The sequence below is a fragment of the Streptomyces cadmiisoli genome, from assembly GCF_003261055.1.
Taxonomy (GTDB): domain Bacteria; phylum Actinomycetota; class Actinomycetes; order Streptomycetales; family Streptomycetaceae; genus Streptomyces; species Streptomyces cadmiisoli.
The window spans coordinates 1,436,672-1,552,014 of sequence record NZ_CP030073.1; the positions used below are offsets into that span (position 1 = coordinate 1,436,672).

Genomic DNA, 115,343 nt, shown 5'->3' on the forward strand with positions numbered 1-115,343 from the left:
GGGCTCAGCGGCCCACGGTGACCTCCTCCGCCGCGCGCCGCAGCGCGGGCCAGCCGCGGCCGCGCGGCACACCGAGGTTGCGGGCGCGGGCGAGCGGCCGCCAGAAGCCGGCGCCGAGCAGGTCCTCGGGGCGGACGGCGTTCGCCCGCTCCAGGATCGTCTCGGGCACCTTCTGCGGGTCGGGCACGTCGTACTCCGCGACGATCTCCTCGTACTTGTCGCGCAGCACCGTGCTCGTGGGGTCGGCGCCGAGGACGACGAGCTGCCCGGTCGGCCGGGTGTCGACGAGGATCGTCAGCAGGTCGGGGCGGTACCGGGCGAGGATCTCCGACAGCTTGTAGACGTCGCCGGTCCAGGCGGTGGTGTGGCGGTCCCGGGCGGCCTCGTCGACGCTGCGCGGCAGCATGTCGTCGAAGACGATCACGCCGGCCCAGTCGGAGTGCCGCTCGATGTTGATGAAGTCGCGCAGCGCGTACTCGAACAGGTGCATGCCGTCGATGAAGGACAGGTCGAGGGTGGTGCGGCGCCAGTGGCCGATCGGGCTGCGGCCGCGGGCGAGGTTGCGCAGCGGGTGCCGGCCGCCCTTGAGGTGGGCGAGGGGGTTGTCGCGGGCGAAGAAGTCGTCGCTGGTGGCCCGGACCAGGTGGACGTCGCAGCGGATCTCGGTGACGACCTTGAACGCGGGGTCGACCGCGATGCTGGGAACCCGGGACAGTCGCAGGCTGCGGCCGTCGTTGACGCCGATCTCCAGGTAGTTGCGGTTCGCGGTGACCTTGTGCAGTTCCCTGAGGAACTCATGGCGTTTCACGACGGGGCTCCTTTTCGGACTGCTTGCGGATGATCAGGGGCAGTGCCTCGTGCAGGGCGGCGCGCCAGTCGCGCGGCGGCGGCAGACCGGCCTCCCGCCAGCGGCCGTGTCCGAGCGCGCTGTAGGCGGGCCGGGGCGCGGGGCGGGTGAACGCCGCGCTGGTGGTGGGCCGTACCCGGGCCCGGTCGGCGCCGACCGCGCCGAACACCTCGCGGGCCAGGTCGCACCAGGTGGCCTCGCCGGAGTTGGTGGCGTGGAAGACGCCGTGCAGGCCGGGGCCGATCCGGGGGCCGAGGTCGGCGATCCGGCCGGCGACGTCCCCGCTCCAGGTGGGCTGTCCGCGCTGGTCGTCGACGACGTCGACAGTGTCGCGGCGGGCCTCCAGATCGAGCATGGTCCCTACGAAGTTGCGGCCGTGCACCCCGTACAACCAGGCGGTGCGGACGATCGCGCTCGCCTCCGGGAGCCCGGCGAGAACGGCCCGCTCACCGGCGAGCTTGGTGCGGCCGTAGGCGGTGCGCGGCGCGGGTGGCAGGTCCTCCGGGTAGGGCGTGGTGCGGGCGTGGCCGGAGAAGACGTAGTCGGTGGAGACGTGCACCAGGCGCGCGGCGTGGGCGGCACACGCGCGGGCGAGCAGCCGCGGCCCCTCGGCGTTGACCGTGCGCGCCCGTTCCTCGTCGGTCTCGGCGTCGTCGACGGCGGTGTACGCGGCGCAGTTGACGACGAGGCCGGGGCGGTGCTCGGCGAACGCCGCCGTGACCTCGTCGGCCCGGGTGACGTCCAGCCGGGCCCGGTCCAGTGCCACCACGTCGGCGCCGCGCCGGCGGAGGGTGTCGACGACGTCGTGGCCGAGCATTCCGCCCGCGCCGGTCACCAGCCACCTCATACGGGCCCGCCCTCGCCGCGCCGCTTGAGCGGTTCCCACCAGGCGCGGTTGTCCCGGTACCAGGCGACCGTCGCGTCCAGTCCGGTGGTGAAGTCGTGGCGCGGGCGGTAGCCGAGTTCGGTGCGGGCCTTGGACCAGTCGACGGAGTAGCGCAGGTCGTGGCCCTTGCGGTCCTCGACGTGCTCGACCCGTTCCCAGGTCGCCCCGCACGCCTGGAGCAGCAGCGCGGTGAGCTCCTTGTTGCTGAGTTCGGTGCCGCCGCCGATGTTGTAGACCTCACCGGGCCGGCCGCCGGTGCGCACCAGCTCGATGCCGTGGCAGTGGTCCTCGACGTGCAGCCAGTCGCGCACGTTGCGGCCCTCGCCGTACAGCGGGACGGTCAGGCCGTCGAGGAGGTTGGTGACGAACAGCGGGACGACCTTCTCCGGGAACTGGCGGGGGCCGTAGTTGTTGGAGCAGCGGGTGACGCGCACGTCGAGGCCGTGGGTGCGGTGGTAGGCGAGGGCGAGCAGGTCGGAGGAGGCCTTGGAGGCGGAGTAGGGGGAACTGGGCCGCAGCGGGTGCTCCTCGGGCCAGGAGCCGGTCTCGATGGAGCCGTAGACCTCGTCGGTGGAGACGTGCACGAACGGTCCGACGCCGTGCCGCAGGGCCGCGTCCAGCAGGGTCTGGGTGCCGAGCACGTTGGTGCGCACGAACTCGGCCGCGCCGTCGATGGACCGGTCGACATGGGACTCCGCCGCGAGGTGCACGACCTGGTCGGCACGGGCCATCAGCCGGTCGACCACGGCGGCGTCGCAGATGTCGCCGTGCACGAACTCCAGTCGTGGGTGACCGTGCGGCAGGTTGTCCCGGGAGCCGGCGTAGGTGAGCTTGTCCAGCACGGTGATGTGGGGCGGGTCGGCGGTGTCCGGGCGCAGCAGCGCACGGACGTACGCGGAACCGATGAACCCGGCGGCGCCGGTGACGAGGAGGTTCATGTATGGATCTGCACCTTGCTGTGGTCGCCGAGGACGAGCCGGTGGGCGCTGGGCACGCTGGGCGCCGTCGTCACCCGGACGTGCCGGCCGATCAGTGAGTGCTCGATGCGGCCGACTCCCTCGATGGAGGAGTCCCGCAGCAGGATGGAGAACTCCACTTCGCTGTCCACGATGCGGCAGTTCTCGGCGATGGAGGTGAACGGTCCGACGTAGGAGTCGCGGACCTCGGTGCCGGATCCGATGACGACGGGGCCGACGACGCGGGAGTTGACGACGCGTGCGCCCTCCTCCACCACGACCCGTCCGACGGTCTCCGAACCGGCGTCGACCTCGCCGTCGATGCGGCGTTCGACGCCCTCCAGGACCGTCCGGTTCACCTCCAGCATGTCGGCGACGTTCCCGGTGTCCTTCCAGTAGCCGCCGATGACCGTGGAGCGCACCTCGGCTTCGGCGTCGATCAGGTGCTGGATGGCGTGGGTGATCTCCAACTCGCCCCGCCAGGAGGGCCGGACGGCCCGCACCGCCTCGTGGATCACCGGTGTGAAGAGGTACACCCCGACGAGTGCCAGGTCGCTCTTGGGCCGCTCCGGCTTCTCCTCCAGGCCGATCACCTGCCCGGACGGGCCGAGTTCGGCGACGCCGAAGGCGCGGGGGTCGGAGACATGGGTCAGCAGGATCTGCGCGGCGGGACGGGTGCGGCGGAACTCCTCGACCAGGTCGGTGATGCCGCCGACGATGAAGTTGTCCCCGAGGTACATCACGAAGTCGTCCTCCCCCAGGTAGTCGCGCGCGATCAGCACCGCGTGGGCGAGACCGAGCGGGCGCTCCTGGGGGATGTACGTGATGTCCAGGCCGAACTTCGAACCGTCGCCGACCGCTTCCCTGATCTCCTCGGCGGTGTCCCCGACGACGACTCCGACGTCCGTGATCCCGGCCGCGGCGATGGATTCCAGGCCGTAGAAGAGGACGGCCTTGTTGGCGACCGGCACGAGCTGTTTGGCCGAGGTGTGCGTGATCGGCCTCAGTCGTGTCCCGGCGCCACCGGACAGCACGAGTGCCTTCATCTGCTTCACCATAGCCGCGATGGCCCGGTTCTGAGCCGCACGTGTCCTGCCCGGCCGTTGCCGGAGTCCGGCGGCAGGGTTACGGCCGGGTGGCGGCCCGGGCTCGAGGTGCCCGCGTCAGGCACACGCGCAGCGGAGCCCGGCGAGCGCCCCGGACGCGTCGCGCGGCCCTCGCCCGGTCCTGTTCCGGTCCTCTTTCGGTTCTCGTCCCGTCCTGGTCCCTCAGTCCTCGCAGCGCGCTGTCAGTCCTCGCCCCGCACTATGTTCCATTCCTGCCCGATGTGGGGTGCCCGGGGGCAGTCGGGCCCCTCGACGGCCGGCAGGCAGGTGCGCGGGGTCGTCTTGCCGCGCAGGCGGCGGGCCCTGGACCAGCCGGTCTCCGGGCGGCGGACGACGGGTTTGTCACCGGTGGACGTGGGCGTGATCACGACGCGTCCTCTTCTTCCATCTGCGTGGTTTATGCCAGTTTGGCGGACAATGGCCCCCCTTCCCAGGGGCGGACACGGGCAAACGCCGGTCCGCGTCCTGAGACGCGGACCGCTGCCGGACGGACCCTCTCAGCCGCCGTTCCAGCGCGGGCGGCGCTGGTCGTCGCCGCGCACACCGCCGGTGGGCCGCAGCCCGTGCGGGGTGAGCCGTTCGCCCGGCGCCACCTCGCGGGGTTCGCGCCGCTCCCGGGTCTCACCGACCGGGCCGGACGCGGGCGGCCTCGGCTGCTCGCCGGGCAGCGGACGACGGGGCTCGCGCCGACGCGCCCCGCTCCCCAGCTGAACCGCCAGGATCAGAGCCCCGACGATGACCAGGCCTCCCACCAGGATCGCGATCACACCGAACGCGGAACTGACTGCGGCTGCTTCATGCACGGTGGAGTTCATCGCCCTCGGGTACCCCGACTCCGCGCGCACGTGCATCGGCACTTCGCGAACCTCGCGCCGTCGGCCCGGCCGCCGTCCGGCCGCGCGGCCCGGCCGGGGCGTCAGCCGTCGAGCGCGATCTCGCTCCAGACCTGTTTGCCGCCGCTGACCGGCACGGTGCCCCACGACGCCGACATCGCGTCCACCAGCAGCAGGCCTCGTCCGCCCGTGGCCTCCCAGCCGATGCTGGTCGGTCTGACGGGGGTGCGCGGCGAGCCGTCCGTCACGGCGACCCGCACCCGGCCGTTGAACAGCGTGAGGTCGAGGCGGACCTGGCCGTCGGTGTGCACCAGCGCGTTGGTGACGAGTTCGGAGACGACCAGCAGGACGGCGTCCGCGGCCTCGGTCGCGTCCCAGGCACGCAGCGTCCGCCGGGTGAAGCGGCGGGCGTGCCGGACGGCCTCCGGGAGCCGCCACACGGACCAGCTCTCACGCCGCGGCCGTACGGCCATGCCGTCGTACCGCATGAGCAGCAGCGCCACGTCGTCGCCGCGGTGCGCGCTGCCGAGCAGGGCGTCCGCGACCAGGCCCAGGTGCGTGGGGTCGGCGGCGCCCAGCTCGGCGGCGAACCGGGCCAGGCCCTCGTCGATGTCCGAGTCGGCGGACTCGACCAGACCGTCCGTGGTCAGCGCGACCAGCGTGCCCGGAGGCAGCCGCAGCGGGCTCATCGGGAAGTCGGCCTGCGCCGCCACGCCCAGCGGCGGACCGCCCTCGGCCTCGGCGATCACGGTGCTGCCGTCGGGATGACGCAGCACGGGCGGCACGTGCCCGGCGCGCACGCACCACGCGAAGCCCTCCTCCATGTCGACGTCGACATAGACGCAGGTCGCGAAGAGGTCGGTCTCCAGACCGGCGAGGAGGCGGTTGGCGTGCGAGACGACCACGTCCGGCGGGTGGCCCTCCAGGGCGTAGGCCCGCAGCGCCGTGCGCATCTGGCCCATCAAAGTGGCGGCGGCCGCGCTGTGGCCCTGGACGTCGCCGATGACCAGGGCGACGTGGTTGTCCGGCAGCGGGATGACGTCGTACCAGTCGCCGCCGACCTCCAGACCGGCGGTGGCGGGCAGGTAACGGGCGACGGCGACCGCGCCGGGCAGCTCGGGCAGGCGGCGCGGCAGCAGCTGGCGCTGCAGCATGCCCACCAGCTCGTGCTCGGCGTCGAAGGCCTGGGCGCGCATCAGGGCCTGCCCGGCCAGGCCCGCGGCGGCGGTGAGCAGCGCGCGTTCGTCGGCGCCGAAGTCGTGCGGGGTGTCCCAGCCGATCAGACAGGCGCCGGCCATACGGTTGCCGGCGGGCAGCGGCAGGACGGCCAGCCCGCCGGGGCCGACCTCCGCGAGCGCGGGTTCCAGGGCCGTGCCCGCGGGCCAGATCTGCGCGCGGCCCTCCCGCAGGGCGGCGGCGAGCGTGGGCATGGCGCGCACGGGCGCGTCCGGCCATTCGGTGCGCCACTCCAGTCGCCACAGCTCGGGCCAGGCCTCCGGCTCGGGCGGGTCGAGGACGGTGACGATCAGCCGCTCGTGCTCCAGCTCGGCCAGCGCGATCCGGTCGGCCCGCAGCGGTCTGCGCAGGGCGGCGACCACGGCCTGGCTGACGTCGCGGACGGTGCCCGCGGTGGCCAGGGCGGCGGCCAGCCGCTGGATGCGGGCCACATCGGTGACCTCGGAACGCAGTTTGGCGGCGTCCGACACGGTGCCGACGAGCCGGGCCGGCCTCCCCTCTTTGCCGGGCACCAGCCGGCCGCGCAGTCGCAGCCAGGCCGGCGGACCGCTGGGCTGGAGGACCCGGAACTCCAGCTCGCGGTCGCCGATGGACATGTGGTCGGCCTCCACCACGGACATCAGCGACGGCAGGTCCTCGGGGACGGTGAGGCCCAGCAGCGTCTCGACCCTGCCGTCGAACTCGTCCCGGGTCAGGCCGAACAGGTCCAGGATGTCGCCGCCGACCTCGACCCGTCCGCTGTCCATGGCCAGGCTGAAGGCCCCCGGCTGGAGCTCGCCGGCCTCGGCGGGTTCGGCCGCCTCGGGGACCGCCACCGCGTCGGCGATCAGCTCGAGGCATTTGCGGTCCTCGGTGTCGAACCCGGCGGGCCGCTCGCTCACGGCGAGCAGGCAGCCCGCGTCCGCCCCGCGGCGCACGGGCAGCGCGGCCAGGAAGAAGTCCCGGGAGGTGCTGCGCCGGGCCTCCGCGCGGCCGGCCAGCTCCCCGGGGCCGAGCCACACCGGCCGCCCGGTCCGGCGGGCCTCGGCCACCGGGGACCGCCCGGCCACGGGGTAGCCGTCGCGCAGCCCGTACACGGCCCTCGGCACACCGGCCGAATCGGCCAGGCACAGCAGGTCGGCGTCGTCGCCGGGCGTGTAGAGAGCGGCCAGGCTCGCCCGGGCGAAGACCAGCGCGAGTTCCAGGACACGCCGTCCCTGCTCGGCGGAGTCATGATCGGCCATGACCGCGTTCAGGGCGTCCTCGGCACGCAGCACTCTCGCTCTGCGTCCCGCGCCGCCCTCACTGACCACGTCCGTATTACAGCGCTTGCGCGGCCTCCGCGCAGCCCCCATGACCCGAGCGCGATCGAAACCGCCCCGGTGCGAGTGCCGCTCGCCGTGCGCCGTGCGCCCGCACGAGGGAGATTTGAGCGCAGGAACCCGTCCCGCGACGCCGGGAGGAGATGGTCGCCGTGTCCGACGTCCGCACGCCCGGACCGGGGCCGGCGGCCCCCGCGGATCCCGCGGGTCCTCCCCTGCTGTCCCTGGCGCTGGCCACGATGATGGACGGCGTCGACGCGCACGCCGGCGCGGTGTACCTGCTCGCCGACGAGGCGCCGGTGCTGGAGATGGCGGTCATGGCGGGACTGCCGCGGACGTTCGCCGCGCCCTGGGAGCGGGTGGCGCTCAGCGCGCAGCTCCCGGTCGCCGAGGCGGTGCGCGAGCGCCGGCTGGTCCTGGTGGACGGCGAGCAGGAGATGGCGTGCCGCTATCCGCGCGTCGCGGTCGTCCTGCCGTACCCCTTCGCCCTGGCCGCGCTGCCGGTGGCCACCGGCTCCACCGTGTACGGGGCGGTGTTCCTGACCTGGCCCGGCTCCGGGGCGCACGAGCTGACCGACCGGGAGCGGGAGCATCTGGCGGCGGCCTGCGAACGGCTCGCGGGACAGCTGGCCCGGGCCGCCGCCGAAGGCAGACGGGTCCTGCCCGAACCCGGACCGCTCCCGGGGCCGCTCGCCGACGGCGCGGCTCCCGCGTCCGGCCCGGACGAGGCTGCCCGGATGGTGTCGCGGCTCCCGTACGGGCTGTGCTCCCTGGACCTGCACGGGCGGTTCGCCTACGCCAACACGGCGGCCGCCGAGCTGATCGGGGTCCCGGTGAGCCGGATGCTCGGCACCCAGCTGTGGGCCGTGGTGCCCTGGCTCAACGACCCGGTGTACGAGGACCGTTACCGGGCAGCGCTGATCAGCCGGCGTGTCACCTCGTTCGTGGCGCTGCGACCGCCCGGTGAGTGGCTGTCGTTCCGTCTGTATCCGAGCCCGACCGGGCTCAGCGTCCGGATCAGCAGGGCGCGGGCCGTGTCGGAGATGCGCCGTGCGGCGGCGCGGGACGAGAGCGCCCCGGCCCGTCTGGTGACCATCTCGCAGGTGCTGAGTCTCGCGGGCGCGCTGACCCAGGCGGTGGGCGTGCGGGACGTGGTGCGGCTGGTCGCCGAGGAGATCGCCCCGTCGGTGGGCAGCCGGGCGCTGGTGGTGCTCGGTTCCCGGGCGGGCCGGCTGCACGTGCTGGGGCACAGCGGGTACGTCGATCCGCACATCGTGGAGCGGTTCGACGGGATGCCGCTGACGGAGCCGACGCCGGGTGCGCACGCCCTCAACAGCGGGGTGCCCGCGTTCTTCGAGTCCCGCGAGGAGCTGGAGCGGCTCTACCCGATCCGGCACGCGACCCCGGACGGGTTCGCGGCCTGGGCGTACCTTCCGCTGATCGCCTCCGGACGGCCGGTGGGCACCGTGGTGCTGGCCTACGACGAGCGGCGCAGTTTCCCGGCGGACGAGCGTGCGGTGCTGACGAGCCTCGGCGGGCTGATCGCCCTGGCGCTGGAGCGGGCCCTGCTCTACGACGCCAAGCACCAGCTGGCGCACGGGCTTCAGGCCGCCCTGCTGCCGCCGTCACTGCCCCGGCTGGACGGGATCGACACGGCCGCACGGTATCTGCCGTCCACCCGGGGCATGGACATCGGCGGCGACTTCTACAACGTCGTGCCGGTCGGGGCGCAGGCGGCGGCGGTGATCGGGGACGTGCAGGGGCACAACGTGACCGCCGCCGGGCTGATGGGGCAGATCCGTACCGGTGTCCGCGCGTACACGGCGGTCGGCCAGTCACCGCAGGAGGTGATGTGCAGCACCAACCGGCTGCTCATCGACCTCGGGGCCGACCTGTTCGCCAGCTGTCTGTATCTGAGGCTCGATCCGGGGCGGGGGCGGGCGGTGATGGCCCGTGCCGGGCATCCGCCTCCGCTGCTGCGGCGGCCGGACGGCCGGGTGCGGGTGCTCGACCTCGCGGGCGGACCGCTGCTGGGGATCCAGGACTCGGCGACGTATCCGACGACCGAGGTGGATCTGTCGCCCGGCTCGGTGCTCGTCCTGTACACCGACGGGCTGGTCGAGTCCCCCGGTGTGGACATCGAGGAGTCGCTCGCCGACCTCGGGCAGCGGCTCGGCAGGGCCGGGGACCTGCCGCTGGACGAGCTGGCCGACGTGCTCATGGGGCAGGAGGCGGGCGCGCAGGAGCGGATCGACGACGTGGCTCTGCTGCTCCTGCGGGCGCGCGGGGATCGCTGAGGACCGCGCGCGCCGGGCGGTCCGGCCCCTCCGCCGAAGGGCCGGACCGCCTCGTGGGGCGAGCGCGCCGGCTCGTCAGTGGGTCTCGGTCAGGCCGGAGCCGTCGTCCGCTCCGGCGCCCGACTGGTAGCCGGCACCCGCGTCCTCACCGGCACCCGCGCCCTCACCGCCGACTTCCTCGCCCGCACCGGCACCCTCACCACCGGCCTCCTCGCCTGCACCGGCACCCTCGCCGCCGGCCTCCTCGCCACCGGCCGCGTCGCCCGCGCCCAGCGTCGCGCCGACCGCCTCCAGCGCCGTCGTGACCGGCTGGAAGAACGTCTCGCCGCCCACGGTGCAGTCGCCGCTGCCGCCCGAGGTCAGGCCGAGCGCGAGCCCGTCCTGGGTGAACATCGAGCCGCCGCTGTCGCCCGGTTCGGCGCAGACGTCGGTCTGGATCAGCCCGGTGACGGTGCCCTCCGGGTAGTTGACGGTGGCGTCGAGACCGGTGACCGTGCCGTCGGCCAGGCCCGTGGTGCTGCCCATCCGGAACACCCCCTGGCCGACCGTCGCCTCGGCGGCCTGGACGATCTGCACGACCTGCCCGCCGCCCACGTCGACGTCGCTCGGCGCCTCGGTCGCCGGGTCGTCGTACTTCACCAGTGCGAAGTCGCCCTCGCCCGGGAACACGGCCTGGTCGACGGTGGCGATCGGAGCCCCGTTCTGGGCGTCCGACCACTCGGCGACCGCGACCCCGCAGTGGCCGGCGGTCAGGAAGGCCGGACTGCCGTCCCCCGCGGTGACGTTGAAGCCGAGCGAGCAGCGCGAGCCGCCGCCGAATATCGCGTCGCCGCCCGAGGCGAAGGTCTTGAAGGTGCCGGCCGACTTCTGGATGGTCGCCATGCCCGAGCCGAGGCGCCGCACCGTCGACTCCAGCGTGTCCCACCGCTCGCCGGTGACCGTGCTGTCGGCGGTCACCCGGATCTTGTTGGTCCTGGGGTCGACGGCCCAGGCGGTGCCCGGGATGGTCGCCTGCGTCTTCAGGGTCCGCGCGGCGGACTCCAGTTCGGCCGTGCTGTTGTCGACCTGGCGCACCTCGGCGCCGGCCCTCTTGGCCTGCACGACGAGCTGGTTGTCGTCTCCGACCACGTTGACGACGAGCTGCTGGTCGTCCCGGTCGTAGTAGGAGCCGGCGAAGGCGTCGCCGAGCAGTCCGGCGAGCCGGCCGGCGAGGTCCGAGGCGTCGCCCGCCTTCAGGGTCCTCGGGGCGGCGGTGGTGCCCTCGGCGCCGTCCTGGGACGCGTTGGCGTTCGGCAGCAGGATCGCCGCCGCTCCGAGCGCCGCCGCACCGCCCACCGCGATCGCGGCCTTGCGCTTCGGAATTCGCTTGTGACTCAAGCTTCTCGACCTCCTGAAGGACGGGGTCTGTGCCGCCGTCTCGGCGGCTGTTGGGGGGCGCCTGGATGGCCACAGGTACGCACGGGGTGCGCGGGACGTTCAATTCCGGTTCGCGACGGCCCGAAGTGCCGCGGTGAATCGGCCATGACCCGCGCGCGGACCGCGGGCGCCGGGAAGAATCCCCCGTATGACGATGACCTCGGCCGAAGCCGACAAGATCCTCACCGCCAACTTCGCCCCCTGGGTCCTGGAACTCGGGCTGTCCGTCGAGGAGTTGGGGGACGCGCGGGCCGTCCTGCGGCTGCCCTGGTCGCAGCGGCTGGCCCGGGAGGGCGGCGCGCTGTCCGGGCAGGCCCTGATGGCCGCGGCCGACACCACGACGGTGATCGCCGTCTCGGTGGCGCGGGGCGCCTTCGTACCGATGACGACGGTTCAGCAGTCGACGACCTTCCAGCGCGCCGTGACGGATTCGGATGTCCTGATCGAGGCGGTACTCACCAAGCTGGGCCGCCGGATGGCGTTCGCCGACATCTCCATGACCGCCGAGCGGACGGGGGAACTCGCGGCGCACGCGAGCACCGTCTACGCCCTACTGGGCTGACACGGTCCGTGGCCGATCAGCGACGGTCCGTTTCGGACAGCGTGCGGAATCCTTGCTTCAGGGAATCTGCACATCCAATACTCAACGAAGTCACGGGGAGCGGCGTATCTGCACAACCGCGCGCCCCCCGGCGCGTCTTTGGGACCGGAGTGCCGGATTCACTGTCCGGGCCGCAAGGGGCGCGGACGAGCCGATGCCGTGACGCATGTGAAGAACATGCCGACAAGGCGTGCGCGCGCCTGCACGGATCGCGGCCCGTGGGGCTCAAGTGACCTGGTGGGGCGCTTGATTGATTGGATGCCCGCGGTCGCCGCGTGCTTTGATCCATCGCACCGCGGGGGCCGCGGAGGGCACTCCGGCCAGGGGCGCCCGGCGCCGCCCGCGGTCGCGGCCGTCCATCTGTCCCCAGAGGGGCCGCTCCCCCTTGTGAGATATCCATACGAAGGGAAGTTCCATCATGAACTCCACCCCCCAGGTTGAGACCGTCGAGATCTCCGACGCCGAGCTGGACAACGTTTCCGGCGGTCTGTCCGTGAACGCCCTCGGCACCGTCACCGGCCTGGTGGACGGCATCGCCCCGGTTTCCGGCCTGGTCGACACCGCCGTCGGCACCGTCGAGGGTGCCACCGGTCTGAACACCGCCCCGGTCACGGCCCTGGTCGCCGGTCTCTGATCGCATCGCAGTGCCGCTGAGTCCCGGAGTCGCACCCAGGCTCCGGGACTCTTCGGATGTCGTCACGCAGTCCACCCGGTGAGGGAAAACACGTGCAGTTCCGCCAGCAGGCCCTCGCCAGGCTCCAGTCGCCGGAGGAGCTCGACCTCCCGGTGCGCCTCGCCCGCCCGCAGGGCTGGCTGGTGCTGTCCGTGACGGTGGTCGTGATGGCCGCCGCGTCCGTATGGGCCGTGACCGGCTCGGTGTCCTCCACCGTGAGCGCGCCGGCCATCCTCACGCACGGCGAGGGCAGTTACCTGCTGCAGAGCCCGGTCGCCGGTCAGGTCACCGCGATCCTCGCCGAGGAGGGCGAGCGGCTGCCCGCCGACTCCCCCGTGCTGAAGGTCCGCACCGCCGACGGCGAGACGGAGGTCCGCACCATCGCCGCGGGCCGGCTCAGCGCGCTGGCCGCGTCCATCGGCCAGATCATCTCCACCGGAGCGAACGTCGCCGCCGTGGAGAAGGTCGCCGACCCGGACGACCCGCTGTACGCCACGGTGTACGTGCCCGCGGAGAACGCCGCCACGATCCCCGCGGACGCCGCCGTGGACCTCACCGTGCAGACGGTCCCCACCCAGGAGTACGGCGTCCTGCGCGGCCGGGTGAAGTCGGTGGACCGCTCACCGCAGTCCGCGCAGCAGATCGCCGCGTTCCTCGGGGACAGCCAGCTGGGCGAGCAGTTCACCGAGGACGGCCGCCCGGTGGCGGTGCTGGTGCGGCTCGACAGGTCGTCCCGCACGAAAAGCGGCTACCGGTGGTCGTCCGCGGACGGACCGCCGTACGCCCTCACGTCCATGACCACGGCCACCGGCTCGATCCGCCTGGCCGATCAGCGTCCCGTCGATTGGCTGCTGCCGTGAGCACCGCACAGGAGACCCGGGGCAGACGCCGCGCCGCCCCGCCCAGGCGTCAGATCCCCAAGAGCCGCGGCAGGGCCGTGCGCACCCCCACCGTGCTCCAGATGGAGGCCGTCGAGTGCGGCGCCGCCTCCCTGGCGATGGTGCTCGGCCACTACGGCAAGCACGTCCCGCTGGAGGAACTGCGCATCGCCTGCGGCGTCTCCCGCGACGGCTCGCGCGCCAGCAACCTGCTCAAGGCGGCCCGCAGCTACGGCCTCACCGCCAAGGGCATGCAGATGGACCTGGCCGCCCTCGCCGAGGTGTCGGCGCCGGCCGTGCTGTTCTGGGAGTTCAACCACTACGTCGTCTACGACGGCGTGGGCCGTCGCTTCGGCCGCCGGGGCGTGTTCGTCAACGACCCCGCCAAGGGCCGCCGTTTCGTGCCCTTCGAGGACTTCGACGGCAGCTTCACCGGTGTCGTGCTGACCATGGAGCCCGGCGACGACTTCACCCGGGGAGGCCGCCGGCCCGGTGTCTGGCGCGCCATGCCGGCCCGGCTGCGCGGCACCGCCGGGACGATGCCCGCCGCGGTCCTGGCGAGCCTGCTGCTCGTGGTGGTCGGGGCGGCGGTGCCGGCGCTCAGCCGGACCTACATCGACATGTTCCTGATCGGCGGGCAGACCTCCCTGCTGGACGTGCTGTTCGCGTCGATGGGCACCTGTGTGCTGCTCACCCTGGTGCTGACCTGGCTGCAACAGGCCAATCTGCACCACGGCCGGATCATCTCCTCGACCCTGTCCAGCGCCCGCTTCCTTCGGCATCTGCTGCGGCTGCCGGTCACCTTCTTCTCCCAGCGCAGCCCCGCCGACCTGGTGCAGCGCCTCCAGTCGAACGACGCGGTGGCCGAGACGCTGGCCCGCGACCTCGCCGCGGCCGGCGTCGACGCGGTGGTCGTGGTGCTCTACGCCGTGCTCCTGTACACCTACGACCCGCAACTGACGTTCGTCGGTGTCGGCGTGGCCCTGCTGAACATCGTCGCCATGCGGGTCGTCATCCGGTTGCGCGCGACGCGTACGGCCAAGCTGCGCGCCGACAACGCCCGGCTGACCAACACGGCCTACACCGGCCTCCAGCTGATCGAGACGATGAAGGCCACCGGCGGCGAGGACGGCTACTTCCGCAAGTGGGCCGGCCAGCACGCCACCACGCTGGAGGAGCAGCAGGCGCTCGGGGTGCCGAGCGCCTGGCTGGGAGTGGTCGCCCCGACCCTGGCGACGCTGAACAGCGCGCTGATCCTGTGGATCGGCGGCATGCGGGCGATCGAGGGCCATATCTCGGTCGGGCTGCTGGTGGCCTTCCAGGCGCTGGTGACCCGCTTCACCGCTCCGCTGACCCGGCTCAACGGCGTGGCGGGCCGCATCCAGGACTTCGCGGCCGACGTGGCCCGGCTGAAGGACGTGGAGAACTTCCGCACCGACCCCCTGTACGACCGGCCCGGCGGCGACTCCACGCGCCGGCTGCACGGCCACGTCGAGCTGGAGAACATCACCTTCGGCTACAGCCCGCTCGACAAGCCCCTGCTGTCCGGTTTCGACCTGACCGTGGGACCGGGCCGCCAGGTGGCGCTGGTGGGCGGTTCGGGCAGCGGCAAGTCGACCGTCTCCCGGCTGATCTCGGGCCTGTACACGCCGTGGGAGGGCGTGATCCGGATCGACGGGCAGCGTCTGGAGGACATCCCGCGCGGGGCGCTGGCCGCCTCCGTCTCCTTCGTCGACCAGGACGTGTTCCTGTTCGAGGGTTCGGTGCGCGACAACGTGGCGCTGTGGGACCCGTCGGTCCCGGACGAGGCGGTGGTCCAGGCGCTGCGCGACGCGGCCCTGTACGACGTGGTGATGCGCCGGCCCGGCGGCATCCGCAGCAGGGTCGAGCAGGACGGCCGCAACTTCTCCGGCGGTCAGCGCCAGCGGCTGGAGATCGCGCGGGCCCTGGTCCGCCGCCCCAGCATCCTCGTCCTCGACGAGGTGACCAGCGCGCTCGACGCCGAGACCGAACTGGTGGTCATGGACAACCTGCGCCGCCGCGGCTGCGCGTGTGTGGTGATCGCGCACCGGCTGAGCACCGTGCGGGACAGCGACGAGATCGTCGTGCTCCAGCACGGCACGATCGTGGAGCGCGGCCGGCACGACGAACTGGTGGCACGGGGCGGGGCGTACGCGGCCCTGGTCAGGGAGCGATGAGATGACGTCCGTTCCGTCCGCCGCGGGCGACGACTACGTCCTCGGCGCGCTCGGCTCCCTCGGTACCCGGGTCGACTGCGCCGGACTGGGCCGCCTGGACCTGGAGGGCCCGCAGGTGCTGTGGCTGGTCGCGGGCGGCGCGCTGGACCTGTTCGCCGTGGACGCCGCCGAGCAGGGCCACTGGCACCACCTCGGCCGTCTGGAGGCCGGCTCGCTGCTGCTCGGCCCGGTCGCCGGACCGCAGCACACCCTCGTCGCACGCCCCGTGCGGGACTGCGTAGTGCACCGCATCGGCCTGCGCGAGCTGTACCAGCCCGCGGTGACCCAGACCTGGTCGTACGACGAGTACGGCAACCCGCAGTACGTACCGCCGACGTCGAGTCCGCTGGAGTACGCCCTCGCCCTCGGCGTCGGCCGCGGTCTGTCCGTCCTCTTCCAGGCTCCGACGGCCGGCGAACGCGCCGTGGAGATGAGCGACGACGACGTCTTCTGGATGCAGGTGCCGCCCGGCAGCGTGCAGTACGGCTCCCTGTACGGCGCGGAGGCGGCGGCCGACCTGCTGATGGACCCGGCGGTCTGGCAGAGCATGGTCGACCAGCAGTACCGGCTGCTGACCACGCTGGACCGCTGGATCGAGCAGTTGGAGCGCACCCACGAGACCCGGACGGCCGCCGGTATCAAGGCCGGTGAGCAGGTGCGGGCGCAGGCGGACCGGACACTGCTCGCGTCGATCGGCAGGTCCTCGGCGAAGCGCACCACGGCCGCCGACGCGGACGCCACCCACGCCGCCTGCAGACTCGTCGCGAGCGCGGCCGGCATCGTCCTCGCCGATCCCGGGCACGGCGGCACCGAGAGCGACCGTCTGGACCCCGTCGAACGCATCGCCCTCGCCTCGCGCGTGCGCGCCCGGGCGGTCCGCCTGGACGGCGCGTGGTGGCGCGACAACGTCGGTCCGCTGGTCGGCCACCGGGCCCTGTCGGGTGCGCCGGTGGCGCTGCTGTGGCGGCGCGGCGGCTATGTGGCGGTGCATCCGGCGACCGGGCGCGAGACCCCGATCGAGAAGGCCAACGCCGCGGAGTTCGAGCCGCGCGCGGTGATGTTCTACCGTCCGCTGCCGGAACGCCCCCTCGGTCCGCTCGGCCTGCTGCGCTTCTGTCTGCGGGGCACCCGCGGCGACATGACCGGCCTGCTGCTCAGCGGTCTGGTGACGGTGGCGATCGGCGCGCTGGTGCCGATCGCCACGGGCAAGGTGCTCGGCGAGTTCGTGCCCGAGGCGCGGGCGGGGCTCATCACGCAGGTGTGTCTGGCGGTGATGGTCGCCGGTGTCGTCGCGGCGGCCTTCATGCTGCTCCAGAACATGACGATCCTGCGCCTGGAGGGCCGGATCGAGGCCACCCTCCAACCGGCCGTGTGGGACCGGCTGCTGCGGCTGCCGACGAAGTTCTTCACCGGGCGTTCCACCGGTGAGCTGGCCAGTGCCGCCATGGGCATCAGCGCCATCCGCCGGCTGCTCGCGGGCGTCGGGCCGACCGTCGCGCAGTCGGTCACCGTCGGCGCGATGAACCTCGGGCTGCTGCTCTGGTACAGCGTCCCGATGGCGCTGGCCGCGTTCGGCATGCTGGTCGTCATCGCCGGGGTCTTCCTGGGCCTCGGGCTGTGGCAGGTGCGGTGGCAGCGACGGCTGACGGTGCTCACCAACAAGCTGAACAACCAGGCGTTCCAGACCCTGCGCGGTCTGCCCAAGCTGCGCGTGGCGGCAGCCGAGAACTACGCCTACGCCGCCTGGGCGGGCGAGTTCGCGCGCAGCCGTGAGCTCCAGCAGCGGCTCGGCCGCGTCAAGAACCTGACCACCGTGCTCGGCGCCGTCTACCTGCCGCTGTGCTCCCTGCTGATGTTCATGCTGCTCGCCGGGCCGGCGCGGGGCTCGATGTCGGCGGCGGAGTTCCTGGCCTTCAACACCTCGGTGACCATGCTGCTCACCTCGGTCACCCAGATCACCGGCGCGTTCGTTTCGCTGGTGGCCGCGCTGCCGCTGTACGAGGAGATCAAGCCGGTGCTGCGGGCCGCACCGGAGGTGCGCAACGCCAGCACCCGGCCGGGAACGCTGACCGGGGCCCTGGAGGCACGCCGGCTGTCGTTCCGCTACTCCGACGACGGACCGCTCGTCCTGGACGATGTGTCGTTCGAGGTGCGGCCCGGCGAGTTCGTGGCGGTGGTCGGGCCGAGCGGCTGCGGCAAGTCGACGCTGCTGCGCCTGCTCATCGGCTTCGACAAGCCGGTCTCCGGCAGCGTCCTGTACGACGGTCAGGACCTGGCGGCGCTCGACCAGTCGGCCGTCCGGCGCCAGTGCGGGGTGGTGCTCCAGCACGCGCAGCCGTTCACCGGTTCGATCCTGGACGTCATCTGCGGCACCGAGCCGTACACGCCGGAGGAGGCGATGGCGGCGGCCGAGATGGCGGGGCTGGCGGAGGACATCCAGCGGATGCCGATGGGGCTGCACACGATCGTCGCGGGCAACGGGGCGGTCTCCGGTGGCCAGCGGCAACGGCTGATGATCGCCCAGGCGCTGATCCGCCGGCCGCGCATCCTCTTCTTCGACGAGGCGACCAGCGCCCTCGACAACGAGACCCAGCGCAAGGTCATCGAGAGCACCAAGGCCCTCAACGCCACCCGCGTCGTCATCGCCCACCGGCTGTCGACGGTGCTCGACGCGGACCGTGTCGTCGTGATGGAGGACGGCAAGGTCGCCCAGCAGGGGCCGCCGGCCCAGCTGCTGGCGGACACGGGCGGCCGTCTGCACGAGCTGGTGCGGCGCCAGTTGGCCTGACGGGCCGTACGGGTGGTCCCCCGCCGCCGGTGGCCAGCCGGGACCGCCCGGACACCCCCCGGTCCGTCAGGGCCGGCCCGGAATCGGGGCACCCGACGGCACGCCCGCGTCGATGTAGCCCTGGTAGTAGCCCTTCCAGGGCGCGGTGGCCCCCGCGTGGGGTCCCTCGAAGCGCTCGCCGCGCGCTTTGGCGTCGAGGGCGGACAGGCACACCTCCCAGCCGGCGCCGTTGCGGGCTGCGGTGTTCTCCTCACCGAGCACGTTGGTGAGGGTGAAACGGGTGTGGCGCTCGTCGACCGGTTCCAGGTCGAAGCGCAGTTCGTCGCCCGCCCAGTCGAAGGACAGGTGCCGGGGCGGGTCGACGGCGATGACCCGGCCGGTGGTGTCCGCGAGGCCCGGGTCGCCGCTGAACGTGACCGTGCCGCCGGGACGGAGGTCGATCTCGGCGCGGGCGGGGAACCACTCGGCCAGTTCGTCGGGATCGGTGACGAAGTGCCAGACCCGGTCGATCGGATGGGCGTAGGTGCGGCTGAAGCGGACGGCGGGGCGGCCGTCGTCCAGGGTCAGGTAGGTGCCGGTGAGGTCGGCGGGCATGGTGGATCAGTCCTTCGGCGGGGGTGGGGAGTGGCTGTCGTCCGCGGTCTCGTCCAGGCGGCGTCCCAGTGCGTCGAGGCTCCGGTTCCAGAGTCCGCGATAGGGGTCCAGCCAGGCGTCGAGTTCGGCGATGGGCCCCGGGTCGAGGGCGTAGACGCGGCGTTGCGCGTCCTGCCGGACCCGTACGAGACCGGCTTCACGCAGCACCTTGAGGTGCTTGGACGTGCTCGGCTGGCTCAGACCGCAGGCCTGGACGATCTCCCCGACGGGCCGCGGCCGCTCCAGGAGCAGCGCGACGATGGCCCGTCGGTGCGGGTCGGCCAGGGCGGTCCAGAGCGAGACATCGGACATGGCTCCCATATTCCATGACGGTTATATTCCTGTCAAAGAATACAAGGGCCGCGCGAGCCTCGATCCGGGGTGCGGAAGGGCGGCGGCCGCTCCCGTCGCATTGGAGCACAGGGAGCGCATCGGCGGCGGAGCCCGTTGCCCGGGACCGTAAACCGGGTACGCGCCCACCCATGCGAATCAGCGTGTTGGATGTCGGATCACGTACGGTCCGACTGGTCGTTGCGGACGCGGAGGGCGGGGTGCCGCTGCCGGTCCGTACCGCCAAGTGGCGTCTGCGACTGTCCGAGCAGGTCAAGCCGGGGGACCCGGTCCCGCAGGAGTCGGTGCGGCAGCTGGCCGAGGCGGTCGCCGACGCGGCCCGCACCGCGGCCGGTTGGGGGGCGGCGGGCCCGCTGGCCTTCGCGACCGCCGTGGTGCGCAGCGCCCCGAACCGACTGGAGGTGCTGCGGACCGTCCGGGCGCGGACCGGAGTGCACCTGTGCACCCTGCCGGGAGAGATGGAGGCCGAACTGACATTCCTCGGAGCACGGCGCTGGATGGGCTGGCGGTCGGGCCCGCTGGCCGTGCTGGACATCGGCGGCGGCTCGTTCGAAGTGGCCTTCGGCCGGGGCCGGCTGCCGGACTTCGCGGCCTCGCTCCCGCTCGGCGCGGGGCGGCTGACCCACGAGTTCCTCAGGGGCGAGGACCCGCCGTCGCCCGAGCAGATGCGGGCACTGCGGCGCGCCGTCCGCCATCAACTGCGCGACGTCGCGGCGCGGATCCGCTGGGAGGGCCCGCGCACCGCGGTGGCCACCTCCCGTACGTTCCAGCAGCTCGGGCGGCTGTGCGGAGCCGCGCCCGGCCGGCACGGCCCGTTCGTGGACCGCCGGTTGCACCGCGCCGACCTGCGGGCGGCGGTGACGCGACTGGCGTCCCTGTCCGCCGCGGAGCGGGCGCTGCTGCCGGGCATCTCCGCGCCGCGCGCGGAGCAGAGTCTGGCCGGCGCGGTGATCGGACACACGGCCATGAAGCTGATCGGGCTGCGGTCGGTCACCGTCTGCCCGTGGGCGATCCGGGAGGGCATCCTGCTGCGGCACATGGAGGACGGCGCAGCCTGGTGGGCCGAGGTCTGCCGACTCGACGAGGAGCCGCTGCCGCCGGACCCGGTGCCGCTGTGCGTCGCGGCCGCCGCCTTCTGAGCCCTTCCGCTTCCGGCACTTCGGCCGACGCGCTCCCCCGGGGAGACTCCTCGGGGAGCGATCCCCGAGGCCGGCGGGCGGCCCCACTCCGCCCGCCGACCCCTGGGGCGAGACCGCAGGGGATCCCGCGACGACGGCCCGCCACTCCCCAGCTGCGGGCCGTTCCACTTCACGGGGGCCACGCGATCCCGGTCTCTCAGAACGCGAAGACGCTCGTCCCGTACGAGTTCTTCACGCACTCGTTGCTGAAGGTGCGCTCATAGTCGACGTACTCGCCCTGCCAGACGCCGCTCACCCGGACGACCACGGGGTCGTACTGGCGGGTGCACCACACACCGGTCCTGCTCTCGATGGCCTCCAGGTTCCCGTTCGCGCCCCGCAGTTCGAGGCAGGCTCCGACGGCGTCCGGGTGCGTGCCGGACGGCGTCGGGGCGCAGCTCAAGGTCACGGCGCGCTCGGGGGTGACGCCGGCGGCGCTCTCCCCGTGGCCGATGGTGAACACCAGCGCCGACGGGGCGTACAGCGAGGCCGGGGTGGTCGCGGGGGCAGCTTGCGCGGTTCCGATCAGAGGTCCGCAGACGGCGGTGGCCGTCAGTCCGAGAGTCGCTGCCCAACGCGCGGGGTTCCGCATTGTGTGCATCCTTCCGTGCGAGTGATGAGATGCCGGACCGGCTCGGTCGGTGCCGGATCGGCGAGCGCGAGTCTGCCGAGTCCGCCGCCGAAACTCACCTCCACCCCACACGTTTCAGTAACCTTGCGTGTTCAATCAGTGGCGTGAAGTCACGGAATTCGAACGTTCCAACGGCCGATCCGCGCGGTTCGTGATCGTCCGGACTGCCGTATGGCCGGTTTACCCAGGCTGTTTAATCGGCCTGAAACATTCCGGATCAGCGTTCCGGCGACTCCTCGCCGTCCCCTTGCGTTCATGAAGCATCGGAGTAACGGTGATTACATGATTACGTCGGAGCGGCAACAGGAACTGCGCGGCTGGTTCGCCGGCCGACTGCCGGACGACCTCTTCGAGGAGGTGACCGAGGTGACGGTCGACCGCGAGGAGATCACCGTGATCGGCCGTATCGGCGCACCCCGGCTCGCCGAGGACGCCCCGGCCGCCGAACGGGACGCGGCCCTGCGCTCCCGGATCGAGGAGTTCCGGGAACGCACCCGGGAGGAGCGGATCGCCGCGGCCCGCGACGCCGAGCACCGGTTCGGCCGCAAGGTGTCGTGGGGCGTGGAGTGCGGCGGGCGGCGCGCGCTGTTCACCCACGTCGCCGCCCCCGTCATGACCCGGCTGCGGCAGCCCGAGCGCCAGGTGCTCGACACCCTCATCGCGGGCGGCGTCGCCCGCAGCCGCAGCGACGCCCTGGCCTGGTGCGTGCGCCTGGTCCAGCGGCACACCGACGACTGGCTCACCGAACTGCGGGACTCCCTCGAACACGTCCAGCGCGTACGGGCGCAGGGCCCCGACGCCGACACGCGGGAGGACACCGCGGCACCCGACGCGTGACCGTCCCCCGGTGGCCGGATCCGCCGTTGCGCACGACGTGGGAGACGTGCCCGCCCGACGGCGAGGAACCGACGGGCACCGCGCGGGAGTTGCCCGGGAGAGAGCGCCGAGAACCGGTCCGGACGGCAGCGGAACCCCGGCCGTCGTTCTCCCGACAGGACGAACCGGCCGCGATCCTGCACCGATCCGTCGTCCGCGACTGATCCACAAGGCTGGACGGACGGGCCCTTACTCGCCAGTATCGACGGGACGAACGCGGCTCGACGGCGAGAGGCGGGAACCGGGCGATGGCCAGGCACTGGGCTGACTTCCAGTACGAGATCTATCTGAACGGGATGACGGGAGCCGTGCCGCGGCTGCCCACCGATCTGACGCGGCTGGAGGAGCTCACCGAGCGGCGTCTCGGGCCCGGCCCGGTCGGCTACGTCGCGGGGAGCGCCGGGGACGGCAGCACCGCGCGCGCCAACCGGGCGGCCCTGGGCCGGCGTCGGATAGTGCCGCGCATGCTCCGCGACGTGCACGAGCGGGACCTGTCGGTCGAGGTGCTGGGCCGGCCGCTGCCGGCGCCCGTGGCGCTGGCGCCGGTCGGGGTGCTGTCGATCATGCATCCGGACGCCGAGCCGGCGGCCGCGCGGGCCGCCGCCGCGCAGGGCGTGCCCTATGTGCTGTCCTCGGCGTCCAGCACGCCCATGGAGCAGGTCGCGGAGGCGATGGGCGACGCCGAGCGCTGGTTCCAGCTGTACTGGGCCAAGGACCGGGAGGTGACGCGGAGCTTCCTCACCCGGGCGAAGACGGCCGGCTTCACCGTCCTGGTCGTCACCCTGGACACACCGCTGCTCGCCTGGCGTCCGCGGGATCTCGACCAGGCGTACCTGCCGTTCCTGCACGGTGTGGGCACGGCCAACTACTTCTCCGACCCCGCCTTCCGCGCCGGGCTCGCCAAACCGGTCCACGAGGATCCGAACGCGGCGGTGATGCACTTCGTCGGCATGTTCGCGGACCCCGGCAAGACCTGGCCGGACCTCGCCTTCCTGCGGGAGAACTGGGACGGCCCGATCGTCCTGAAGGGCGTCCTGCACCCGGACGACGCCCGGCTCGCCGCGGACGCCGGGATGGACGGGGTGGTGGTGTCCAACCACGGCGGACGCCAGGTGGCCGGTTCGGTCGCGGCCGCGGACGCGCTGCCGGGAGTCGTCGCGGCGGCCGGTGACCGGCTGACGGTGCTGTTCGACAGCGGGGTGCGCACCGGCGACGACATCTTCAAGGCGCTCGCGCTCGGCGCGCGGGCGGTCCTGGTGGGACGGCCCTACGCGTACGGTCTCGCGCTGGACGGGCAGGCCGGCGTGGAGCACGTGATCCGCTGTCTGCTCGCCGAACTGGACCTCACCCTCGCCCTGTCGGGGCACGCCACGCCCGGTACCGTCGGGCCGGCGGACCTCGTCGAGGAGTCCGCGTGACCGGCCCGAGGAACGTCCTCGCGGTGATCGCGCCCCACGTCGGCGGGCGCACGACGGGAGCCGGGCTGGCCCAGCTCTTTCCCGGCGACGTACGCGTCACCGTCGTCGAGAGCGCCGACGAGGATCCCGTCGCCCTGCGCTCAGCGCACGCGCTCATCACCGCCCTCGCCCCGGTCACCGCCGAACACCTCGCCGCGGCGCCTGAGTTGGCGCTGGTGCAGTGCGCCAGCCACGGCTTCGAGAACATCGACGTGGCGGCCGCCCGCGCCCGGAACGTGACCGTGTGCACCATCGGCTCCAGCGGCGCCGAGTCGCAGAACGTGGCCGAGCAGACCTTCGCGCTCATGCTCGCCCTCGCCAAGCGGCTGGTCCCCGCCCACAACGCCCTCACGAGCGGCGACTGGGCCCTGCCCCGGCTCCAGGGCTCGCTGACCGAACTCTCCGGCAAGATCATCGGCATCGTGGGGCTCGGCCGCATCGGGGCGGAGGTCGCCCGCCGCGCGGTCGCCTTCGACATGACCGTCCTGTACGCCGGACGACGCCCGGTGCCCGACGAGACGGCCGCCCTGCTCGGCGGCGCGCGTCATGTCCCGCTCGACGACCTGCTGCGCGCCGCGGACTACGTCACCCTGCACGCGCCCCTGACCGACGAGACCCGCCATCTGCTCGACGCCGAGCGGCTCGCGCTGCTCAGGCCGACCGCGTTCCTCGTCAACACGGCCCGCGGCGCCCTGGTCGACCAGGAGGCCCTCGCCGACGCGCTGGAGAAGGGGACGCTGGCCGGTGCCGGCGTGGACGTCTTCGACCCCGAGCCCCCGTCCGCGGCCCTGCGCCTGCTCAGGGCCCCGAACGTGGTGCTCTCCCCGCACGTCGGCGGTGTCACCCGGGAGACGCTGATCCGTATCGCCCTGGCCGCCGTGCAGAACGTGGTCGACTTCCTGGCCGGGCGGGCACCCCGGGACGTCGTCTAGTGCCGCGTCAGGCAACGTTCGCCCCGTCGAACGTTGCCTGACACGACGCTAGGAAGCGTCCGGCAGGCCCACCTGGCGCTGCGCCGGATCCGTGGCCCCGGCGACCGACCCGGATCCCGTTCCGGCCGGTGCCGGGTCTGTCAGCCAGCGCTGCGCGGCGGAGCCGTCACGGACCTTGACCACGACGTCGGAGCCGGCCTCGGCGGTGGTCGAGGCGAGCGCGAACTGTTCCTCCCAGCGGGGCAGCAGCTCACCGCGGACGGTGAGGTCGTAGCGCACGTCGTCGCCCCGGTCACCGTCCGCGGCGGCGCACGTGCCGACGATGACGACACCGGCGTCCGCGTGCGAGTCCAGGCACAGGTCGGGTTCGGCGGCGTTGCGCAGCAGTCCGTCGTTCCCGTACGACCACTGCTGGGTCAGTTCGGACGAGCACTCCGCCAACTGCGTGCCCGTCTCGCCGCGGAGGTCCAGGCACAGGTCGGCGGCGGCGTTGCGCAGCCTGGTCTGCCCGGGGACGGAGGGCAGCCGGGCGGTACCGGGCGCGGTCGCGGAAGCGGTGGGCTGCGCCTGTGTGCCGGTGCCGGGGGCCGCCGAGCCGCGATCGTCGTCGACGCCGGCGGAGGCCGTCGGGTCGCCGTCGCCGTCGTAGGACGACAGGCTGGTGGCGAGGACGGTGCCGAGCAGGGCGGCGGAGACGATGCCCACGCCGGTGCGCAGTGCCCGCGAGGAACGCCCCGCCAGGACGGGGAGCGGGATACGGGGCAGGGTGCGGTGGCGTGCCGCGCTCCGCGCCCGGCCCGAATGCCGGCCGGCGCCGCGGGTGCGCGGTCGGTGCGGGGACCGGCCGGGCCGCGACTCGACGTAGCGGCGGGCACCCCAGCCGAGCACCGCCTCGGCGAGCAGCACGTCCAACCCGCCCTCGAAATGCCCCAGTTGCTCGGCGGCGTCGCGGCAGTAGCGGCACTCGGCGAGATGCTGCTGGACATCCGGCAGCAGCGCTCCGCCGCGCCGGATGGGGACATCGAGGAGTCGGTTGTAGAAGCGGCAGTCCTTGGTCGGCGCGAGTTCCTGATGGGCCCGCACACAGCCTTCCCGGAATTTGTCCCGGGCCAGTTCGAGGGTTGCCGACGCGGTGTCGATGTCCATGCCGAGCAGTCCGGCGGGGAAGTCGAGCGGCTCCGCCTCGACCTCGGTGTGCCACAGCAGACAGCGCGCGGAGCCGGGAAGGGCGTGGAATGCGCGCTCGGCGAGCCTTCGGTTTTCCGGGGTCATGGACTTGGCCGCGCGCATACCGCGGCCTCCGGCGGGTTTCTGCAACTCCGGCAGGACGGCGGATATTCGTTCCTCCGTCGCCCACTGCCGGACCGTGTCCCGCACCGTCACCAGAAACACGGGGCGCAGCGCGACGCCCGGCTCGCCCAGGGTGAGCCGGTCGAAGACCTGGTGGAAGGCGGCCGAGGTGACCATGGCGGCCGTGTTGCCCGAGGAGGCGAGGCAGACCACCGCGTACGCGTGGGCCGACTGCCAGTGCCGGGTGATCAGCAGTGCGGTGGAATGGGCGACTTCGGCGTCGGGCACGCCTCTCATCCGAGCGGCCAGCGACTCGTCGGATTCACCGGGGGCCCCGCCGGAGGGCGGGTAAGGCGGTCGAGGCGGGTGGGGGGTGGGCACTGAGCGGATTCCTTCCCACGCAGGTGGTGCACGAGGGTTCTGATCGCCAAAAGGGGCCCGGTTGGTGCGTACCTCTTTGACGGGGTGCGGGGAGCGTGAATTCACCCTCGGCGCTTCGCAGCCGGGTTCACCGAAGTGCGAGTCGGTCCGGCCATTACTCCCCCCGCCGGAAGTTTCACCCTTGCACACCGCACTCGCGGCCAACAAGGCACTTGAGCAACATCAGCGGCACTGAAATAAAGTCAGAATCGCCGCGCAACTCACCGCGCCGACGTCGGCATTCGCCCTGTGCCGCGCCCCGCGGGAAAAAGGCGCACGCGCGGCGGCCCCGCGCACGCTCCCGGCGCTCCGCGCGGCGCGGCCGGCCGTCAGATCTGCCATGAGCGCAGCCGGTCCGCCGCGCCGTGGACATCGGTCGTGCCGTCGAGCAGATCGCGGGCCAGGTCCACCAGCGCCCCCTCGGGCGGATCGACGCCGACGCCGCTGACGGACATGTACGCCACGGCGGTCGCGCAGGCGAACCGGGCGTTCGCCTGCGGCAGCGGCCTGAGCAGCGCGAGGGTGTGCAGCAGGGCGGCGGCCCGCCAGGCGGGGTCGGAGATCGAGCCGAGGCGGGGCGGGTCGACGCGGTGCCGGGCGACGGCGGCGACGAGCGCGGAGAAGTCGTTGATCGCCGGCTGGTCCGGCAGGACTTCCTCATGGCGCTGGAGCAGCCAGGGCACGTCGACGTGCAGGACGGGTGCCATCGCTCAGGCGGCCCGTCCTTCGCCGTCCGCGGGTGGTTCGTCGTCGGGGAACGCGGCCGCGAACTCGTCGGCGTGGGCCGCGAAGAACCGGCGGAAGGCCTCGGCGCCCTCCTGGAGCGCCCGGTGACGGGCGATGTCGGCCGCGGCCGCCTCACGCACGAGGGCCTTCATCGACGTACCGCGCTCCTTGGCGATCTGCCGCAGGTCGTCCAGCTCACGATCACTGAACTCCACGTTGAGGGCTGGCATGGCATCACGGTACCGCGCGGGTACTTGCCCGTAAATATCCCCAGCTCAGGACTGATCGAGGTAGGTACCGGAGCGGACGGGGAACGCTCAGAACCCTGGAGAGCGATGTCACATTCGGCACCGTCGGTGTCATATTCGGACGCCCGTTGTCCGGGCGGGACGCGTGCCCGCCCGGACCGGCTCCCCCCGGTGGTCAGCGGGCCGGGGCCTCCAGCCTGCTGATCCGCACCGCGCCCCGGGCCTCGCCCGGGTACCGGCTGGTGAGGGTGAGCCGCAACCGGGAACCGCGGACCGGCTCGAAGGTGACGACGGTGGGCGTGTCGGAGGCGGTCGCCCACTCGACGGCGGCGCCCTCGACCGGCACGTACCGGCGGCCGTCCCATACCTCGGCCACGACCGCCGCGGGCAGGCTGTGCGCCGCGTCCGCGGTGAACCAGATCTCCGCCCGTTCGAAGGTCCTGGCCCTGCCCCAGTCGACGGACACCCAGTCCTCGGGCCGGGCCCCGTCGAAGGCGGGCAGCAGGGCGGTGGCCGCCTTGTGGAAGCCGTTGGACCAGCCGGTGGCCGGGTCGCCGTCGAGCACGGCGGCGGGCAGCGTGTCGGGACGGCCGGAGTAGCTCGCGTCGGCGTGCGGGTGGTCCGGGGGCGCCGGGTGGTCCGGGGCGAACTCCGGTGCGGGCGTGCCTGCCGCCGACCCGGCCGGCGTCGTGCGTACGCGTACCGTCCCGTTCCGCAGGCCCCGCACCCGCGCGGTCACCTCCAGCGTCGCGGGCTCGCTGCCCGCGCGGACGATCGCCAGCGCCTTGCCGTGGAAGGCGGTGCGGTTACGGGCCTGATAGCGCTCGGCGCTCTCCTGGCGGCCGTTGTCGAGCCCGGCGAGCCGGCCGCCGGTGACGTCGAAGTCGATGAGGTGCTCGGCGTCGGGCACCACGACACCGCGCGAGTCGACGATCTCCGCGGTCACGAAGACCAGTGAGCGCCCGTCGGCCGGCGCGGACCGGCGATCCGCGGTGAGGCGCACCGCGTGGGCGGCACCGGCCGTGCGCAGGACGTCGGTGGCGACCACCCGGCCGCCGGCGCGGGCCACGGCCTTCAGCTCGCCCGGCTCGAACGGCACCCGCCAGGTCAGGTGCAGTTTACCCGCGGAGCCGTTCGGACTGGTGTAACTGCCGGGGTACGGGCCGTCGGTGAAGGTCTTGTCGTCGCCGGTGGGCTCGGTGGTCTCCAGGTAGGTCCGGCCGTCGGTCGTCGTCTTGGTGTCGAACCGCCGTACACCGAGCGACGTCCCGTTGAGGTACAGCTCGACGGTGGCGGCATTGGAGTAGGCCCAGACCTCCACCGTCTCGCCCGCCGTGTGGTTCCAGGTCGTCGGCAGCAGATGGACCATGGGCTCGGTCGTCCACTGGCTCCTGAACAGGTGGTACATGTCCTTCGGGAACCCGGCCGTGTCGACCGCGCCGAAGAAGGACGCCTTGACCGGGAACACGTCGTAGGGCGTGGGTTCCCCGATGTAGTCGATGCCCGACCACAGGTACTGCCCGGCGAACCACTTCCGGTCGCGGTCCTTCTTGTGCCCGTACTCGCCGCTCATCGTCCAGGAGGCGAGGTTGTTGTCGTACGACGAGGTGGCGCGCCTGCCGGGGGTGTGGTTCTCGCCGGTGTTGAGGCGCTCGGGCTCCTGGTAGGTGCCGCGGGTGGAGGTCTCCGACGAGGACTCCGACTCGAAGAGGAACAGATGCGGGTAGGCCTCGTGCAGGGCGTCGACGGACTTGGCGGTGTTGTAGTTGAGTCCGAGCCCGTCGAGCTTGGCCAGCATGAGGTCGGCCGCCGACCCCTTGGCGGGCAGCCGGCGGTACTTGTCGGAGCCGATGACGATCGGGCGGGTGTCGTCGGCGGCCTTGAGCGCGGCGATGATCCGGTCGGCCATGGCGAGTCCGGCCGTGGACGTGGAGTCGGGGATCTCGTTGCCGATGGACCACATCACCACGGCGGGCGAGTTGCGTGCGGCGTGGACCATCTCGGTGGTGTCCGTCTCGCACCACTCGTCGAAGAAGCGCCCGTAGTCGTAGCGGTTCTTGCCGGTCCGCCAGCAGTCGAACGCCTCCACCTGGAGCACGACGCCCAGTTCCTCGCAGACCCGGATCACCTCCGGGGAGGGCGGGTTGTGGGAGGTGCGCAGGGCGTTGACCCCCATCGACTTCATGATCTCCAACTGCCGGCGGACGGCGTCCACCTGGGTCGCCGCGCCGAGCGCGCCCAGATCGTGGTGCAGGTCGACACCCCTGAGCTTGGTGTGGGTGCCGTTGAGGTGGAAGCCCTCGTCGGGGTCGCAGTGGAAGGTGCGGATGCCGAACGGGGTGTGATGGGTGTCCCTGGTCTCGCCGCCCACCCGCACCTCGGTGACCAGGTCGTAGCGGTGCTGCGGGGTCGCGAAGTCCCACAACCGGGGGCGGTCGACGGTCAGTTCGTGCGTGGCGCCGGCGCGGTCGGCGATCTCCACGGTGGACGAGGTGCGGGCGACGGTGCGGCCGTCGGGGTCGGTGATCCGGGAGACGATCTCGACCCGCTCCGCGGTGCCGGCCGCGTCGACCACGTCGGTGCGCACCCGCACCAGGGCGTGCCGTGCGGTGACTTCGGGGGTGGTGACGTACGTGCCCCAGCGGGCGACGTGCACGGGGTCGGTGACCACGAGCCGGGCCTCGCGGTGGATGCCGCTGCCCGAGTACCAGCGGCTGCTGGGCAGTTGGTTGCGCACCTCGACCGCGAGGACGTTCTCGGTGGTGCCGTCGGTGTGCAGCAGGTCGGTGAGGTCGAAGGCGAAACCCGTGTAGCCGTAGGGGTGCCGGCCGACCTCGTGGCCGTTGCAGTGGACGGACGAGTCCATGTAGACGCCGTCGAACTCCACCGAGACGCGCCGGCCGGCGTAGGCGGGCGGCAGGGTGAAGGCGAGCCGGTACCAGCCGAGGCCGCCGGGCAGGAAGCCGGTGCCGCTGGTGGTGCCGTGGTCGGTGGTGGGGGTCTGCTCGATGCTCCAGTCGTGGGGTACGGCGACCCGGCGCCAGGCCGAGTCGTCGTAGCCGGGGTCGGCGGCGTCGGCGTAGGCGCCGGTCGGGTCCGCGATGCCGCCCGGGTCGACCAGCGCGAAGCGCCAACCGTCGCGCAGGGGGACGGTGCGGCGGCCGGTGACCCGCTCGGCGGATCCTGCCGCCTGCGCGCCCGGGGCGGCCGCCAGTGCCCCGGCGGCGGGGGCTGCCGTACCGGCGATCAGAACCGATCTGCGTGTGACCGTCATGGCGGATCTCCCTCATCGGGGCCCAGAAGAACTCACAACTGATCGTGACCGAACAGATTCTGACGGCGGGCCACACGAGTTCGTCAAGGGGCGTGAGCGACCCGTGTGCCGCGAGCCCGGGATCGGCCGGATGTCTCCCTTGACCACCGCCCCCCAGCACACCCTCGCGGGCTCTCGCAGGCCCTCCCGGGGCCCTCGCGCGACCGGTCCGCCGATGAGCGTCACGCACTAGTCTGGAACGGAAGTGACCCGCTCGTTCACTTGGAGTGCGCGCGAGGAAGTGGCCAGGATGAGACCGGAGTATCCGTTCGACGACGCCGCCACGGCGCGGGCCGTCATCGCCGAGGACGGCACTCTGGTCGAGTGGAACGAGGGCGCGCGCCGGCTGCTGGGCTGGACCGCGGACGAGGTGATCGGCCGCCCCGTGACGAACCTGCTCGTCGACGGGGGTGAGGAGAGGCCGAGGGTGACGAAGGGGGTCCGCCGCAACGGCGTGGTGGCCCTGCGGCGCAGACGAGGCGGTCCGGTGTCCGTCTGGGTGCTCGCCCACCACCGGGACCCGCAGGACGGACGGCCGGCGCACTGGATCGTCCTCACCCCGATGGAGGACCGGCAGCCGCCGTCGCCGGACGATCCGCTGGGCCGGGTCGGGCTGACGCAGTCCCCGTGCGCCATCGCCGTCTACGACAGGCGACTGCGTCTGCGCAGACTGAATCCGGCCATGGCCGAGTTGTTCGGCGTCTCCGAGGAGCGGGTGCGCGGTCTGCGGCACTCGGAGATCGGCGGACGACCGCAGAGCGAAGAAGTGGAACGGCACATGCAGGCCGTGCTCGCCAGCGGCCGGGGGCACGACGTGCGGGCGTACGTGCCGCTCGGCGACGAGGGCTGGGGGCAGGCCTGGCTCGCCCGGGTGGCCCCGGTGACCGACGAGGCCGGCCTGGTGCAGGGCGTCTGCATGGCCGTCCACGACCTCACCGAGCAGTACGAGGCCCGGGAGCGCCTCCAACTGGTCAACGAGGCCAGCGTCCGTATCGGCACCACCCTCGACGTCACCCGGACGGCCCAGGAGCTCACGGACGTCTGCGTCCCCGCCCTGGCCGACTTCGTCAGCGTGGACCTGCTGGATCCGCCGTCGCCGGGCGGTGAGCCCCTCACCGTGCCGCCGGCCGCGCCGGTCGTCCTGCGCAGGGCGGCGCACCGGTCGGTCGATCCGGCCGGCCCCGGGGCCGTGGTGCAGCCGGGCCACCTGGACGTCTACCCCGTCACCTCGCCCCAGGCCGACTCGCTGGTGTCGGGCCGCACGACCGTCGCGTCGGTGCCCTCGGCCGGTCCGACCCCCTGGCTGAACCGGAACGAGCTCCGGGTGCAGCAGGTCAGGGAGTACGGCGTCCACTCCACGATGTCCGTGCCGATCCGCGCCCGCGGCACCACGCTGGGCGTCGCGGTCCTCACCCGTTTCCGCCGCACCGCCCCCTTCAGCACCGACGACCGGCTGCTGGCCGAGGAGATCACGGCACGCGCCGCCGTCTGCATCGACAACGCCCGCCGGTTCTCCCGCGAACGCGAGACCGCCCTCGCCCTGCAGCGCAGCCTGCTGCCGCAGTCACTGCCGAGCACGGCCGCCCTGGAGGTGTCCTCGCGCTACCTCCCGGCGGCCCGGGTCGGAGTGGGCGGCGACTGGTTCGACGTGATCCCGCTGTCCGGAATGCGGGTCGCCCTGGTCGTCGGGGACGTCGTCGGCCACGGCGTCCAGGCCTCGGCCACCATGGGCCGGCTGCGCACCGCCGTACGCACGCTCGCCGACATCGACCTGCCCCCGGACGAACTGCTCACCCACCTCGACGACCTGGTCCTGCGGCTGTCGGCGGAGACCGGCGGTGACCAGGACAGCGCCGGTGACGTCGGCGCGACGTGCCTGTACGCGGTGTACGACCCGGTGTCGCGGCACTGCACCCTGGCGCGGGCCGGCCATCCCGCGCCGATCATGCTGTCGCCGGGCCGCACGGCCCACGAGGTCGAGCTGCCCGCCGGTCCCCCGCTGGGCCTGGGCGGCCTGCCGTTCGAAGCGGCCGAACTGCGGCTGCCCGAGGGCACCGTGCTGGGCTTCTTCACGGACGGGCTGATCGAGAGCCACGACCAGGACACCGAATCCGGGCACCGCCTCCTGCGCGAGGCGATGTCGGGTCCGGCCGGGTCGCTGGACGAGACCTGCGACCGGATCCTGCGCACCCTGCTGCCGAGCGGGGGCGCCCGCGACGACGTGGCGCTGCTGCTGGCGCGCACCCGGGGGCTGCCGGCCTCGCAGGTCTCCACCTGGGACATCCCCGCCGATCCCGCGCTCATCGCCCCGCTGCGCAAACAGGTCGTCGACCGGCTCGACACCTGGGGGCTGGCGCCGGCCACCTTCACGACGGAGCTGGTGGTCAGCGAACTCGTCACCAACGCCATCCGCTACGGCTCGCACCCGATCCGGCTGCGCCTCATCCACGACGCGGCGACGCTGATCTGCGAGGTGTCCGACGCCAGCCACACCGCGCCGCACCTGCGCCGGGCGAAGACCTGGGACGAGGGTGGCCGGGGGCTGCTGCTGGTGGCCCAGCTCACCCAGCGGTGGGGCACCCGGCACACACCCGAGGGCAAGACGATCTGGGCGGAGATCGGGCTGCTGGACGAGCCGTGACGCATTCCGTGCCCCGGCGCGCATCGGCCGCCCGGGACCGGGCACAAACACTCCGTACGCACAGCACGGCGAATGTCCGGGAGTGCCGAGGACCATGACGCACGCATCCCCGTCCGCACACCCCTCCCCCGCCGGGCACCGGGCCCTGCTCCTCGCCGGTGGCCTGGTGGCGCTGAGCCTGCTGACCGGCTGCGGCGGCGCCGACGGCACGACGAGCGGCCGGCCGCAGCCCGGCACCGCCGCCCCGCCCGCGCAGGCACCGCGGCAGCCCGGCGCGGGCACCTCCGCCGCGGATCCGGCGGCATCCGGTCCGCCGAGCGACGCGAGCGCCTCCACCTCGCCCGAGGCGGCTCCCGGCACCCGCTGCCACACCTGGGAGCTGCGGGCGTCGGTGGGCCGCAACAACCCGGGCGCCGGGCAGCGCAACTTCCCGGTCGTCCTGACCAACGCCTCCTCCCGGGTCTGCACCCTGTACGGCCACCCGGGGGCCGCCTTCCTCGACGCGGCCGGCGAGCAGCTGGGGCCCGACCCCCGGCGCGTCCCCGACTCCCCCGTCACGGTCCGGCTGGCACCGGGTGAGAGCGCCTGGGCGGGGCTGTCGTACGCCAGTCCGGAGATCAGCGGCGCCCGCACCGCGGCGCCGGCCGCGCTGCTGGTGACCCCGCCCGACGAACGGGACCCGCTGACGGTGCGGTGGACCGGTGAGGAGGTGCCGGTCTCGGGCGGCGAGTCGGAGGTCTCCGTCACGGTGTTCCAGCCGGGTACCGGAGCCTGACCTCTCGTCCTCACCCGGCTCTTACCCTCGGCTGGTCTGCTGGACGGGCTCCGTCCGAACATCCGTGCACCGAGGAACCAGCCCTGAACACCGCGCTCGCCGAGACACTGTCCGTCCTCCTGCTCGCCGCCGTCCTCGTGTGGGCCGTGGCCCGCCCGGCGGGGCTGCCCGAAGCGCTGGCCGCCGTTCCCGCGGCGGGGCTGGTCGTCGCGGTCGGGGCGATCTCACCGGAGCGGGCCCTCGCCGAGACGGAACGGCTCGGGCCGGTGGTGGGCTTTCTCGCCGCGGTGCTGGTCCTCGCGCACCTCTGCGACGCCGAGGGCCTGTTCCGGGCGTGCGGCGCCTGGCTGGCCCGGCGCGCCTCCGGCCGGCCCGGACGGCTGCTGACCTCGGTGTTCGCACTGGCCTCCGTGGTCACGGCGGTGCTCAGTCTGGACGCGACGGTGGTGCTCCTGACGCCGGTGGTGCTCGCCACCGCCGCCCGGTCGGGCGTCCGGCCCCGGCCGCACCTGTACGCCTGTGCTCATCTGTCGAACACGGCGTCGCTGCTGCTGCCCGTCTCCAATCTCACCAATCTGCTGGCGTTCGCGGCGAGCGGGCTGAGCTTCGTCCGGTTCGGCGCTCTGATGGCGTTGCCGTGGCTGGTCGCGATCGGTGTGGAGTACCTGGTGTTCCGGCGCTTCTTCGCCGCCGACCTCGCGGCGGCACCCGTCGTGCCGGACGCCGTGGAAGCTCCCCGGCTTCCGGTGTTCGCGCTGGTCACGGTCGGCTGCACACTGGCCGGGTTCGTCGTGGCGTCGGCGCTCGGGGTGGATCCGGCGTGGGTCGCCGCGGCCGGTGCGCTGGTGCTGGCGGTGCGGGCCTTCGCCCGGCGCCAGGCGACCCCGCGCACGGTGGTGCGGGCCGCGGCACCCGGTTTCCTGGCGTTCGTGCTCGCGCTCGGCGTGATCGTCCGGGCGGTGGTGGACAACGGTCTCGCCGACGCGCTCGGCCTCGCGCTGCCCGACGGGACTTCGCTGCCGGCGCTCCTCGGTCTGGCGGCGCTGGCCGCCGTCCTCGCGAACCTCATCAACAACCTGCCCGCGGTGCTGGTCCTGCTGCCGCTGGCCGCCCCGGCCGGGCCCGGCGCGGTCCTCGCGGTGCTGCTCGGGGTGAACATCGGCCCCAATCTGACCTACGCGGGATCGCTGGCCACCCTGCTGTGGCGGCGCCTGATGCACGGCCACGGCCACCGCGTGGGCCTCGGCGACTTCACCCGTCTCGGACTCCTCACGGTGCCGTCCGCGCTGGCCGCGGCGGTGGTGGCGCTGTGGGTGTCGCTGCATGCGGTCGGGACCTGAGGGGTGACGGGGCCGGGGGTGGCCCCGTGGTGGCGCGGTGCGGTTCGGCGGTGCCGGGCGCCGGAGGCGTGCCGTGGCAGCCGGGTCCGGGCGGGAGCGCCGCGCCGGACGTGACGCAGCGGATCGGCGCGCCGTCCGGGTCACCGGTGCCGGGCGCGAAAGGCACCCGGCGGTGTGCCGTGGCGTTCGTGGAACACCCGGTTGAAGTGGAACGGACTGGCGAAGCCGGAGGCCGCGGCCACGCGTTCCACGGACAGGTCGGTGCTCTCCAGCAGCCGGGCCGCGTGCAGCAGCCGCGCCTCGCGCAGCTCCCGCATCGGCGACCGGCCCGCCTGCTCGGTGAACAGGTGGGCGAACCGGGAGGGTGAGAGGGCGACCGCGGCGGCCAGGGAACGCACCGTGTGCGGGGCGCCGGGGTCGGCGGCGATCAGCTCCTGGGCCCGGCGTACGCGCGCGTCCACACCCGGCGGCGGGGCCGGGGTGCGCGCGGCGGCGGCCGAGAGCAGGACGACCTCCTCCAGGGCGCAGAGCGCGAGCTCACGGGCGGCGGTGCCATGGGCCACGGCGACCCGGTCGTCCGCGGGGATGCTCACGGGCGGTGCCTCCGCGCCCGTCCAGCGGGCGTCGGCGAGCATGCGCCGGTACGCCGACTCGACCCGGCCGTGCAGCCCGGCGGGGACCGGACCGACCACGTACACGCCGTCCCCCGCACCGTACGTGCGCAGCCAGGACGACCAGCCCGGCCGCGCCCGGCAGTGCGCCCACCAGAACCGCCAGTTTCGCGCGCCGGGCGCCACGCCGTAGCTCTGGCGGACCCCGGGGGCGAGCGCCACCAGCTGCCCCGGGTCCGCCCGCGTCTCGGCACGGCCCTGGCGCAGGGCGCCCTGCCCACCGGTGGTCCAGGTGAACAGCCAGCTGTCCGATCCGCGTGGCCGCTCCACGCGGTAGCCCGGACACTGGTCGAAGTGACCGACCACCACCAGCCCGGGCGGCGGTGACGGCACGCCGCCGACGGCAGTCCCGGGCAACCGGTCAGCGTTCATGGGCATCCTCCCGGACCGCATGCCGGCCTAGCGTGATGGACCAGGGACACCTCACCGAGGAGTGGACGCATGACAGCCACGGACATCGGCGCCGCCGGTTCTCCCATCCTGACCCAGGAGGGGCTCGCACAGTTCCAGGAGGACGGCTTCACGGTCGTACGGAGCCTGTTCGCACACGACGAGATCGACCGGCTGTGCGGCGAGTTCGCGGCGCTGCACGCGGCCGGGCCGGTGCCCGGTCACTTCGAGCCGCGCGCCGCCGTGCCCGGTGCCGCGGCGGATCCGCTGGCGGCGTACCCGAGGGTGATGCACCCGCACGAGGTCAATCCGCTCGCGCTGCGGTTCCTGCTGGACGCGCGCCTGCGGGAGGTCCTGGAGTCCCTGTTCGGCGAGGAGGTGCTGGCCGCGCAGAGCATGTTCTACTTCAAGCCGCCCGGCGCCCGCGGCCAGGCGCTGCACCAGGACAACTTCTATCTGCGGGTCGAGCCGGGGACGTGTGTGGCCGCCTGGGTCGCCTGCGACGTGATCGACCGGGACAACGGCGGGCTGGAGGTCGTGCCCGGCACCCACCGGATGGACGTCTTCTGTCCGGAGGAGGCGGACCCGGACGTGTCCTTCGCCCGGGAGTACGTGCCGCCGCCGCCCGGCCTCACGCCCGTACCGGTCGATCTGGAACCGGGCGACGTGCTGTTCTTCAACGGCAGCCTGGTGCACGGCTCGGAGCCCAACCGCTCCGGGGACCGGTTCCGCCGCTCCTTCATCGGCCACTACGTGGGCCGCTCCGCCGAACGCATCGACCGCCACTACCGGACGCTGACGATGGACGCGGAACGGGTGCCGCTGCCGCTGAGCGAGGGCGGCGGTCCGTGCGGGACGGAGTTCGCGCCGCGCGGACCGCACTGACCGGGACGTTCCCCGCGCACCGGGGCGGGCCGTCAGTGGCCGGAGACCGGGTGCGGGGTGTAGGGCCGCTCCAGTTCCTCGATCTCCTTGTCGGTCAGCTCCAGTTCGACCGCGGCCACGGCGTCCTCGATGTGCCCCGGCCGGCCGGCGCCGACGATCGGTGCCGCCACCGTGCTCTGACGCAGCAGCCAGGCCAGGGCCACCTGGGCGCGGGGCACGCCGCGGTCGCCCGCGATCCGGGTGACGGCCTCGACGATGGTGCGGTCGCCCTCCGGGTAGAGGCGGCTGCCGAAGCCGTCCGTGGCGCTGCGCCCGGTCGTGGTGCCCCAGTCGCGGGTGAGCCGGCCGCGGGCCAGCGGGCTCCACGGCAGCACGCCGACGCCCTGGTCCGCGCAGAGCGGCAGCATCTCGCGCTCCTCCTCGCGATACAGCAGGTTGTAGTGGTTCTGCATCGACACGAACCGCGTCCAGCCGCCCAGCCGCGCGGTGTACTGGGCCTTGGAGAACTGCCAGGCGTACATCGAACTCGCCCCGATGTAGCGCACCTTGCCCGCCTTGACCAGATCGTGCAGCGCCTCCATCGTCTCCTCGACGGGCGTGTGCGGGTCCCAGCGGTGGATCTGGTAGAGGTCGACGTAGTCGGTGCCCAGGCGCCGGAGGCTGTGGTCGATCTCGGTCATGATCGCCTGGCGGGAGAGGCCGCCGCCGTTCGGGCCGGGCCGCATCCGGCCGTGCACCTTCGTCGCGAGGACGATCTCGTCACGGCGCGCGAAGTCGCGCAGCGCCCGGCCGACGATCTCCTCGCTGGTGCCGTCCGAGTAGACGTTCGCGGTGTCGAAGAAGGTGACCCCGGCCTCCAGCGCCTGCCGGATCAAGGGGCGTGACGCCTCCTCGTCGAGGGTCCACTCGTGCGTGCCCCGGTCGGGGACTCCGTAGGTCATGCAGCCCAGGCAAATCCGTGACACGTCCAGGCCCGTCGAACCGAGTTTCACGTACTGCATCGTCGCTGCTCCTGCCGTCTGGGTGAGGTCCGGGCAGAGCGTACGTCCTGGTGTGCGCTCCAACCCGTGCTCCCCGCTCTCGTCCGGGGTCCGTCCGGTGGCTCCCGACCGCCCCGCGCGGCGGGCCTCAGCGCTCCAGCAGGTCCAGCGCCCGCTGCCAGCCGAACTCCGGCCGCCGGCCGTCCTCCCCCGGCTCACCGGAGTAGGGCTCGCCGAAACGCACCCCCATGCCGCGCAGCCGGATCAGGCTGTCCCGGTAGGCCGGATGCGCGGCCAGCGCGTCGGCGACGCACGGCAGGACGGCGATGGGCACGCCGAGGCCGTACGCCTCGCAGAGCGTGCCGAGCGCCAGAGTGTCCGCGGTGCCGGCCGCCCATTTGTTGAGGGAGTTGAACGTCGCGGGTGCCACGACCACGGCGTCCGGCGGCGGGAAGGGGCGCGGTTCGGCGGGGGTGCGCCAGGCGGACCGGATGGGCCGGCCGGTGCGGAGTTCCACGGCGGCGGTGTCGAAGAAGCCGCGGGTCGCGGTCGGGGTCGCGATGACGCCGACCTCCCAGTCCCGCTCCTGTGCGGCGGTGATCAGCGTGCCGACGTCCGCGGCGATCCCGGCGGCGCAGACGACGACGTAGAGGAAGGGTTTCCCGCCCTGTTGTGTCACGCCGGAACCCTACTCAAGGGGGAAGGAGCGCCCCGCCTCGGCCGCCGGCCTCGGGCCGAAGAGGCGACGGCCGCCCTCGTCGACGGGTACGTCGTTGATGCTGGCCTCGCGCCGGGTCATCAGGCCGTGCTCGTCGAACTCCCACAGCTCGTTGCCGTACGACCGCCACCACTGCCCGTCCGCGTCGCGGCACTCGTACTGGAAGCGGACCGCGATGCGGTTGCCGTCGAAGGCCCACAGGTCCTTGCGCAGCGCGTAGTCCCGCTCCCGCTGCCACTTGGCGGTCAGGAACTCGACGATCTCCGCGCGGCCGGTCACGAAGGTGTCGCGGTTGCGCCAGACCGAGTCCGGCGCGTAGGCGAGCGCGACCTTGTGCGGGTCGCGGGTGTTCCAGGCGTCCTCGGCGGCCTGCACCTTCTGCGCGGCGGTCGCACGGGTGAACGGCGGCAGCGGCGGGCGTTCGTTCATGATCGGCTCCTTGTCGCACCATCGGGAGAACGGGCGTTCTCTCCGTCTGCTACGGTAGGAGAACGCTGGTTCTCCCGTCAAGGAAAGGCCGTTCGATGGACAGCGAAGCCGCCCGGGACCGGGCGCTGGACGCCGCGGAACGCCTCTTCTACGGGCGTGGGGTGCACGCCGTCGGCATGGACGACGTCCGCGCCGCCTCGGGGGTCTCGCTCAAGCGGCTGTACCAGCTGTTCCCGGCCAAGGAGCTGCTGGTCGAGGCCTATCTCGCCCGCCGGGACGTGCGCTGGCGGCAGCGGCTCGCCGCGTTCGTGGCGGAGCGCGAGGACCCGCGCCGGCGTGTCCTGGCGGTGTACGACTGGCTGCGGGAGTGGTTCGCCGAGGAGGACTTCCGCGGTTGCGCCTGGATCAACGCCCACGGCGAGCTGGGCGCCGTCTCGGACCGGGTCGTGGACCAGGTCCGGGCGCACAAGCGGGCGTTCCACGACTACCTCGGCGCTCTGGTGGCCGACGCGGGACTGCCCTCCGCGCTCACCGAACCGCTGTTCCTGCTGGCGGAGGGTGCCATGACCACGGCCGGGTTCTCCGGGAGCGTGGAGCCCGCGGCGCAGGCCCGCGAAGGGGCCCGGCTGCTGCTGGAGGCCCACTGACACCCGGCACCCGGCCCGGCGCGGCGGCGCACACGGCGACGGACGACTCGCCAGGTGATAGTGGTGCGCAAGGGTCTGTCGGTGTGGAGCGAACCGGCATCCCGTGCTTAACCTCGGTGCTGGTGAGCCGTGTTGTACGGCTCCGGTACGCGACGATGGGACGGTTGTCATGCCTCTTGAGGGTGAGTACGAGCCCAGCCCGACGAAGTGGGTGCGCGATCAGGTGGAGCTCTACGAGAGCTCCGGCGGCACCGAGGGAACGACCCTCCTGGACACCGGGCTGCCCGTCATCCTGCTGACGACGCGGGGCGCCAAGAGCGGCAAGATCCGCAAGACCCCGCTGATGCGCGTGGAGCACGACGGGCAGTACGCCGTGGTGGCCTCGCTGGGCGGAGCGCCCAAGCACCCGGTCTGGTACCACAACGTCAGGGCCGACCCGCGGGTCGACCTCCAGGACGGCCCGGTGCGCAGCGAGATGCGGGCCCGCGAGGTCACCGGCGAGGAGAAGGCGCAGTGGTGGGAGCGGGCCGTGGCGGCCTACCCCCCGTACGCCGAGTACCAGGAGAAGACCGACCGGGTGATCCCGGTCTTCGTCCTCGAACCGGTCGACGGGGACTGACCGTCGCCGAGGCCGAGGCCGCGCGGGGCGGTCTCGGCGGCGCGGTCACGGGCCTCTGCGCGGGACCGGCGGACGCCGCCGTGCCGGCCGACGACGGCGGGATCGTCGGTGACGGCGGGATCGTCGGTGACGGTGAACCCGGTCGGTGACGGTGAGCTGGAGGCCCTGATCCGCGGCCGCGGGAAATCCGCGCGGATTTTTCCGGCCGGCGCGCATGAAGCGTGCCGCCGCGGGCACCCGCACCTCAGGCCCCGCCGCGTTCCCCCGTCGCGGCGGGGCTCTCCCCTGCCTCCCGCGCGGGCCGGTCGGTCACGTCGGGGAAGGCCCGTCCGCGGGTCCGCGGCCTCACCGATCGGCCGGGCGCGCGCCTCCTTGCCCAGGCAGTAGGCGACGTACCCGAGCGGCACACCGATCGCCATGGAGGCCGACGCCTCCCACGCCACCCGGCCGGTGGCCATGGGCAGTGCCATGCACCGCCGGGGCGCGCGCGTCGCACCGATCACCGCGGTGCCGTCTACGCGACCACCGTGCGCAGGGCGGGATCACGCAGGCCCTGGGCGACGCCCGTTCTCTCAGCTGGTACGGGGCCCGCAGCGTTCCTCGCCGTGGCCGCCCGGCCCGCCGACCGCCGTGACCGTCACGGATCGCACCCGTGCCTGGCCGGGAAACGGGGGAACTCGGGGAACCCGGGACTTCCGCGATTTCGCACCGCGGATCGGCCGGACGTGTCCACGGCAGGGAAGGAGACCGTCATGAGCGGCGGGGGCGACGGCGACAGCACCTACGGCAGGAAGCCCTTCCGGCGTTCCAGGAGCCACTTCGCGGACCGGATCACCGCGGACGGCCGCGACGGATGGCCGGTGGACGTGGGACGGTACCGGCTGGTGGTCAGCCGGGCCTGTCCGTGGGCGAGCCGGGCGGTGATCTCCCGGCGGCTGCTGGGCCTGGAGGACGCGTTGTCCATGGCGGTCACCGACCCCCTCCAGGACAGCCGCAGCTGGCACTTCGGACCCTACCCGGACGGCCGGGACCCGGTGCTCGGCATCCGCTTCCTCAGCGAGGCCTACGACAGACGCGAGAGCGGCTACCCCGGCGGGGTCAGCGTGCCGGCGGTCGTCGACGTGCCCACCGGCCAATTGGTCACCAACGACTTCCAGCAGATCACCCTGGACCTCGCCACCGAGTGGACCGCGCTGCACCGGCAGGGCGCGCCCGATCTGTACCCGGAGCGGCTGCGCGACGAGATCGACGAGGTGATGGCGGGCGTCTACCGGGACGTCAACAACGGTGTCTACCGAGCGGGCTTCGCCACCGGGCAGGCGGAGTACGAGGCCGCCTGCTCGGACGTCTTCCGGCGGCTGGAGGAGCTGACGCCACGCCTTCGGCGGCAGCGCCATCTGGTCGGCGACACGATCACCGAGGCGGACATCCGGCTGTTCACCACGCTGGTCCGGTTCGACGCGGTCTACCACGGCCACTTCAAGTGCAATCGCTGGAAGCTGACGGAGAACCAGGTGCTGTGGGCGTACGCCCGCGATCTCTTCCAGACGCCCGGGTTCGGCGACACCGTCGACTTCGACCACATCAAACGGCACTACTACGAGGTGCACACCGGCATCAACCCCAGTCGGATCGTGCCGATGGGACCGGACCTGTCCGGCTGGCTGACCCCGCATCACCGCGAGGAACTCGGCGGCCGGCCGTTCGGGGACGGCACACCTCCGGGGCCGGTCAGCCGGGGCGAGGAGGTACCGGCCTCCGGCCGCCCCTGAACCCGGCCGGCGACACCCGAACACCGACAACCGAGGAGACCACGGTGGCCAAGAAGATCAAGAGGAAGAAACTCCCCCTCACCTACCAGCCGATCGGCTGGGTGCTGGGCTACGCGGGCGGGGCACTGGCCGGGCTCGCCTTCCGCAAGACCTGGATGGCGCTGCGCCACGAGGAGGACGCCCCGGACGCGCTGGACCCGGACCGCGGCTGGGGGGAGATCCTGCTGGCCGCCGCGATCCAGGGCGCCATCTTCGCCGCCGTGCGCAGCGCGGTGGACCGCACGGGCGCGAAGGCCATCCAGCGCTCGACCGGTGTGTGGCCGGCCGCGGACCGGGGCGGCCGGGACTGATCGGATACTCAGCCCTGCTTGGGCGCGGTGGGCAGGACCCGGCGGAGGGTGAAGGAGTGCCCCGCCGGATCGGCGTAGCCGCGCTCCTCGACGGGCCCGATGGAGTCCTTCGTGTCGATCGGGCGCCTGCCGAGCGAGACGACCCGGCGTTCCGCGGCGTCCAGGTCGCCGACCACGAACTCCAGGTGGGTCTGGAGGGAGTTCTCCGGCCGGGGCCAGCTCGGCGGGGTCGCGTTGACGTCGCGCCGGAAGGCCAGCCGGGTCCCGTCGGCGTTGCGGATCTCGACGCGGTTGGCGGTCACGTCCGTCTCCTCGGCCTCCAGCAGCTCCTTGTAGAAGTGGGCGAGCTTCTCGGGCTCCGCGCAGTCGAGCACCAGCACGCCCGCGGTCACCAGTGTCATGTCTCCTCCGAGGTTCAGGGGCGCGGGATCCGTCGCGCCCCGACCGCCCTGTACCTTGCGGATATCCCGGTCCGGCCGATTCAGTCGGCCGCCGGCCGCTCCCCGTGCCGCGTCGCCCGATGCCCGGGCACCCGCCGGTCTCCCGCGGTCCGCGATGTGACTGAAGTGAGGCGTGGGATTGTAGGCGCCTCAAGTGGCCTGTGCAGTAACTCAGATCACCGCCGGGCCTCGGTGTAGATCATTTACGCTCTGGGCAGTCTCGTACCGCTTCTCGGTTCAACTTTCTTACTGGGAAGCCGAGTTCGAGTGTGCGGGCGGTCGTGCGACCGTCCGCTCGCAGGGCGGGGGGACTCTGCGTTCCGTCTCCCGAAAGGAAGCGCATGCCTCAGGACGTCCGGTTCGACCTCCCCTTCGAGACCCCCGTCAGCGAGCACCTGGAGTACGCCCGCGAACGGCACCTGCGCTGGGTGCGGGAGAGGGAACTGGTCCGCAGCGAGGCCGGGTTCGAGGAGTACCGGTCGTGGGACCTGCCGCAGGCCGCGGCCCGCACCTACCCCCACGCCTCGGCGGACGACATGGTCGTCCTGATGAACTGGTTCTCCCTCGCCTTCCTCTTCGACGACCAGTTCGACGCGAGCCGGCCCGACCGGGCCGATCGGATCGCGGAGGTCGCGCGCGAGCTCATCGCGACCCCGCTGCGCCCGGCGGGCAGCCGGCCCCGGGTCGTCTGCCCCATCACCCTGGCCTGGACCGAGGTGTGGGAACGGCTCTCGGATGGCATGTCCCTGACATGGCGCTCACGGTTCGCCGCGTCCTGGGGGCGTTTCCTCGCCTCGCACTGCGAGGAGGTCGACCTCGCGGCCCGGGGCCAGGCCGGGTCGCTGGGCCTGGACACGTACACCGCGTTCCGGCGCCGTACGGTCGGCATCCACCACAGCATCGACGCCGCGGAGCGCAGTCGGCGCTTCGAGGTGCCGGCGCAGGCGATGGCGCATCCGCTGATGGAGCGGATGCGGGACCTCGCCGCGGACACCATCGGGTTCATGAACGACATCCACTCCTTCGAGCGCGAACTGCGCCGGGGGGACGGCCACAACCTCATAGCCGTGCTGCGCCGCGAGCGCGGCGGCTCCTGGCGGACGGCGGCGGACGAGGCGTACCGCCTGACGACCGAATGCCTCGACGAGTATCTGCGGCTGGAGTCCGAGGTCCCGCGGATGTGCGACGCGCTCGGCCTCGACGAGGACGAGCGGGCCCGGGTCCGGATGGGCGTGGAGGCCATCCAGCACTGGATCAACGGCAACTACGAGTGGGCGCTGACCACCGGCAGGTACGCGGCGGCGAAGGAGGGTCCCGTGGCGACGGCCGAGTCGGCCGGGCGGGGTTCGGTGGACGATCTGCTGGCGGTGTGACCCCCCGGTTCGCCCGCCCGGCCGGCAGACCGGGCGGGCGGGCGACCGGGTGCACTGGGGCCTGTCGTCAAATTCCTGTCGTTGCCCGAAGGGCGGCCCCGCGGCGTCCGGTGCGTGCTCTCGGCTCCGCTCGACCGGGAGGGGCCCCCACGACGCCGCTCCTCGACGGGCAGACGTTGCCTGCCACGGCACTAGACCGGGAACTCGACCGGCAGGCCGTCCAGCCGCGACTCCCAGGTGGAGGCGGTGGAGGTCAGCTCCCCCGGTGACACCGCCAGGCGCACGCCCGGCAACCGGTGCAGCAGGACGTCCACGGCGATCTCGATGACGGCCAGGCCGATGCTCTGCCCGGGGCACTCGTGCGGCCCGGCGCTGAACGCCAGATGGGACTGGTTGCCCTGGACCGACACCGCCGCGTCGGGTCTGACCTCCGGATCGAGGTTGCCCGCGGCGAGGCCGAGCACCAGCAGATCGCCCTCCTTGACCGGGCAGCCGCCCAGTTCCAGGTCGGCGGTGGCGAACCGGCCCGGCATGACGGCCAGCGGCGGGGAGTCCCACATGACCTCCTCCACCACCGCGGAGACGGTCAACTGCCCGCTGACCAGTCCGGAGAGCCGCGAGACGTCGGTCAGGACCCGTTGCAGCACCCGGGCCAGCAGATTGCTGGTGGTGGTGTGGGCGGCGATCAGCACCAGACGCAGATGGCTGACCACCTCCTCCATGTCCAGGCCGGCGCGGTGCTCCAGCAGGGCGGTAGTGAAGTCCGATCCCGGTTCGCCGTGCTTGCGCTCGGCCAGGGCGCCGAGGATCTCCACGATCCGCTCGTTGTGCGCCAGGGCCTCGGCGCCGCCCATCAGCACCTGGGCACAGGACTCGACCAGCCGGCGCCCCTCGCCCTCGGCCAGCCCCAGGATCCTGGTGAGGACCAGCATCGGGAGGTGGTCGGCGTAGTCCGCCACGAGATCGGCCCGGCCGGTGCCGGCGAACGCGTCGATCTGCTTGTTGGCGAAGTGGGTGGCGTGCCGCCGGACACCGCGGGCGGCGGCGGCCTGGAGTCCGTCGTTGACCGCGCCGCGCAGCCGGCGATGCGGTTCGCCGTCCTGGGAGACGCAGTCGGGCCGCCAGCCCAGCATCGGGATCAGCGGTGAGGTCTCCTCGACCCGGCCGTCCAGCCGGTCCCGCCAGATCCGGGCGTCCCGGCTGAACTGGCGGGGGTTGTCGAGCACGCGCCGGTTGTCGCGGTAGCCGAGCACCAGCCAGGCGGGCACGTCGCCCTCCAGCAGCACCGGCGCGACGGAACCGTGCTCCTTGCGCAGCCGCTCGTAGATGCCGACCGGGTCCGTCGCCGCCTCCGGCCCGTACAGACGGGTCACGTCGGCGGATCCGTGCGCGACGGGGCAGCCGCCCGAGGTGCCGGTGGCGTCCGGGATCCGCTCGTTCATCGGGACTCCACGGCGACGACGGAGCGTTCCTTCAAGTGGCGGATCAGGGCCATGAGCACGTCGCGGCTGGCGGCCCGGTCGCGCGCGTCGAAGGCCACGACCGGGGTGTGCGGGGAGATGTCCAGAGCGTCCCGGATCTCCTCGACGGGGTGTTCCCTGGAGTCCGGGAAGACGTTCAGCGCGATGACGAACGGCACGTCCAGCCGCTCCATCTCCTCGATCGCCCGGAAGCTGGAGGCCAGCCGGCGGGTGTCCACCAGGACGATCGCGCCGAGCGCGCCCTTGAACAGGCCGTTCCACAGGAACCAGAACCGCTCCTGCCCCGGGGTGCCGAACAGGTACAGCACCAGGCTCTCGTTGAGACTGATCTTGCCGAAGTCCAGGCTGACGGTGGTCTGCGTCTTGTCCGCGACACCGATCAGACGGTCGACGTCGGCGCTTGCCTGGGTGAGCGTCTCCTCGGTGGTGAGGGGCTTGATGTCACTGACCGACCGGACCATCGTGGTCTTCCCGGTGCCGAAACCGCCGGCGATCATCACCTTCACCGAGCGGGTGTCCCCGGCCGCCGTCCTGCCGGGTTGGTCAAAGCCGTTGAAGTCCACTGAGTACCTCCTCAAGGAGCGCGAGGTCGGGCCCGCGACCGGCGTCGTGCGCCGGTATGGGGTCACGGGCTTCGACACGGCCTGCCTGGAGCAGGTCCGCCAGCAGCACCGCGAGAATGTTGAAGGGCAGTTGGAGATGGGCGCCGAGTTCCGCCACCGACAGCGGCTCGCGACAGCGCCGGAGGATCTCCGCGTGCTCGTGCTGCATGCCCGGGGCTGGGGTGGCTCCGGAGACGATGAGGGTCGCCACGTCGAGGCTCGACGCCGAACCGCCCGGTCCGCTGCGTCCTCCGGTGAGGACGTAGTAACGCTCAAGACCGGACGGGTCCGACGGCCGGCGGGGAGCACTCATCCAGAGTGCTCCTCCAGGCGCGGAGTGGTGCCGAGGAGCTCGCCCATCCTGCGGGCCAGATCCCTCATCTGGTGTCCGAGCAGCCCCTGGTCGAGGCCCTCGCGGGCCAGGACGCCGAGATACGTCTCCAGGCCGGCGCGGACGACGAAGAGATGGCCGCCGTCGACCTCGATCATCGCCAGCCGCAGTTGCCCCGCGTACGTGGGGAACTGCTCGGCGACCGGCTGGGCCAGCGCCTGGAGGCCGGCCACCACGGCCGCGAAACGGTCCACGTCGTCGGGGTCGTCGGCGCCGTAGGAGGTGATGGCCTTGCCGTCGCTGGAGGCCACCAGGGCGAACCGGATCTCGTGGATGCTCTCCACCAGGTCGCGGAGCGCCCAGCTCACGTCGGTTCCCTGCTGCGTCATGGGGACTAGTCGCTCTCTTCAGTGCGGTGCTCTGCGGACTCGCGTGCGGCGGACGAGGCGCGCTCGCCGGACGGCCCGGTCTCCTCGGAGGTCTCCCGGCCGGCCGTGGCGAACGCGGCCAGACCGGCGAAGGATCTGTCGGGCGGGACGGGCGAGACGGCCGTCTCCCCGCTCCGGCCGGTCCGAACGGCCGGTTCCGGCGCGGCCGCCCCGCTCCGTCTGCCGCGGCGCCGCGGCAGCCCGCCGGGCGTGGTGTCCTCGCGGTCGCCGGACCCGGCCGCCGGCGCATCGTCGACCGCTTCCCCGGCGGGGGCCGACACCGCGGCCGCCGGGGCCGTCGCGGGGGCGGTGGCCGCCGGGAGCGGGCTGAAGTACTTGTGCGGTACGACGACGACCACGGAGGTGCCGAGCCAGGGCGAGTCGGCGAAGGTGACGCGGATGCCGTAGCGGCGGGCGAGGGCTCCGACGACCCGCAGTCCGATGTTGGCGTCCTCGGAGACACCGCCGAGGCCCGGACCGGCCGCGGTCCCGGCGAGCGCGTCCTCGGCCTCGCGCTTCTTCTCCTCGTTCAGGCCCTTGCCGGAGTCCTGGATCTCGATGCCGACGCCGTTCGGCACCTCCTTGCCGGAGACGATGACCGGCTCGGTGGGGGGCGAGTAGCGCGTGGCGTTGTCCAGCAGGTGCGCGAAGACCAGCGTGAGGTGGTCCACCAGGCCGCCGTCGACGCCCAGTTCGGGCAGATGGCGGACCTCTACGCGGTGGAACTCCTTGATCCGGCCGATACCGCCGCGGACCACGCTGAGCAGGCGCTGCGGCTCCTGCCACTGCCGGCCCGGGCGGTCGGAGCCGCCGAGCACACCGATGCTGGCGGCGAGGCAGTCGGCGGGGCCGATCGCCTGGTCGAGCTCCATCAGACCGCGTGCCACGGCGGGCAGCCGGCCGTGCTCGCCCTGCAACTCGTGCAGCCTGCCGCGCAGTTTGCTGGTGAGCACGTGGATGCGGTTGCCGATGCTGATCACGGCCTGTTCGGCGGAGGTGGAGCGGTTGAACTCGTCCTCGACGCCGATCAGGGCGGTCCGCAGCACCTTGCGCAGATCGGCCTGGAGTTCGGGGGCCACCTTGGCGCACTGGCCGACGGAGGGCAGCAGGTCGTCGATGGCGTCGCCGCCACGCAGACGCTTCAGCGCGTCGGGGAGCTGCTCCTCGGCGAGCGCGGCCACCGCCTGCTGCTGGTGGCCCAGTCGCTCCTGCCAGGTCGCGGTCCGCTCGTCGAGCCGGGTCTCGTGGGCGAGGGCCTGTTCGGCGGACTGCGCGCGGTGGGCCTCGGCCTGTTCGGCCAGCCGCGCCTCGTAGGCTGCGGAGCGGTCGGCGAGTTGCGACTCGTAGGCGGCCGACAGTTCGGCGAGCTGGGCCTCGTGGGCGGCGCGCTCGGCGGAGTGCTTGCGCTCCAGGCCCGCCACATGGTGCTGCCACTGCTGCGAGTGCTCCGCCTGCGAGGTGCGGAACGTGCCTTCCGCACGGCCCAGTTGGGCCCGGGTGCGGATCAGCATCCGTACGCACACGGAGCCGGCTGCCGTCGCCGCGACTCCGGCGACGGCCGGGGTTATTCGTTCCGAGCTCATGAATGTGGCGGCAACGGTTCCGCCTCCTAACGCCAGCGGCATCAACCACCAGCTGTACCAGGTGACAGGGGCCCGCGCCGCCGGTGGCGGAGTGGCGAGTTCCATCTGCGTCCTTCGAAGCAACACGAACAACGGGGGGTGGGTGTGCACAGGGGGATGTGCAAGGGGGACCGCACTCCTGAGTACGCACCGCGAGTCGACCTTCGGGGACACGTCAACTCCCGGCGCAGAAAGGGAGCTTATCTGGTTCGGACCCTAAAGGATCAACCTCGCGGGGGCGCGGACGTGAGGGTTCCGTCACTCTCCGCCAGGTTCACGTCCATCGCCGCGTCGCCTCGCCGTCGTCGGCCGGAGCCGCCGACGCCGCTCGCCCGAGCCCTCGCTCGACCGGCTCCGATCGCTCTTGAACGCCCTCGCCCACCGGGGACGGCCGACCCGGCGACGCGGCCGGGCCCGCCCCGCCGGCGGACCGTCAGCGCGCCGTGCGGAACGTCCGCCGATAGGCCTGCGGCGAGACGCCGATCGCGGTGTGCAGATGCTGGCGCAGGGAGGCGCCGGTGGCGAAGCCGACCTCACCGGCGATGCGGTCCACGGGCAGGTCGCTGGTCTCCAGCAGCTGCCGGGCGCGGACGACGCGCTGCTGGATGAGCCAGCGCCCGGGGCTGAGGCCGACCTCGTCGTTGAAGCGGCGGGCGAAGGTGCGCCGGCTCATCCGGGCGTGGGTGGCGAGGTCGGCCAGCGTCAGCGGTTCGTCGAGGCGCGCCAGGGCCCACTCTCGGGTGGCGGCGGTGCTCGCGGCGCCCGCCTCGGGCACCGGCTGCTCGATGTACTGCGCCTGGCCGCCGTCGCGGAACGGCGGCACCACGCAGCGGCGGGCGACGGAGTTCGCCAGCCGGCTGCCGTGGTCCTTGCGCAGGAGGTGCAGGCAGACGTCGATGCCGGCGGCCGCGCCGGCGGAGGTCAGCACCGGGTCGTCGTCGACGAAGAGCACGTCCGGGTCCAGGTCGACGTGCGGGAACGCGCGCCGGAACACATCGGCGACCTGCCAGTGCGTGGTCGCCCTGCGCCCGTCCAGCAGTCCGGCCGCGGCGAGGACGAAGGCGGCGGTGCAGATGGACACGATGCGCGTGCCCGGCCGGATCCGGGCGAGCGCCGCGGTGACCTCGCCGGGCACGTCGAGGGTGACGTACTGCGGGGCGACCGGCGCCACGATCACGGTGTCGGCCGTTTCCAGAGCTTCGGGGCCGTGTTCGGGGGTGACCGTGAAGTCGGCGTTCGTACGGATCGGCCGGCCGTCGACGGAGCAGGTCAGCACCTCGTACCGGCCGTCGGCGGCACCGAGGATCCGGCTCGGGATGCCCAGCTCGAAGGGGTAGACCCCGTCCAGCGCCAGAACCGCGACCCGATGCGCCCGCTGTGTGCCACTCATGGCCTGATCCTATCGAAGGTTGGCAATCCTGCCATTCTCCCGACGGGCCGATCACGGCAGGCTGAAGCACCATGAGCGATGTGAACACCATGCGAGCCATCAGTCAGGACGTCCTCGGCGGGCCCGAGGTCCTCAAGGAAGTACGGATCGAGCGGCCCGCCCCGAGGCCCAACGAGGTGCTGGTCCGGGTACGGGCGGCGGGCCTCAACCCCACCGACTGGAAGCACCGCGCCTCCGGCGGTTTCCTGGGCGAGCCGCCCTTCGTCCTCGGCTGGGACGTGTCCGGAGTCGTGGCGGAGACGGGGGTCGGTGTGGCCCGCTTCGCACCGGGCGACGAGGTCTTCGGGATGCTGCCCTACCCGTTCGGGCACGGCTCGCACGCCGAGTACGTCACGGTGCCCGCCCGCGCTCTCGTCCCGAAGCCGGCCGGGGTCGACCATGTGCAGGCCGGCGCACTCCCGCTGGTGTCGCTGACCGCGTGGCAGGCCCTGGTGGAGACGGCCGACGTCCGGCCCGGTCAGCGGGTGCTGATCCATGCCGCGGCCGGCGGGGTGGGGCACGTGGCGGCGCAGATCGCCAAGTCCCGTGGCGCGTACGTGATCGGGACGGCGAGCGCGGGCAAGCACGACTTCCTGCGCGAGATCGGTGTGGACGAGGCGATCGACTACCGGACGACCGATTTCAGCGAGGCGGTGCGCGACGTCGACGTCGTGCTGGACACGGTCGGCGGGGAGACCTCCGTGCGCTCGCTGAGCGTGCTGCGCCCGGGCGGGCTGGTCGTCTCGATCCTGCCGGTCGGGTCGGACGAGTTCTACGAGGAGGCCGAGCGGCTGGGCGTGCGGGCCCTGCGGATGCTGGTCGACGCCGACCGGGCCGGTATGAACGCCATCGCCGGCCTGGTGGCGGAGAACAAGCTGCGCGCGTCCGTCGCGGCCACCTTCCCGCTGGGCGAGGCCGCGAAGGCCCACGCGCTGGGTGACACCGGCCGCACCACCGGGAAGCTGGTCCTGGTGGTCGACTGATCCCCCTGCTCCCGGTCGGATCCGCCCTGCGAGGACCCTCGCCGCGAAGGGAGTCGGCTGCAAATCGATGACATATGTCAATCGAACATGCTGAAATTCGTTCAGGCGAGGGTAACTTGCAGTGTGGAGCCCCCAGTTGAGGGTTCCCGGGCCGCTCGGAGGTGAGGTCGTCGTGGCGCGCGAGGCTGCACCGCTCACCCGGCACCTGCGCATCCACCGGGAGCGCGGGCACACCGTCCTGGAGTTCCGCGGGGAGATCGATCTGGTCTCCGCGGCGGAGATCCTGCCTCACCTGGACGAGGCGACGGCGGGTCCGGCCCCCCGCGTCGTCATCGACCTCGGCGGCGTCGAGTTCTTCGACGCCTCCGGACTGCGCCTGCTGTACCGGGCCCGCACGCGCGTCCTCGCACACGAGGGGCGGCTCCACCTCGTCTGCACCCACCCGCCGACCCTGCGCGTCCTGCGGGTCACCGGTCTGTCCCGGCTGCTCCCGCCGCGGCCGACGCTGGACGCCGCCCTCCGGTCCGGGTCGCCTGCCGTCTGAGCGCCGCGCGGCAGGCGTCCACGGGCCGTACCTCACCGCGCACCGGTCCCTGACCCGCCGCGCGCTCCCCCGAGCACCCGAATGAGTCGTACACAGGTCAACCGCTTGGTCTGGTCCGGGATTTGGTGGGCATGCGGTCCGTAGAAAGGAGGACCGTCGCCATGATGACTTCCATCAAGCGCCTGCCCAGGCGCCTGCCCGGCTGGGCGAAGGTGGTGAGCGCCGTCACGCTGGTGCTCGTCGTGCTGTTCGCGGGGATCCGGCTGAGCGTCCTGCCGGGACTGGACGACCTGTTCGGCACGGAGACCCACGACCGCTCGGGTCCGGCCCTGCTCAAGTCGATCCAGGACATCAGCCGCTACGACGCCGCCTCCGGCAACTTCCAGGTCGTGGTGGACCTGGAGAAGGACACCAAGTACCTGCCCGACGCGATCCGCGGCACCCGCACCCTCTACGTCGGCGCGGGCACGGTGGACGCCTACGTCGACCTCGGCAAGATCGGCGAGAACGACGTGACGGTCGACGAGGACCGCACCTCCGCCACGCTCCGGCTGCCGCACGCGGCACTCGGCAAGCCCGCCCTGGACGCCGACCGGTCCTACGCCGTGTCGAAGCAGCGAGGACTGCTCGACCGGCTGGGCGACCTGTTCTCGGACAACCCCAACGGCGAACAGGCCGTTCAGCAGCTCGCGGTGCGGCACATCCGCGACGCGGCGAAGGAGAGCGAGCTCACCGAGCGGGCCGAGACCAACACCACCGAGATGCTCGAGGGCCTGCTCGGCTCCCTCGGTTTCAAGGAGGTGCGGGTCACCTACGGGACCTGACCCGAAGGCGGCCGGGCCGCGGGGTGGAAGCCACCCGGCCCGGCCGCGGAATCGATGCCGAGTCCGGGGGTAACCGCGCAACGACCCGGACGGGAATCTGAGAATCTGGAGGAGCAAATGGCTCGTGCAGCCCTGCTGTCCCGCGTGTTGTCGCGTCCACGGCCTGCGAAGCGGCCCGCCGAAGCATCGGCCGAGCCCCGCGCCGGGGCGGGGAAGGCAAGCCGGCTGCTCCCCCGTCGACGGCCCGCGAAGCGACCCGCACAACCACCGGCCGAGCCCCGCGCCGGAGCCGGAAAGGCAGGCCGGCTGCTCCCCGGTCTCGCCCGGGCGCTGGCGACGGTGTGCGCCTTCGTCGTCATGGTGGCCTTCGCGGTCGTGCTGGCCCGGCTGACCCTCCAGCCCTCGCCCGCCTCGGAGGCGCTGACGCACAGCAACCTGCATCCCGGCAGCTCGATCCAGGCCTACCTGGACCAGCCGCAGCTGCGTGACGCCGTCAAGCAGATCGGCGGCAATCTGCTGCTCGGGGTGCCCTTCGGGGTGCTGGTGCCGATGATCGCGCCACGCGCCCGGGGGATCCTGCGCGTCCTGCTGCTCACCGCGACGGTGATGCTGATGGTGGAGCTGGCCCAGGGCGCGATGGTCACCGGCCGCGCCTTCGACATCGACGACGTCATCCTCAACACGACGGGGGCCCTGGCGGGCTATCTGCTGCTGGGTCGCCGCCTCGGCCGGGCGCTGCACGCCCGCCGCTGAGGCGGGTGCCCACCCCGAACTGCTGGTACGGACCAGGGTATTGACGACCCCTTACCTCATCTCTTAAATCAAGGAGACCCCTTCACCCCCCACCCCAGTGGGCGCGCCCGCAACCTCGGGCCGCCGTACGGAAGGGAACACCTTGACCGCCCCACGCCTGCTCCGCAGCTGCCTGCTCGCCGCGCTGTCCGCCGTGCTCATCGCGTCCGCCGCCGTCGCGCCCGCCCGGGCCGAGCCGGCGGACGCGCGGGCCGTGACGTTCTCCGACACCTTCGACGGCCCCGTCGGCGGCGGAGTCGACTCGTCCAAGTGGCAGATCGAGACCGGCGACAACGTCAACAACCACGAGCGGCAGTTCTACACACCGGGCACCGACAACGCCGCCCTCGACGGCCAGGGCCATCTGGTGATCACGGCCCGCCGCGAGAACCCGAACAACTACCAGTGCTGGTACGGCCGTTGCGAGTACACCTCGGCCCGGCTCAACACCGCGGGGAAGTTCACCGCGCAGTACGGGCACGTCGAGGCCCGGATGAAGGTCCCGCGCGGACAGGGCATGTGGCCGGCGTTCTGGATGCTCGGCAACGACCTCGGCCAGGTCGGCTGGCCGGACTCCGGCGAGATCGACATCATGGAGAACGTCGGCTACGAACCGTCCACCGTGCACGGCACCATCCACGGCCCCGGCTACTTCGGCTCGGGCGGCATCGGCGCGGCCTACTCGCTGCCGAACGGCCAGGCCTTCGCGGACGGCTACCACACCTTCGCCGTCGACTGGGCACCCGACTCGATCACCTGGTCCGTGGACGGGAACGTCTACCAGCGCCGCACCCCCGCCGATCTGGGCGGGCGCGCCTGGGTGTTCAACAAGCCGTTCTTCCTGATCATGAATCTGGCGGTGGGCGGCTACTGGCCCGGCGACCCCGACGGCTCCACGGTCTTCCCGCAGCAGCTCGTGGTGGACCATGTGTCGGTCACGACCAGCGACTCCCCCACCGGCACGGCGATCAGAGGACTGGCCGGCAAGTGCGTGGACGTGGCCGGGGCGAGTTCCGCCAACGGCGCCCCCGTACAGCTCTACGACTGCAACGGCACCGGTGCGCAGCGGTGGACCGTCGGATCCGACGGGACCATCCGGGCGCTCGGCAAGTGCCTCGACGTGACCGGCAACGGCACCGCGGACGGCTCGACGGTCCAACTGTGGGACTGCACGGGCGGACCCAACCAGCGCTGGATCGTCACCGGCGCCCGCGACATCGTCAACCCGCAGGCCGACAAGTGCCTGGACGTGACCGGCAACAACTCGGCCAACGGCACCCGGCTCCAGATCTGGACCTGCTCGGGCGGCGCCAACCAGAAGTGGACGGTCGGCTGAGCCGCCGCCCCCCGATGCGCACCCCGGTCCGCCGGACGGGGGTGCGCGGGCCCCGGGGCCTGTCGGACGGGAACCGTCGGACAGGCCCTACCGCGGTGTCCAGGTGAACTTGTCGCCGCCCACCCAGCGCACCACGTCCGGATCGTCGAGGTCGTGGATGGTGATACCGAACGCCGCGGCGGTCTCCAGCACGTCGGTGACGGCCCGTGCCGATCCCACCACTTCACCGTCGATCTCCACGATGCGGAACGGCGGCTGCCCGGGCTGTACGCCGAGCACCATGATCCGCGGGTGGGACATGTAGGGGCTCGCGATTTCGGTCATGACATCGAGCGTAAGCCGGATCGGGCCGGCGCCGCCCCTCCGCATCACCCCAGGTGAGTCCGGTGTGCCGGTGCGGCCGGACGCCCCGCCGTGCGCGACCGGGTTCGCCGGGCAACGCTGGACCGGACGCCGTAGGAGGTGGCGATGGATCCCGTCGACGCCCTGGAGCGGATCGCGTTCCTGCTGGAGCGGTCCCTGGCCCCGACGTACCGTGTCCGGGCCTTCCGCACGGCCGCCCGGGTGCTGAAGGAGCTGCCGCCGGACGAGGTGCGCGGGCGGGCCGCCGCCGGTTCGCTGGAGTCGCTCAAGGGTGTCGGCCCGAAGACCGCACAGGTGGTGCGGGAGGCACTGGACGGCCGGACGCCGGGCTATCTGAAGCGGCTGGAGGACGACACGGAGGCGGCCGGCGGACAGGCCCGGGGCGGCGGGGAGCTGCCGGCGCGGCTGCGCGGGGACTGCCATGTGCACTCCGACTGGTCGGACGGCGGCAGCCCGATCGAGGAGATGGGCCGCGCGGCAGCGGCGCTCGGGCACGCGTGGACGGCGCTGACCGACCATTCGCCGCGGCTGACGGTGGCCCGCGGGCTGTCCGCCGAGCGGCTGCGCGAGCAGCTGGACGTGGTGGCGGAGCTCAACCGGACCTGGGCCCCGTTCCGGCTGCTGACCGGCATCGAGTGCGACATCCTGGAGGACGGTTCGCTCGACCAGGAGCCGGAGCTGCTGGAGCGGCTCGACGTCGTGGTGGTGTCCGTGCACTCCAAGCTGCGGATGGACGCCAGGTCGATGACCCGCCGCATGGTCGCCGCCGTGCGCGATCCGCACGCGGACGTCCTCGGGCACTGCACCGGACGTCTGCTGACGGGCCGGGGGCGGCCGGAGTCGGAGTTCGACGCCGACGAGGTCTTCGCCGCCTGCGCCGAGTCGGGCACGGCGGTGGAGATCAACAGCCGTCCGGAGCGGCTCGACCCGCCCCGCCGCCTGCTGCGCCGGGCCGTCGCGGCCGGCACCCTGTTCGCGATCGACACCGACGCGCACGCCCCGGGCCAGCTGGACTGGCAGATCGACGGCTGCGCGCGGGCGGAGGAGTGCGGGGTGCCGGTGGACCGCGTGGTGACGACCTGGTCCGCCGACGACCTGCTGGCCTGGACCCGGGAAGGGCAAGTTCCCCCGTGAGCGCGCGGGCCGCGGTGACCCACGTCACCGCCGCGCGCGCCACCCGGTGGAACACCCGGTGGCGTTTTCCTGTTGAAGGAAGTGTGGGTGCGGATGGAACAGTGTCCTCGGGCCACACCATCCGCCCGCGGGGACGATCGTCCGGCTGAAGCCCCGCGGAGCCTTTCGCCGAGAGGCGACCGCCATTCGTGCCCACCCTCTGGCCGCCCCGATCGGAATCCCCCGTCCGGTCGGGGCTTCTCTTTGCCCGTGCCCTCTTTCGCCCGCTGACCGCCCGCGTAGGCGTTCCGGCGTCCGGGTACTCGGTGCGTCCCGCCGGAGCACGCCCGAGAGGAGCCGGAAGTGAGCGACGCAGTGGGCAGCCGGGTCGTCGTCACCGGCGGCACCGGCAATGTCGGCACCAGCGTGGTGCGGCTTCTCTCGGAGGATCCGCGGGTCGGCTCCGTGCTCGGGCTGGCTCGCCGGTTCCCCCGGTGGCAGCCGCCGAGAACCGACTGGTCGGCGGTGGACATCGGGTCCGGACAGGCCGACCTCGTGAAGGAATTCCTGGGCGCCGACGCCGTGATCCATCTGGCCTGGGCGTTCCAGCCGACCCACGACCCCGCCGCGACGTGGCGCACCAACGTGCTCGGTGGCATGCGGGTCTTCGACGCGGTGGCGGCGGCGGGCGTGCCGGCTCTGATCCACGCCTCCTCGGTGGGCGCCTACTCACCGGGCCCGAAGGATCACACCGTGGACGAGTCCTGGCCGACGCACGGCTGGCCGGACGCCGCGTACTGCCGGGAGAAGGCCTATCTCGAGCGGTCCCTGGACACCTTCGAGCGTGAGCACCCCGGGGTCCGGGTCGTGCGTATGCGGCCCGCTTTCCTGTTCAAACGCGAGTCGGCGAGCGAGCAGCGCCGGATCTTCGGCGGCCGGTTCCTGCCGGGGTCGCTGGTCCGTCCGGAGCTGCTGCCGTTCCTGCCCGACGTTCCCGGGCTGCGCGTACAGGCGCTGCACACCGACGACGCGGCCAGGGCGTACCTGCTCGCGGTCGAGTCCGACGTGCGCGGAGCCTTCAATCTCGCGGCCGAGCCGCCGGTCGACGCCCAGTTGCTGGGCTCGCTGCTCGGCAGCCGGCCGGTGCGGCTGCCCCGCACCGCGGCGCGCTCGGCGATCGCCGCCGCCTGGGGGCTGCATCTGCTGCCCGCGTCGCCGCACCTCTTCGACGCCGTCCTGCGGCTGCCGCTGATGGACTGCACGCGGGCCTTCGAGGAACTCGGTTGGCGCCCGCGGCGTACGGCGACCGAGGTGATCGAGGAGCTGCTGGAGGGGCTCCAGCAGGGGGCGGGTGCCTGGACGGAACCGATGCGGGGCCGCAAGGTCGGCTGACCTGCCCTCCGACGGCCGGCTCGGCTGCCGGAGGTGTCGCGTCCGCGCGTCGGGCGTCCGTTCCCGGCGCCGGCTGCCGCCGCCCGCGTGGTCAGGCGGGTGACTCGTCGGGGTCCGGGTGCTCGGGGTGGGCGGTGGAGGACCGCGGGGCGCCCTTTCTGCCCGTGCCCGCCTCGTCCGTGTCGGGGACGTCGGAGGCGGCGGCGTCGCCGTCCTCGGCCCGTTCGTCGTCCCGCGCGCCGCGGCCGGCCGCGGGGGTGGGCACCTCCCAGGGGTCCTCGTGCTCGCCGGCCTGCTGGTCGGGCAAATCACGGGAGACGGGGTGGGGGGTGCGGCCCGGCTCCTCGTCTCGGTGGTCGCTCACGAATGGCTCTCTTCCTGTTGCCGGAGAGCACCGCGAGTACCTCGCGCCGGGGCCCCGAAACCGCTCCGAAGGCGGACCCGGCGCTCAGTGCGGCGAGCGCTCCTCCAGCACCGCCCGCCAGGTCGGCTGCGGCCCCTGCGGGGTGGGCTCGGGCCGGCGGCCGCCGCGGGTGAAGAAGTCGGCGAGCGGCAGGATCGCGGCGCCGACGGTGACGGCGTCCGGCCCGAGCCGGCCCAGGTCGATGGTGACCTTCTCGGCCGGGTGACGCAGGGCGTAGGCGGCGGCGTGGCGGCGTACGGCGGGCAGGAAACCGGCCCCGAGCTGGAGTCCGGCCCAGCCGCCGATGAGGATCCGCTCCGGCTGGAAGAGGTTGATGAGGTCGGACAGTCCCGCGCCCAGGTACTCGGCCGTCTCCTCCAGCACGGCCAGCGCCACCGGGTCGGCCGTGCCGCCCTCCGGCGGGTAGGCGGCGGCCAGCATCGCGGTCAGCGCGGTCTCCTCGTCGGTGCCCCGGGGCGGATGCCCGCCCTCCTCGCGCCAGCGTTGCAGCAGCGACTCGGCGCCCGCGTACGCCTCCAGGCAGCCCAGCGCCCCGCACCGGCAGCGGCGGCCCCTGACCCGCACGGTCAGATGCCCCCACTCCACGGCCCGCCCGTGCTCCACCTCGGGGGTCACGAGACAGGCACCGACACCGGAGCCGAACAGGACGACGACCGCGTTGCGGGCGCCGCGTCCGCCGCCGAACCACATCTCGGCCTGGCCGAGCGTCAGGGCGCCGTTGTCGATGAAGTACGAGACGGTGTCGGGCAGCCCGGCCCCTTCCCCGCCCTGGTCGAGCCCGGCCGGCGGCCCCGCCGGGGAGCGCAGCAGCGCCTCCAGCGGGACCGCGTCCCAGCCGATCGTCTGGCCGTGGACGACGGCGCCGCGGTCGGGGGTGCGCTCGACGATGCCCGGGACCCCGATGCCCACGCCGAGCAGCCGCTCGGGCGCGACGTCCGCGGCGGCCAGCACCTCGGCGATGCCGTCGCGGATGTGCCCGACGATCACCTCGACGTCGTAGCGCCCCTGCACCAACGGCCGTTCCGTGCGGGCCAGTTCGGTCAGGGAGAGGTCGAACAGCTCGATCCGGACCCGGGTCTCGCCGACGTCGACGCCCACCAGGTGTCCGCTGCCGGGCGCCACCCGCAGCAGGGTGCGCGGGCGGCCTCCGTCGGAGTCGACGCTGCCCGCCTCCTCGACGAGTCCGTCGGCGACCAGGTCGGCGACGACATTGCTGACGGAGCCCGAGCTCAGACCGGTGGCCGGTCCCAGCTCGAACCGGCTGAGCGGGCCGTCGAAGTACAGCCGCTGCAACACGGCCGTCCGGTTGGCCCGCCTCAGGTCGCGCACCGTGCGCCCGTTCCGCCCCGCCATGTGGCTCCTTCCGAACCCTGTCCCCCCGGCGGCCCCCACGGCGGCCGGACCACCGAGGGGATATTACTCCAACCCTTAATTCACGCCATGAGCGAAGAGGTGCGACACGCGGGGCGGCAGTCGGGGCGACCACATGGCGGGCGGGGCGCGGTTCGCTCCATGGGAGGTCCGGGACGTTCGATGCCTGAGGGGAAAGGGAACAGGCCAAGGGATGCGAGTTGTACGAGAATGGCCGGAACCCCTTGCGCGATCGGTGCGGTGGCATCGCGATCCCGTGGTCGTGCAGGCCCTGCGGTCGACGGGCGCCGCCACGGTGTCCTACGTCATCGCGCTGCACGTCAGCCCCGAGAAGGCGCCGCTGACCGCGCCCCTGACGGCGCTCCTGGTCGTCCAGGTGACCCTCTTCTCCACCCTGACCACCGGGATCCGCCGGGTGAACTCGGTGGTGGCCGGAGTCGTCATCGCCATCGCCTTCAGTCTGCTGGTCGGCCTGACCTGGTGGAGCCTCGCGCTGCTGATCCTGGCCTCGCTGGCCGTCGGACATCTGGTGCGGGTCGACGAGTTCGTGCCCGAGGTGGCGATCAGCGCGATGCTGGTCCTCGGCGTCACCAGCGTCGGGGACACCGCCTGGGCGCGGATCCTGGAGACGCTGATCGGCGCGGTCGTGGGGCTCGCCTGCAACCTGCTGCTGGCGCCGCCGGTGTGGGTGGGCGAGGCGGGCGCGTCGATCGACGGCCTGGCCCGCCGGATGCGGCAGCTGATGCTGCGGGTCGGCGAGGAGGCCGCGGGCCGCACCCCGGTCGCGAAGGCGGCCGAACGGCTGCACGAGGCGCGCCGGCTCGACCACGACATCGTCCAGGTGGACGCGGCGCTGCGGCAGGCGGAGGACAGTCTGCGGCTCAATCCGCGGGTGCACGAGGGACTCCTGCACCGAGTGGTGCTGCGCACCGGCCTGGACACGCTGGAGATCTGCACGGTCGTGCTGCGGGTGCTCGCGCGCACCTTCACCGACCTGGCGAAGGTGCGTGACCCGGAGCCGCTGTTCAAACGGGAGACCGGCAAGGTCCTGGAGCAGTTGCTGTCCGAGATCGGTGACTCCGTCGTCAGTTTCGCGGTACTGGTCACCACGGACGTCAGCGTCAGCGCCGAGTCCGCGGAGAAACGGTTGACCAACGAGCTGCGCAGGGCGGCGGCCACCCGCGACAAGCTCGCCGAGCTGCTGCTGGACGAGGTGACGGGCGACTCCCTGCACTGGCAGCTGCACGGCGCCGTGCTGGCCGAGGTCAATCGCATCCTCGACGAGATGGACACCGAGCACCGTTCGCGCCGGCTGCTGGAGGAACTGGACCGCTGCACGCGTGAGCAGCGCGAACGGTTGCCGAGGCTCACCCGGCTGGGCGACCGGCTGCGCCTGGCACGCCGGGCGGGGCGCAGCCGCCTCGCGGCCGTGCGCCGTTCCATGTGACCCGTCACTGAGGGCCCCGGCCGTGACGCGCTATTGAGGGGCCCCGGCCGAGCCGCGTGGTGCGGGATCGGCCCTTCTTGCACCCGACAGGTGATCCACGCCAAGGTGACCCGGACGACGGGGACGACCGATGAGCCGGGGTACGGGAATGGGCAGTGGTGCGCGGGTGTCGCACGGCGACTGGAGCAGGCGGCGCCTCGTCGGGGTCCTGGCGGGGGCTGCGCTTCCGCTGTCGGCGGCCTGCGGGGGCACCCCGCCCGCCGAGACCCCCGTGAAGTCACCGGGCGGCTCAGCCCGGGCCTCGCGCAGGCCGCCCGCCGGTCCGCGCCCGCTCTATCTGGGCACCTACACCTCCGTCGACGGCGGCGGCGAGGGTGTCGGCGTGGCCTCCTACGACCCGGTCACGGGCCGCGTCGTCGGCGGCGGCCTCCTGGACGTGGGTGATCCGTCGTATCTCGCTGCGCACCCGAACGGCCGCACCCTCTACACGGTGAGCGAGCGCGAGGACGGTGCGGTGACCGCGGTCCGGCTGTCCGACCGCAAGGTCCTGGGCAGCCGGAGCACCGGCGGCGCGGCGCCGTGCCATCTGTCCGTGCACCCGGGCGGACGCTGGCTGCTCAGCGCCAACTACACCTCCGGCAGCGTGGCCGTGCACCCGATCGACGCCGAGGGCGCCCTCGGCGAGCGCACCGACCTGGTGACGCACTCCGGCTCGGCGCCGGGTCCGGGACAGGAGGGTCCGCGCGCCCATCAGATCGTCACCGGCCCGGACGGCCGGCACGTCCTCGCGGTGGACCTCGGCACGGACACCGTGTACAGCTACCGCCTCGACACGGCCGAGGGCACCTTGCGGGAGGTCGCGCGGGCGCGGACCCGGCCGGGGGCCGGTCCGCGTCACCTCGCCTTCCACCCCGGCGGCCGGTACGCCTATCTGGCCAACGAGCTCGACGACACGGTGGCCGTGTGCGCCTACGACCCGGCGAGCGGCCGGCTCACGGTGGGCGAGGCCCGATCCACGGGATCCGGCGCGGACACCAACTACCCGGCGCAGATCCTGGTCACCGCGGACGGCTCGTACGCCTATCTCGCCAACCGGGGACACAACAGCATCGCGCGGTACGCGGTGGAGGCCGACGGCGCCCGGCTGCGGCTGCTCGACACGGTCCCGGTGGCCGGTGACTTCCCTCGGCAGATCGCCTTCTCCCCGGACGGGGCCCTGCTGTTCGCCGCGAACCAGCGTTCCGGCACCGTGAGTGTCTTCCGCGTGGACGCGCGCGACGGTGGACTGCGGCTCGCGGGAGAGCCGTTCGCCTCACCCGTCGCCGTCTGTGCGCTGCCGCTGTAGGGCGCGGGGGCAGGCGGCGGTACCGGCCTGCGCGAGCAGCACGTGCACCCGCTCGGTGAGTTGCGCGACGCTGTCGGCCGGCATGTGGAAGGGCAGCCGTACGTCGCCGTGGGCGCGGCGGCGCTCGATCCGCAGCGTCAGTCCGTGCCGGTCGACGGCGAGCGGCCGGACGCGCACGGCGCCGTGCAGGCTGCCGGGTTCGACCAGCCGGGTCAGGCGTTCGACCGCGTCGGCGTGGGCGTCGGCGAGGTGGGTGAGCAGCCGGGCCTCGGCGGTGGCCAGCGGGTCCGGGCTCGCGGCGGCGAACTCGTCGAGGTCGACGACCACGGCTCCCGACGCCTGGCGCAGCACCACCCGGGTCGCCGCGAACGCGAGATGGCCGTCCTCGATGCTGAACCAGCCGGCCATCCACAGCCGGCCCCGGATGCGGCTGCGCATCGGGACGGGCGCGACGTCGGCGAACTCCAGGACGGCGGACGGCTCCCCGCGCGGCGCGCAGATGGTGGCCGCGAGAAGCGCGCTGTCCTCGGGCACGTGCAGGGTCACCCGCCCGTCGTCGGCGACCGCGTGCGCGCCGATGAGCTCCTCTCGGACGCCCTCCGCGGTCACGGCGCACGACCACGAGGTGGCGAGCACCGATCGGGCCCGTTCTGCCGCCGCGGGCACGGCCGCCCAGGCGGCGTGGCTGTCACCCATCCCGTTCCTCCTTAGGTAAGGCTTGCCTAAGCTATCGGAGATCCGGACGTACGCCAACCACGGACGACGACACGGCACGGCGACCGACGGGAACCGGGCCCGGCGAGCGGACCACGGCAACGACGCGGGCGGCTGCGCGCGGACCGCCGCCGGGGTGGCGACGGGTCCCGGGTCCGGTGATTGGGCCACGGCACCGACACGAACAGCCGCGCACCCGCCGCCGGAGCGGCACGACGGGTCCTCCGGTCGGCTGCGCGGACCGCCGCACCGACGCGAACAGCCGGGCGCCCGCCCTCGCCGACGCGGCACGACGGGTCCCCGGGCCCGGCGAGCGGACCACGGCACCGACGCGGGCGCCCCACGGGGCAGGGCCGTGGCCCTCCGCGCGGCGGCCCACGGCCGTCCGACGGCGGGTCAGCGGGGGAAGAGTTCGAACGCCACCGCGGGCTTGTCCCCGAACCGCTTGCCGACCTCCCGCGCGATACCGGTCAGGAAGTTCCGGACGTAGGTCTCGGGGTCCTCGTCCGTCAGCGCCTCGATGTAGGCGCGGTGTTCGAGCAGCGAGCGGATGCCGCGCTCCAGGCCGGGCGCGGCGTCCACGGCGTGCGTGGGGGTGGTGGAGCCGGCGACCGCGACCCAGCGGACGCCGTTCCAGGGTTCCAGGCCCTGTTCGACGAGTTCCGGGAAGATCCACCGGTTGCCCGCGTCGCCCGCCGCGTCCAGCGTGGCGCGGCCGACGGCGACATGGTCGGGGGTGTTCCAGGCCACACCGCCCCAGGTGTCCCGGTGGTTGAGGGTGATGACGAGTTCCGGCCGGTACCGGCGGATCGCCGCGGCGATGTCGCGGCGCAGCGCGGTGCCGTACTCGATCACTCCGTCCCGGTGGCCGAGGAACTCCACCGCCGACACCCCGACGACGGCGGCACTGGCCCGCTGCTCGCGCTCGCGCAGCGGGCCGCACCGCTCCGGCTCCACGGTGTCGATGCCCGCCTCGCCGCGGGTCGCCAGGACGTAGCTGATCTCACGGCCCGCCTCGGTCCACGCCGCGATCGCCGCCGAGCAGCCGTACTCGAGGTCGTCCGGGTGCGCCACGACCGCGAGGGCGCGCTGCCAGTCGTCCGGCATGGGCTGGAGCTGAGTGATCGTCGACTCGGTCATGTCCGCAGATTAGTCCGTGCCCGTGGGCCGCACCGTCCGTGCCGGTGGGCCGCACCGGCACGGACGGACCTCAGACCTCGTCGCGGGTCAGCGCGATCAGCCGGTCCAGGACCCGGGGGCCGCCGGCCCGGACGCCGTCGTGCTCGAACTCGTCGGTGACCCAGGTGCGCAGACCCCGGACGGCACGGGCGGTCTGAAGCGAGTGCGCCGTGTCGACGTACATGTCGTCGTGGTAGATCGCCGCCGCGACCGGCACCTCGTTGGCGGCGAGCCGCGCGGGGTCGTACAGGGGCCGCCAGTCGGTGCGGGCGGCGAGCAGTTCGGCCGTCTCGCGCAGCGGGCGCAGGGCCGGGTCGCACTCGAACATCCAGGGGTGGACGGTCTCGCCGGTGAACAGCAGCGGCGCGTCGCCCGCGAGCGTCTTGGCGGCGTCGAACTGCCCGAACTCCGCCCGGACCCGCTCGGCCGACCAGGCGGTGGGCCGCTCGTCCTGGCCGTAGATGGCCTCGTGGACGAGGGCGTACAGGGGGTGGCCCGCGTACGACAGCAGGCTCTGGGCCTCCTCCTGGAACGAGTCGGACAGGGCCGTGCCCGCCGGGGTGCGGACGAAGGCGTCCTCCAGGAGGTAGTGCAGCCGGTGGCTGCCCTCGGAACCGCCGAGGAGGATACCGAGGGACTGGAAGGCCTCGGCGGTGAACCGGTAGCCGTTCGGCAGGACCACGTCGTGGCTGAGCAGGTGGTCGGCGATGCGGCGGGCGCGCTCCACGTCCTGCGGGTACCGCGCGTAGTGCGCGGCGACCTTGCGCTCGATCCGCGGGTAGGCGGCCCGGTAGACGTCGTCGGCGTGCGCGTCGAGGGCGGGCAGGCCGCCGGTGACGAACGCCGCGCGCAGGCCCTCGGGGGCGGTCGACAGGTAGGTCACCGTGCAGAAGCCGCCGAAGCTCTGGCCGAGCACCGTCCAGGGGGCGCCGCCGGTGACCTCGGGGCGGATCGCCTCGCAGTCGCGGACGATCGAGTCGGCGCGGAACGCGGCCAGGTAGCGGGCCTGCTCGGCCGGGCCGCCGCGCAGCGGCAGCGTCTGGCGGTTGGCTGGCGTGGAGTGGCCGGTGCCGCGCTGGTCGAGCATCAGGACGCGGTAGTCCTGCAGGGCGCGGCCGAGCCAGGCCTGCTTTCCGACGAAACGATTCGCCCCGAAGCCTGGGCCGCCCTGGAGGTACAGCAGCCAGGGCAGGTCGCGGCCCTCCTTGTCGCCGGCGACGACCTCGCGGGCGTACAGCTCGATCGTCTCTCCCGCCGGGTCGTCGTGGTCGAGGGGCACGGTGAAACGGCGGTCGGTGAGGACGACGCCGGGCTGGCGGTAGCTGACGCTCAACGGGTCTCCCGGATGCGGACGGCAATGTGGACCGCGTCCCAGTTCAGCACATGTGCCCGCGACGGGCGGGACCGGGGATCATGAACGGCTGCTGACCGGTGGTTCAGCGGCCCGGCAGACTGGAGCGCCGCACCACCAGCTCCGGCTGGAGCACCACGCGCCGGTGCTCGTGCAGGCCGGCCGCGCTCTCCCCCTCGGTCTCCTCCAGCAGCAGCTCGGCGGCCAGCGCGCCCATGGTGACGGCGGGCTGGCGGACCGAGGTGAGCGGCACAGCCGCGGCGGCGGCGAACTCGATGTCGTCGTAGCCGACGATGGCGAGGTCGTCGGGGACGCTCACGCCGGCCGCGTACAGGGCCTGGAGGACCCCGAGGGCGAGCAGGTCGTTGGCGCAGAAGACGGCGGTCGGGCGCTCGGCCAGCCCGAGCAGGCGGGCGCCCGCGTCCCGGCCCGCGGCCACGTCCAGCCGCTCCGTGGGCAGCTCACGCAGCGCGTCCGGGCCGAGGCCCGCCTCGGCGAGCGCGTTCAGGGCGCCGGTGCGCCGGTCGCGGACCTGGGTGAGGCCGGGCGGGCCGCTGACGTACGCGATGGAGCGGTGCCCGGCGTCGACCAGATGACGCACGGCCAGCGCGCCGCCCGCCACGTCGTCGACGGAGACCGAGCACTCGGTGGTGCCCTCCGCGACCCGGTCTACGAGGACGAAGGGGATGTTGTGGCGGCGGAACGCGGCGATGTTGCGGCCGGTGGCGTCGGCCGGGGTGAGCAGCACGCCGCGCACCCGCTGTTCGGCGAACAGGGAGAGGTAGTCGGCCTCCTCCGCGGGGTCCTGGGCGCTGTTGCAGACCATCACGCCGAGGCCGGCCTCCCGCGCGGCGCGCTCCGCCCCGCGGGCGACGTCGACGAAGAACGGGTTGCCCATGTCGAGGACGAGCAGACCCATGATCCGGCTCCGGCCCGCGCGCAGTTGGCGGGCCGACTCGCTGCGGACGTAGCCGAGCCGTTCGATCGCCGACTGCACACGCGCGCGGGTCTCCGTGGCGACCGTCTCCGGCCGGTTGATGACATTGGAGACGGTGCCCACGGAGACCCCGGCGACCCGGGCGACATCCTTGATACCCACCGACTGGGCCATCAGGCAGCGACCTCCAGGGAAACGTGGGGCGACGAGAAGCACCTCACACTACCGTCACGCCACCGCGGCGCGGCCGCACTCGGGCGGGTACCCGGATGCCGGCGCGACGCGGTGCCGGCGGCCGGTTCCGTGCCCGGCCGGTCCGCCGGACGGCCGCGGCGCGCGGGCCGGCCGGCGACGGCCGGTGCGGCCGCCGGTTCCGGTCCGGCGGCCCGTCCGCCGCAGTGGGCCACGGCGCTCGGCACGGCGGTGGGGGACGACGTGCGTCTTCTCATCGGGCGGCTCCGGCTCAGGCGAGGTGGAAGACTTCGGACAGGGGCTTCATGGCCTCGTCGGGGCGGGCGCCGTCCAGCGACTCGAAGAACGGCGCCATCTCCGCCTGCCAACGGGCGTTGATCTCCGTGGCCTCCATGCCGGCCCGGGCGGCGGCGAAGTCCTCGGTCTCCACGTAGCCGACCAGCAGGCCGTCCTCACGCAGGAAGAGCGAGTAGTTGTGCCAGCCGGTGGCCGAGAGTGCCTGGAGCATCTCGGGCCACACGGCGGCGTGCCGCTCGCGGTACTCGGCGAGGCGGTCCGCCCGGACCTTCAGCAGAAAGCACACACGCTGCATCGGCAGTCCCCCGGGATCAGAAGTTGTAGTCGTCGATGTTCTCGGCGTCGAACACGGTCGGCTTGCCCAGGCTGATCACGCCGTCCTTGCCGATCGTGAACTCGCCCATGCCGCCCGCGGTGAACGTCTCGCCCTCCTTGCCGGTGATCTGTCCGGAGACCAGCGCGACGGCGGTCCGGGCGGCCAGCTCGCCCAGCTTGGCCGGGTCCCACAGCTCGAACGCCTCGACGGTGCCGTTCTTGACGTACTTGCGCATGTCGTTGGGGGTGCCGAGACCGGTCAGCTTGACCTTGCCCTTGTACTTCGAGCCGGACAGGTACTGGGCTGCGGCCTTGATGCCGACGGTGGTCGGGGAGATGATCCCCTTCAGGTCCGGGTACTCCTGGAGCAGGCCCTGGGTCTGCTGGAAGGACTGCTGGGCGTCGTCGTTGCCGTACGCGACCTTGACCAGCTTGATGTCCTTGTACTTCGGATCCTTGAGCTCGTCCTTCATGAACTCGATCCAGGTGTTCTGGTTCGTCGCGGTCTGCGCGGCCGACAGGATCGCGATCTCGCCCTTGTAGCCGATCTGTTCGGCGAGCAGCTGCACCTCGGTGCGCCCCAGGTCCTCGGCGCTGGCCTGCGAGACGAAGGCGTTGCGGCAGTCGGGCTTGGTGTCGGAGTCGTAGGTGACGACCTTGATGTCGTTGCTCATGGCCTGCTTGAGGGCCGTGCACAGGGCGCCCGGGTCCTGCGCGGAGACGGCCATCGCGTCGACCTGCTGCTGGGTGAGGGTGTTGACGTAGGAGACCTGGCCGGAGGTGTCGGTGGCGCTGGACGGGCCGACCTCCTTGTAGCTGGAGCCCAGTTCCTTCAGCGCCGCTTCGCCGCCCTTGTCCGCGGACGTGAAGTAGGGGTTGTTGACCTGCTTGGGCAGGAAGCCGACGGTCAGGCCCTTCTTGAGTTCGGCGTTCGGGTCGGCCTGGCCGGCCGCGGCCCCCGAGCCGCCCTCCTCGGCGACGTCCTTCTTGGTGGTGCCGCCGCAGGCGGTGAGGGCGAGGGAGGTGGCGGTGGCGAGGGCCGCGCAGGTGCGGCGGAGGGACTTCTTACGCATCACGGGTCCTTAGTGACGAAGGTGAGTGGATGCCCCTGAGGGGCGAGGGGAACTGCGCGACCGGCCGCGGACGGGCCGCGGCGGTCGAACGGCCTATCCGGCGGAGCGGGCCGCCCTCGCTACGGAGATCTGGCGCGCGACCCGCGGGCCGAGCACCGACAGGACGAGCAGGACGCCCGTCACGACGATCTGCGACTGCGCGGAGACGTCCTGGAGGCTCATGACGTTCTGCAGCGCACCGAGCAGGAACACCCCGGCGACGGCGCCGCCGAGCGTCCCCTTGCCGCCGTCGAAGTCGATGCCGCCGAGCAGCACGGCAGCGACGACGGACAGTTCGAGCCCGGTGGCGTTGTCGTACCGGGCACTGGCGTAGTGCAGGGCCCAGAACACCCCGGTGAGGGAGGCCATCAGGCCGGTCACCGTGAACAGGATCAGCTTCTGCCGCTTGACCCGGATCCCGGCGAAGCGGGCGGCCTCCTCGCTCGCGCCGATCGCGTACCACGACCGCCCGAAGGGGGTGGCGTGCAGCGCGACCACCGCGATCGCCAGCAGCACCAGGAAGGGCAGCAGGGCGTACGGGATGAACGTGTCGCCGATCCGGCCGGCCGCGAAGTCCAGGTACGGGGTGGGGAAGTCGGTCACCGCGTCGGAGCCGAGCACGATCTGCGCGATGCCGCGGTAGGCGGCGAGGGTGCCGATGGTGACGGCGAGGGACGGCAGCCCCAGCCCGGTCACCAGCAGACCGTTGATCAGCCCGCACACCACACCGAGCAGCAGGCACAGCGGGATGATCGTCTCGATGGTCATGCCCTGGTTCCACAGGGCGCCCATCACCGCGCCGGACAGTCCCGCGGTGGAGGCGACCGACAGATCGATCTCCCCGGAGACGACGAGCAGCGTCATGGGCAGCGCGATCAGCGCGATGGGCAGGGTGTTGCCGATGAGGAACGACAGGTTCAGCGCGTTCCCGAAGCCGTCGACGAAGCCGAACGACAGCAGCAGGACGACGATCAGCAGGACGCCGACGACCGTGTCCCAGCGGACGGCACGCGTCAAGGACTCAGGCATGGCGGACGTTCCTCTTCTTCAGGGCGGACGCCACGCGCAGGGCGACCACACGGTCCACGGCGATGGCGAGGATGAGTAGGATGCCGTTGATCGCGAGCACCCAGACCGAGCTGACACCGAGCGCGGGCAGCACGCTGTTGATCGAGGTCAGCAGCAGCGCGCCGAGGGCCGCGCCGTAGACGCTGCCGGAGCCGCCCGTGAACACGACGCCGCCCACCACGACCGCGCTGACGACGGTCAGTTCGTAGCCGTTGCCGGTGCCCGAGTCGACGTTGCCGAACCGGGCCAGGTACATCGCGCCGGCGAGTCCGGCGAGGGCGCCGCAGAAGGTGTAGGCGGTGAGGATCCGCTTGCGGACCGGGATGCCGGCCAGGCGCGCGGCCTCCGGGTTGGAGCCGAGCGCGTACAGCTCGCGGCCGCTGCCGTAGTGCTTGAGGTAGTACGCCGTCGCCACCAGGACCGCGAGGGCGATCAGCGCCAGCCACGGCACCGCCGAGAGGCCGCCGGAGCCGAAGTCGACGAATCCGCCCGGCAGATCGGCCGCGGTGATCTGGCGCGAGCCGACCCAGATGGAGTCGATGCCGCGGATGATGTAGAGGGTGCCCAGCGTCACGACCAGCGCGGGCACCTGGCCGAGGCTCACGAGGAGGCCGTTGAGCAGGCCGAAGCCGACCCCCGTCAGCACCGCCAGCAGCACGGCCACCACGGGGTTGCCGCCACCGTGGAGGTAGGTCCCGGCGGCGAAGGCGCTGATGCCGAGGGTGGAGCCGACCGACAGGTCGACGTTGCGGGTGATGACGACCAGGGACTGGCCGGTGGCGACCAGGACCAGGATCGTCGCGTTCAGCAGCAGGTCCTTGATGCCCTGCTCGGACAGGAACTCGCTGTTGCCGGCCTGGGTGACGGCGATCATCACCAGGAACACCACGAGGATGGCGAGTTCGCGCATCTTGAAGACGCGGTCGACCAGTCGGGTCCCGCTGGACCTGGGCACTTCGGCGGCCGGGGCGGGGTTCGGCGCGGTCACGGTCATGCTGCGGCCCTTTCGTCCGCTGCCCCGCCCGCGCGGCGTGCGGGTGCGGGTACGGCGGTCGTCGTCGTCTGCGGTGCGGCGCCGGCGCGTGCTGCGCCACGGCCCGACGGGCGCGGGAGGTACCCCGGGCGGCTCACGCGGCCCTCCCGGTGGCCGCGGCCATCACGCTTTCCTCGGTGGCGTCGGAGCGCGGGATCTCGGCGGTGAGCCGGCCCTCGTGCATCACCAGCACGCGGTCGGCCATGCCGAGGATCTCGGGCAGGTCGGAGGAGATCATCAGTACCGCCACTCCGTCGGCGGCCAGTTCGCTCAGCAGCCGGTGCACCTCCGCCTTGGTGCCGACGTCGATGCCGCGGGTCGGCTCGTCGACGATCAGCACCTTGGGCCGGGTCGCGAGCCACTTGGCGAGCACGACCTTCTGCTGGTTGCCGCCCGACAGGGTGGCGACGGCATCGGCGATCCGGGCGTACTTGACCTGGAGCCTGACCGCCCAGTCCAGGGAGCGGCTGCGTTCGGCTCCGCGGTCCACGAGGCCGGCCCGCACGGTGGTCCGGAGTCCGGTGAGCCCGATGTTGCGTTCGATGGACATGTCCATCACCAGGCCCTGGGCGCGCCGGTCCTCGGGAACCAGGGCCAGCCCGGCGGCCATCGCGGTGGACGGGGCGCCGTTGATCAGCCTGCGCCCGTCGATCTCGACCTCGCCGGCGTCCCACCGGTCGACCCCGAAGACGGCCCGCGCCACCTCGGTGCGCCCGGCGCCGACGAGTCCCGCGAGGCCGACGATCTCGCCGCGCCGCACATCGAAGGAGACGTCGGTGAAGACGCCCTCGCGGGTCAGCCGGCGCACGCTGAGGGCGACCTCGCCGGGGCGGACGTCCTGCTTGGGGTACAGCTCGTCGAGGTCCCGGCCGACCATCCGGCGGACCAGGTCGTCCTCGGTCATGCCGTCGAGGGGTTCGGAGGCGATCCAGGCGCCGTCGCGCAGGGTGGTGACCCTCCGGCAGATCCGGAAGATCTCCTCCAGCCGGTGCGAGATGAACAGGACGGCGGCGCCCTGCTCCTCCAGCGTGCGCACGACGCCGAAGAGGCGGGCCACCTCGCTGCCGGTGAGCGCGGCCGTCGGCTCGTCCATGATCAGGACCCGGGCGTCGAAGGAGAGCGCCTTGGCGATCTCCACGATCTGCTGGTCGGCGATGGACAGACCGCGGGCGGGGCGCTCGGGGTCGAGTTCGACGCCGAGGCGCTGCATCAGGGCGGCGGTCGCGGCGTGCGTGGCCCGGTGGTCGATGCGGCCGAGGCTGCGGCGGGGCCGGCGGCCCATGAAGATGTTCTCCGCGATCGACAGGTCGGGGAAGAGGGTGGGCTCCTGGTAGATCACGGCGATCCCGGCGTCGCGGGCGTCGCCGGGTCCGTGGAAGTGGACGGGCTCGCCGTCGAGCAGCACCTGGCCGGCGTCCGGCCGGTGCACTCCGGCGAGCGTCTTGATGAGCGTCGACTTGCCGGCACCGTTCTCACCGGCGAGGGCGTGCACCTCGCCGGGGAACAGCTCCAGGGACACGTCCCGCAGGGCGCGCACCGCGCCGAACGATTTGGAGATGCCCTTGAGCGCCAGTACCGGGGTCGGCCCCGTGTCGGACGGGTGGGTCATGAGGGGCTCCTCGACGACGCGGCGGAGCGGCAGGGCGGCCCCCACGGCGTCGTGAAAGGTTTCAACTTGGTTGCCGGGACGTTAGGCGGGTCGGACACCGCGCGTCAATGGGTACGAGTCGAAAAGCCTGCGGCAGCCTCAAGGTCACAACGGAGTCACGAAAGGCGGTCTTGGTCAGGGTGCTTGACACCCCTGCCGGGTGCTCATAGCTTGCGGTTGTTCTGAATCGTTTCATCGGTGCATGTCAGCGACCTGTTCCGACCGCATGCCACAGGAGCCCAGCAGTGACCGATCTCGCCGCGGTGAAGGCCGCGCTCAGGACCCAGGCAGTCGAGACGCCGTCATGGGCGTACGGGAACTCCGGGACGCGCTTCAAGGTGTTCGCCCAGCAGGGCATACCCCGCGATCCGCGCGAGAAGCTGGACGACGCCGCGAAGGTCCACGAGTTCACCGGCGTCGCCCCGACCGTCGCCCTGCACATCCCGTGGGACAGGGTCGACGGAGCCGGCGGCTACGCAGGGCTCGCCGAGCACGCCGCGCAGCGCGGTGTGAAGCTGGGCGCGATCAACTCCAACACCTTCCAGGACGACGCCTACCGGCTGGGCAGCATCTGCCACCCGGACGCCGCGGTGCGGCGCAAGGCGGTCGACCACCTGCTGGAGTGCGTCGACATCATGGACGCGACCGGTTCCCGGGACCTGAAGCTGTGGTTCGCGGACGGCACGAACTACCCCGGCCAGGACGACGTGCGCGAGCGGCAGGACCGGCTCGCCGAAGGACTCGCCCGGGTCTACGAGCGACTGGGCGAACAGCAGCGGATGCTGCTGGAGTACAAGTTCTTCGAGCCGGCCTTCTACACCACCGACGTGCCGGACTGGGGGACGGCCTACGCGCACTGTCTGAAGCTCGGGCCGAGGGCGCAGGTGGTCGTCGACACGGGGCACCACGCGCCGGGCACCAACATCGAGTTCATCGTGGCCACCCTGCTGCGGGAGGGGAAGCTCGGCGGATTCGACTTCAACTCCCGGTTCTACGCGGACGACGACCTGATGGTCGGCGCGGCGGACCCCTTCCAGCTGTTCCGCATCATGTACGAGGTGACGCGCGGCGGCGGGTTCACCTCCGACACCGCGTTCATGCTCGACCAGTGCCACAACATCGAACCGAAGATCCCCGCGATCATCCGGTCGGTGATGAATGTGCAGGAGGCGACGGCGAAGGCGCTGCTCGTCGACCGGGAGGCGCTGGCGGCGGCGCAGCGGGCCGAGGACGTGCTGGGCGCGAACGCCGTGGTCATGGACGCGTACAACACGGACGTGCGGCCGCTGCTGCGCGAACTGCGCGAGGAGATGGGCCTGGACCCCGAGCCGATGGCCGCGTACGCGCGGTCCGGGTACGCCGAGAAGATCGTCGCGGAGCGGGTCGGCGGGCAGCAGGCGGGCTGGGGCGCGTGAGCACCCTCCCCGTGGCGCCCGCCGTGTGACGCCCGGCCGCGGGCCGCGGGCCGGATGTGGCCGGCCGCGCGGCTCCCGGCGCCCCTGATACGTCACCCACCCCCGCTCCCCGCCCCCGACCCAGGCCTTCCCCCTCTCCCACGTAAGGACTGAATGTTCATGGCACCCCACCCCGAGGCCGCCGCCCTCCTGGCGCGGTCGCACCGGCTCGGCTCCGACCCCCGCAACACCAACTACGCCGGCGGCAACGCCTCCGCGAAGGGCACCGACACCGATCCCGTGACCGGCGGCGACGTGGAGCTGATGTGGGTCAAGGGATCCGGCGGCGACCTCGGCACACTGACCGAGGCGGGCCTGGCCGTACTGCGGCTCGACCGGCTGCGCGCACTGTGCGACGTCTACCCCGGGGTCGACCGGGAGGACGAGATGGTCGCCGCCTTCGACTACTGCCTGCACGGCAAGGGCGGCGCCGCGCCGTCCATCGACACCGCCATGCACGGTCTGGTCGACGCCGCGCACGTCGACCACCTGCACCCCGACTCCGGAATCGCGCTGGCCTGCGCCGCCGACGGCGAGAAACTGACCGCCGAGTGCTTCGGCGACAGCGTGGTGTGGGTGCCGTGGCGCCGGCCCGGCTTCCAGCTCGGGCTGGACATCGCGGCGGTCAAGGCGGCCAACCCGCAGGCCGTCGGCGTGATCCTGGGCGGTCACGGCATCACCGCCTGGGGCGACACCGCCGAGGAGTGCGAACGCAACTCGCTGCACATCATCGGCACCGCGGAGGCGTTTCTCGCCGAGCGCGGCCGGCCCGAACCCTTCGGACCGGTCGTCGAGGGCTACGAGGCGCTGCCCGGGGCCGAGCGGCGGGAGCGGGCGGCGGCACTGGCCCCCTACGTCCGGGCGGTGGCCTCCCAGGACCGGGCGCAGGTCGGGCACTTCACCGACACGGACGTGGTGCTGGACTTCCTGGCCCGGGCGGAGCATCCGCGGCTCGCCGCGCTCGGCACCTCCTGCCCCGACCACTTCCTGCGCACCAAGGTCCGCCCCCTCGTCCTCGACCTGCCGCCGACGGCCCCGCTGGACGAGGCGATCGCCCGCCTGAAGGAACTGCACGCCGCCTACCGCGAGGAGTACGCCGCCTACTACACGCGGCACGCCGGACCCGACTCCCCGGCGATGCGCGGCGCCGACCCGGCGATCGTGCTCGTGCCGGGCGTGGGCATGTTCAGCTTCGGCAAGGACAAGCAGACCGCCCGGGTCGCGGGCGAGTTCTACGTCAACGCCGTCAACGTGATGCGGGGCGCCGAGGCCGTCTCGGCGTACGCGCCGATCGAGGAGTCGGAGAAGTTCCGCATCGAGTACTGGGCGCTGGAGGAGGCCAAGCTGCAGCGGATGCCGCGCCCCAAGGCGCTGGCGACGCGGGTGGCGCTGGTGACCGGGGCGGGCAGCGGCATCGGGAAGGCCATCGCGGGCCGGCTGGTGGCCGAGGGCGCCTGCGTCGTGGTCGCCGACCTGAACGCCGAGAACGCCGCCGCGGTGGCGGAGGAACTGGGCGGACCCGACCGGGCCGTCGCCGTCACCGTCGACGTCACCTCGGAGGAGCAGATCGCCGAGGCCTTCAAGGCCGCCGCGCTGGCCTTCGGCGGGGTCGACCTGGTGGTCAACAACGCCGGGATCTCCGTCTCCAGGCCACTGCTGGAGACGTCGGCCGAGGACTGGGACCTCCAGCACGACATCATGGCGCGCGGCTCCTTCCTGGTCTCCCGGGAGGCGGCCCGGACGATGATCGCTCAGGGGCTCGGCGGCGACATCGTGTACATCGCGTCGAAGAACGCCGTCTTCGCCGGGCCGAACAACATCGCGTACTCGGCGACCAAGGCCGACCAGGCCCATCAGGTCCGGCTGCTGGCGGCCGAGCTGGGCGAGCACGGCATCCGGGTCAACGGGGTGAACCCGGACGGTGTGGTGCGCGGTTCGGGAATCTTCGCGGGCGGCTGGGGAGCGCAGCGGGCCGCGGTGTACGGCGTGCCGGAGGAGAAGCTCGGGGAGTTCTACGCCCAGCGCACGATCCTCAAGCGCGAGGTGCTGCCGGAGCATGTCGCGAACGCCGTGTTCGCGCTGACCGGCGGCGAGTTGAGTCACACCACCGGTCTGCACGTCCCGGTCGACGCCGGCGTCGCCGCGGCCTTCCTGCGATGACTCCGGGCATGAGGGCGTACGCCGCGGTCGACCTGGGCGCGTCCAGCGGGCGTGTCATGGTCGGCCGCGTCGGCCGGCACGAACTGAAACTGACCGAGGCGCACCGCTTCGCCAACCGGCCCGTGCGGGTGCCGGAGGGCCTGCGCTGGGACGTGCTGGCGCTGTACGCCGGTGTGCTGGACGGGCTGCGGGCGGCCGGGCAGGTCGACTCGGTCGGCATCGACAGCTGGGCCGTGGACTACGGACTGCTGGACGCGGACGGAGCGCTGCTCGGCAACCCGGTGCACTACCGCGACCCGCGGACCGAGGGGGTCGCGGAGTCCGTCCTGGCCACCGTGCCGGCCGGTGAGCTGTACGCGGCGACCGGGTTGCAGTACGCGCCCTTCAACACGCTGTACCAGCTGACCGCCGCCCGCTCCACCGCCCAACTCGCTTACGCCCGGCGCCTGTTGATGCTTCCGGACCTGCTGTCGTACTGGCTCACCGGACGGCAGGGCACCGAGCTGACCAACGCCTCCACGACCCAGCTCGTCGACCCCGGGACCCGGGACTGGGCGTACGACCTGGCGGGCCGGCTCGGCATCGACCTGGACCTGTTCGCGCCGCTGCGCCGGCCGGGCGACCCGGCGGGCGAGCTGCGGCCCGAGGTGCTGGAGGAGACCGGACTGACCGGTCCCGTTCCGGTCACGGCGGTCGCCTCGCACGACACCGCGTCCGCGGTGGCCGCCGTACCGGCCGGCGACGAACGCTTCGCCTACATCTGCACCGGCACCTGGTCGCTGGCCGGCCTCGAACTGGACGCGCCGGTGCTCACCGAGGAGAGCCGGGCCGCCAACTTCACCAATGAGCTGGGGCTGGACGGCACGGTCCGGTATCTGCGCAACATCATGGGCCTGTGGCTGCTCCAGGAGTGCGTACGGGCCTGGGGGGAGCACGATCTCGGTGACCTGCTGCACGCGGCGGCCGAGGTGCCGGCGCTGCGGTCGGTGGTGGACGCGGGTGACGCCGCGTTCCTCGCGCCGGGGCGGATGCCCGAGCGGATCGCCGAGGCGTGCCGCGCCTCGGGGCAGCCGGTGCCCGGGTCCCCCGCCGAGATCACCCGCTGCATCCTGGACTCGCTCGCCCTGGCCCACCGGCGGGCGGTCCGGGACGCGCAGCGGCTGGCCGGCCACCCGGTCGACGTCGTGCACGTGGTCGGCGGCGGGGTGCGCAACTCGCTGCTGTGCCAGCTGACCGCCGACGCCTGCGGGCTGCCGGTGGTGGCGGGCCCGACCGAGGCCGCCGCGCTGGGCAACGTGCTGGTGCAGGCGCGCACGCACGGGCTCGTCGGCGACCGGGCGGACATGCGGCGGCTGCTCACCCGTACGCAACCCCTCACCCGCTACGAGCCGCGCGGCGGCACCGACCCGTGGCGGGCGGCCGAGGCCCGGCTGGCCGGACCGTGAGCGGGGGTCTCCCCCGGCCACGCCCACCGCACTACCCTGCACTCATCCGATGACCGACACACAAGGAGCCGCGATGCGTGTCGCTCTGTTCCTGACCTGCGTCAACGACACGCTCTATCCGGACACCGGGCGCGCCATGGTGAAACTGCTGACCAGACTGGGTGTCGAGGTCGACTTCCCGATGGCGCAGACCTGTTGCGGACAAGCCCACTACAACACCGGTTACCGGCATGAGGCGGAGCCGCTGGCCCGGCATTTCTCCGATGTCTTCGGCGAGTACGAGGCGATCGTGACGCCGTCCGGGTCGTGCGGGGCGATGGTGCGGGAGCTGTATCCGCGGATGGGCGAGCGGGCGCGTGCCGAGGGACGCGGCGGATCGCTGGCGACCGCGGTGGCGTCCGTGGTCCCCAAGACGTACGAACTCACCGAGTTCCTGGTCGATGTGCTCGACGTGACCGACGTCGGCGCGTACTACCCGCACCGGGTGACCTACCACCCGACCTGTCACGGGCTGCGCGGACTGGGCCTCGGGGACCGTCCCCGGCGGCTGCTGGAGGCCGTGCGGGGGCTCGAACTGGCCGAGTTGCCGGGCGCCGAGGAGTGCTGCGGGTTCGGCGGCACGTTCGCGCTGAAGAACCCCGACGTGTCGGCGGCGATGGGCACCGACAAGGTGCGCAACGCCGAGTCGACGGGCGCGGAGGTGCTGTGCGCGGCCGACAACTCGTGCCTGATGCACATCGGCGGCACGATGGCCCGGCTCCGGACGGGGATGCGGCCGGTGCACATCGCGGAGATCCTGGCGAGCACGGAGGAGGAACCCGCCTCATGAGCGGAACGTTCGTCGGCATGCCGGCCTTTCCCGCGGCGGCGCACGAGGCGGTGCGCAATCCCACCCTGCGCGGCAATCTGCGCCACGCCACGCACACCATCCGCGCCAAGCGGGCGAAGGCCGTCGCCGAGCTCGCTGACTGGGCCGAACTGCGGGAGGCGGGGCGGCGGATCAAGGACCACACGCTGCGTCATCTCGACCGCTACCTGGTGCAGCTGGAGGAGGCGGTCACGGCGGCCGGCGGCACCGTCCACTGGGCCGCCGACGCCGACGAGGCCAACCGCATCGTGGCCGGTCTGGTGAAGGCGACCGGCGAGACCGAGGTCGTCAAGGTCAAGTCGATGGCCACCCAGGAGATCGGCCTGAACGAGGCGCTCCTCGAAGAGGGCATCCACGCCTACGAGACCGACCTCGCGGAACTGATCGTGCAGTTGGGCGACGACCGGCCCTCGCACATCCTGGTCCCCGCGATCCACCGCAACCGGGGCGAGATCCGGGAGATCTTCACCCGCGAGATGCGCGAGTGGGGCCGCCCGGCGCCCGAGGGCCTGACCGACACGCCCGCCGAACTCGCCGAGGCGGCACGGCTGCATCTGCGGGAGAAGTTCCTGCGCGCGAAGGTGGGCATCTCCGGGGCCAACTTCATGGTCGCGGAGACGGGCACCCTGGTGGTCGTGGAGTCCGAGGGCAACGGCCGGATGTGCCTGACCCTGCCCGAGACGCTGATCTCGGTCGTCGGCATCGAGAAGGTCGTACCGACCTGGCGGGACCTGGAGGTGTTCCTCCAGACGCTGCCGCGCTCCTCGACGGCCGAGCGCATGAACCCGTACACCAGCATGTGGACGGGCACCACGGACGCCGAGACGGCGGACGGCCCGCGCGTCTTCCACCTGGTCCTCCTCGACAACGGCCGCACCGACACCCTCGCCGACGACGTCGGCCGTCAGGCCCTGCGCTGCATCCGCTGCTCGGCCTGCCTGAACGTGTGCCCGGTGTACGAGCGGGCGGGCGGCCATGCCTACGGCTCGGTCTACCCCGGCCCGATCGGCGCGATCCTCAGCCCCCAGCTGCGCGGCACCGCGAGCGAGATCGACGCCTCGCTGCCGTACGCCTCCTCGCTGTGCGGCGCCTGCTACGAGGTGTGCCCGGTGGCCATCGACATCCCCGAGGTGCTGGTGCATCTGCGGGAGCGGGTGGTCCAGGGCGGTCCGGTGACGCGCGAGGGCAACAAGGCGGTGCTCAAGCCCGCGAAGGGCCACGCGGCCGAGCGGGCCGCGATGCGGGCGGCGCTCTGGGCGCTGACCCGTCCGGGAGCCCTGCGCACCGGGCAGCGGCTCGTCTCCCGCACCCGCCGCTTCCACCCGCGCACCCTGCCGGGCCCCGGCCGGGCCTGGAGCGACAGCCGCGACCTGCCGCCGGTGCCGGCGGAACCGTTCCGGGACTGGTGGCGGCGCACGAACGGCGGAAGGGACACGAAGTGAGCGGCAGGGAACGCGTTCTGGGCCGGGTGCGGCGCGCGCTGGCGACCGCACCGGACGACGACACGCCGTACGAGCAGGCGATCGCGCGCGGCTATCTGCGCCGGCACGCGGACCTGGGTGTCGAGGGGACGGTGGACCTGCTCGCCGAGAACCTGGCGGACTACCGGGCGATCGTGCACCGCTGCGCCCTGGACGAGCTGCCCGGCACGCTCGGACGGCTGCTGGAGCTGCGGGGGTCGCGCAGTGTGCTGGTGCCGCCGGGGCTGCCGGAGTCCTGGCTCGCCGGCGTGGCGACGACCCGCGTCGACGATCGCGCGGACGACACGCCGCACGCGCTCGACCGGGTGGACAGCGTGGTGACGGGGTGCGCGGTGGCCGTCGCCGAGACCGGCACGATCGTGCTGGACGGCAGCCCGGACCAGGGCCGCCGCCGCATCACGCTGGTCCCCGACCACCACATCTGTGTCGTACGGGTCCCCGACCAGGTCGTCCCGTCCGTCCCCGTGGCCCTGGAACGGCTGGCTCCGGCCCGCCCGCTGACCTGGATCTCCGGGCCCTCGGCGACCAGCGACATCGAACTCGACCGGGTCGAGGGCGTGCACGGCCCGCGCACCCTGGAGGTGGTTCTGGTGCGGTGACGTCCCTGCGCCGTTAGCGTGAGGCCATGATCCGGTTCGAACAGGTCACCAAGCGCTACCCGGACGGTACGACCGCGGTGGACGACCTGTCCTTCGAGGTCGCGCAGGGCGAACTCGTCACGCTCGTCGGACCGTCCGGCTGCGGCAAGACGACCACGATGATGATGGTCAACCGGCTCATCGAACCGACCTCGGGCCGCATCCTCGTCGACGGCGAGGACATCGCGGCCGTCGACCCGGTGCGCCTGCGGCGGCGGATCGGCTACGTCATCCAGCAGGTCGGCCTGTTCCCGCACCGCACGATCCTGGACAACACCGCCACCGTGCCCTCGCTGATCGGCTGGAAGCGGGCCGAGGCACGGGCGCGGGCGGCGGAGCTGCTCGATCTGGTGGGCCTGGACCCGGCGACGTACGGGCCGCGCTATCCGCACCAGCTGTCGGGCGGACAGCGGCAGCGGGTCGGCGTGGCGCGGGCGCTGGCGGCCGATCCGCCGGTACTGCTGATGGACGAGCCGTTCGGCGCGGTCGACCCGGTGGTGCGCGAGCAGTTGCAGGACGAGTTCCTGCGCATGCAGGCGGCGGTGCGCAAGACGGTGCTGCTGGTCACCCACGACATCGAGGAGGCGGTCCGGCTCGGTGACCGCATCGCGGTGTACGGCCAGGGCCGGATCGAGCAGTTCGACACGCCGGGGGCGGTGCTGGGCACGCCCGCCTCGCCGTACGTCGCGGAGTTCGTCGGCGCCGACCGGGGACTGAAGCGGCTGTCGGTGACCACGATCGAGCCCGGTGACCTGGAGCAGCCGCCGGTCGCCCGGCCGGACGAGCCGGCCGCGCGGGCGGCGGACCGGCTGCGGGCGCAGCGCGCGCGCTGGGCGGTGGTGCTGGACCCGGACGGCGATCTGCACGGCTGGGTCGGGATCGACGGGCTCGGCGCGGGCGGCGCGGTCGTGGACCGCGCGCACCGGATGAACGCCTGGGTGCCGGTGGGCGCACCGCTGAAGCAGGCCTTCGGCGTGATGCTCCAGCACGACGCCGGCTGGGTCGCGGTCCTGGACGGCGCCCGCTTCCTCGGCGTGCTCACACCGGCCAAGCTGCACGAGGCCCTGCGCCGCTCGGTGGACGCGGACGCGCTGGGCGTGCCGCGCGGGCAGGTGGCGTTCGACTCGGTGGCGGACGCCTAGCTCCCGGGCTCCCGGCGGGTCTCACCTCAGCAGGCCCTTGCCGTTCGGTTCATGGTTCAGCAGGCCCTAGTCGTGTGGTTCCTGCTTCCGCCGGCCCCGCCCTTCGGGCTCACTTCAGCAGGCCCTTGTCCTCCAGGTAGGTCCGGGCCACGTCCTGCGGCAGCCGGCGCCAGCTGTCGACCTGCTGGTTCATGGCGGCGAGGTCGGCGGTGGTCAGGACCTCGTTGAGCCGGCCGAGGGCCTCCGCGGGTCCGGGTCCGCCCGCGCGGGAGCGGTTGACGACCGGGACGACGTAGTCGGCGTTCTGGAGGTGTCTGTCGTCGGCGAGCAGGACGAGGTCGAACTCCGCGAGGGTGGCGTCGGTGGTGGTGGTCAGCACCATCTGGTCCTGGCCGCTCTGGACCGCCTGCTTGGCCTGCGTGGTGCCGACGCCCTTGGGGTCCACGGCCGTGATGTCGATGCCGTAGACCTTCCGCAGCCCCGGCGCGCAGTAGGGGCGCCGGACGCACTCGTCGCCGGCGGCCAGTCGCACCTTCAGTCCGGACGCGCCGAGGTCGCTGAGGGTCTTCAGGTGGTGTTTCGCGGCGTACGAGGCACTCACCGCGAAGGCGTTCTGGTCGACGGCCCGGCCCGGGGCGAGGACGGTCAGACCACGGGGGGTGGCCAGGCGACGCAGCGCCTTCATCGTGGCGTCCAGGTCCGGTGAGCCGACCGTGGGGGCGTCGGGCCCGTTCACCTTGGCGTTGAGCCAGTCGGCGAAGGTGGCCGCGTACTCCGGCACCACGTCGATCTGGCCGGACTCCAGGGCGGGTTCGTACAGTTCGCGGTTGGCGACGGTGATGAGTGAGGTGGTGTAGCCGGCCTGGTTCAGCAGCAGCGCGTACATCTGGGCGAGCAGGTCGCTCTCGGTGAAACCCGCCGAGCCGACGACCAGGTGCCGGCTGTCGCCGGGCGATCCGGTCACCTCGCCCCGGGTCTCCAGGGACGGGCCCGTGGCACAGCCGGTCATCAGGAGCAGCAGGGCGGCCGTGACGGCGCCCCGCCTCATCGCGTTCCCCGGGCCCAGGCCGGTGCCATACGTTCGGCGCACTCGAAGACCGCCTCGACGACCAGGGCGAACGCCGCCACGAGCACGGCGCCGGCCACCACCTGCGGGGTACTGGCCAGGTTGAAACCGGCCGTGATGATCCGGCCGAGTCCGCCCCCGCCCGCCAGCGCGGCGATGGTCGCGGTGGCGACCAGCTGGACGGCGGCGATCCGCACCCCGTTCAGCACCATCGGGAACGACAGGGGCAGCTCGACGCGGAACAGCACCTGGCGGCCCGTCATCCCCATCCCCCGCGCGGCCCGCACGGTACTGGGGTCGACCTCGCGCATCCCGACGTAGGCGTTGGTGAGCAGCGGGGGAACGGCGAACAGCACCAGGGCGACGACGGTCGGCCCCTCGCCCCACCGGCCGACGGGGGTCAGCAGCAGCAGGACCAGAACCGCGAAGGTGGGGACGGCGCGGCCGACGTTGGAGATGTTCACGGCGAGGGCGCCGCCCCTGCCGAGGTGACCGAGGACGAGGGCGACGGGAAGGGCGATCAGACAGCTGACGGCCAGGCAGACGACGGTGAGCACGAGGTGTTGCAGGAGCCGCTGCCAGACGCCGTCGGTGCCCGACCAGTTGGCGGGATCGCTCAGCCAGTCCCAGGCCTCGGTCAGCGTGGTCATCCGCGGGCCGCCCTGGTCCACGGGGTGAGCAGCCGCTGGACGCCCAGCAGCAGCAGATCGGCGGCCACCGCGATGACCACGCACAGCACCGACGCGGTCAGCACCTGCGCCTTGAAGTAGGTGTTCATGCCCGCGTAGATCAGATTGCCGAGACCGCCGAAGCCCACGATCGCGCCCACCGTGACCAGGGAGACCGCGGAGACGGCGGCGATGCGCAGGCCCGCCATCGCGGCGGGCAGCGCGAGCGGCAGCTCGACGGTGAGCAGCAGCCGGACGGGGCCGTAGCCCATGCCGCGGGCGGCCTGCCGGGTGTCCTCCGGGACGGCCCGCAGCCCGGCGAGGATGTTGCGCACCAGCAAGGTCAGCGAGTACAGCGTCAGGCCCGCCACGACCAGCGTCGCGGACAGTCCGTACAGCGGCAGGAGCAGCGAGAACATGGCCAGGGACGGAATGGTGTAGAGGATCGTCGTCACGGCGAGAACGGGGCCGGCCGCCCAGCCCCACCGGCGCCCGAGGACCGCCAGCGGGAGGGCGACGAGCAGACCGACGAGGACGGAGACCGAGGTCAGCTGCACATGCTGGACCACGGCGTCGAGGAGGATCTCGCGGCGGCTGCTCAGATAGTCGCCGCAGATCCATTCGTTGCGCGCGAGGCAGTCGTCCGGTGGCGCGGTCACCCGTCCATTGCAGCGGTCGCGGCCGCCGTTCGGCTCGTTGTGGTGGCCCGTACGGGTGTCGCCGGCTACACCCCGGTTACGGGTTCTGCGCCCCGTGTGCCGGGGCGCGCTCCTTCGTAGCTTCGTGGTGGAGGCACAGGGAGTGCCGGACGGAGGCCATGACGATGTTTCGCACCCGCTCACCACGCTCGCACCCCTCGGAACCCGCGGCGCAGGCACTGCGGATGGTCAAGGTCACCCGGACCCACGGCAGCGGCGACGGCGCGGTGACCGCGTTGGACGGCGTGACGCTCGGCCTGGCCCGCGGCACGTTCACCGCGGTGATGGGTCCCTCGGGCTCGGGCAAGTCGACACTGTTGCAGTGCGCGGCCGGGCTCGACCGGCCGGACGGCGGCATCGTGCAACTGGACGGCACGGAGGTGACCGGCGCCGGTGAGTCGGAGCTGACCAGGTTCCGGCGCGGCCGGGTGGGTTTCGTCTTCCAGCAGTACAACCTGCTGGACACCCTCACCGTGGCGCAGAACACGGTGCTGCCGCTGCGGCTGGCGGGGCAGCGGGTGGACCGCCGGCGGGCCGTGGAGGTGCTGACGGCGCTGGGGCTCGGCGACCGGCTCGGGCACCGTCCGGGTCAGCTCTCCGGGGGTCAGTGCCAGCGTGTGGCGATCGCCCGTGCGCTGGTGGCCGAACCCCGCGTGATCTTCGCGGACGAGCCGACCGGCGCGCTGGACTCACGCGGCGCGCGGGACGTGCTGGGGCTGCTGCGATCGGCGGTGCGCACGCACGGCCGCACCGTGGTGATGGTGACGCACGACCCGCTGGCGGCCTCCTACGCCGACTCGGTGCTGTTCCTCGCGGACGGCCGGCTGGCGGGGCGGCTGGACGCGCCCACACCCGACGCGGTCGCCGAACGGCTGGCTCATCTCGGCGACGACGTGCCGGCGGGGGTGTGAGCGGTGTTCGTTCTGGCGATGCGCTCCGTACGCCACCGGCCCGGCCGGTTCGTCGCGACGCTGCTGGCGGCGTTCCTCGGCGCGGCGGTCATCATGGCGTTCAACGCGCTGCACGACACGGCCGCTCGGCCCGGCGTGGACCCGGTCAGCGGCGAGACGCTGACCACTGCGGCCGGCGTGGTCGGCGGTTACGGCACGCTGCTGGTGTTCTTCGCCGTCGCCTCGACCCTGACGGTCACGGTGCGCGGACGGACCGCCGAGTTGGAGCTGCTGCGCTGCTCGGGGGCCACCCCGGCGCAGATCCGGTGGATGGTCGTCGGCGAGGCGGTGGCCGTGGCGCTGGTGGGTGCCGCGTCGGCGGTCGGTCCGGCGATGCTGGGCGGACGGGCGCTGCTGGAGGTGTTCCGGGACAGCGGCCAGGTGGCCCCTTCGGTCGACGCCTCCTTCGGTCCCGTCGCGCTGGCCTCGGGCTTCGGTGTGACCGTGCTCGCCGCCGGCGGCGCGGCCCTGCTCGCCCTGCGGCGGGCGACGCGCCGGCGGGAGCCGCGGGGCCGCGCCCGGACGTTCTTCGCCTGTGCCGCGCTGATCGCCGGGGCCGGATCGGTGTGCGCGACGTTCGCCCTGCCGGCGACGAACGCGGCGCTGATGGCTCCTGCCGCGTACGGGGCGATCCTGCTGTCGGTGGGGGTGGCGCTGCCCGCGCAGCGGCTGCTGAAGCGGATGCCGGCGGGGCTGCCGCCGCTGAGCGGCGCGAGCGGCCGGCTGGCCGTCTGGAACCTCCGTGAGCGGGCCGGGCAGCTCGCCGGGATCGTGATGTCGCTGGTGCTGTTCACGGCCGTGGCGACGGCGACGCTGACGATGCAGTCCGTCGAGAGCGAAGCGATCGCCGCCTCCGGCGCGGTGAAGTCGGTCGACGCGAAGAACCTGGAGACGCTCAACGTCACGGTCGTCGGCATCGTCGTGGTGTTCGTCTGCGTGATGCTGGTCAACTCGCTCTACGCGGCGACGACGTACCGGGGCCGTGAGTTCGGGCAGCAGCGCCTCGCGGGGGCGACGCCGGGGCAGGTGCTGCGCACGGTGGCCGCCGAGGGGCTGCTGCTCACATCGACCGGCGTCCTGCTCGGCACGCCGGCCGCGGCGGCCGGGATCGTCCCGTTCACGGTGGTGCGCACGGACGGAGTGCTGCCGCAGCAGGCCGTGGGCATCTGGGCGGCGGTCGTCGGCATCGCGGCGGCGGTGACGCTGGGCACGACCCTGACGACGGCACACCGGATGCTGCGGACACCGGCGGTGGCGGCGGTGGCCGTGAATGCGTGAGCGCGGGGCGGGGGCGGCCGGTCGGACGCGCCGGGCGCCCACCGGCACCAGCACCGGCACCGGCACCGGCGAGAGCGGGGCCCAGGTCGCGTGAGAGCCACGCCGCACGGGCCCTCAGGCGACCGGCGGTTCGGACACCGCCGGGCGCCGCGGTGACCGTGACCGCGTGAGAGCCGCGCGGGGTGGGGACGGCCGGTCGGACGCGCCGAGCACCACCGGCACCGGCGAGGGCGGGGCCCAGGTCGCGTGAGAGCCACGCCGCACGGGCCCTCAGGCGACCGGCGGTTCGGACACCGCCGGGCGCCGCGGTGACCGTGACCGCGTGAGAGCCGCGCGGGGTGGGGACGGCCGGTCGGACGCGCCGAGCACCACCGGCACCGGCGAGGGCGGGGCCCAGGTCGCGTGAGAGCCGCGCGGGGCGGGGGCGGGCGAACGCGGGGCCGGGGCGTACGGGCGCCGATGCGCCTCACCGAGGCGGTCACGTCGGCGGCTGCGAGCGGCGGGCGGACACCGGCGGCACCGCGGGCCCGTGACCGCCTCACAGCCGCGCCGCACGAGGCGATCAGGCCGGCCGGTGCCACCGACACCGGCCGTGGCCCTGGCCGCATGGGCGCCGCGCCGTACGGGGCCGTCAGGCGCGACCCGTGTCCCTAGCGCACGCCCGCCGTGTCGAGCAGGGCCGTCACCGTGGCCGTGGCCAGGCCGTCGCCGATTTCCTCCAGGCGGGCGCCGGAACGGGCGCTCGCGCCGTCGAAGACCAGCATCAGCTGGCGGGCCAGCAGCTCCGGATCGGGGGCGCCGCCCAGCTCCGCCTGCGCGCGGAACGCGGACTTGAGCCGCTCCTTGGCCGCGCGGGCGACCACACTCGCGGGGTGCTCGGGGTCCTTGAGCTCGACGAGTGCGGACAGGTAGGGGCAGCCGCAGTAGTCCGGCTGCCCGGATCCCTCCTCCAGGCGCGCGAACACGTGCAGGATGCGCTCGCGCGGTGTGTCCCCGCTCCCGGGGCCGGGCGCGAGCCGCGCCTCGTACCCCGGCAGCCGCCGCTCCAGGCTCGCGGCCAGCACCGCGTCCTTGCTGTCGAAGAGCTGGTACATCGACCGCTTCGAGACACCCGCGGCCCGGCACAGCGCCTCGACGCCGATCGACACCCCGTCGCGGTAGAACAGCTCCGCCGCCGCGTCGAGCAGCCGCTCCCGCGGGGACACCTTGTCTGTCGTGGTCATACCGCGAGGCTACCGCGCCGGACGGCAAGAGAAAACCGATCGGTGTACCGCGGGGCACCCCGTGACAACGTGGGTGAACAAGCGCTTAGATAGGTCACGCTCGCTCGGACAGGTGTGGGTTCCGATTCACCGCGACCGCCGGAGGCCCGGTTGTTCTCTTCCGTCGACGACGTCTCCGCACGCCTCGCCGAGACCGGCTATCTGGCGTCGCCCGCGGTCGCCACGACCGTCTTCCTCGCCGACCGGCTCGGCAAGCCGCTCCTCGTGGAGGGCCCGGCGGGCGTGGGCAAGACCGAACTCGCCAAGGCCGTCGCGCGGGTGGCACAGGCGCGCCTGGTACGGCTCCAGTGCTACGAGGGGGTCGACGAGTCCCGGGCCCTGTACGAGTGGAACCACGCCAAGCAGCTCCTGCGGATCAGCGCCGGCCGCGGCGAGAGCTGGGACGAGGCCCGCACGGACATCTTCAGTGAGGAGTTCCTGCTCGCGCGTCCGCTGCTGACCGCGATCCGCGGCGAGGACCCCAAGGTCCTGCTGATCGACGAGACCGACAAGGCGGACGTCGAGGCGGAGGGCCTCCTGCTGGAGGTGCTCAGCGACTTCCAGGTCACCGTGCCGGAACTGGGCACGATCACCGCGACGCGCCGCCCCTTCGTCGTCCTCACCTCGAACGCGACCCGGGAGCTCTCGGAGGCGCTGCGCCGCCGCTGCCTGTTCCTGCACATCGGTTTCCCGGAGGAGGAGCTGGAGCGGCGGATCGTCCGTCTGAAGGTGCCCGGGATCGACGCGGCACTGGCCCGGTCGGTGGTCCGGGTGGTCGGCGCGCTGCGCGCGATGGACCTGCGGAAGGCGCCGTCGGTGGCCGAGACCGTCGACTGGGCGCGCACGCTGCTCGCACTCGGTGCGGACACCCTCGACGAGGGCCTCGTCCGCGACACGCTCGGCGTGCTCCTGAAGCACCAGGACGACGTGCTGAAGGCGTCGGCCAAGCTCGACCTGGACGCCGGGTGACCGCGCCGGGCCCGGATGCCGCGTCACGGCTCACCGGGTTCGTCGGCGCCCTGCGCGGGCACGGCGTGCGCGTGGGCACCGGCGAGACCGTGGACGCCGCTCGCGCGCTCGAGGCGCTGGAGTTCGCCGACCGCGAACTGCTGCGCGAGGGGCTGGCGGCGACGCTGCTGCACACCACGGACCAGCGGCGGGTGTTCGACCAGGTCTTCGACCTGTACTTCCCGCGCGGCGTCGGAGCGCCCGAGCACGGCCCGGCGGACCGGGACGGGCTGCGCGACCGGCTGGCGGCCGCGCTGGCCGACGGCGACCTCGCGCTGCTGGACCGGCTGGCCGCCGAGGCCGTGGACGGTTTCGGCGGATACGGTTCCTCCCCCGCGTCGGACGGCTGGTCGTCGTACCAGACGCTCGACCGGATCCGCCCGCAGACGCTGCTCGCGCGGGTCCGCGCCGACCTGCGGGCCCGGTCGGACACGGAGGGCTTCGACGACCGGCTGCTCGACGACGAGATCCGGCGGCGCATCGAGGCCTTCCGCGGGCAGGTGGCCGCCGAGGCCCGCCGCAGGGTCGCCGAACGGCGCGGCCGGGAGGAGATCGCCCGGCGGGCCGTGCCGCCCACCGCCGACCGGGTCGACTTCCTGTACGCCGGCCGGGACCGACTCGTCGAGCTGCGCCGCGCCGTACAGCCGCTCGCCCGCAAGCTGGCCACCCGCCTGGCCGCCCGCCGGCGCCGGGCCGCGCGCGGCAGCATCGACCTGCGGCGCACCCTGCGCGGTTCGCTGTCGACGGGCGGTGTGCCGATGCGGCCGGTGCTGCGCCGGCGCCGTCCGGTCCGGCCCGAGCTGGTGCTGCTGTGCGACGTGTCGGGTTCGGTGTCCGGCTTCTCGGACTTCACGATGCTGCTGGTGCAGGCGTTGCACGACCAGTTCAGCAAGGTGCGGGTGTTCGCCTTCGTCAACCGGATCGACGAGGTCACCGGGCTGCTGACGCACGGTGCCGCCGACGCCGACGCGCTGGGCGCGCGGATCCGGGCCGAGGCGACGCTCACGGGCTGGCACGGCAGCAGCGACTACGGCGTCGCGCTGGGCGAGTTCGCCGAGCGCCACGGCGCCGCGACCGGCCCGCGGACGACGGTGTTCGTCCTCGGCGACGCGCGGACCAACATGAGCGACCCGAACCTGGCGGCCGTCCGGCAGATCGCCCGGAAGGCCCGGCGCGTGCATTGGCTGAACCCCGAACCGCGCTCCCAGTGGGGCACCGGCGACTCCGCCGCGCCGCTGTACGCGGCCCTGGTCGAGATGCACGAGTGCCGCAACGTACGGCAGCTGAGCGCGCTGGTGAGCCGTCTGCTGCCGGTCTGATCAGGCGGCCAGCTGCGGGTAGAGGACCGCGGGGTCGGCCGACAGCCCCGCCTTCACCTGGCGTGTGACGTCGTCGGCCAGCACCTCGAGCGCACCGGATTCGATGCCGTCGAGGGCCTGGGCGGCCACGCTCTCGGGCGTGGACTTCGGCGCGTCGACCTTGGCGGTCATGTCCGTGTCGACGTATCCGACGTGCAGTCCGGTCAGATCGATGCCGCGCGGCTTGAGGTCGAGGCGCAGGGAGTTGCTCTGCGACCAGAACGCGGCCTTGGAGGCGCTGTAGGAGCCGGCTATGCCGAGCCAGGACAGCACCGAGTGGACGTTGAGGATGTGGCCGCCGCCGTTGCGTTCGAGGATCGGGACGAAGGCGCGGGTGACCAGAAGGGGCCCGTAGAAGTTGGTCTCGAACTCGCGGCGGACGTCCTCGACGGGCGAGTCGAGGAAGTTCGCGCTCACCGAGGCGCCCGCGTTGTTGATCAGGATGGTGACGTCCTGCGCCTGCGCGGCGGCCGCCGCCACCGAGGACGGGTCGCTGACCTCCAGGGCGAGCGGCACGGCATCGGGGTGCGTGACGGTGCGCGGGTCACGGGCGGTGGCGTACACCTTCGTCGCGCCGCGCTCGTACAGCGCCTCCACCAGCGCCTTGCCGATGCCGCGGCTGCCGCCGGTGACCAGGGCCACGGAGCCTTCGAGGGTGGTCATGGTGTCTCCAGGGTCTCGGACCGGCTTGGAAACCGATCGGTTTACGCTTCCGGAAGAGAGTAAACCGATCGGTTTCCATCGTGCAAGCGCAGCAGGTCGACACGGGCGGGATGGTTCTGCGGGAGTAGGGCTCCTCCCGGATGTCCGCGGCCGTCCCGCTCACCTACGCTCTGGAACGACAGAGGGGGGGCTCCGATGAAGGCAGTGGTTCAGGACCGCTACGGCCCGGTGGACGTCCTGGAGTTCAAAGAGGTCGAACAGCCCGTCCCCGCCGCCGGTGAAGTGCTGGTGCGGGTGCGCGCGGCCTCGGTCAACGCCTACGACTGGCACTTCATGCACGGCGACCCGAAGCTGGCCCGCGCCGCGTTCGGGCTCCGGCGGCCGAAGGCCCCGATCCGGGGCCGGGACTTCGCCGGGGTGGTGGAAGCGGTCGGGGCGGGCGTCGACGGGCTGAAACCCGGCGACGAGGTGTACGGCGAGGCGGACGGGGCCTTCGCCGAGTACGTGTGCGCCCCAAACGGCGCGGTGGACCACAAGCCGGCCCGTCTCTCCTTCGAGCAGGCGGCGGCCATGCCGCTGGCCGCGAACACCGCGCTGATCGGACTGCGCGACGTGGCGGCGGTCGAGTCCGGTCGCAGCGTCCTGGTGAACGGCGCGTCGGGCGGGGTGGGCACGTTCGCCGTGCAGATCGCCAAGGCGTACGGCGCCGAGGTCGTCGGTGTGTGCAGCACACGCAACGTCGATCTGGTCCGCTCGCTCGGCGCGGACCACGTCATCGACTACACGCGCGAGGACTTCACCCGCGGCGGACGGCGCCACGACGTAGTCCTGGACCTGGTGGGCAACCGTTCACTGGGCGAGTTCCGGCGCGCGCTCACCGCCGGCGGAACGCTCGTCCTGTCCGGCGGGGGGTTCTACGAGGGCGGCAGCCTGGTCGGCCCGATGGGCCTGTTCCTCAAGCGTCGCCTGCTGGCTCCCTTCGTCGGACAGCGGCTGCTCGAACTCCCGGCCAGGCCCAGCAAGGAGAACCTGGCGGCGCTGCGGGAACTCGCCGACTCCGGGAAGGTGACCCCGGTCGTGGAACGGACGTATCCGCTGCGCGAGGCGGCCGAGGCCATCCGGCATCTGGAGGTCGAGCACGCGCGCGCGAAGATCGTGGTCACCGTGTGAGGCCGGCGCCCGTGCGGGGGACGGACGGGAACGGTCTCACCGGTCCCGGTCGCCTCCCCCGCACAGCCCGGCGAAGCGCGCGGCGTCGATGTTGCCGCCGGAGACGATGACGCCGACGCGGCGCGGCAGGGGACCGGCGCGACCGGAGAGCAGCGCGGCCAGCGGTGTGGCGCCGCTGGGCTCGACGACGATCTTCAGCCGCTCGAAGGCGAATCGCATCGCCCCGCGGATCTCGTCGTCGTCGACCAGTTCGATCCCGTCGACCAGTCGCCTGTTGATGGAGAAGGTCAGCTCGCCGGGTGTGTGCAGCGCCTGGCCGTCGGCGATGGTGCGCGGCACCGGGACGGCGACACGCCGGCCCGCCTCCAGGGACCGCTTGGTGTCGTCGCCCGCCTCGGGCTCCACGCCGAGGACCTGGATGCCCGGGTGCAGCGCCTTGGCCACCGTGGCGCTGCCGGCGATCAGCCCACCGCCGCCGACGGGGGCGATCAGCGCGTCGAGCTCCCCCACCTCTTCGAACAGTTCCAGAGCGGCCGTGCCCTGACCGGCGATCACATGAGGGTGCTCGTACGGCGGGACGACGGTGAGCCCCCGCTCGGCGGCCAGGGCCCCGGCGATGGCGACACGGTCCTCGGTGTACCGGTCGTAGGTGACGATCTCGGCGCCGTAGGCCGCGGTGGCCTCGCGCTTGGAGGGCGGCGCGTCCTCGGGCATGACGATCACCGCGGTGGTGCCCAGCTCCCGCGCCGCGAGGGCGACGGCCTGGGCGTGGTTGCCGGACGAGTAGGCGGCGATGCCCCGCGCGAGCTGCTCGGGGGTGAGCCGGGAGGCGGTGTTGTAGGCGCCGCGGAACTTGAAGGCGCCCGCGCGCTGGAAGTTCTCGCACTTGAGGTGGACCTCGGCGCCGACCAGGGCGTCCAGGGTCCGGGAGCGCAGCACCGGGGTGCGGTGCGCGATGCCCGCGAGGCGGGCGGCGGCGTCGCGGACGTCGTCCGGCGTGACGGGCGAAGAGGTGGTCGTCACTGGTCGTCCCCCTTGGACGTCGGGTCGGTGGCGGCTCTCGCCTGGGAGAGGTAGCTGTAGGCGGAGGCGCGGGAGATGCCGAGGCGGGCGGCGACCTGCTCGACCGAGCGGCGCACCGCGAACACCCCGTGGTCGTCGAGGCTGCGGAAGAAGTCGAGCCGGCCGGCGCGGTCGAGCCCGGCCCAGGGCTGGGGCCGCCCGACCCGGTGGGCGTCCAGGACGGCCTCGACGACCGAGTCGAGGTCGTTGCCGAAGGTGGTGACCGGTGCCGCCGCGGTCACCGGATCGCCGGCGCCGTGGCCCTCACCCTCACCGGCGAGCGCACCGAGCAGCGCGTGGGCCTGCCGGATCGCGCCCACGTCCACGTTGACGCACAGGGCGCCGAAGACCGTGCCGGCTGAGTCTCGCAGCACCATCGTGGACGACTTGAGCAGTTGTCCGGCCCCGGTCCGGGTGACGTAGTTCAGTTCGTCGCCCGCCTCGTCGCCGCGGGCGAGGACACGCATGCCGATCTCGCTCATCGCCCCGCCCGCCACTCGGCCGGTGACGGATCCGGCGACGGCGACCACGGACTTCTCCGGCCGCCGGTAGTCGTGCAGCACCACCTCGCAGACGGGCCCGAAGGTCGCCGCGACACCGCGGGCGACGGGGACGAGCGCCGCGATGATGGCGTCCCGTTCGGCTTCCCTGTCCTGCCCGCCCACACCGCACCGCCCTGGACTGAATTTCCAATGTCTGGACACTCAGTCTAGTCCGAAGGGGCGGGAGGCGGGCAACCCGCTTTTCCGCGGTCCGGCGGTGCGCCGATCCGACGGTGCGGTAGCGCGATGGCGCACGGTGCGGCGATCCGGCGTCCGGTCGGCCGGGATCAGCGGTGGAGGCGGCGGCGGGCGACGAGTTCCACCGTCAGGGCCACGGAGAGCGTCTCGACGGCCAGCAGGGCGATCAGCACGAAGACCTGCACGGCACCGGCGAGCACCGGTGAGGCGCCGGCCAGCAGCATGCCCACGAAGGCGCCGGGCAGCGTGACGAGGCCGACGGTGCGGGTCTGGTCGAGGGCGGGCAGGAGGGCGTCCGACGCGGCCGGGCGGGCCACTTCGAGGCGGGCGTCGCGTTCCAGCAGGCCGAGTGCCAGACCGGCCTCGACCTCGCCGTGCCGCTGGTCGAGCTCGTCCAGCGCGCGGCGCCCCGCGAGGACGGTCGCGGTCAGCGCGCCGCCGATCAGGATGCCGCACACAGGGACGACGGCGATGCCGGGCACGGGCAGCAGCCCGGCCAGCACCAGCCCGGTGACGACGGGCGCGACGGGCACGCAGATCGGCACGGCTGCCCACCACCAGGTCCGGTTCGCCGTGACGCGCCGCCCGGCGGTGCGGGTCGCGACGGCCGACATCAGCAGCAGGAAGCCGAACAGGGCCCGGATGTCGCGCACGGCCCAGCCCACGACCAGGGCCACGACGCCCAGTTGGACCGGCGCCCGGACACCCGCCGTCACGATCTCGCGGGCCCGCGAGTGCGAGGCGTCACGCGACAGTCGGAAGCCGGCGGCCACCGCGGTGGCCGCCAGCAGCAGGACGACGAGGGCCACGGCGAGTGCCGTGTCGACGGGCAGCAGTGTCCCGGCGGCGAGACGGCGCACCGTCACCCCCGGCCGACGGGCTGTTCCGCCTCCAGGGTGTTCGCGGCATGCCGTGCGAGCACCGAGGAGCAGATCTCCCCGGCCCGTACGGCGGTGGTGGACAGCAGGGTCGAGGTGAGGCCGTGGGTGTGCTCGGTGCCGCCCTGGAGGTAGATGTCGGCGGTCACGTTCGGCGCGGTCGTCACGCGGTGGTCGCGTCCGACCTTCAGGGCGTCCTCCTCGTCGCGCAGGCAGAGCTTGCCGATCTCCCCCAGGTTGTCGCCGATGCCCTGGGGCTGATAGCCGGTGGCGTAGACGAGGAGGTCCGCGGCGAGCACCTCGCGCTCCCCCGTCGGCAGGAACTCCACGGTGACCCGGACCTCGTCCCCGTGGGACTCGACCTCCCGGATCCGGGAGACGTTGAGCATCCGCAGCCGGGACACGCCCTGGACCTTCTCCTGGTACATGGTGCGCGACAGCGCCTCGATCAGATCCACGTCGACCACCGAGTAGTTGGTGCTGCGGTGGTAGTCGAGCAGCGACTGCTTCACCTCGCGCGGCGCCCCGTAGTACAGGTCCACGGCCTCGGGGTCGAAGATCCGGTTGGCGAACGGGCTGTCGTCGGCGGGGGTGTAGCCGTACTTCGCGAACACGGAGCAGATCTCCGCGTCGGGCAACCTGCGGTGCAGGTAGTCGACCGCCTCGGCGGCGCTCTGGCCCGCGCCGAGCACGACGGCGCGCCGTATCGGCCGGGCGGAGCGGACGACTTCGTCGACCCGGGGCAGCAACTCGCTGTTGTGCCAGACGCGTTCGGACAGCAGGGCGTCGGGCGGCAGGTGCGGCTCCAGGCCGGTGGCCACGCAGATGCTGCGCGTGCGGCGGACGGTCGACCGCCCCGGCGCGCGGGGGTCCCTGGTGGCGACGTCGAAGTAGCGGACCTCGCCGTCCTCGGTGACCGGCCGCACCGAGCACACCTCGGCCGAGTACTCCACGCGCTGCGTGAGGCGGGCGGCCGCCCACTCGAAGTAGTCGTGGAACTCGATGCGCAGGGGGAAGAGGGTCTTCTGGTTGAGGAAGTCGACCAGCCGGCCCTGCTCGCGCAGGTAGCACAGGAAGCTGAAGTCGCTGGTCGGGTCACGCATCGTCACCAGGTCCTTGAGGAAGGACACCTGCATCGTGGCGTCGTCGATGAGCATGCCGCGGTGCCACCCGAATCGCGGTTGCTTCTCCAGGAATCCGAAACGGAACCCGTCGGCTCCGGCCGACGCCGCGGCGCGCTCGTGGAGCGCGATGGCGAGTGCGAGGTTCGATGGGCCGAAGCCGATGCCCAAGAGGTCGTAAATGGAGTCCGGCCCGCTCTGCAGCGTGGTCACCGCGTCATCGCCTCCCGTAAGGGGGGAGCCCAGCTTTCCCGAAGTGGGTGCACGGGCTCCCCCAAACAGGCACATGCTAGATAAGGTAAGCCTTACCTAGCAATGGCTGAGGAGGACTCATATGCGGGTCGTCATGTTCGGCTACCAGACGTGGGGACATCGGACGCTGCGGGCCCTGTTGGGCTCCCGGCACGAGGTGGTTCTCACCGTCACGCACCCCAGGAGCGACCACGCGTACGAGAGAATCTGGAGCGACTCGGTCGCCGACCTCGCCCAGGAGCACGGCGTACCGGTGCTGATGCGCAACCGGCCCGGCGACGACGAACTCCTGCGCGCCCTCAAGGAGGCCGAGCCGGACATCATCGTGGCGAACAACTGGCGCACCTGGCTGCCACCGGAGATCTTCGACCTGCCACCGCACGGCACGCTCAACGTGCACGACTCGCTGCTGCCGTCGTACGCCGGCTTCTCCCCGCTGATCTGGGCACTCATCAACGGCGAGCAGCAGGTCGGCGTCACCGCGCACCGTATGGACGCCGAACTCGACGCGGGCGACATCCTGTTGCAGCGCGCCGTACCGGTGGGCCCCGAGGACACCGCGACGGACCTGTTCCACCGCACGGTCGACCTCATCGGTCCGCTCGTCACCGACTCGCTGGACCTCATCGCCTCCGGACAGGCCGTGTGGACCCCGCAGGACCGCTCGCGGTCGAGCTTCTTCCACAAGCGGTCCCCGGAGGACAGCCGGATCGACTGGACCTGGCCGGCGCAGTCCCTGGAGCGGCTGGTGCGGGCCCAGTCGGACCCGTACCCCAACGCCTTCACGCACCACCGGGGCGAACGCATCCGGATCGTGTCGGCGGCGGTCTCCGAGGGCCGTTACGGGGGTACACCGGGGCGGATCTTCATTCGCGAGGGGGACGGTGTGGTGATCGTCGCCGGCACCGAGGCGCGCTCGGGGCGGCTGCCCGGTCTGGTGGTGAAGCGGCTGCGCACCGAGGACGGCACGGAGTACGCCGCGACGGACTACTTCCGTTCGATGGGCGGCTATCTGACGCCGCACCCCTGACGGCCGGTTCGGCCGGGACCGGACGCCGCGCCGGTCCCGGCGGGTCAGCCGGTGGAGCCCGCCACCGGCACGGCGGCCTGGTCCGCCGCTCCCTCGTGGTGGCGGCCCATCGGGATGACCATGGGCGTCCCGCTCACCGGGTCGGCGCCCACCACGCACCGCAGCCCGAAGACCTCCTCCACCATCGCGGCGGTGACCACGTCCGCGGGTGCGCCCTGGCCGACGATACGGCCGGCCTTCATGGCGACGACGTGATCGGCGTACCGGCAGGCCTGGTTGAGGTCGTGCAGCACCATCACCACGGTCCGGCCCTGATGCCGGTTCAGGTCCGTGATCAGGTCGAGGACGTCGATCTGGTGCGCGAGGTCGAGATACGTCGTGGGCTCGTCGAGCAGCATCACCGGGGTGCCCTGGGCGACCGCCATGGCGATCCAGGCCCGCTGCCGCTGCCCGCCGGAGAGTTCGTCCACCGGGCGGTGCGCGAGGTCGGTCATCCCGGTCGCCCGCAGGGCGTCGTGCACCGCCTCCTCATCGGCCGCCGACCACTGCCGCCACCACGTCTGGTGCGGTGACCGGCCGCGCCCCACCAGGTCGACGACGGTCAGCCCCTCCGGGGCGACCGGTGACTGCGGCAGGATGCCGAGCCGCTGCGCCAGGGCGCGGGTCGGGATGGTGTGCACCGAGCGCCCGTCGAGACGGACGGTGCCGGCCCGGGGGGTCAGCAGCCGGGCCAGGGCGCGCAGCAGCGTGGACTTGCCGCAGGCGTTGGCGCCGACGATCGCGGTGACGCGTCCGCGGGGCACCACCAGGTCGAGGCCGTCGACGACGATCCGGTCGTCGTAGGCCAGGCGCAGGCCCTCGGCCCGCAGGTCGGGGCCGTCGAGGGAACCGTTGTCCATCACGTCGTCAGCCTCCTGAGCCGGCACGGTTGGCGCGGACGAGCAGCCACAGCAGTACCGGGGCGCCGAGCACACCGGTGACGATCCCGACCGGGAGTTCCGTGTCCGGGACGAGCTTGCGGGCGATCAGATCGGACACCAGCACCATCACCGCACCGGTGAGTCCCGCGGTCAGGGGCGGCGGGAAGGAGGTGCCGGCCAGCCGCTGGGCGACCTGGGGGGCGGCGAGCGCGACGAACGCGACCGGTCCGGCCGCCGCCGCCCCGAACGCGGCCAGCCCGACGGAGATCAGCAGCACGGCGACCCGGACGGCCTGCACGCGCGTGCCCAGTCCCCGGGCGACGTCCTCACCGAGTTGGAGCGTGCGGGTCAGCCGGCCGAGCAGCAGCGCCGCCGGCAACAGCAGGGCCAGGGTCACCGCGAGCGGGGTGATCTGCTGCCAGGTGCGGCCGTTGAGGTTGCCGACGAGCCAGCCGAGCGCCGCCTGCGCCTGGAAGCGCTGCCCGCGGGCCAGCAGGTAGTCGGTGGCGCTGGTGCAGATCCAGGCGACGCCGACACCGACGAGCACGATCCGGTACCCGGTCGTGCCGCGCCTCCAGGCCAGGACGTACACCAGGACGGCCGCGGTCAGCGCGCCGAGCAGACCGAGCGCCTGGGTGCTCAGGCCCGCGTCCCAGCCGAGGACGATGCCCGCGACGACCGCCGTACCCGCGCCCTGGGTGATGCCGATCATGTCGGGGCTGGCCAGCGGATTGAGCGTCACGGTCTGGAGCAGGGCGCCCGAGACGCCGAACGCGACACCGACGAGCAGGCCCGCGAGGGCGCGGGGCAGCCGCAGTTCACGCACGATGAGCTCGGTGCCCGGGTCGCCGGCGCCGACCAGTGCCCGCATGACATCGGTGAGCGGGAGGGAGATGTCGCCGACGGCGGTCTCCACGCTGAACGCCAGGAAGGCCGCGACGGCGAGGCCCAGGCACACCGCCACCAGACGGGGCCGCACCACCCCGGACACGGTCGGGACGGCGAGCCGGAAGGCGGCGCGGCCCGGGCTGCGGGGCGGGGGCGCGGCATCGGTGCGGCCGGGGGCGAGTTCGGTCGTCATGGGCTCAGTGCTCCGCGAGTCGGCGGCGGCGGACCATCGCGATGAAGAACGGGCCGCCGATGAAGGCGACCAGGATCCCCGCCTGGATCTCGGTCGGCCGGGCGATGAGCCGTCCGGCGATGTCGGCGGCCAGCAGCAGGCAGGGGGCGAGCACGGCCGACAGGGGCAGCAGCCAGCGGTGGTCGGGGCCGACACCGGCCGCTTGCAGGAGGACCCGCACGATGTGCGGCACGACCAGGCCGACGAAGACGACCGGCCCGATGACGGCGACCGCCCCGCCGGTGAGCAGCGTGACGGCCACCACCCCCTGGACGCGCACGAGTCCGAGCCTGAGTCCGAGCGACTTCGCCACGTCGTCGCCGAGCGCGAGGCTGTTCAGGCCGGGTGCGCAGGCGAGCGCGAGGACGGCGCCGACGACGAGGAACGGCAGCACCCGCAGCAGGACCTCGTCGTCCTGGTTGGCCAGCGATCCGGCCGACCAGAAGCGGTAGCGGTTCAGGGCGTCCGGGTCGGTGAGGGCGACGGCGCTGGTCAGTGAGAACAGCAGCGAGGTGACGGCGACGCCGGCCAGGGCGAGTTTGACCGGAGTGGTGCCCGACCGGCCGAGTCCGCCGAGGAGGTAGACCAGGACGCTGGCGGCGAACGCCCCCGCGAAGGCGAACCAGACGTAGCCGTGGACGGTACCGATGCCGAGGACCCCCACCGCGAGCACCACGGCGAACGCGGCGCCCGCGCTGACGCCGAGGATCCCCGGGTCCGCGAGCGGGTTGCGGGTCAGCGCCTGCATCAGCGCGCCCGACAGGCCGAGGGCGGCGCCGGTGGCCAGCCCGAGCGCGGTGCGCGGCAGGCGCACGGACCAGATCACGTCGTCGATGCGGGCGTCGGGCGGTTGGCCGAGCAGCGTGTGCCAGACCTGGCCCAGGGGTACGTCGCGGGCGCCGAACGCCATCGACAGGGCGCACAGCGCGAGCAGCGCCGCGCCGCAGAGCGCGAGCAGGAGTACTGCGCGGGGGCCTTTCGCCGCCCGGACCGCCGAGGTCCCCACGTCCAACTTCCTTTGATGAGGCTTGCCTTAACTGTATGCCGCGCCGGGTTCCGTTCCCACCCTGGGGCAAGAAGTCGGAGGACACCCTGTGCATTAGGTAACCCTTACCTTAGTATTTCCGCGATCCCCGGCCCAGGGCCGGGACTCCGACCCGGGGGAGGCGCGCTGCCGTGTGCGGTTCCGAGGAAGTCCTGACCTACTGGCGACGGTTGCTCACACCGCCTCCGCCGGAGGTAGCCCTGCCCACCGACCGGCCCCACCCACCGGAGCCGGCGCCGCGGCGGGAGCACCGCACACTGGCCGGCGTGCCCGACGCCCCGGACGCGGTGCTGCTGGCCGCGTTCGTCGCCCTGCTGCACCGCTACAGCGGGGCCGCGGACCTGACCGTGGGCCACGACGGCCTGCCCGTACGGGTGTCCGTCGCGCACGAGCCCACCGTCCGGGAACTGGTCCGGAGGGTGACCGAGGCCCACGAGGAGGCCGAGACCCACCGGGTGCCGGTCGAGTTGCTGCTCGACGAACTGCGTCCGGCCCCGACCCGCGGCGGCGGCCGGTTCTTCAACTGCGCGCTGGCCACGGCCGGCCGACCGACCGGCGAACTGCCCGGCCCGGTCGACCTGTTGCTGGAGGTCCGCGGCGGCACGGCGCGGGCGACGTACCCGCCGGGTCTGTTCGACGCGACGACGGTGGACCGCCTGCTCGGCCACTACCGGACCCTGCTCCACGACGCCCTCGCCCGGCCCGGGACGCCCGTCGCCCGCCTGGAGCTGATGGGGCGGGACGAGTACCGCCAGGTCGTCCACGACTGGAACGCCACCGAGCACACGGTCCCGCTCGCCACCTGGCCCGCCATGTTCGCCGAGCAGGCCCGGCTGCGCCCCGACTCGGTCGCGCTGGTCTTCGAGGACCAGGAACTCACCTACGCCGAGCTGGACGCCCGGGCCAACCGGCTCGCGCACGCCCTGATCGCGCGCGGCGCCGCTCCCGAGCGCATCGTCGCGCTCGCGCTGCCGCGCTCGGTGGAGCTGATCGTCGCCGAGGTCGCCGTCCTGAAGTCCGGCGCGGCCTATCTGCCGATCGACCACGACTACCCCGCGGACCGCATCGCGTACATGCTCGGCGACGCCGCGCCCAGCTGGCTGGTGACGACGGCCGACTTCGCGCGCGACCTGCCCGCCGCGGACGGCACGACCGTCCTGGCGCTCGACGCGGCGGACACCGTGGCCGAACTGGCCGGCCGTCCGGTCCACGACCCCACCGACGCGGACCGCGGGACGCCCCTGTCGGTCCTGAACACCGCGTACGTCATCTACACCTCGGGTTCCACCGGCCGGCCCAAGGGCGTCGTCCTCGCGCACAGCGGTGTCGCCAAGCTGGTCGCCACGCAGAGCGAGCGGTTCGGCATCGGCCCGCACAGCCGGGTGCTCCAGTTCGCCTCGCCCAGCTTCGACGTGGCCTTCTGGGACCTGTGCCTCGGGCTGCTGTCCGGGGGCCGCCTGGTCGTCGCACCGGCGGAACGGCGGGTGCCCGGCGCGCCCCTCGCCGACTACGCCAACGCGCACGGCATCACGTTCATGATCCTGCCGCCGGCCCTGCTGGCCGCGATGCCCGACGACGTGCTGCTGCCGCCGACCGCCACCCTGCTGGCGGGCACCGAGCGGGTCTCCCCCGAGCTGGTGGGCCGCTACGCGCGCGGACGGATGATGTTCAACGCGTACGGCCCGACCGAGGCCACCACCAACTCCACGCTCGGCCTGTGCGATCCGGACACCCCCGTCGGCGCGATCGTGCCGATCGGCGTGCCCGACCCCGGCACCCGGGCCCATGTGCTGGACGCCTTCCTGCGGCCCGTTCCCGCCGGGGTCACCGGCGAGCTGTACCTGGGGGGCGCCGGACTCGCCCGGGGCTACCTGGGACGCCCGGACCTGACCGCCGAGCGGTTCGTCGCCGACCCGTTCGGCGCGCCCGGCGAGCGGCTCTACCGCACGGGCGACCTGGTCCGCCGGAAGGCCGACGGGCGGCTGGAGTTCCTCGGCCGCGCCGACGCCCAGGTCAAGATCCGCGGCTTCCGCATCGAGCCCGGCGAGATCGAGTCGGTGCTGCGCGGCCACCCGGCCGTCGACCAGGCCACGGTGGTGGTCCGCGAGGACCGGCCCGGCGACCGGCGGCTGGCCGCCTATGTGGTGCCCGCGCTGGAGGCACCGCCCGAGGACGACGCCGACGCGCAGGTCGAGGAGTGGAAGGACCTGCACGAACTCCTCTACGGCGCGGCCGGCGGCGAGGGCCTGCACGAGAACTTCGCCGGCTGGAACAGCACCTACGACGGCCGGCCCATCCCGATCGACGAGATGCGCGAGTGGCGTACGGCGACCGTCGAGCGCATCCGCGGACTCGGTCCGGTCCGCCGGGTGCTGGAGATCGGTGTCGGCAGCGGGCTGATCCTGTCCAGGATCGCGCCGGACTGCGAGACGTACTGGGGCACCGACCTCTCGCACCGGGCGATCGCCGCGCTGCGCGCCCAGGTGGACACCGACCCGGAGCTGGCGGGCCGGGTCGAACTGAGCGCCCGGCCCGCGCACGACACCGACGGGCTGCCCGCCGGGTTCTTCGACACCGTGGTCATCAACTCGGTCGCCCAGTACTTCCCGAGTGCCGAGTACCTCGGTGACGTGCTGCGTGAGGTGTCCGGCCTGCTCGCGCCGGGCGGACGGATCCTCGTCGGCGACGTGCGCAACGCACGCCTGCTGCGCACCCTGCGCGCGGCGGTCGAGACCCGGCGGGCGACCGGCGCGGCGGCCGACGACAAGAGCGCGCTGCGCGCCGCCGTCGACCGTTCGGTGCGCTGGGAGGGCGAACTCCTCCTCGATCCGGACTTCTTCGCCGCGCTGGACGGCTTCGACGCCGACATCCGGCTCAAGCGGGCCGTCCACCACAACGAGCTCAGCCGGTACCGCTACGACGTCGTGCTGCGCCCCGGTCCCCGTGCGACCGCGCCGGAGGAGACCGTGGTCCACTGGTCGGCCCTCGCGGGCCTCGACGGTCTCGCCGCGCTGCTGGCCCGCCGCCCCGGCCGGCTGCGGGTCGCCGGGGTGCCCAACGCGCGCCTGACAGACGACCTCGCGGACCTGTGGCGGCTGGAGGGCAGCGGCCATCAGGCGGCGCCCGGCGCCGACCCCGAGGACGTCCACGCGCTGGCCGCCGAGCACGGCTACCGGGCGGCCCTGACCTGGAACGGGGCCGCCGACGACGGCGCGTTCGACGCCGTACTGGCCACGGAGGGCCCGCTCGTCGGGCTGTACCGGGCCACCGGCGGGCACGCACCCGCCAACCGCCCCGCGCCCTTCCGCGACGTGGCGGCCCTGATGAGGACCCTGCGCGCGCACGCGGCGCAGTGGCTGCCGGACTACATGGTCCCGTCGGCGTTCGTCCCGCTGCACGCGCTGCCCGTCACCCCGAGCGGCAAGATCGACGCGAGGGCGCTGCCCGCGCCCGACCCCTCCGCGCTCAGCGCGGGGCGGCCCGCGCGCACCGCCCGGGAGAATCTGTTGTGCGGGCTGTACGCCGAGGTCCTCGGCCTGGACTCGGTGACGGCGGAGGACGACTTCCTCGCCCTCGGCGGCGACAGCATCACCGCCATCCAACTGCTCATCCGGGCACGGGAGTCGGGCTTCGCGCTGAGCACCCGCGACGTGTTCCGGCACCGCACCGTGGAGGCCCTCGCGCGGGCCGCCGTCGAGCGGGCCGAGGAGGAGGCGGCGAGCACGCCGCTGGTGGACGCCGATCCGGCCGAACTCGCCGGGATCCAGGGCGCCCGGCCGCTCGCCGTCGAGGAGCTGCTGCCGCTCGCGCCGCTCCAGCAGGGCTTCTACTTCCACGCGCTGAGCGGCGGCGACGCCTACGTGGTGCAGCAGGTCCTCGACCTCGCCGGACCGGTCGACGGCGCCGCCCTGCGCCGCGCCGCACAACGCCTGCTGGACCGGCACGCGCCCCTGCGGGCCGCCTTCCGCCGGCGCCCGGACGGCACCCCGGTGCAGATCATCGTCCGGGACGTGGAACTTCCCTGGCGCGAGGTGGACCTCACCGGGCGGGACGCCGCGCTCCGCGAGACGCTCGGCGACGAGGTGGCCGCGCAGGAGCGGGCCGCGGGGTTCGACCTGGCCTCGCCGCCGCTGCTGCGCTGCGCCCTGGTCCGGCTGGGCGAGGAGCGCGGCCGGCTGGTGCTGACCTTCCACCACATCGTGGCGGACGGCTGGTCGTTGCCCGTGCTGCACCGGGAGCTGATGGCGCACTACGGCACGGACACGCCCGCGCTGCCCGCGGTCACGCCGTACCGCGACTTCCTGCGCCGGCTGGCGGCGCGGGACCACGAGGCGGCACGCGAGGCGTGGCGCACCGCGCTGTCCGGGCTCGACGAGCCCACCCGGCTGGTGGGCGCACCGGCCGGGGGTCCGCCGGGACAGCCGGCCCACGTCCGGGTGGAACTGTCCGAGTCGACCACGGCCCGGCTCGGCGAACGGGCCCGTGAACTCGGGGTCACCCTCGGCACGGTGGTGCAGGGGGCCTGGGGGCTGCTGCTGGGCCGGCTGACGGGCCGGGACGACGTGGTGTTCGGCACCACGGTCTCGGGGCGGGACAGCCGGGTCGAGGGCATCACCTCCATGGTGGGTCTGTTCATCAACACGCTGCCGACGCGGTTCCGGTGGGGGCCGGGTGCGACGCTCGGCACCCTGCTGTCCCGGCTCCAGCAGGAGCAGACGCAGCTGCTGGACCACGAGCATCTGGGCCTGGCGGAGATCCAGCGGCTGGCCGGGCACGCGGGTGCGGGTGAACTCTTCGACACCCTCGTGGTGTTCGAGAACTATCCGGCCGAGACGGATCTGCGGGACGCGTCGGGCCGGGTGGCGATCACCGGCGACGCGTTCCACGACGCCGTCCACTACCCGCTCGCCCTCGTGGTCAAGCCGGGCCGGCGACTGGATCTGCGTCTGAAGCACCACTCGGAGCGGCTGGACGGCGACCGGGCCCGTGCGCTCGGCGAGCGGCTGGTCCGCGTCCTGGAGGCGATCGCCGACGACCCGGCCCGGTCCGCCGCCTCCGTCGAGCTGCTGTCCCCGGACGAGGCGCTGCGCGCGCACCCGTCCGGCGAGGACCGGTCCGTGCCGGGAACCACGCTGGCCCAGGCGTTCGCGGCGCAGGTCGCCCGCACCCCCGGGGCGACGGCCGTCGTCTTCGAGGGCGAGCGGCTCACCTACGCCGAACTCGACGCCCGCGCCGAGGCGCTGGCCGGACGCCTGCGGGCCCGGGGCGCCGGCCCCGGCGCGTTCGTCGCGGTCGCCGTCCCCCGGTCCGCCGAGCTGATGGTGGCGCTGCTGGGGGTCCTCAAGTCGGGCGCGGCCTACCTGCCCGTCGACCTGGACTACCCGGCGGACCGCATCGCCCACATGCTGGCCGACTCCGGTGCCGACACCGTCATCACCCTCTCCGCGGCCGCGGACCGCCTGCCGGAACCGAGCCGCGGCGCGGCGCTGCTGCTCGACGCCGGTGCCCCGGCGGCCGAGCAGGTCACGGGCGAGCCGGTCACGGGCAGGCCGGCCGCCCGCCCCGACGACCCCGCCTACCTCATCTACACCTCCGGCTCGACCGGTCTGCCCAAGGGCGTGGTCGTCACCCACCGGGCGATCGTCAACCGGCTCGCCTGGATGCAGGGCGCGTACGGACTGCGCGGCGACGACCGGGTGCTGCAGAAGACCCCGTCGAGCTTCGACGTGTCCGTGTGGGAGTTCTTCTGGCCGCTCCTCGAAGGCGCCGGCGTCGTGCTCGCCCGGCCGGACGGCCACCGCGACCCCGCGCATCTGGCGGCGCTCGTCCGCGAGCAGGCCGTCACCACGATGCACTTCGTGCCCTCCGTGCTGGAGGCGTTCCTGGCGTCCGACGAGGTCACCGGCGATCCCTCCTGGGCGGGGTCGCTGCGCCGAGTGTTCAGCAGCGGCGAGGCCCTGCCCGCCGCCGCGGCGAGCCGCTGGCGGGCCCTGACCGGAGTGCCGCTGCACAACCTGTACGGCCCGACCGAGGCCGCCGTCGACGTCACCCACCACCCGTACGACGCCGGTGAGCCGGCGGTGACGGTGCCCATCGGGCGGCCGGTGTGGAACACGGGCCTGCGGGTGCTGGACACCTGTCTGCGGCCCGTGCCGGACGGTGTGCCGGGCGAGCTGTACCTCACGGGCGTGCAGCTGGCCCGGGGTTACCACGCGCGCCCCGCGCTGACCGCCGAGCGGTTCCCGGCCGATCCGTACGGTCCGCCCGGCAGCCGGATGTACCGCACCGGCGACCTGGTGCGGCGCCGCGCGGACGGGGTGGTGGAGTACCTGGGCCGCACCGACCGGCAGGTCAAGGTCCGCGGCAACCGGATCGAACCCGGCGAGATCGAGGCGGCGCTGGTGGCCCTGCCCGAGGTCGCGCAGGCCGCCGTCACCGTACGGGACGACACCCTCGTCGCCCACGTGGTGCCGTCGGCCGGCGCCGCCCCACAGGCCGGCGACCTGCACGCGGCGCTGGCTGACCGGCTGCCCGCCGCCGTGGTCCCCGGCGCCTGGGTGGTCCTGGACGCCCTGCCGCTCACCCCCAGCGGCAAACTCGACCGTGCCGCGCTGCCCGCCCCGAGCGCCGTGCGTGCCACCGCCCGCGCCCCGCGCAGCGCCGGGGAACGGCTGCTCACGGAGATCTTCGCCGACGTCCTCAAACTGGACGGTGTCGGCATCGACGACGACTTCTTCCTGCTCGGCGGCGACAGCATCAGCTCCATCGCCGTCTCCAGCCGGGCCCGGCGCGGCGGCCTGGCGCTCGGCCCGCGCGACGTCTTCGAGCACCGCACCCCGGCGGCGCTCGCCGCGGCGGCCGGCGTCGCCGAGTCACCATCGGCCGCGCCGGCCCCGTCCGCCCTCGGCCTCACCGACGAGGAGCGCGCCCGGGTCGAGGCGCTGGCTCCCGGCCGGATCGAGGACGTGTGGCCGCTGGCCCCGCTCCAGGAGGGCCTGTTCTTCCACTCCACCTACGACGACGGCGCCCTGGACGTCTACACCGTCCACGAGTCCTTCGACGTCGCCGAGCACGTGGACGCCGGCCGGCTGCGGGACGCCTGCCGGACGCTGCTGGCCCGCAATCCGAGCCTGCGGGCCGGCTTCACCAGCGAAGGGCTGCGCCGGCCGGTGCAGTTCATCGTGCGCGACGCGGACATTCCGCTGACCGAGGTGGACCTGACCGGGCTGCCCCCGGACGAACAGGACCGGCGGACGGCGCGGTTGATGGACGAGGAGCGGTCCCGCCGCTTCGACCTGACGCGTCCGCTGCTGTTCCGCATGCTGCTGGTGCGGCGCGGCGCGGGACGGGGCGACCGGCTGGTGATCGGCCGCCATCTGATCCTGTGGGACGGATGGTCGGCCTGGCTGTTCCTGGACCAGCTGTTCGCGCTCTACGAGAGCGGCGGCGATCCCGCGGGGCTGGACCGCCCCGGCTCCTACCGCGACTACCTGACCTGGCTGGAACGCCAGGACGACGCCGAGGCCGCCGGCGCCTGGCGCCGGGCCCTGGCCGGGTTCGACGAGCCGACGCTGCTGGTGCCCGCCGCCTCCGACGGGGGTCTGGAGCCGGTGATCCCGGAGCACCTGGACGCCACCCTCGACGCGGACGTGGCCGATCGGCTGCGGGAGACGGCGCGCCGCCACGGGCTGACGCTCAACACGGTGCTCAACACCGCCTGGGGCCTGGTGCTCGCCGGCGCCACGGGCCGCGGCGACGTCGCGTTCGGCACGACCGTGGCGGGACGGCCGAGCGAGGTGCCGGACGTCGAGAACGTGATCGGCATGTTCCTCAACACCGTGCCCGCGCGCATCGCGTTCGACCCGCGCGAGCCGGTGCTGGAACTGCTGCGCCGGGTGCAGGGCGAACGGCTGGAGCTGATGCCGTACGAGTACCTGGGACTCGGAGTGCTGCAGGCCGAGTCGGGGCACCGCCGGCTGTTCGACACGCTGTTCGTGCTGCGCAACGCCGACACCGACGAACGGCTCGCCGAGCTGCGCGAGCGGCACGGGGCCACGGCGGTCGCCAACGTGGACGCCACGCACTATCCGGCCAACCTGGTCGTCACACCCGGCGAGCGGATCCGCGTCACCCTCGCCCATCGCCCGGACCTGCTGGACGGGACGTACGCGCGCGGTCTGCTGGACCGGTTCGTGCTGCTGGTCGGGCGGCTGGTCGCCGACCCGGCGGCGCCCGTCGGTTCACTGGATCCGCTGCTGCCGGCCGAGGCCGCCGCGCTGGCCCGCGAGGAGGCCGCGAACCGGCAGCCCGTGCCGCACGAGACGGTGGCGGACATGCTGGCCGCGCAGGCCGCCCGCACCCCCGACGCGACCGCTCTCGTCTTCGGATCGCGGACGGTGACGTACGCCGAACTGGACGCTCGCTGCAACCGCATGGCGCGGCTGCTGATCGCGCGCGGTGCCGGACCCGAGAAGGTGGTGGCGCTCGGGCTGCCCCGCTCGATCGACACGGTGGTGGCGCTGTTCGCCGTGCTGCGGACCGGCGCCGCGTATCTGCCGCTGGAGCTGGACCACCCGGCCGAGCGGCTCTCGCTGATGCTGGCCGACGCCCGTCCGCTGCTCCTGCTGTCGACGGCGGCGGTCTCCGGGACGCTGACGGGCGACACGCCCCGCGTGGCGCTCGACGACCCGGAGGTGGCGGCCGAGCTCGCGGGCCTGTCCGGCGAGCCCGTGCGGGTGTCCTTCTCCCTGGACCACCCGGCGTACGTGATCTACACATCGGGCTCCACAGGTCGCCCCAAGGGCGTGGTCACGCCCTACGCCGGGCTGACGAACATGCAGCTCAACCATCAGAAAGAGATCTTCGCCCCGGCCGTCGCCGCCGCGGGCGGGCGGCGGCTGCGGATCGCGCACACCGTGTCGTTCGCCTTCGACATGTCCTGGGAGGAACTGCTGTGGCTCGTCGAGGGCCACGAGGTGCACATCTGCGACGAGGACCTGCGGCGTGACGCCACCGCGCTGGTGGCGTACTGCGAGGAGCACCGCGTCGACGTGGTGAACGTGACGCCCACCTACGCCCATCTCCTCATCGAGGAGGGGCTGCTGGAGGGGCACCGGCCGCCGCTGGTGCTGCTCGGGGGCGAAGCGGTCACCGAGTCGGTGTGGAACACCCTGCGGGACACCGAGGGGACGTACGGCTACAACCTGTACGGGCCGACCGAGTACACCATCAACACCCTCGGCGGCGGCACCCACGACAGTGCGACGCCGACCGTGGGACGCCCCATCCGCGCGACCCGCGCGCGCCTCCTCGACCCGTGGCTGCGGCCGGTGCCGGACGGTGTGGCGGGCGAGCTGTACATCGCCGGCGTGGGACTGGCCCGCGGCTACCTGGACCGGCCCGCTCTGACCGCCGAGCGTTTCGTGGCCGACCCGTTCGGGCGGCCCGGCGAGCGGATGTACCGCACCGGTGACCTGGTGCGCCGGCGCCCCGACGGCAACCTGGACTTCCTCGGCCGCACCGACGACCAGGTCAAGATCCGCGGGCACCGGGTGGAACTGGGCGAGATCGAGACGGTGCTGGCCCAGCACCCCCGGGTGTCCCAGGCCGCCGTGATCGCCCGTGCCGACACCTCGGCGCCCGGCACCCAGCGGCTGGTGGGCTACGTGGTCCCCGCCGAACTCGACGCCGGGGCCCGCGAGTCGGCCGAGCGCGAGCAGATCGGCGAGTGGCGGGACATCTACTCGGCCGAGTACACGGAGATCGGCACGGCCCTGTTCACCGAGGACTTCGCGGGCTGGGACAGCTCCTACGACGGTGCGCCGATCCCGCTGGAGCACATGCGGGAGTGGCGTGCGGCCACCGTCGAGCGGATCCGGGAGCTCGGTGCGCGGCGCGTCCTGGAGATCGGCGTCGGCTCCGGCCTGCTGCTGTCGCAGCTCGCGCCGGACGCCGAGGCGTACTGGGCGACCGACTTCGCGGCGCCGGTGATCCGCAAGCTCGGCGAGGACCTCGAGGCCGATCCCGCGCTGGCCCGGAAGGTGGAGTTGCGCTGCCAGGCCGCCGAGGTCACCGACGGTCTGCCGGCCGGCTTCTTCGACACGATCGTCATCAACTCCGTCGTGCAGTACTTCCCGAGTCTGGACCACCTGCGCAAGGTGATCCGGGGCGCCATGGGCCTGCTCGCACCGGGCGGCGCCCTGTTCCTCGGCGATGTGCGCGACCTGCGCCAGGCGCGGGTGTTCCAGACCGGCATCCAGCTCGCCCGCGCGGGCGCGGACGCCGATCCGGCAGGCCTGCGCGGCGCGGTGGACCGGGGCCTGGCGCTGGAGAAGGAACTCCTGGTCGATCCGGACTGGTTCACCACCCTGGGCGTCGGCGTCGACCTGCGCACCAAGGCGGGCCGGCACCACAACGAGCTGACGCGGTACCGCTACGACGTGGTGCTGTACGCGGACCGGGCGGGCGCCCTGCGCCTGGACGACGCGCCCGTGCTGGACTGGACCGGCCCCGCCGAGGTCACCGGCCGCCTGGACTGCGCCGGGCCGCTGCGGGTCCGCGGGATCCCGGACGCGCGCACGGCCGCCGACCTGGCCGCCGTGCACTCGATGGACACCGGCCGGACCCCCTTCCCCGGGACGGCGGGCGTGGACCCGGAGGACCTGAGGGAGCTGGGCGCGGCCCACGGCCACCACGTCCTGACCACCTGGTCGCACGAAACCGGCCTGTTCGACGCCGTGTTCGTCCCCGCCGCGGCACGCCGGCCGCGCACGAGCGGCCTGTACCTGGCCCGCGCGGACCGCGGCGCGGCCCCGTACGCCAACACCCCGACGGCCACCCGCGGCCACGGGGCCCTGGTCCGGCTGCTGCGCGAGGACCTCGGGCAGCGGCTGCCGGGGTACATGGTCCCGGCCGCCTTCGTGGTGCTGCCGCGGCTGCCGATGAACGACAACGGCAAGCTCGACGTGCGGGCGCTGCCGGACGCCGAACCCGCGGTGGCCCTGTCGCGGGGACGCGGTCCGCGCACCCCGGTGGAGGAGGTGCTGTGCCGGCTGTTCGCCGAGGTGCTGGGACTGCCCCGCACCGGCGCGGAGGACGACTTCTTCGAGCTGGGCGGCCACTCGCTGCTGGCGACCCGGCTGATCAGCCGGGCGCGTACCGAACTGGGTGCCGAGCTGGCGATCCGCGACCTGTTCGAGGCCCCGACCCCCGAGGCGCTGGCGCTGCGGGCGGAGGCGGGACGGCCCTCCCGTCCCGTGCTGGAGGCCGTGCGCGAGCGGCCCGCGCGGATCCCGCTGTCGGCCGCCCAGCGGCGGCTGTGGCTGGTGGAGCGGATCACCGGCGGCGGGGTCGCGTACAACTTCCCGCTGGTGTTCCGGCTCCGCGGCACGCTGGACGTCGACGCCCTGCGGTTCGCGCTGCTGGACGTGACGGACCGCCATGAGGCGCTGCGGACACGCTTCCTGGAGGGGGACGGCGAGCCGTACCAGTGGATCGCGGCGCCCGGCGAGGCCGAGCCCCGCTTCCAGGTGGCCGACTGCGCGGAGGACGAGCTGGCCGCCCGGATCGAGGACGCCCAGCGCCGGCCCTTCGACCTGGGCGCGGAACTCCCGGTGCGGGCCGAGGTGCTGCGGCTCGGCCCGGCCGACCACGTGGTCGCGCTGGTGCTGCACCACATCACCACCGACGAGTGGTCGGACCGGCCGTTCCTGGCCGACCTCCACCGCGCCTACGCGGCGCGTGCCGCCGGGCGGGCGCCGGAGACGGCCCCCCTGCCGGTGCAGTACGCGGACTACACGCTGTGGCAGGAACGTCTGCTCGCCGACGTCGGGGAGGGGCAACTCGCCCACTGGACCGGCGTCCTGAGCGATCTGCCGGAGGAGATCGCGCTGCCGCTGGACCGCCCGGGGGCGGCCCGGACCACGGGCCGGAGCGCCGTCGTCCGTACGACCCTGCCGGACGGGACCGGGGCGGCGCTGCGCGAGCTGGCCGCGTCCCAACAGGTCAGCATGTTCATGCTGTTCCAGGCGGCGACGGCGGCGCTGCTGCACCGGCTCGGCGCCGGGGACGACATCCCGCTCGGCGCGCCCATCGCGGGCCGCACCGACAGTGCCGTGGACGACCTCGTCGGCTTCTTCGTCAACACGCTGGTGCTGCGCACCGACCTGTCCGGCGACCCGTCCTTCGCCGCGCTCCTCGGCCGGGTCAGGGAAGCCGCGCTGGCCGCCTTCGAGCACCAGGACGTGCCGTTCGACCGGGTGGTGGAGGCGGTCAACCCGACCCGTGTCGCCGACCGCAACCCGCTGTTCCAGGTGATGCTCGGCTACCACCACCGGCCCGACGGCGACCCGGACCTGTTCGGGCTGCCGACCGAGTGGTTCGACATGGACACCGGCATGGCCAAGTTCGACCTGGACTTCACCGTCGTCGACCACGGCCCGGGCCGCGACATGGCGCTGCTGCTGGAGTACGCCACCGATCTCACCGACGCCGGCACGGCACAGTCCCTCGTCGAGCGGCTGCTGGGCCTGCTGGAGCAGATCGCCCGCGACCCGGCACGACCGGTGAGCGCCCTTCGGGTGCTGACCGGCGAGGAGGAGTCGGCCGCGGCGAACACGTGGAACGACACCGCCCGCCCGCTGGAGACCCGTACGGTCCCGGAGATCCTGGCCGACGTCGTACGCGACCGTCCCGACGCCCCGGCGCTGGTCGCCGGACGGACCCGGCTGACGTTCCGGGAACTGTCGCGGCGGGCGGACGCGGTGGCGGGGCTGCTGCTGGACCGGGGCGCCGGAGCCGAGACGGTGGTCGGGCTGGCCCTGCCCCGCGACCTGACGGTGCCGGCGCTTCTCGGGGTGCTCAGGTCCGGCGCGGCCTATCTGCCGCTGGACCCCGAACACCCCGCGGAGCGGCTGGAGTTCATGCTGCGCGACGCGGCGCCGCTGTGCGTGCTCACCACCCGCGCCCTCGCGCCGAGGCTGCCGGAGGGCTGCCCGCGGGTCCTGCTGGACGACCTCGACGAGCACCCGGTCCGGGGGGCGGTGCCGCCGGCACCGCCGGCCGCCTCGAGCGCCGCCTATGTCATCTTCACCTCCGGCTCCACCGGCCGGCCGAAGGGCGTCGTCGGCACCCACCGCGGTCTGAGCAATCTCTTCGCGGCGCACCGGGACGGCCTGATCGGTCCCGCCGAGCGGGCCGCGGGACGGACCCGGCTGCGGGCCCTGCACTCCGCGTCGTTCAGCTTCGACGGCTCCTGGGACCCGCTGATCTGGCTGCTGGCCGGCCATGAACTGCACGTGACCGACGAGGCCACGATGGCGGATCCCGCCGCGCTGCTGGCGTATCTGGGCCGGGAGCGGATCGACTACGTCGACCTCACCCCGACCTATCTGCGCGAGCTGATCCACCACGGGTTCCTGGAGCCCGGCGGCCAGGTGCCCGGCGTGATCACCGTCGGCGGCGAGGCGACCCCGGCGCCGCTGTGGGAGCGGCTGTGCGCCCTGCCCGGCGTGCAGGCGCACGACCTGTACGGGCCGACCGAGTGCGCGGTCGACGCCTACGGCTGGCACCACGACGCCTCCGGACGCCGGGCCGGGCCCGTGGACAACGTCCGCGCCCATGTGCTCGACGGGCGGCTGCGGCCGGTGCCGGCGGGCGTGCCGGGCGAGCTGTATCTGGCCGGCGCGGGTCTGGCCCGGGGGTATCTGCACCGGGCGGGACTGACCGCCGAGCGGTTCACGGCCGACCCGTTCGGCCCGCCCGGCGGCCGGATGTACCGCACGGGCGACCTCGCGCGGCGCCGCCGGGACGGCTCCCTGGAGTTCCTGGGGCGGGCCGACGACCAGGTCAAGCTGCGCGGTTTCCGTATCGAACCCGGGGAGATCGAGGCACTGCTGACCGGGCTCCCGCAGGTGAACTCCGCCGCGGTGGTCGTCCGTGAGGACAGCCCCGGTGTGCGCCGGCTCGTCGCGTACGTCCTGCCGGCCGGGGAAGCCGACCCGGACCCGGCGGAGCTGCGCGGCCGTCTCGCGGCGGCGCTGCCCTCGCACATGGTGCCCGCGGCCTTCGTGACCGTGGCCGCCCTGCCGCGCACGGTCGCCGGCAAGCTCGACGAGAAGGCCCTGCCGGCGCCGGACTTCGCCGCCCTCACCTCGGGCCGCAGGCCGCGCACCGCGCGCGAGGACCTGCTGTGCGAGGCGTTCGCCGCGGTCCTCGGTGTGCCCGAGGTCGGCATCGACGACGACTTCTTCGCGCTGGGCGGGCATTCGCTGCTGGCCATGCGGCTGACCGCCCGGATCCGCGCGGTGCTCGGGACCGAGGTGTCGCTGCGCACCGTGTTCGACGCGCCCACCGTGGCCCGGCTCGCGGAGCGCCTGACGCAGGACGGCACGCCGGGCCTGTCCGCCCGGCCGGCGCTGACGGTCCGTCCGCGCCCCGCGCGGCTGCCCCTGTCCTCCGCCCAGCAGCGCCTGTGGGTGCTGTACCAGGTGGAGGGCCCCAGCCCCACGTACAACATCCCGTCCGCCTGGCGGCTGACCGGTGCGCTGGACGTCGAGGCGCTGCGCGCCGCCGTGCACGACCTGGTGGTGCGGCACGAGACCCTGCGCACCGTCTTCCCCGACGAGGAGGGCCGGGCGTTCCAGCGGGTGCTGGCGCCGGCGGAGGTCCGCGTCCCGTTCGAGGTGGTGGACACGGACGCGGAGCGGCTCGGCGGGCTGCTGGCGCGGGCCGGGGCGTACGGCTTCGCGCTGGAGAGCGAAGCGCCGCTGCGCGTCCATGTGTTCCGCACCGGCGAGGAGGAGTGGACGCTGCTGCTCCTGCTGCACCACATCGCCGGCGACGAGTGGTCGGAGGCCCCCCTGCACCGGGATCTGGCCCTCGCCTACGCGGCGCGCGCCGAGGGGCGGGCCCCGGACTGGGCACCGCTGCCGGTCCAGTACGCCGACTACACGCTGTGGCAGCGGGATCTGCTCGGCGACGAGCAGGACCCCGCCAGTCCGGCCGCCCGCCAGATCGCCCACTGGCGGCGGGCGCTGGCCGGGCTGCCGGAGGAGCTGGCGCTGCCCCACGACCGGCCCAGGCCGCTGGAGGCCACCTACCGGGGCGGCGCGGCCGATCTGTCCCTGGACGCGGGACTGGCGGCGGATCTGCACCGGTTGGCGCGCGACCACGGCGTCAGTGTGTTCATGGTGCTCCAGGCCGCCGTGGCGACCCTGCTGAACCGGCTGGGCGCGGGCCATGACATCCCGATCGGCAGTCCGATCTCCGGCCGCACGGACGCGGCACTGGAGGACCTGGTCGGCTTCTTCCTCAACACGCTGGTGCTGCGCACCGACACCTCCGGCGATCCGACGTTCCGGGAGCTGCTGGCCCGGGTGCGGGAGACCGACCTGGCCGCCTTCGACCACCAGGACGTGCCCTTCGAGCGGCTGGTGGAGGTGCTCAATCCGGCGCGGTCGCTCGCCCGGCACCCGCTGTTCCAGGTGATGGTGGTGTACCTGGCGGCCGGCGGCGAGGACGCGGGCCTGCCCGGGCTGCGCTCCCACCGGGACGAGGTGGCGCAGACCACCGCCAAGTTCGACCTGTCCTTCGACTTCGTGGAACGCGGTGACGGCACCGGAGTCGACGGTGTGCTGGAGTACAGCGCCGACCTGTTCGACCCGGCGACCGCGCGGTCCTTCGCGGACCGCCTGCGGCGCGTGCTGCGCGCGGTGACGGCCGACCCGGACGTCACCGTGGGGCGCGTGGACATCCTCGGCGAGGACGAGCGGCGCCGCCTCGTCGAGGGCTGGCACGGCCGGCCGCCCGTCGCGGCGCCCACCACGGTGCCCGAACTGTTCGCGGAGCAGGTACGGCGGTCCCCCGGACTGCCCGCCGTGGCGTCCGACGGCGTCGAGCTGACCTTCGCGGAACTCGACGCGGAGTCCGACCGGCTCGCGCGGCTGCTGGCCGAGCTGGGCGCGCGGCCGGAGCGGTTCGTGGCCCTGGCGCTGCCCCGTACGGCGCGGTTCATGGTGGCCGTCCTCGCGGTGCACAAGGCGGGAGCGGCCTATC

The 115,343-nt window shown here is 73.2% G+C and carries 93 protein-coding genes and 1 pseudogene (2 of these 94 running past the window's edge); 43 read left to right on the plus strand and 51 right to left on the minus strand.

Going from position 1 to position 115,343, the window contains the following annotated elements:
• Window positions 1-21: the 3' portion of a dTDP-4-dehydrorhamnose 3,5-epimerase gene (rfbC, locus tag DN051_RS05920; RefSeq protein ID WP_112438160.1), read on the plus strand. The gene continues 588 nt to the left of window position 1, outside the view; 21 of the gene's 609 nt are visible here — the last part of the coding sequence; its start codon lies off the left edge, out of view; its stop codon occupies window positions 19-21.
• Here the strand turns inward: rfbC and DN051_RS05925 are convergent.
• The 7 genes from DN051_RS05925 to DN051_RS05955 form a co-directional block, all read right to left on the minus strand.
• Window positions 5-808, minus strand: a complete 804-nt coding sequence (locus tag DN051_RS05925; RefSeq protein WP_053757062.1) for a class I SAM-dependent methyltransferase — start codon at window positions 806-808, stop codon at window positions 5-7. The two genes, rfbC and DN051_RS05925, sit on opposite strands and share 17 nt — an antisense overlap.
• On the minus strand, window positions 795-1,694 hold the full coding sequence (rfbD, locus tag DN051_RS05930; RefSeq protein WP_053757063.1) for a dTDP-4-dehydrorhamnose reductase: 900 nt from the start codon (window positions 1,692-1,694) through the stop codon (window positions 795-797). Before rfbD ends, DN051_RS05925 begins: the two co-directional genes overlap by 14 nt.
• The gene (rfbB, locus tag DN051_RS05935; RefSeq protein ID WP_053757064.1) at window positions 1,691-2,671 is read right to left on the minus strand and encodes a dTDP-glucose 4,6-dehydratase; all 981 of its coding nucleotides are present in this window, start codon (window positions 2,669-2,671) and stop codon (window positions 1,691-1,693) included. Before rfbB ends, rfbD begins: the two co-directional genes overlap by 4 nt.
• Entirely contained in the window at window positions 2,668-3,735 is a 1,068-nt protein-coding gene (locus tag DN051_RS05940) for a glucose-1-phosphate thymidylyltransferase (protein WP_053757141.1), read from the minus strand. Before DN051_RS05940 ends, rfbB begins: the two co-directional genes overlap by 4 nt.
• 242 nt (window positions 3,736-3,977) lie before the next feature.
• Entirely contained in the window at window positions 3,978-4,160 is a 183-nt protein-coding gene (locus tag DN051_RS05945; RefSeq protein ID WP_053757142.1) for a hypothetical protein, read from the minus strand.
• 132 nt (window positions 4,161-4,292) lie between these two features.
• Window positions 4,293-4,610, minus strand: a complete 318-nt coding sequence (locus tag DN051_RS05950; RefSeq protein WP_199314895.1) for a DUF6479 family protein — start codon at window positions 4,608-4,610, stop codon at window positions 4,293-4,295.
• Window positions 4,611-4,711: 101 nt separating this feature from the next.
• Window positions 4,712-7,198: a SpoIIE family protein phosphatase gene (locus DN051_RS05955; protein ID WP_112438161.1), complete on the minus strand. Its 2,487-nt coding sequence runs from the start codon at window positions 7,196-7,198 to the stop codon at window positions 4,712-4,714.
• Between the two features lie 110 nt (window positions 7,199-7,308).
• Between DN051_RS05955 and DN051_RS05960 the strand changes: the two genes are divergently transcribed.
• Window positions 7,309-9,462 carry a SpoIIE family protein phosphatase gene (locus tag DN051_RS05960; protein WP_112438162.1) on the plus strand — a complete coding sequence of 718 codons (2,154 nt, stop codon included), beginning with the start codon at window positions 7,309-7,311 and terminating at the stop codon, window positions 9,460-9,462.
• A 75-nt stretch (window positions 9,463-9,537) separates the two neighbouring features.
• Here the strand turns inward: DN051_RS05960 and DN051_RS05965 are convergent, their stop codons facing one another.
• Window positions 9,538-10,839: a S1 family peptidase gene (locus DN051_RS05965; protein WP_112438163.1), complete on the minus strand. Its 1,302-nt coding sequence runs from the start codon at window positions 10,837-10,839 to the stop codon at window positions 9,538-9,540.
• A gap of 187 nt (window positions 10,840-11,026) precedes the next feature.
• Between DN051_RS05965 and DN051_RS05970 the strand changes: the two genes are divergently transcribed.
• From DN051_RS05970 to DN051_RS05990, 5 genes are all read left to right on the plus strand, one after another.
• Window positions 11,027-11,440, plus strand: a complete 414-nt coding sequence (locus DN051_RS05970; protein ID WP_053757068.1) for a PaaI family thioesterase — start codon at window positions 11,027-11,029, stop codon at window positions 11,438-11,440.
• 457 nt (window positions 11,441-11,897) lie between these two features.
• The gene (locus DN051_RS05975) at window positions 11,898-12,113 is read left to right on the plus strand and encodes a hypothetical protein (protein ID WP_053757069.1); all 216 of its coding nucleotides are present in this window, start codon (window positions 11,898-11,900) and stop codon (window positions 12,111-12,113) included.
• A 92-nt stretch (window positions 12,114-12,205) separates the two neighbouring features.
• Window positions 12,206-13,012, plus strand: coding sequence for an HlyD family efflux transporter periplasmic adaptor subunit (locus DN051_RS05980; protein ID WP_053757070.1), 807 nt, complete (start codon window positions 12,206-12,208; stop codon window positions 13,010-13,012).
• Window positions 13,009-15,228, plus strand: coding sequence for an NHLP family bacteriocin export ABC transporter peptidase/permease/ATPase subunit (locus DN051_RS05985; protein WP_053757071.1), 2,220 nt, complete (start codon window positions 13,009-13,011; stop codon window positions 15,226-15,228). The genes DN051_RS05980 and DN051_RS05985 overlap by 4 nt, the downstream gene beginning before the upstream one ends.
• Window position 15,229: 1 nt before the next feature.
• The gene (locus DN051_RS05990; protein ID WP_112438164.1) at window positions 15,230-18,055 is read left to right on the plus strand and encodes an NHLP bacteriocin export ABC transporter permease/ATPase subunit; all 2,826 of its coding nucleotides are present in this window, start codon (window positions 15,230-15,232) and stop codon (window positions 18,053-18,055) included.
• Between the two features lie 66 nt (window positions 18,056-18,121).
• On the opposite strand, the gene DN051_RS05995 is transcribed toward DN051_RS05990, so the two are convergent.
• Both DN051_RS05995 and DN051_RS06000 read right to left on the minus strand, forming a co-directional pair.
• Window positions 18,122-18,649, minus strand: a complete 528-nt coding sequence (locus DN051_RS05995; protein WP_053757073.1) for an SRPBCC family protein — start codon at window positions 18,647-18,649, stop codon at window positions 18,122-18,124.
• Window positions 18,650-18,655: 6 nt separating this feature from the next.
• Window positions 18,656-19,000, minus strand: coding sequence for an ArsR/SmtB family transcription factor (locus DN051_RS06000; RefSeq protein ID WP_053757074.1), 345 nt, complete (start codon window positions 18,998-19,000; stop codon window positions 18,656-18,658).
• Window positions 19,001-19,170: 170 nt separating this feature from the next.
• Between DN051_RS06000 and DN051_RS06005 the strand changes: the two genes are divergently transcribed.
• On the plus strand, window positions 19,171-20,178 hold the full coding sequence (locus DN051_RS06005) for a Ppx/GppA family phosphatase (RefSeq protein WP_053757075.1): 1,008 nt from the start codon (window positions 19,171-19,173) through the stop codon (window positions 20,176-20,178).
• A gap of 196 nt (window positions 20,179-20,374) precedes the next feature.
• Here DN051_RS06005 and DN051_RS06010 read toward each other — a convergent pair whose 3' ends face one another.
• Window positions 20,375-20,809, minus strand: coding sequence for a subtilase-type protease inhibitor (locus DN051_RS06010; protein WP_053757076.1), 435 nt, complete (start codon window positions 20,807-20,809; stop codon window positions 20,375-20,377).
• A 321-nt stretch (window positions 20,810-21,130) separates the two neighbouring features.
• On the opposite strand from DN051_RS06010, the gene DN051_RS06015 reads away from it, so the two are divergent.
• The 3 genes from DN051_RS06015 (at window position 21,131) to DN051_RS06025 (ending at window position 24,113) form a co-directional block, all read left to right on the plus strand.
• The gene (locus tag DN051_RS06015) at window positions 21,131-21,685 is read left to right on the plus strand and encodes a hypothetical protein (protein ID WP_112438165.1); all 555 of its coding nucleotides are present in this window, start codon (window positions 21,131-21,133) and stop codon (window positions 21,683-21,685) included.
• Between the two features lie 287 nt (window positions 21,686-21,972).
• Window positions 21,973-23,142, plus strand: coding sequence for a lactate 2-monooxygenase (locus DN051_RS06020; protein WP_112438166.1), 1,170 nt, complete (start codon window positions 21,973-21,975; stop codon window positions 23,140-23,142).
• Window positions 23,139-24,113, plus strand: a complete 975-nt coding sequence (locus DN051_RS06025) for a 2-hydroxyacid dehydrogenase (protein ID WP_112438167.1) — start codon at window positions 23,139-23,141, stop codon at window positions 24,111-24,113. The genes DN051_RS06020 and DN051_RS06025 overlap by 4 nt, the downstream gene beginning before the upstream one ends.
• A gap of 48 nt (window positions 24,114-24,161) precedes the next feature.
• Here DN051_RS06025 and DN051_RS06030 read toward each other — a convergent pair whose 3' ends face one another.
• From DN051_RS06030 to DN051_RS06045, 4 genes are all read right to left on the minus strand, one after another.
• The gene (locus tag DN051_RS06030; protein WP_053757080.1) at window positions 24,162-25,784 is read right to left on the minus strand and encodes an RICIN domain-containing protein; all 1,623 of its coding nucleotides are present in this window, start codon (window positions 25,782-25,784) and stop codon (window positions 24,162-24,164) included.
• A 368-nt stretch (window positions 25,785-26,152) separates the two neighbouring features.
• Window positions 26,153-26,530: a toxin Doc gene (locus DN051_RS06035; RefSeq protein ID WP_112438168.1), complete on the minus strand. Its 378-nt coding sequence runs from the start codon at window positions 26,528-26,530 to the stop codon at window positions 26,153-26,155.
• Window positions 26,531-26,533: 3 nt separating this feature from the next.
• Entirely contained in the window at window positions 26,534-26,779 is a 246-nt protein-coding gene (locus tag DN051_RS06040) for a hypothetical protein (protein WP_053757082.1), read from the minus strand.
• Between the two features lie 193 nt (window positions 26,780-26,972).
• Window positions 26,973-30,071, minus strand: coding sequence for a glycoside hydrolase family 2 TIM barrel-domain containing protein (locus tag DN051_RS06045; RefSeq protein ID WP_112438169.1), 3,099 nt, complete (start codon window positions 30,069-30,071; stop codon window positions 26,973-26,975).
• A 289-nt stretch (window positions 30,072-30,360) separates the two neighbouring features.
• Here DN051_RS06045 and DN051_RS06050 point away from each other — a divergent pair, with 289 nt between their 5' ends.
• The 3 genes from DN051_RS06050 (at window position 30,361) to DN051_RS06060 (ending at window position 34,866) form a co-directional block, all read left to right on the plus strand.
• Window positions 30,361-32,751 carry a SpoIIE family protein phosphatase gene (locus DN051_RS06050; RefSeq protein ID WP_112438170.1) on the plus strand — a complete coding sequence of 797 codons (2,391 nt, stop codon included), beginning with the start codon at window positions 30,361-30,363 and terminating at the stop codon, window positions 32,749-32,751.
• 94 nt (window positions 32,752-32,845) lie between these two features.
• Window positions 32,846-33,526 carry a DUF4232 domain-containing protein gene (locus tag DN051_RS06055; protein WP_053757085.1) on the plus strand — a complete coding sequence of 227 codons (681 nt, stop codon included), beginning with the start codon at window positions 32,846-32,848 and terminating at the stop codon, window positions 33,524-33,526.
• 83 nt (window positions 33,527-33,609) lie between these two features.
• Window positions 33,610-34,866: an SLC13 family permease gene (locus DN051_RS06060; RefSeq protein WP_112438171.1), complete on the plus strand. Its 1,257-nt coding sequence runs from the start codon at window positions 33,610-33,612 to the stop codon at window positions 34,864-34,866.
• Window positions 34,867-35,006: 140 nt separating this feature from the next.
• On the opposite strand, the gene DN051_RS06065 is transcribed toward DN051_RS06060, so the two are convergent.
• The gene (locus DN051_RS06065) at window positions 35,007-35,909 is read right to left on the minus strand and encodes a helix-turn-helix domain-containing protein (RefSeq protein ID WP_112438172.1); all 903 of its coding nucleotides are present in this window, start codon (window positions 35,907-35,909) and stop codon (window positions 35,007-35,009) included.
• A 69-nt stretch (window positions 35,910-35,978) separates the two neighbouring features.
• On the opposite strand from DN051_RS06065, the gene DN051_RS06070 reads away from it, so the two are divergent.
• On the plus strand, window positions 35,979-36,812 hold the full coding sequence (locus DN051_RS06070; protein ID WP_112438173.1) for a phytanoyl-CoA dioxygenase family protein: 834 nt from the start codon (window positions 35,979-35,981) through the stop codon (window positions 36,810-36,812).
• Window positions 36,813-36,844: 32 nt separating this feature from the next.
• Here the strand turns inward: DN051_RS06070 and DN051_RS06075 are convergent, their stop codons facing one another.
• The 3 genes from DN051_RS06075 to DN051_RS06085 form a co-directional block, all read right to left on the minus strand.
• Entirely contained in the window at window positions 36,845-37,813 is a 969-nt protein-coding gene (locus DN051_RS06075; RefSeq protein ID WP_053757089.1) for an aldo/keto reductase, read from the minus strand.
• Between the two features lie 127 nt (window positions 37,814-37,940).
• Complete coding sequence (locus tag DN051_RS06080) at window positions 37,941-38,471, minus strand: flavoprotein (protein ID WP_112438174.1); 531 nt, start codon at window positions 38,469-38,471, stop codon at window positions 37,941-37,943.
• Window positions 38,472-38,480: 9 nt separating this feature from the next.
• Window positions 38,481-38,939: a nuclear transport factor 2 family protein gene (locus tag DN051_RS06085; protein ID WP_112438175.1), complete on the minus strand. Its 459-nt coding sequence runs from the start codon at window positions 38,937-38,939 to the stop codon at window positions 38,481-38,483.
• A gap of 95 nt (window positions 38,940-39,034) precedes the next feature.
• On the opposite strand from DN051_RS06085, the gene DN051_RS06090 reads away from it, so the two are divergent.
• Complete coding sequence (locus DN051_RS06090) at window positions 39,035-39,586, plus strand: TetR/AcrR family transcriptional regulator (protein WP_053757092.1); 552 nt, start codon at window positions 39,035-39,037, stop codon at window positions 39,584-39,586.
• A 169-nt stretch (window positions 39,587-39,755) separates the two neighbouring features.
• A complete protein-coding gene (locus tag DN051_RS06095; RefSeq protein ID WP_053757093.1) occupies window positions 39,756-40,205 on the plus strand; it encodes a nitroreductase family deazaflavin-dependent oxidoreductase in 450 nt (149 codons plus the stop codon).
• A 244-nt stretch (window positions 40,206-40,449) separates the two neighbouring features.
• Here the strand turns inward: DN051_RS06095 and DN051_RS46370 are convergent.
• A pseudogene (locus DN051_RS46370) lies at window positions 40,450-40,770 on the minus strand (hypothetical protein); the annotation flags it as partial.
• A 187-nt stretch (window positions 40,771-40,957) separates the two neighbouring features.
• Between DN051_RS46370 and DN051_RS06105 the strand changes: the two are divergent.
• Entirely contained in the window at window positions 40,958-41,977 is a 1,020-nt protein-coding gene (locus DN051_RS06105) for a glutathione S-transferase family protein (RefSeq protein ID WP_112438176.1), read from the plus strand.
• Window positions 41,978-42,021: 44 nt separating this feature from the next.
• The gene (locus DN051_RS06110; protein WP_053757095.1) at window positions 42,022-42,327 is read left to right on the plus strand and encodes a DUF4235 domain-containing protein; all 306 of its coding nucleotides are present in this window, start codon (window positions 42,022-42,024) and stop codon (window positions 42,325-42,327) included.
• 8 nt (window positions 42,328-42,335) lie between these two features.
• On the opposite strand, the gene DN051_RS06115 is transcribed toward DN051_RS06110, so the two are convergent.
• Complete coding sequence (locus DN051_RS06115) at window positions 42,336-42,728, minus strand: VOC family protein (protein ID WP_112438177.1); 393 nt, start codon at window positions 42,726-42,728, stop codon at window positions 42,336-42,338.
• A 380-nt stretch (window positions 42,729-43,108) separates the two neighbouring features.
• On the opposite strand from DN051_RS06115, the gene DN051_RS06120 reads away from it, so the two are divergent.
• Window positions 43,109-44,140 carry a 7-epi-alpha-eudesmol synthase gene (locus DN051_RS06120; RefSeq protein WP_053757097.1) on the plus strand — a complete coding sequence of 344 codons (1,032 nt, stop codon included), beginning with the start codon at window positions 43,109-43,111 and terminating at the stop codon, window positions 44,138-44,140.
• 191 nt (window positions 44,141-44,331) lie between these two features.
• Here DN051_RS06120 and DN051_RS06125 read toward each other — a convergent pair whose 3' ends face one another.
• The 6 genes from DN051_RS06125 to DN051_RS06150 all read right to left on the minus strand — a co-directional run bounded on the left by DN051_RS06125 (window position 44,332) and on the right by DN051_RS06150 (window position 49,994).
• The gene (locus DN051_RS06125) at window positions 44,332-45,582 is read right to left on the minus strand and encodes a cytochrome P450 (RefSeq protein WP_053757098.1); all 1,251 of its coding nucleotides are present in this window, start codon (window positions 45,580-45,582) and stop codon (window positions 44,332-44,334) included.
• On the minus strand, window positions 45,579-46,184 hold the full coding sequence (locus DN051_RS06130; protein WP_053757099.1) for a GTP-binding protein: 606 nt from the start codon (window positions 46,182-46,184) through the stop codon (window positions 45,579-45,581). The genes DN051_RS06125 and DN051_RS06130 overlap by 4 nt, the downstream gene beginning before the upstream one ends.
• Window positions 46,165-46,536, minus strand: coding sequence for a DUF742 domain-containing protein (locus DN051_RS06135; protein ID WP_053757100.1), 372 nt, complete (start codon window positions 46,534-46,536; stop codon window positions 46,165-46,167). The genes DN051_RS06130 and DN051_RS06135 overlap by 20 nt, the downstream gene beginning before the upstream one ends.
• A complete protein-coding gene (locus DN051_RS06140) occupies window positions 46,533-46,943 on the minus strand; it encodes a roadblock/LC7 domain-containing protein (RefSeq protein ID WP_053757101.1) in 411 nt (136 codons plus the stop codon). Before DN051_RS06140 ends, DN051_RS06135 begins: the two co-directional genes overlap by 4 nt.
• A 5-nt stretch (window positions 46,944-46,948) precedes the next feature.
• The gene (locus tag DN051_RS06145; protein ID WP_053757102.1) at window positions 46,949-48,670 is read right to left on the minus strand and encodes an ATP-binding protein; all 1,722 of its coding nucleotides are present in this window, start codon (window positions 48,668-48,670) and stop codon (window positions 46,949-46,951) included.
• A gap of 367 nt (window positions 48,671-49,037) precedes the next feature.
• Window positions 49,038-49,994 (minus strand): GlxA family transcriptional regulator, encoded by a 957-nt coding sequence (locus DN051_RS06150; protein ID WP_053757103.1) that lies wholly within the window; start codon window positions 49,992-49,994, stop codon window positions 49,038-49,040.
• Window positions 49,995-50,065: 71 nt separating this feature from the next.
• Here DN051_RS06150 and DN051_RS06155 point away from each other — a divergent pair, with 71 nt between their 5' ends.
• The 5 genes from DN051_RS06155 (at window position 50,066) to DN051_RS06175 (ending at window position 54,512) form a co-directional block, all read left to right on the plus strand.
• Window positions 50,066-51,016, plus strand: a complete 951-nt coding sequence (locus DN051_RS06155) for an NADP-dependent oxidoreductase (RefSeq protein ID WP_112438178.1) — start codon at window positions 50,066-50,068, stop codon at window positions 51,014-51,016.
• 172 nt (window positions 51,017-51,188) lie between these two features.
• A complete protein-coding gene (locus tag DN051_RS06160) occupies window positions 51,189-51,560 on the plus strand; it encodes an anti-sigma factor antagonist (protein WP_079000406.1) in 372 nt (123 codons plus the stop codon).
• A 161-nt stretch (window positions 51,561-51,721) separates the two neighbouring features.
• Window positions 51,722-52,384, plus strand: coding sequence for a DUF4230 domain-containing protein (locus DN051_RS06165; protein WP_053757106.1), 663 nt, complete (start codon window positions 51,722-51,724; stop codon window positions 52,382-52,384).
• A gap of 117 nt (window positions 52,385-52,501) precedes the next feature.
• Window positions 52,502-53,137, plus strand: a complete 636-nt coding sequence (locus DN051_RS06170; RefSeq protein ID WP_342781536.1) for a VanZ family protein — start codon at window positions 52,502-52,504, stop codon at window positions 53,135-53,137.
• A gap of 142 nt (window positions 53,138-53,279) precedes the next feature.
• Window positions 53,280-54,512, plus strand: a complete 1,233-nt coding sequence (locus DN051_RS06175; protein WP_112438180.1) for a lectin — start codon at window positions 53,280-53,282, stop codon at window positions 54,510-54,512.
• Window positions 54,513-54,599: 87 nt separating this feature from the next.
• Here DN051_RS06175 and DN051_RS06180 read toward each other — a convergent pair whose 3' ends face one another.
• The gene (locus DN051_RS06180) at window positions 54,600-54,836 is read right to left on the minus strand and encodes a hypothetical protein (protein ID WP_053757145.1); all 237 of its coding nucleotides are present in this window, start codon (window positions 54,834-54,836) and stop codon (window positions 54,600-54,602) included.
• A gap of 144 nt (window positions 54,837-54,980) precedes the next feature.
• Here DN051_RS06180 and DN051_RS06185 point away from each other — a divergent pair, with 144 nt between their 5' ends.
• Window positions 54,981-56,009, plus strand: coding sequence for a PHP domain-containing protein (locus DN051_RS06185; protein WP_112438181.1), 1,029 nt, complete (start codon window positions 54,981-54,983; stop codon window positions 56,007-56,009).
• A 342-nt stretch (window positions 56,010-56,351) separates the two neighbouring features.
• Window positions 56,352-57,380 (plus strand): SDR family oxidoreductase, encoded by a 1,029-nt coding sequence (locus DN051_RS06190; RefSeq protein WP_053757109.1) that lies wholly within the window; start codon window positions 56,352-56,354, stop codon window positions 57,378-57,380.
• 91 nt (window positions 57,381-57,471) lie between these two features.
• On the opposite strand, the gene DN051_RS06195 is transcribed toward DN051_RS06190, so the two are convergent.
• Both DN051_RS06195 and DN051_RS06200 read right to left on the minus strand, forming a co-directional pair.
• Complete coding sequence (locus DN051_RS06195) at window positions 57,472-57,744, minus strand: hypothetical protein (protein ID WP_053757110.1); 273 nt, start codon at window positions 57,742-57,744, stop codon at window positions 57,472-57,474.
• Between the two features lie 84 nt (window positions 57,745-57,828).
• Window positions 57,829-59,157, minus strand: a complete 1,329-nt coding sequence (locus DN051_RS06200) for an ROK family transcriptional regulator (protein ID WP_053757111.1) — start codon at window positions 59,155-59,157, stop codon at window positions 57,829-57,831.
• A 211-nt stretch (window positions 59,158-59,368) separates the two neighbouring features.
• Between DN051_RS06200 and DN051_RS06205 the strand changes: the two genes are divergently transcribed.
• Together DN051_RS06205 and DN051_RS06210 are read left to right on the plus strand one after the other, a co-directional pair.
• Window positions 59,369-60,622, plus strand: a complete 1,254-nt coding sequence (locus DN051_RS06205; RefSeq protein ID WP_053757112.1) for an FUSC family protein — start codon at window positions 59,369-59,371, stop codon at window positions 60,620-60,622.
• 130 nt (window positions 60,623-60,752) lie between these two features.
• Entirely contained in the window at window positions 60,753-61,967 is a 1,215-nt protein-coding gene (locus tag DN051_RS06210) for a lactonase family protein (protein ID WP_420709115.1), read from the plus strand.
• Here DN051_RS06210 and DN051_RS06215 read toward each other — a convergent pair.
• From DN051_RS06215 to DN051_RS06255, 9 genes are all read right to left on the minus strand, one after another.
• Window positions 61,935-62,663, minus strand: a complete 729-nt coding sequence (locus tag DN051_RS06215; RefSeq protein ID WP_053757114.1) for a DUF2470 domain-containing protein — start codon at window positions 62,661-62,663, stop codon at window positions 61,935-61,937. The two genes, DN051_RS06210 and DN051_RS06215, sit on opposite strands and share 33 nt — an antisense overlap.
• Window positions 62,664-63,077: 414 nt before the next feature.
• The gene (locus DN051_RS06220) at window positions 63,078-63,821 is read right to left on the minus strand and encodes a PIG-L deacetylase family protein (protein WP_053757115.1); all 744 of its coding nucleotides are present in this window, start codon (window positions 63,819-63,821) and stop codon (window positions 63,078-63,080) included.
• Window positions 63,822-63,891: 70 nt separating this feature from the next.
• On the minus strand, window positions 63,892-65,193 hold the full coding sequence (locus DN051_RS06225; protein ID WP_053757116.1) for an alpha/beta fold hydrolase: 1,302 nt from the start codon (window positions 65,191-65,193) through the stop codon (window positions 63,892-63,894).
• 103 nt (window positions 65,194-65,296) lie between these two features.
• A complete protein-coding gene (locus tag DN051_RS06230) occupies window positions 65,297-66,322 on the minus strand; it encodes a LacI family DNA-binding transcriptional regulator (RefSeq protein WP_053757117.1) in 1,026 nt (341 codons plus the stop codon).
• A 289-nt stretch (window positions 66,323-66,611) separates the two neighbouring features.
• A complete protein-coding gene (locus DN051_RS06235; RefSeq protein WP_053757118.1) occupies window positions 66,612-66,932 on the minus strand; it encodes an L-rhamnose mutarotase in 321 nt (106 codons plus the stop codon).
• Window positions 66,933-66,948: 16 nt separating this feature from the next.
• Complete coding sequence (gene rhaS / locus DN051_RS06240; RefSeq protein WP_112438182.1) at window positions 66,949-68,025, minus strand: rhamnose ABC transporter substrate-binding protein; 1,077 nt, start codon at window positions 68,023-68,025, stop codon at window positions 66,949-66,951.
• Window positions 68,026-68,118: 93 nt separating this feature from the next.
• A complete protein-coding gene (locus DN051_RS06245; RefSeq protein WP_053757120.1) occupies window positions 68,119-69,093 on the minus strand; it encodes an ABC transporter permease in 975 nt (324 codons plus the stop codon).
• Complete coding sequence (locus DN051_RS06250) at window positions 69,086-70,126, minus strand: ABC transporter permease (RefSeq protein ID WP_053757121.1); 1,041 nt, start codon at window positions 70,124-70,126, stop codon at window positions 69,086-69,088. Before DN051_RS06250 ends, DN051_RS06245 begins: the two co-directional genes overlap by 8 nt.
• Window positions 70,127-70,259: 133 nt before the next feature.
• Window positions 70,260-71,774 (minus strand): sugar ABC transporter ATP-binding protein, encoded by a 1,515-nt coding sequence (locus tag DN051_RS06255; protein WP_053757146.1) that lies wholly within the window; start codon window positions 71,772-71,774, stop codon window positions 70,260-70,262.
• A gap of 284 nt (window positions 71,775-72,058) precedes the next feature.
• Here DN051_RS06255 and rhaI point away from each other — a divergent pair, with 284 nt between their 5' ends.
• The 7 genes from rhaI to DN051_RS06290 all read left to right on the plus strand — a co-directional run bounded on the left by rhaI (window position 72,059) and on the right by DN051_RS06290 (window position 81,001).
• Window positions 72,059-73,228 (plus strand): L-rhamnose isomerase, encoded by a 1,170-nt coding sequence (rhaI, locus tag DN051_RS06260; RefSeq protein ID WP_053757122.1) that lies wholly within the window; start codon window positions 72,059-72,061, stop codon window positions 73,226-73,228.
• A 159-nt stretch (window positions 73,229-73,387) separates the two neighbouring features.
• Window positions 73,388-75,427: a bifunctional aldolase/short-chain dehydrogenase gene (locus DN051_RS06265; protein WP_112442091.1), complete on the plus strand. Its 2,040-nt coding sequence runs from the start codon at window positions 73,388-73,390 to the stop codon at window positions 75,425-75,427.
• 8 nt (window positions 75,428-75,435) lie between these two features.
• Complete coding sequence (locus DN051_RS06270) at window positions 75,436-76,872, plus strand: rhamnulokinase (RefSeq protein ID WP_112438183.1); 1,437 nt, start codon at window positions 75,436-75,438, stop codon at window positions 76,870-76,872.
• A 73-nt stretch (window positions 76,873-76,945) separates the two neighbouring features.
• Complete coding sequence (locus DN051_RS06275; protein WP_053757124.1) at window positions 76,946-77,701, plus strand: (Fe-S)-binding protein; 756 nt, start codon at window positions 76,946-76,948, stop codon at window positions 77,699-77,701.
• On the plus strand, window positions 77,698-79,182 hold the full coding sequence (locus DN051_RS06280; RefSeq protein ID WP_053757125.1) for a LutB/LldF family L-lactate oxidation iron-sulfur protein: 1,485 nt from the start codon (window positions 77,698-77,700) through the stop codon (window positions 79,180-79,182). The genes DN051_RS06275 and DN051_RS06280 overlap by 4 nt, the downstream gene beginning before the upstream one ends.
• Window positions 79,179-79,820, plus strand: coding sequence for a LutC/YkgG family protein (locus DN051_RS06285; protein ID WP_112442093.1), 642 nt, complete (start codon window positions 79,179-79,181; stop codon window positions 79,818-79,820). The genes DN051_RS06280 and DN051_RS06285 overlap by 4 nt, the downstream gene beginning before the upstream one ends.
• 26 nt (window positions 79,821-79,846) lie before the next feature.
• Window positions 79,847-81,001, plus strand: coding sequence for an ABC transporter ATP-binding protein (locus DN051_RS06290; protein WP_112438184.1), 1,155 nt, complete (start codon window positions 79,847-79,849; stop codon window positions 80,999-81,001).
• A 109-nt stretch (window positions 81,002-81,110) separates the two neighbouring features.
• On the opposite strand, the gene DN051_RS06295 is transcribed toward DN051_RS06290, so the two are convergent.
• The 3 genes from DN051_RS06295 to DN051_RS06305 are packed head-to-tail and all read right to left on the minus strand — an operon-like array spanning window position 81,111 to window position 83,394.
• Window positions 81,111-82,049 carry an ABC transporter substrate-binding protein gene (locus tag DN051_RS06295; protein ID WP_112438185.1) on the minus strand — a complete coding sequence of 313 codons (939 nt, stop codon included), beginning with the start codon at window positions 82,047-82,049 and terminating at the stop codon, window positions 81,111-81,113.
• A complete protein-coding gene (locus tag DN051_RS06300) occupies window positions 82,046-82,717 on the minus strand; it encodes an ABC transporter permease (protein ID WP_053757128.1) in 672 nt (223 codons plus the stop codon). The genes DN051_RS06295 and DN051_RS06300 overlap by 4 nt, the downstream gene beginning before the upstream one ends.
• Window positions 82,714-83,394: an ABC transporter permease gene (locus tag DN051_RS06305; RefSeq protein WP_053757129.1), complete on the minus strand. Its 681-nt coding sequence runs from the start codon at window positions 83,392-83,394 to the stop codon at window positions 82,714-82,716. Before DN051_RS06305 ends, DN051_RS06300 begins: the two co-directional genes overlap by 4 nt.
• A 158-nt stretch (window positions 83,395-83,552) precedes the next feature.
• On the opposite strand from DN051_RS06305, the gene DN051_RS06310 reads away from it, so the two are divergent.
• Both DN051_RS06310 and DN051_RS06315 read left to right on the plus strand, forming a co-directional pair.
• Window positions 83,553-84,344 (plus strand): ABC transporter ATP-binding protein, encoded by a 792-nt coding sequence (locus DN051_RS06310; protein ID WP_053757130.1) that lies wholly within the window; start codon window positions 83,553-83,555, stop codon window positions 84,342-84,344.
• A 3-nt stretch (window positions 84,345-84,347) separates the two neighbouring features.
• Window positions 84,348-85,661 (plus strand): FtsX-like permease family protein, encoded by a 1,314-nt coding sequence (locus DN051_RS06315; RefSeq protein WP_053757131.1) that lies wholly within the window; start codon window positions 84,348-84,350, stop codon window positions 85,659-85,661.
• A gap of 650 nt (window positions 85,662-86,311) precedes the next feature.
• Here DN051_RS06315 and DN051_RS06320 read toward each other — a convergent pair.
• On the minus strand, window positions 86,312-86,884 hold the full coding sequence (locus tag DN051_RS06320) for a TetR/AcrR family transcriptional regulator (RefSeq protein WP_053760614.1): 573 nt from the start codon (window positions 86,882-86,884) through the stop codon (window positions 86,312-86,314).
• A 150-nt stretch (window positions 86,885-87,034) separates the two neighbouring features.
• Between DN051_RS06320 and DN051_RS06325 the strand changes: the two genes are divergently transcribed.
• Both DN051_RS06325 and DN051_RS06330 read left to right on the plus strand, forming a co-directional pair.
• The gene (locus tag DN051_RS06325; protein ID WP_112438186.1) at window positions 87,035-87,892 is read left to right on the plus strand and encodes an AAA family ATPase; all 858 of its coding nucleotides are present in this window, start codon (window positions 87,035-87,037) and stop codon (window positions 87,890-87,892) included.
• On the plus strand, window positions 87,889-89,250 hold the full coding sequence (locus DN051_RS06330) for a VWA domain-containing protein (RefSeq protein ID WP_112438187.1): 1,362 nt from the start codon (window positions 87,889-87,891) through the stop codon (window positions 89,248-89,250). The genes DN051_RS06325 and DN051_RS06330 overlap by 4 nt, the downstream gene beginning before the upstream one ends.
• Here the strand turns inward: DN051_RS06330 and DN051_RS06335 are convergent, their stop codons facing one another.
• The gene (locus tag DN051_RS06335; RefSeq protein WP_053760611.1) at window positions 89,251-89,952 is read right to left on the minus strand and encodes an SDR family oxidoreductase; all 702 of its coding nucleotides are present in this window, start codon (window positions 89,950-89,952) and stop codon (window positions 89,251-89,253) included.
• 195 nt (window positions 89,953-90,147) lie between these two features.
• Between DN051_RS06335 and DN051_RS06340 the strand changes: the two genes are divergently transcribed.
• Window positions 90,148-91,122, plus strand: a complete 975-nt coding sequence (locus DN051_RS06340) for an NAD(P)-dependent alcohol dehydrogenase (RefSeq protein ID WP_053760610.1) — start codon at window positions 90,148-90,150, stop codon at window positions 91,120-91,122.
• 36 nt (window positions 91,123-91,158) lie between these two features.
• Here DN051_RS06340 and DN051_RS06345 read toward each other — a convergent pair whose 3' ends face one another.
• From DN051_RS06345 to DN051_RS06360, 4 genes are all read right to left on the minus strand, one after another.
• Complete coding sequence (locus tag DN051_RS06345; protein WP_112438188.1) at window positions 91,159-92,145, minus strand: pyridoxal-phosphate dependent enzyme; 987 nt, start codon at window positions 92,143-92,145, stop codon at window positions 91,159-91,161.
• Entirely contained in the window at window positions 92,142-92,849 is a 708-nt protein-coding gene (locus DN051_RS06350; protein ID WP_053760608.1) for a helix-turn-helix transcriptional regulator, read from the minus strand. The genes DN051_RS06345 and DN051_RS06350 overlap by 4 nt, the downstream gene beginning before the upstream one ends.
• Window positions 92,850-93,013: 164 nt before the next feature.
• Complete coding sequence (locus DN051_RS06355) at window positions 93,014-93,784, minus strand: ABC transporter permease (RefSeq protein ID WP_112442095.1); 771 nt, start codon at window positions 93,782-93,784, stop codon at window positions 93,014-93,016.
• A 2-nt stretch (window positions 93,785-93,786) separates the two neighbouring features.
• The gene (locus DN051_RS06360) at window positions 93,787-95,136 is read right to left on the minus strand and encodes a lysine N(6)-hydroxylase/L-ornithine N(5)-oxygenase family protein (protein ID WP_053760607.1); all 1,350 of its coding nucleotides are present in this window, start codon (window positions 95,134-95,136) and stop codon (window positions 93,787-93,789) included.
• Window positions 95,137-95,257: 121 nt separating this feature from the next.
• Here DN051_RS06360 and DN051_RS06365 point away from each other — a divergent pair, with 121 nt between their 5' ends.
• Window positions 95,258-96,205, plus strand: coding sequence for a methionyl-tRNA formyltransferase (locus tag DN051_RS06365; RefSeq protein WP_112438189.1), 948 nt, complete (start codon window positions 95,258-95,260; stop codon window positions 96,203-96,205).
• 44 nt (window positions 96,206-96,249) lie between these two features.
• Here DN051_RS06365 and DN051_RS06370 read toward each other — a convergent pair whose 3' ends face one another.
• From DN051_RS06370 to DN051_RS06380, 3 genes are read right to left on the minus strand one after another with little or no spacing between them, the layout of a single operon-like run.
• A complete protein-coding gene (locus tag DN051_RS06370; RefSeq protein ID WP_053760605.1) occupies window positions 96,250-97,104 on the minus strand; it encodes an ABC transporter ATP-binding protein in 855 nt (284 codons plus the stop codon).
• Window positions 97,105-97,111: 7 nt separating this feature from the next.
• Window positions 97,112-98,206, minus strand: coding sequence for a FecCD family ABC transporter permease (locus DN051_RS06375; protein WP_053760604.1), 1,095 nt, complete (start codon window positions 98,204-98,206; stop codon window positions 97,112-97,114).
• Between the two features lie 4 nt (window positions 98,207-98,210).
• A complete protein-coding gene (locus DN051_RS06380) occupies window positions 98,211-99,251 on the minus strand; it encodes a FecCD family ABC transporter permease (RefSeq protein ID WP_053760603.1) in 1,041 nt (346 codons plus the stop codon).
• Window positions 99,252-99,421: 170 nt separating this feature from the next.
• On the opposite strand from DN051_RS06380, the gene DN051_RS06385 reads away from it, so the two are divergent.
• A protein-coding gene (locus DN051_RS06385; protein ID WP_112438190.1) for a non-ribosomal peptide synthetase crosses the window boundary here: on the plus strand, window positions 99,422-115,343 show its 5' portion. 2,975 nt of this gene lie beyond the right edge of the window; 15,922 of the gene's 18,897 nt are visible here — the first part of the coding sequence; the start codon lies at window positions 99,422-99,424; its stop codon lies off the right edge, out of view.

Bases quoted from the DNA above. Each gene is read 5' to 3' on its own strand.
- DN051_RS06055 (WP_053757085.1), top strand. From the start codon at position 32,846: ATGACGCACGCATCCCCGTCCGCACACCCCTCCCCCGCCGGGCACCGG.
- DN051_RS06290 (WP_112438184.1), top strand. From the start codon at position 79,847: ATGATCCGGTTCGAACAGGTCACCAAGCGCTACCCGGACGGTACGACC.
- DN051_RS06205 (WP_053757112.1), top strand. From the start codon at position 59,369: ATGCGAGTTGTACGAGAATGGCCGGAACCCCTTGCGCGATCGGTGCGG.
- DN051_RS06200 (WP_053757111.1), bottom strand. From the start codon at position 59,157: ATGGCGGGGCGGAACGGGCGCACGGTGCGCGACCTGAGGCGGGCCAAC.
- DN051_RS06155 (WP_112438178.1), top strand. From the start codon at position 50,066: ATGAGCGATGTGAACACCATGCGAGCCATCAGTCAGGACGTCCTCGGC.
- DN051_RS06145 (WP_053757102.1), bottom strand. From the start codon at position 48,670: ATGGAACTCGCCACTCCGCCACCGGCGGCGCGGGCCCCTGTCACCTGG.
- DN051_RS06370 (WP_053760605.1), bottom strand. From the start codon at position 97,104: ATGGACAACGGTTCCCTCGACGGCCCCGACCTGCGGGCCGAGGGCCTG.
- DN051_RS06270 (WP_112438183.1), top strand. From the start codon at position 75,436: ATGAGGGCGTACGCCGCGGTCGACCTGGGCGCGTCCAGCGGGCGTGTC.
- DN051_RS06180 (WP_053757145.1), bottom strand. From the start codon at position 54,836: ATGACCGAAATCGCGAGCCCCTACATGTCCCACCCGCGGATCATGGTG.
- DN051_RS06310 (WP_053757130.1), top strand. From the start codon at position 83,553: ATGACGATGTTTCGCACCCGCTCACCACGCTCGCACCCCTCGGAACCC.
- DN051_RS06375 (WP_053760604.1), bottom strand. From the start codon at position 98,206: ATGACGACCGAACTCGCCCCCGGCCGCACCGATGCCGCGCCCCCGCCC.
- rfbB (WP_053757064.1), bottom strand. From the start codon at position 2,671: ATGAACCTCCTCGTCACCGGCGCCGCCGGGTTCATCGGTTCCGCGTAC.
- DN051_RS06265 (WP_112442091.1), top strand. From the start codon at position 73,388: ATGGCACCCCACCCCGAGGCCGCCGCCCTCCTGGCGCGGTCGCACCGG.
- DN051_RS06165 (WP_053757106.1), top strand. From the start codon at position 51,722: ATGATGACTTCCATCAAGCGCCTGCCCAGGCGCCTGCCCGGCTGGGCG.
- DN051_RS06275 (WP_053757124.1), top strand. From the start codon at position 76,946: ATGCGTGTCGCTCTGTTCCTGACCTGCGTCAACGACACGCTCTATCCG.
- DN051_RS06085 (WP_112438175.1), bottom strand. From the start codon at position 38,939: ATGAACGAACGCCCGCCGCTGCCGCCGTTCACCCGTGCGACCGCCGCG.
- DN051_RS06235 (WP_053757118.1), bottom strand. From the start codon at position 66,932: ATGCAGCGTGTGTGCTTTCTGCTGAAGGTCCGGGCGGACCGCCTCGCC.
- DN051_RS06075 (WP_053757089.1), bottom strand. From the start codon at position 37,813: ATGCAGTACGTGAAACTCGGTTCGACGGGCCTGGACGTGTCACGGATT.
- DN051_RS06010 (WP_053757076.1), bottom strand. From the start codon at position 20,809: ATGCGGAACCCCGCGCGTTGGGCAGCGACTCTCGGACTGACGGCCACC.
- DN051_RS06005 (WP_053757075.1), top strand. From the start codon at position 19,171: ATGCGAATCAGCGTGTTGGATGTCGGATCACGTACGGTCCGACTGGTC.
- DN051_RS05970 (WP_053757068.1), top strand. From the start codon at position 11,027: ATGACGATGACCTCGGCCGAAGCCGACAAGATCCTCACCGCCAACTTC.
- DN051_RS05940 (WP_053757141.1), bottom strand. From the start codon at position 3,735: ATGAAGGCACTCGTGCTGTCCGGTGGCGCCGGGACACGACTGAGGCCG.
- DN051_RS05955 (WP_112438161.1), bottom strand. From the start codon at position 7,198: ATGGGGGCTGCGCGGAGGCCGCGCAAGCGCTGTAATACGGACGTGGTC.
- DN051_RS06050 (WP_112438170.1), top strand. From the start codon at position 30,361: ATGAGACCGGAGTATCCGTTCGACGACGCCGCCACGGCGCGGGCCGTC.
- DN051_RS06245 (WP_053757120.1), bottom strand. From the start codon at position 69,093: ATGCCTGAGTCCTTGACGCGTGCCGTCCGCTGGGACACGGTCGTCGGC.
- DN051_RS06000 (WP_053757074.1), bottom strand. From the start codon at position 19,000: ATGTCCGATGTCTCGCTCTGGACCGCCCTGGCCGACCCGCACCGACGG.
- DN051_RS06125 (WP_053757098.1), bottom strand. From the start codon at position 45,582: ATGAACGAGCGGATCCCGGACGCCACCGGCACCTCGGGCGGCTGCCCC.
- DN051_RS06070 (WP_112438173.1), top strand. From the start codon at position 35,979: ATGACAGCCACGGACATCGGCGCCGCCGGTTCTCCCATCCTGACCCAG.
- DN051_RS06335 (WP_053760611.1), bottom strand. From the start codon at position 89,952: ATGACCACCCTCGAAGGCTCCGTGGCCCTGGTCACCGGCGGCAGCCGC.
- DN051_RS06105 (WP_112438176.1), top strand. From the start codon at position 40,958: ATGAGCGGCGGGGGCGACGGCGACAGCACCTACGGCAGGAAGCCCTTC.
- DN051_RS06045 (WP_112438169.1), bottom strand. From the start codon at position 30,071: ATGACGGTCACACGCAGATCGGTTCTGATCGCCGGTACGGCAGCCCCC.
- DN051_RS06040 (WP_053757082.1), bottom strand. From the start codon at position 26,779: ATGCCAGCCCTCAACGTGGAGTTCAGTGATCGTGAGCTGGACGACCTG.
- DN051_RS06215 (WP_053757114.1), bottom strand. From the start codon at position 62,663: ATGGGTGACAGCCACGCCGCCTGGGCGGCCGTGCCCGCGGCGGCAGAA.
- DN051_RS06250 (WP_053757121.1), bottom strand. From the start codon at position 70,126: ATGACCGTGACCGCGCCGAACCCCGCCCCGGCCGCCGAAGTGCCCAGG.
- DN051_RS06135 (WP_053757100.1), bottom strand. From the start codon at position 46,536: ATGAGTGCTCCCCGCCGGCCGTCGGACCCGTCCGGTCTTGAGCGTTAC.
- DN051_RS06340 (WP_053760610.1), top strand. From the start codon at position 90,148: ATGAAGGCAGTGGTTCAGGACCGCTACGGCCCGGTGGACGTCCTGGAG.
- DN051_RS06015 (WP_112438165.1), top strand. From the start codon at position 21,131: ATGATTACGTCGGAGCGGCAACAGGAACTGCGCGGCTGGTTCGCCGGC.
- DN051_RS06280 (WP_053757125.1), top strand. From the start codon at position 77,698: ATGAGCGGAACGTTCGTCGGCATGCCGGCCTTTCCCGCGGCGGCGCAC.
- DN051_RS05975 (WP_053757069.1), top strand. From the start codon at position 11,898: ATGAACTCCACCCCCCAGGTTGAGACCGTCGAGATCTCCGACGCCGAG.
- DN051_RS06115 (WP_112438177.1), bottom strand. From the start codon at position 42,728: ATGACACTGGTGACCGCGGGCGTGCTGGTGCTCGACTGCGCGGAGCCC.
- DN051_RS05995 (WP_053757073.1), bottom strand. From the start codon at position 18,649: ATGCCCGCCGACCTCACCGGCACCTACCTGACCCTGGACGACGGCCGC.
- DN051_RS05960 (WP_112438162.1), top strand. From the start codon at position 7,309: ATGGTCGCCGTGTCCGACGTCCGCACGCCCGGACCGGGGCCGGCGGCC.
- DN051_RS06300 (WP_053757128.1), bottom strand. From the start codon at position 82,717: ATGACCACGCTGACCGAGGCCTGGGACTGGCTGAGCGATCCCGCCAAC.
- DN051_RS06220 (WP_053757115.1), bottom strand. From the start codon at position 63,821: ATGACCGAGTCGACGATCACTCAGCTCCAGCCCATGCCGGACGACTGG.
- DN051_RS05950 (WP_199314895.1), bottom strand. From the start codon at position 4,610: ATGAACTCCACCGTGCATGAAGCAGCCGCAGTCAGTTCCGCGTTCGGT.
- DN051_RS06365 (WP_112438189.1), top strand. From the start codon at position 95,258: ATGCGGGTCGTCATGTTCGGCTACCAGACGTGGGGACATCGGACGCTG.
- DN051_RS06170 (WP_342781536.1), top strand. From the start codon at position 52,502: ATGGCTCGTGCAGCCCTGCTGTCCCGCGTGTTGTCGCGTCCACGGCCT.
- DN051_RS06230 (WP_053757117.1), bottom strand. From the start codon at position 66,322: ATGGCCCAGTCGGTGGGTATCAAGGATGTCGCCCGGGTCGCCGGGGTC.
- DN051_RS06120 (WP_053757097.1), top strand. From the start codon at position 43,109: ATGCCTCAGGACGTCCGGTTCGACCTCCCCTTCGAGACCCCCGTCAGC.
- DN051_RS06210 (WP_420709115.1), top strand. From the start codon at position 60,753: ATGAGCCGGGGTACGGGAATGGGCAGTGGTGCGCGGGTGTCGCACGGC.
- DN051_RS06090 (WP_053757092.1), top strand. From the start codon at position 39,035: ATGGACAGCGAAGCCGCCCGGGACCGGGCGCTGGACGCCGCGGAACGC.
- DN051_RS06020 (WP_112438166.1), top strand. From the start codon at position 21,973: ATGGCCAGGCACTGGGCTGACTTCCAGTACGAGATCTATCTGAACGGG.
- DN051_RS06095 (WP_053757093.1), top strand. From the start codon at position 39,756: ATGCCTCTTGAGGGTGAGTACGAGCCCAGCCCGACGAAGTGGGTGCGC.
- DN051_RS06185 (WP_112438181.1), top strand. From the start codon at position 54,981: ATGGATCCCGTCGACGCCCTGGAGCGGATCGCGTTCCTGCTGGAGCGG.
- DN051_RS06295 (WP_112438185.1), bottom strand. From the start codon at position 82,049: ATGAGGCGGGGCGCCGTCACGGCCGCCCTGCTGCTCCTGATGACCGGC.
- rhaS (WP_112438182.1), bottom strand. From the start codon at position 68,025: ATGCGTAAGAAGTCCCTCCGCCGCACCTGCGCGGCCCTCGCCACCGCC.
- rfbD (WP_053757063.1), bottom strand. From the start codon at position 1,694: ATGAGGTGGCTGGTGACCGGCGCGGGCGGAATGCTCGGCCACGACGTC.
- DN051_RS05990 (WP_112438164.1), top strand. From the start codon at position 15,230: ATGACGTCCGTTCCGTCCGCCGCGGGCGACGACTACGTCCTCGGCGCG.
- DN051_RS06140 (WP_053757101.1), bottom strand. From the start codon at position 46,943: ATGACGCAGCAGGGAACCGACGTGAGCTGGGCGCTCCGCGACCTGGTG.
- DN051_RS06320 (WP_053760614.1), bottom strand. From the start codon at position 86,884: ATGACCACGACAGACAAGGTGTCCCCGCGGGAGCGGCTGCTCGACGCG.
- DN051_RS06035 (WP_112438168.1), bottom strand. From the start codon at position 26,530: ATGGCACCCGTCCTGCACGTCGACGTGCCCTGGCTGCTCCAGCGCCAT.
- DN051_RS06150 (WP_053757103.1), bottom strand. From the start codon at position 49,994: ATGAGTGGCACACAGCGGGCGCATCGGGTCGCGGTTCTGGCGCTGGAC.
- DN051_RS06255 (WP_053757146.1), bottom strand. From the start codon at position 71,774: ATGACCCACCCGTCCGACACGGGGCCGACCCCGGTACTGGCGCTCAAG.
- DN051_RS06065 (WP_112438172.1), bottom strand. From the start codon at position 35,909: ATGAACGCTGACCGGTTGCCCGGGACTGCCGTCGGCGGCGTGCCGTCA.